General features: G+C 66.2%; 101 protein-coding genes and 1 pseudogene (2 of these 102 only partly in view). 46 read left to right on the plus strand and 56 right to left on the minus strand.

Annotated elements, in window-relative coordinates:
- Positions 1 to 929: the 5' portion of an RluA family pseudouridine synthase gene (locus J2P76_RS02940; RefSeq protein ID WP_207404358.1), read on the minus strand. It extends 46 nt beyond the left edge of the window; only the first 929 of its 975 coding nucleotides appear in the window; it begins with the start codon at positions 927 to 929; the stop codon falls past the left edge of the window.
- Between the two features lie 54 nt (positions 930 to 983).
- On the opposite strand from J2P76_RS02940, the gene J2P76_RS02945 reads away from it, so the two are divergent.
- Positions 984 to 1,829: an outer membrane protein assembly factor BamD gene (locus J2P76_RS02945; protein ID WP_431603375.1), complete on the plus strand. Its 846-nt coding sequence runs from the start codon at positions 984 to 986 to the stop codon at positions 1,827 to 1,829.
- 43 nt (positions 1,830 to 1,872) lie between these two features.
- Here the strand turns inward: J2P76_RS02945 and J2P76_RS02950 are convergent, their stop codons facing one another.
- Entirely contained in the window at positions 1,873 to 3,960 is a 2,088-nt protein-coding gene (locus J2P76_RS02950; RefSeq protein ID WP_207404359.1) for an ATP-dependent DNA helicase, read from the minus strand.
- Positions 3,961 to 4,101: 141 nt separating this feature from the next.
- Between J2P76_RS02950 and tex the strand changes: the two genes are divergently transcribed.
- Together tex and J2P76_RS02960 are read left to right on the plus strand one after the other, a co-directional pair.
- Positions 4,102 to 6,474, plus strand: coding sequence for an RNA-binding transcriptional accessory protein Tex (tex, locus tag J2P76_RS02955; protein ID WP_207404361.1), 2,373 nt, complete (start codon positions 4,102 to 4,104; stop codon positions 6,472 to 6,474).
- A 220-nt stretch (positions 6,475 to 6,694) separates the two neighbouring features.
- Positions 6,695 to 7,165 (plus strand): BON domain-containing protein, encoded by a 471-nt coding sequence (locus J2P76_RS02960; RefSeq protein ID WP_207404362.1) that lies wholly within the window; start codon positions 6,695 to 6,697, stop codon positions 7,163 to 7,165.
- A gap of 81 nt (positions 7,166 to 7,246) precedes the next feature.
- Here J2P76_RS02960 and J2P76_RS02965 read toward each other — a convergent pair whose 3' ends face one another.
- Positions 7,247 to 7,960, minus strand: coding sequence for a helix-turn-helix domain-containing protein (locus J2P76_RS02965; RefSeq protein ID WP_207404364.1), 714 nt, complete (start codon positions 7,958 to 7,960; stop codon positions 7,247 to 7,249).
- 123 nt (positions 7,961 to 8,083) lie between these two features.
- On the opposite strand from J2P76_RS02965, the gene J2P76_RS02970 reads away from it, so the two are divergent.
- Complete coding sequence (locus J2P76_RS02970; protein WP_207404366.1) at positions 8,084 to 9,454, plus strand: MFS transporter; 1,371 nt, start codon at positions 8,084 to 8,086, stop codon at positions 9,452 to 9,454.
- Between the two features lie 211 nt (positions 9,455 to 9,665).
- Entirely contained in the window at positions 9,666 to 10,172 is a 507-nt protein-coding gene (locus tag J2P76_RS02975; protein WP_207404367.1) for a hypothetical protein, read from the plus strand.
- A 12-nt stretch (positions 10,173 to 10,184) separates the two neighbouring features.
- Here the strand turns inward: J2P76_RS02975 and J2P76_RS02980 are convergent, their stop codons facing one another.
- The 14 genes from J2P76_RS02980 to lpdA form a co-directional block, all read right to left on the minus strand.
- On the minus strand, positions 10,185 to 11,525 hold the full coding sequence (locus J2P76_RS02980; RefSeq protein ID WP_207404369.1) for a tryptophan--tRNA ligase: 1,341 nt from the start codon (positions 11,523 to 11,525) through the stop codon (positions 10,185 to 10,187).
- Between the two features lie 77 nt (positions 11,526 to 11,602).
- Entirely contained in the window at positions 11,603 to 12,457 is an 855-nt protein-coding gene (locus tag J2P76_RS02985) for an amidohydrolase family protein (RefSeq protein WP_242697274.1), read from the minus strand.
- Positions 12,458 to 12,465: 8 nt separating this feature from the next.
- Positions 12,466 to 13,527 carry an isocitrate/isopropylmalate dehydrogenase family protein gene (locus J2P76_RS02990; RefSeq protein ID WP_207404371.1) on the minus strand — a complete coding sequence of 354 codons (1,062 nt, stop codon included), beginning with the start codon at positions 13,525 to 13,527 and terminating at the stop codon, positions 12,466 to 12,468.
- A gap of 25 nt (positions 13,528 to 13,552) precedes the next feature.
- Positions 13,553 to 14,560, minus strand: coding sequence for a Bug family tripartite tricarboxylate transporter substrate binding protein (locus tag J2P76_RS02995; RefSeq protein WP_207404372.1), 1,008 nt, complete (start codon positions 14,558 to 14,560; stop codon positions 13,553 to 13,555).
- A gap of 21 nt (positions 14,561 to 14,581) precedes the next feature.
- Complete coding sequence (locus J2P76_RS03000; protein WP_242697275.1) at positions 14,582 to 15,550, minus strand: tripartite tricarboxylate transporter substrate binding protein; 969 nt, start codon at positions 15,548 to 15,550, stop codon at positions 14,582 to 14,584.
- Positions 15,551 to 15,590: 40 nt separating this feature from the next.
- A complete protein-coding gene (locus J2P76_RS03005) occupies positions 15,591 to 16,220 on the minus strand; it encodes a GntR family transcriptional regulator (protein WP_207404374.1) in 630 nt (209 codons plus the stop codon).
- 241 nt (positions 16,221 to 16,461) lie between these two features.
- On the minus strand, positions 16,462 to 16,788 hold the full coding sequence (locus J2P76_RS03010; protein WP_207404375.1) for a DUF3325 domain-containing protein: 327 nt from the start codon (positions 16,786 to 16,788) through the stop codon (positions 16,462 to 16,464).
- Positions 16,785 to 18,404 carry a PepSY-associated TM helix domain-containing protein gene (locus J2P76_RS03015; RefSeq protein WP_207404377.1) on the minus strand — a complete coding sequence of 540 codons (1,620 nt, stop codon included), beginning with the start codon at positions 18,402 to 18,404 and terminating at the stop codon, positions 16,785 to 16,787. Before J2P76_RS03015 ends, J2P76_RS03010 begins: the two co-directional genes overlap by 4 nt.
- Positions 18,401 to 18,706, minus strand: coding sequence for a DUF3649 domain-containing protein (locus J2P76_RS03020; RefSeq protein WP_431603376.1), 306 nt, complete (start codon positions 18,704 to 18,706; stop codon positions 18,401 to 18,403). The genes J2P76_RS03015 and J2P76_RS03020 overlap by 4 nt, the downstream gene beginning before the upstream one ends.
- A 92-nt stretch (positions 18,707 to 18,798) precedes the next feature.
- Positions 18,799 to 21,273, minus strand: coding sequence for a TonB-dependent siderophore receptor (locus J2P76_RS03025; RefSeq protein WP_207409098.1), 2,475 nt, complete (start codon positions 21,271 to 21,273; stop codon positions 18,799 to 18,801).
- Positions 21,274 to 21,414: 141 nt separating this feature from the next.
- Complete coding sequence (locus J2P76_RS03030; RefSeq protein ID WP_207404378.1) at positions 21,415 to 22,377, minus strand: DUF4880 domain-containing protein; 963 nt, start codon at positions 22,375 to 22,377, stop codon at positions 21,415 to 21,417.
- A 4-nt stretch (positions 22,378 to 22,381) separates the two neighbouring features.
- Positions 22,382 to 22,906, minus strand: a complete 525-nt coding sequence (locus J2P76_RS03035; RefSeq protein ID WP_207404380.1) for a sigma-70 family RNA polymerase sigma factor — start codon at positions 22,904 to 22,906, stop codon at positions 22,382 to 22,384.
- A 96-nt stretch (positions 22,907 to 23,002) separates the two neighbouring features.
- Positions 23,003 to 24,094: a cell division protein ZapE gene (gene zapE, locus J2P76_RS03040; RefSeq protein ID WP_207404381.1), complete on the minus strand. Its 1,092-nt coding sequence runs from the start codon at positions 24,092 to 24,094 to the stop codon at positions 23,003 to 23,005.
- A gap of 205 nt (positions 24,095 to 24,299) precedes the next feature.
- Complete coding sequence (gene lpdA / locus J2P76_RS03045; RefSeq protein WP_207404383.1) at positions 24,300 to 25,727, minus strand: dihydrolipoyl dehydrogenase; 1,428 nt, start codon at positions 25,725 to 25,727, stop codon at positions 24,300 to 24,302.
- A gap of 67 nt (positions 25,728 to 25,794) precedes the next feature.
- Between lpdA and J2P76_RS03050 the strand changes: the two are divergent.
- The 7 genes and pseudogenes from J2P76_RS03050 to J2P76_RS03080 form a co-directional block, all read left to right on the plus strand.
- A pseudogene (locus J2P76_RS03050) lies at positions 25,795 to 26,037 on the plus strand (cytochrome c oxidase subunit I); the annotation flags it as partial.
- A gap of 3 nt (positions 26,038 to 26,040) precedes the next feature.
- Positions 26,041 to 26,601 (plus strand): DUF2244 domain-containing protein, encoded by a 561-nt coding sequence (locus tag J2P76_RS03055; protein WP_207404384.1) that lies wholly within the window; start codon positions 26,041 to 26,043, stop codon positions 26,599 to 26,601.
- Between the two features lie 42 nt (positions 26,602 to 26,643).
- On the plus strand, positions 26,644 to 27,666 hold the full coding sequence (locus J2P76_RS03060; protein WP_207404386.1) for an SDR family oxidoreductase: 1,023 nt from the start codon (positions 26,644 to 26,646) through the stop codon (positions 27,664 to 27,666).
- 144 nt (positions 27,667 to 27,810) lie between these two features.
- Positions 27,811 to 28,701, plus strand: coding sequence for an NAD(P)-dependent oxidoreductase (locus tag J2P76_RS03065; protein ID WP_207404387.1), 891 nt, complete (start codon positions 27,811 to 27,813; stop codon positions 28,699 to 28,701).
- A gap of 149 nt (positions 28,702 to 28,850) precedes the next feature.
- Positions 28,851 to 30,830, plus strand: a complete 1,980-nt coding sequence (locus J2P76_RS03070; protein WP_242697276.1) for a BCCT family transporter — start codon at positions 28,851 to 28,853, stop codon at positions 30,828 to 30,830.
- Positions 30,831 to 30,914: 84 nt separating this feature from the next.
- Positions 30,915 to 32,354 carry an NfeD family protein gene (locus tag J2P76_RS03075; protein WP_207404388.1) on the plus strand — a complete coding sequence of 480 codons (1,440 nt, stop codon included), beginning with the start codon at positions 30,915 to 30,917 and terminating at the stop codon, positions 32,352 to 32,354.
- Positions 32,351 to 33,097, plus strand: a complete 747-nt coding sequence (locus J2P76_RS03080; protein WP_207404389.1) for a slipin family protein — start codon at positions 32,351 to 32,353, stop codon at positions 33,095 to 33,097. The genes J2P76_RS03075 and J2P76_RS03080 overlap by 4 nt, the downstream gene beginning before the upstream one ends.
- Here the strand turns inward: J2P76_RS03080 and J2P76_RS03085 are convergent.
- On the minus strand, positions 33,094 to 33,663 hold the full coding sequence (locus tag J2P76_RS03085) for a DUF4142 domain-containing protein (RefSeq protein ID WP_207404391.1): 570 nt from the start codon (positions 33,661 to 33,663) through the stop codon (positions 33,094 to 33,096). The two genes, J2P76_RS03080 and J2P76_RS03085, sit on opposite strands and share 4 nt — an antisense overlap.
- A 94-nt stretch (positions 33,664 to 33,757) precedes the next feature.
- Positions 33,758 to 33,982, minus strand: coding sequence for a hypothetical protein (locus J2P76_RS03090; protein WP_207404392.1), 225 nt, complete (start codon positions 33,980 to 33,982; stop codon positions 33,758 to 33,760).
- Positions 33,983 to 34,111: 129 nt separating this feature from the next.
- On the opposite strand from J2P76_RS03090, the gene J2P76_RS03095 reads away from it, so the two are divergent.
- Positions 34,112 to 34,396, plus strand: coding sequence for a MatE family transporter (locus J2P76_RS03095; protein ID WP_207404393.1), 285 nt, complete (start codon positions 34,112 to 34,114; stop codon positions 34,394 to 34,396).
- Between the two features lie 55 nt (positions 34,397 to 34,451).
- A complete protein-coding gene (locus tag J2P76_RS03100; protein WP_207404394.1) occupies positions 34,452 to 34,931 on the plus strand; it encodes a DUF421 domain-containing protein in 480 nt (159 codons plus the stop codon).
- Position 34,932: 1 nt separating this feature from the next.
- On the opposite strand, the gene J2P76_RS03105 is transcribed toward J2P76_RS03100, so the two are convergent.
- Positions 34,933 to 36,195 (minus strand): glycosyltransferase family 4 protein, encoded by a 1,263-nt coding sequence (locus J2P76_RS03105; protein WP_207404395.1) that lies wholly within the window; start codon positions 36,193 to 36,195, stop codon positions 34,933 to 34,935.
- A gap of 252 nt (positions 36,196 to 36,447) precedes the next feature.
- Between J2P76_RS03105 and J2P76_RS03110 the strand changes: the two genes are divergently transcribed.
- A complete protein-coding gene (locus J2P76_RS03110) occupies positions 36,448 to 37,887 on the plus strand; it encodes an RNA polymerase factor sigma-54 (RefSeq protein WP_207404396.1) in 1,440 nt (479 codons plus the stop codon).
- Positions 37,888 to 37,967: 80 nt separating this feature from the next.
- Here J2P76_RS03110 and J2P76_RS03115 read toward each other — a convergent pair whose 3' ends face one another.
- Both J2P76_RS03115 and J2P76_RS03120 read right to left on the minus strand, forming a co-directional pair.
- A complete protein-coding gene (locus tag J2P76_RS03115) occupies positions 37,968 to 38,351 on the minus strand; it encodes a hypothetical protein (RefSeq protein WP_207404397.1) in 384 nt (127 codons plus the stop codon).
- A gap of 68 nt (positions 38,352 to 38,419) precedes the next feature.
- Entirely contained in the window at positions 38,420 to 39,292 is an 873-nt protein-coding gene (locus tag J2P76_RS03120) for an SDR family oxidoreductase (RefSeq protein WP_207404398.1), read from the minus strand.
- A gap of 154 nt (positions 39,293 to 39,446) precedes the next feature.
- Between J2P76_RS03120 and J2P76_RS03125 the strand changes: the two genes are divergently transcribed.
- From J2P76_RS03125 to asd, 10 genes are all read left to right on the plus strand, one after another.
- The gene (locus tag J2P76_RS03125; protein ID WP_207404399.1) at positions 39,447 to 40,175 is read left to right on the plus strand and encodes a FadR/GntR family transcriptional regulator; all 729 of its coding nucleotides are present in this window, start codon (positions 39,447 to 39,449) and stop codon (positions 40,173 to 40,175) included.
- A gap of 61 nt (positions 40,176 to 40,236) precedes the next feature.
- A complete protein-coding gene (locus tag J2P76_RS03130) occupies positions 40,237 to 41,220 on the plus strand; it encodes a DctP family TRAP transporter solute-binding subunit (protein ID WP_207404401.1) in 984 nt (327 codons plus the stop codon).
- Positions 41,220 to 41,699 carry a TRAP transporter small permease gene (locus J2P76_RS03135; protein WP_207409100.1) on the plus strand — a complete coding sequence of 160 codons (480 nt, stop codon included), beginning with the start codon at positions 41,220 to 41,222 and terminating at the stop codon, positions 41,697 to 41,699. Before J2P76_RS03130 ends, J2P76_RS03135 begins: the two co-directional genes overlap by 1 nt.
- A 4-nt stretch (positions 41,700 to 41,703) precedes the next feature.
- The gene (locus tag J2P76_RS03140) at positions 41,704 to 42,987 is read left to right on the plus strand and encodes a TRAP transporter large permease (protein ID WP_207404402.1); all 1,284 of its coding nucleotides are present in this window, start codon (positions 41,704 to 41,706) and stop codon (positions 42,985 to 42,987) included.
- Positions 42,984 to 43,910, plus strand: a complete 927-nt coding sequence (locus J2P76_RS03145) for an HpcH/HpaI aldolase/citrate lyase family protein (RefSeq protein WP_207404404.1) — start codon at positions 42,984 to 42,986, stop codon at positions 43,908 to 43,910. Before J2P76_RS03140 ends, J2P76_RS03145 begins: the two co-directional genes overlap by 4 nt.
- On the plus strand, positions 43,907 to 45,622 hold the full coding sequence (locus tag J2P76_RS03150; protein WP_207404405.1) for a thiamine pyrophosphate-binding protein: 1,716 nt from the start codon (positions 43,907 to 43,909) through the stop codon (positions 45,620 to 45,622). Before J2P76_RS03145 ends, J2P76_RS03150 begins: the two co-directional genes overlap by 4 nt.
- A gap of 13 nt (positions 45,623 to 45,635) precedes the next feature.
- Positions 45,636 to 46,883: a Zn-dependent hydrolase gene (locus J2P76_RS03155; RefSeq protein ID WP_207404406.1), complete on the plus strand. Its 1,248-nt coding sequence runs from the start codon at positions 45,636 to 45,638 to the stop codon at positions 46,881 to 46,883.
- A 91-nt stretch (positions 46,884 to 46,974) separates the two neighbouring features.
- On the plus strand, positions 46,975 to 48,474 hold the full coding sequence (locus tag J2P76_RS03160) for an aldehyde dehydrogenase (protein WP_207404407.1): 1,500 nt from the start codon (positions 46,975 to 46,977) through the stop codon (positions 48,472 to 48,474).
- A 59-nt stretch (positions 48,475 to 48,533) separates the two neighbouring features.
- Positions 48,534 to 49,004 (plus strand): hypothetical protein, encoded by a 471-nt coding sequence (locus J2P76_RS03165; protein ID WP_207404408.1) that lies wholly within the window; start codon positions 48,534 to 48,536, stop codon positions 49,002 to 49,004.
- Positions 49,005 to 49,083: 79 nt separating this feature from the next.
- Positions 49,084 to 49,947: an archaetidylserine decarboxylase gene (gene asd, locus J2P76_RS03170; RefSeq protein ID WP_207404409.1), complete on the plus strand. Its 864-nt coding sequence runs from the start codon at positions 49,084 to 49,086 to the stop codon at positions 49,945 to 49,947.
- A 117-nt stretch (positions 49,948 to 50,064) separates the two neighbouring features.
- On the opposite strand, the gene J2P76_RS03175 is transcribed toward asd, so the two are convergent.
- Positions 50,065 to 50,877 carry a MetQ/NlpA family ABC transporter substrate-binding protein gene (locus J2P76_RS03175; protein ID WP_207404410.1) on the minus strand — a complete coding sequence of 271 codons (813 nt, stop codon included), beginning with the start codon at positions 50,875 to 50,877 and terminating at the stop codon, positions 50,065 to 50,067.
- Positions 50,878 to 51,063: 186 nt separating this feature from the next.
- Between J2P76_RS03175 and rocF the strand changes: the two genes are divergently transcribed.
- Positions 51,064 to 52,050: an arginase gene (rocF, locus tag J2P76_RS03180; RefSeq protein ID WP_207404411.1), complete on the plus strand. Its 987-nt coding sequence runs from the start codon at positions 51,064 to 51,066 to the stop codon at positions 52,048 to 52,050.
- Here rocF and J2P76_RS03185 read toward each other — a convergent pair.
- Complete coding sequence (locus J2P76_RS03185) at positions 52,016 to 52,450, minus strand: PaaI family thioesterase (protein ID WP_207404412.1); 435 nt, start codon at positions 52,448 to 52,450, stop codon at positions 52,016 to 52,018. The genes rocF and J2P76_RS03185 overlap by 35 nt on opposite strands.
- Before the next feature lie 209 nt (positions 52,451 to 52,659).
- On the opposite strand from J2P76_RS03185, the gene J2P76_RS03190 reads away from it, so the two are divergent.
- Positions 52,660 to 53,034 carry a DUF423 domain-containing protein gene (locus J2P76_RS03190; protein ID WP_207404414.1) on the plus strand — a complete coding sequence of 125 codons (375 nt, stop codon included), beginning with the start codon at positions 52,660 to 52,662 and terminating at the stop codon, positions 53,032 to 53,034.
- Positions 53,035 to 53,111: 77 nt separating this feature from the next.
- Here J2P76_RS03190 and J2P76_RS03195 read toward each other — a convergent pair whose 3' ends face one another.
- Together J2P76_RS03195 and J2P76_RS03200 are read right to left on the minus strand one after the other, a co-directional pair.
- A complete protein-coding gene (locus J2P76_RS03195; RefSeq protein WP_207404415.1) occupies positions 53,112 to 53,750 on the minus strand; it encodes a glutathione S-transferase in 639 nt (212 codons plus the stop codon).
- Positions 53,747 to 54,940, minus strand: coding sequence for a PQQ-dependent sugar dehydrogenase (locus J2P76_RS03200; RefSeq protein ID WP_207404417.1), 1,194 nt, complete (start codon positions 54,938 to 54,940; stop codon positions 53,747 to 53,749). Before J2P76_RS03200 ends, J2P76_RS03195 begins: the two co-directional genes overlap by 4 nt.
- 128 nt (positions 54,941 to 55,068) lie before the next feature.
- Here J2P76_RS03200 and J2P76_RS03205 point away from each other — a divergent pair, with 128 nt between their 5' ends.
- On the plus strand, positions 55,069 to 55,683 hold the full coding sequence (locus J2P76_RS03205; protein ID WP_207404418.1) for a glutathione S-transferase family protein: 615 nt from the start codon (positions 55,069 to 55,071) through the stop codon (positions 55,681 to 55,683).
- A gap of 154 nt (positions 55,684 to 55,837) precedes the next feature.
- On the opposite strand, the gene J2P76_RS03210 is transcribed toward J2P76_RS03205, so the two are convergent.
- The 5 genes from J2P76_RS03210 to J2P76_RS03230 form a co-directional block, all read right to left on the minus strand.
- Positions 55,838 to 56,539 carry an ABC transporter ATP-binding protein gene (locus J2P76_RS03210; RefSeq protein WP_207409101.1) on the minus strand — a complete coding sequence of 234 codons (702 nt, stop codon included), beginning with the start codon at positions 56,537 to 56,539 and terminating at the stop codon, positions 55,838 to 55,840.
- On the minus strand, positions 56,539 to 57,306 hold the full coding sequence (gene livG, locus J2P76_RS03215; RefSeq protein ID WP_207404420.1) for a high-affinity branched-chain amino acid ABC transporter ATP-binding protein LivG: 768 nt from the start codon (positions 57,304 to 57,306) through the stop codon (positions 56,539 to 56,541). Before livG ends, J2P76_RS03210 begins: the two co-directional genes overlap by 1 nt.
- Positions 57,303 to 58,538 (minus strand): high-affinity branched-chain amino acid ABC transporter permease LivM, encoded by a 1,236-nt coding sequence (locus J2P76_RS03220; protein ID WP_207404421.1) that lies wholly within the window; start codon positions 58,536 to 58,538, stop codon positions 57,303 to 57,305. The genes livG and J2P76_RS03220 overlap by 4 nt, the downstream gene beginning before the upstream one ends.
- Positions 58,538 to 59,464 (minus strand): high-affinity branched-chain amino acid ABC transporter permease LivH, encoded by a 927-nt coding sequence (gene livH / locus J2P76_RS03225; protein WP_207404422.1) that lies wholly within the window; start codon positions 59,462 to 59,464, stop codon positions 58,538 to 58,540. The genes J2P76_RS03220 and livH overlap by 1 nt, the downstream gene beginning before the upstream one ends.
- A gap of 106 nt (positions 59,465 to 59,570) precedes the next feature.
- Positions 59,571 to 60,686 carry a branched-chain amino acid ABC transporter substrate-binding protein gene (locus tag J2P76_RS03230; protein ID WP_207404424.1) on the minus strand — a complete coding sequence of 372 codons (1,116 nt, stop codon included), beginning with the start codon at positions 60,684 to 60,686 and terminating at the stop codon, positions 59,571 to 59,573.
- A gap of 396 nt (positions 60,687 to 61,082) precedes the next feature.
- Here J2P76_RS03230 and proC point away from each other — a divergent pair, with 396 nt between their 5' ends.
- The 6 genes from proC (at position 61,083) to J2P76_RS03260 (ending at position 67,035) form a co-directional block, all read left to right on the plus strand.
- The gene (proC, locus tag J2P76_RS03235) at positions 61,083 to 61,916 is read left to right on the plus strand and encodes a pyrroline-5-carboxylate reductase (RefSeq protein ID WP_207404425.1); all 834 of its coding nucleotides are present in this window, start codon (positions 61,083 to 61,085) and stop codon (positions 61,914 to 61,916) included.
- Positions 61,913 to 62,479, plus strand: coding sequence for a queuosine precursor transporter (locus J2P76_RS03240; RefSeq protein WP_207404427.1), 567 nt, complete (start codon positions 61,913 to 61,915; stop codon positions 62,477 to 62,479). Before proC ends, J2P76_RS03240 begins: the two co-directional genes overlap by 4 nt.
- A 282-nt stretch (positions 62,480 to 62,761) precedes the next feature.
- Positions 62,762 to 64,075, plus strand: a complete 1,314-nt coding sequence (ugpB, locus tag J2P76_RS03245) for a sn-glycerol-3-phosphate ABC transporter substrate-binding protein UgpB (protein WP_207404428.1) — start codon at positions 62,762 to 62,764, stop codon at positions 64,073 to 64,075.
- Positions 64,076 to 64,180: 105 nt separating this feature from the next.
- Entirely contained in the window at positions 64,181 to 65,062 is an 882-nt protein-coding gene (gene ugpA, locus J2P76_RS03250; protein WP_207404429.1) for a sn-glycerol-3-phosphate ABC transporter permease UgpA, read from the plus strand.
- Positions 65,063 to 65,081: 19 nt separating this feature from the next.
- Positions 65,082 to 65,909, plus strand: a complete 828-nt coding sequence (gene ugpE, locus J2P76_RS03255) for a sn-glycerol-3-phosphate ABC transporter permease UgpE (protein ID WP_207404431.1) — start codon at positions 65,082 to 65,084, stop codon at positions 65,907 to 65,909.
- Between the two features lie 37 nt (positions 65,910 to 65,946).
- Positions 65,947 to 67,035: a sn-glycerol-3-phosphate import ATP-binding protein UgpC gene (locus tag J2P76_RS03260; protein WP_207404432.1), complete on the plus strand. Its 1,089-nt coding sequence runs from the start codon at positions 65,947 to 65,949 to the stop codon at positions 67,033 to 67,035.
- Positions 67,036 to 67,196: 161 nt separating this feature from the next.
- On the opposite strand, the gene J2P76_RS03265 is transcribed toward J2P76_RS03260, so the two are convergent.
- Positions 67,197 to 67,796, minus strand: a complete 600-nt coding sequence (locus tag J2P76_RS03265) for an RBBP9/YdeN family alpha/beta hydrolase (protein WP_207404433.1) — start codon at positions 67,794 to 67,796, stop codon at positions 67,197 to 67,199.
- A gap of 213 nt (positions 67,797 to 68,009) precedes the next feature.
- Between J2P76_RS03265 and J2P76_RS03270 the strand changes: the two genes are divergently transcribed.
- The 3 genes from J2P76_RS03270 to J2P76_RS03280 all read left to right on the plus strand — a co-directional run bounded on the left by J2P76_RS03270 (position 68,010) and on the right by J2P76_RS03280 (position 78,772).
- Entirely contained in the window at positions 68,010 to 69,137 is a 1,128-nt protein-coding gene (locus tag J2P76_RS03270; RefSeq protein ID WP_207404434.1) for a branched-chain amino acid ABC transporter substrate-binding protein, read from the plus strand.
- Positions 69,138 to 69,774: 637 nt separating this feature from the next.
- The gene (locus J2P76_RS03275; RefSeq protein WP_207404436.1) at positions 69,775 to 77,418 is read left to right on the plus strand and encodes a type I polyketide synthase; all 7,644 of its coding nucleotides are present in this window, start codon (positions 69,775 to 69,777) and stop codon (positions 77,416 to 77,418) included.
- A gap of 7 nt (positions 77,419 to 77,425) precedes the next feature.
- Entirely contained in the window at positions 77,426 to 78,772 is a 1,347-nt protein-coding gene (locus J2P76_RS03280; protein ID WP_207404437.1) for an aminotransferase class I/II-fold pyridoxal phosphate-dependent enzyme, read from the plus strand.
- Positions 78,773 to 78,786: 14 nt separating this feature from the next.
- On the opposite strand, the gene J2P76_RS03285 is transcribed toward J2P76_RS03280, so the two are convergent.
- From J2P76_RS03285 to J2P76_RS03385, 21 genes are all read right to left on the minus strand, one after another.
- Entirely contained in the window at positions 78,787 to 80,019 is a 1,233-nt protein-coding gene (locus J2P76_RS03285) for a capsule biosynthesis protein (RefSeq protein WP_207404439.1), read from the minus strand.
- 2 nt (positions 80,020 to 80,021) lie between these two features.
- A complete protein-coding gene (locus J2P76_RS03290; protein ID WP_242697277.1) occupies positions 80,022 to 82,067 on the minus strand; it encodes a capsular polysaccharide biosynthesis protein in 2,046 nt (681 codons plus the stop codon).
- Positions 82,068 to 82,136: 69 nt separating this feature from the next.
- Complete coding sequence (gene pseI / locus J2P76_RS03295) at positions 82,137 to 83,192, minus strand: pseudaminic acid synthase (RefSeq protein WP_207404441.1); 1,056 nt, start codon at positions 83,190 to 83,192, stop codon at positions 82,137 to 82,139.
- Between the two features lie 8 nt (positions 83,193 to 83,200).
- Positions 83,201 to 83,719, minus strand: a complete 519-nt coding sequence (pseH, locus tag J2P76_RS03300; protein ID WP_347565285.1) for a UDP-4-amino-4,6-dideoxy-N-acetyl-beta-L-altrosamine N-acetyltransferase — start codon at positions 83,717 to 83,719, stop codon at positions 83,201 to 83,203.
- Positions 83,716 to 84,810: a UDP-2,4-diacetamido-2,4,6-trideoxy-beta-L-altropyranose hydrolase gene (gene pseG / locus J2P76_RS03305; protein WP_242697278.1), complete on the minus strand. Its 1,095-nt coding sequence runs from the start codon at positions 84,808 to 84,810 to the stop codon at positions 83,716 to 83,718. The genes pseH and pseG overlap by 4 nt, the downstream gene beginning before the upstream one ends.
- A gap of 5 nt (positions 84,811 to 84,815) precedes the next feature.
- On the minus strand, positions 84,816 to 85,508 hold the full coding sequence (pseF, locus tag J2P76_RS03310; RefSeq protein WP_207404444.1) for a pseudaminic acid cytidylyltransferase: 693 nt from the start codon (positions 85,506 to 85,508) through the stop codon (positions 84,816 to 84,818).
- Entirely contained in the window at positions 85,505 to 86,665 is a 1,161-nt protein-coding gene (pseC, locus tag J2P76_RS03315) for a UDP-4-amino-4,6-dideoxy-N-acetyl-beta-L-altrosamine transaminase (RefSeq protein WP_207404445.1), read from the minus strand. Before pseC ends, pseF begins: the two co-directional genes overlap by 4 nt.
- Positions 86,666 to 86,667: 2 nt before the next feature.
- Positions 86,668 to 87,666, minus strand: coding sequence for a UDP-N-acetylglucosamine 4,6-dehydratase (inverting) (gene pseB / locus J2P76_RS03320; RefSeq protein ID WP_207404446.1), 999 nt, complete (start codon positions 87,664 to 87,666; stop codon positions 86,668 to 86,670).
- A 45-nt stretch (positions 87,667 to 87,711) separates the two neighbouring features.
- Positions 87,712 to 91,623: a hypothetical protein gene (locus tag J2P76_RS03325; protein WP_207404447.1), complete on the minus strand. Its 3,912-nt coding sequence runs from the start codon at positions 91,621 to 91,623 to the stop codon at positions 87,712 to 87,714.
- A gap of 43 nt (positions 91,624 to 91,666) precedes the next feature.
- Positions 91,667 to 92,323, minus strand: coding sequence for an ABC transporter ATP-binding protein (locus J2P76_RS03330; protein ID WP_207404449.1), 657 nt, complete (start codon positions 92,321 to 92,323; stop codon positions 91,667 to 91,669).
- Positions 92,320 to 93,105, minus strand: a complete 786-nt coding sequence (locus J2P76_RS03335) for an ABC transporter permease (RefSeq protein ID WP_207404451.1) — start codon at positions 93,103 to 93,105, stop codon at positions 92,320 to 92,322. Before J2P76_RS03335 ends, J2P76_RS03330 begins: the two co-directional genes overlap by 4 nt.
- A gap of 9 nt (positions 93,106 to 93,114) precedes the next feature.
- Positions 93,115 to 94,221: a polysaccharide biosynthesis/export family protein gene (locus tag J2P76_RS03340; protein ID WP_207404452.1), complete on the minus strand. Its 1,107-nt coding sequence runs from the start codon at positions 94,219 to 94,221 to the stop codon at positions 93,115 to 93,117.
- Positions 94,222 to 94,237: 16 nt separating this feature from the next.
- Complete coding sequence (locus J2P76_RS03345; protein WP_207404454.1) at positions 94,238 to 95,344, minus strand: ABC transporter permease; 1,107 nt, start codon at positions 95,342 to 95,344, stop codon at positions 94,238 to 94,240.
- Between the two features lie 217 nt (positions 95,345 to 95,561).
- Positions 95,562 to 97,124 (minus strand): sulfatase-like hydrolase/transferase, encoded by a 1,563-nt coding sequence (locus J2P76_RS03350; RefSeq protein ID WP_207404455.1) that lies wholly within the window; start codon positions 97,122 to 97,124, stop codon positions 95,562 to 95,564.
- A complete protein-coding gene (locus J2P76_RS03355; protein ID WP_207404457.1) occupies positions 97,117 to 97,869 on the minus strand; it encodes an SDR family NAD(P)-dependent oxidoreductase in 753 nt (250 codons plus the stop codon). The genes J2P76_RS03350 and J2P76_RS03355 overlap by 8 nt, the downstream gene beginning before the upstream one ends.
- A 28-nt stretch (positions 97,870 to 97,897) precedes the next feature.
- Positions 97,898 to 98,980 (minus strand): phytanoyl-CoA dioxygenase family protein, encoded by a 1,083-nt coding sequence (locus tag J2P76_RS03360; protein ID WP_347565286.1) that lies wholly within the window; start codon positions 98,978 to 98,980, stop codon positions 97,898 to 97,900.
- Positions 98,981 to 99,050: 70 nt separating this feature from the next.
- Positions 99,051 to 99,554 (minus strand): Dps family protein, encoded by a 504-nt coding sequence (locus tag J2P76_RS03365; protein ID WP_207404458.1) that lies wholly within the window; start codon positions 99,552 to 99,554, stop codon positions 99,051 to 99,053.
- 187 nt (positions 99,555 to 99,741) lie between these two features.
- Complete coding sequence (locus tag J2P76_RS03370) at positions 99,742 to 100,686, minus strand: LysR substrate-binding domain-containing protein (protein ID WP_207404460.1); 945 nt, start codon at positions 100,684 to 100,686, stop codon at positions 99,742 to 99,744.
- Positions 100,687 to 100,741: 55 nt separating this feature from the next.
- Entirely contained in the window at positions 100,742 to 102,733 is a 1,992-nt protein-coding gene (recG, locus tag J2P76_RS03375; RefSeq protein ID WP_242697452.1) for an ATP-dependent DNA helicase RecG, read from the minus strand.
- 129 nt (positions 102,734 to 102,862) lie between these two features.
- A complete protein-coding gene (locus J2P76_RS03380) occupies positions 102,863 to 103,249 on the minus strand; it encodes a Rid family detoxifying hydrolase (protein ID WP_207404462.1) in 387 nt (128 codons plus the stop codon).
- Between the two features lie 224 nt (positions 103,250 to 103,473).
- Positions 103,474 to 104,370 (minus strand): LysR family transcriptional regulator, encoded by an 897-nt coding sequence (locus tag J2P76_RS03385; protein ID WP_207404463.1) that lies wholly within the window; start codon positions 104,368 to 104,370, stop codon positions 103,474 to 103,476.
- 110 nt (positions 104,371 to 104,480) lie between these two features.
- Between J2P76_RS03385 and J2P76_RS03390 the strand changes: the two genes are divergently transcribed.
- The 5 genes from J2P76_RS03390 to J2P76_RS03410 all read left to right on the plus strand — a co-directional run bounded on the left by J2P76_RS03390 (position 104,481) and on the right by J2P76_RS03410 (position 108,020).
- Complete coding sequence (locus tag J2P76_RS03390) at positions 104,481 to 105,836, plus strand: acyclic terpene utilization AtuA family protein (RefSeq protein WP_207404464.1); 1,356 nt, start codon at positions 104,481 to 104,483, stop codon at positions 105,834 to 105,836.
- A complete protein-coding gene (locus J2P76_RS03395; protein ID WP_207404465.1) occupies positions 105,833 to 106,249 on the plus strand; it encodes an AtuA-related protein in 417 nt (138 codons plus the stop codon). The genes J2P76_RS03390 and J2P76_RS03395 overlap by 4 nt, the downstream gene beginning before the upstream one ends.
- A gap of 46 nt (positions 106,250 to 106,295) precedes the next feature.
- A complete protein-coding gene (locus tag J2P76_RS03400) occupies positions 106,296 to 107,258 on the plus strand; it encodes a tripartite tricarboxylate transporter substrate binding protein (RefSeq protein WP_207404466.1) in 963 nt (320 codons plus the stop codon).
- An 85-nt stretch (positions 107,259 to 107,343) separates the two neighbouring features.
- Positions 107,344 to 107,646 carry a type II toxin-antitoxin system HigB family toxin gene (locus J2P76_RS03405; RefSeq protein ID WP_207404467.1) on the plus strand — a complete coding sequence of 101 codons (303 nt, stop codon included), beginning with the start codon at positions 107,344 to 107,346 and terminating at the stop codon, positions 107,644 to 107,646.
- Positions 107,643 to 108,020, plus strand: coding sequence for a transcriptional regulator (locus tag J2P76_RS03410; RefSeq protein ID WP_207404469.1), 378 nt, complete (start codon positions 107,643 to 107,645; stop codon positions 108,018 to 108,020). Before J2P76_RS03405 ends, J2P76_RS03410 begins: the two co-directional genes overlap by 4 nt.
- A 56-nt stretch (positions 108,021 to 108,076) precedes the next feature.
- On the opposite strand, the gene J2P76_RS03415 is transcribed toward J2P76_RS03410, so the two are convergent.
- Positions 108,077 to 108,853, minus strand: coding sequence for a ferredoxin--NADP reductase (locus J2P76_RS03415; RefSeq protein ID WP_207404470.1), 777 nt, complete (start codon positions 108,851 to 108,853; stop codon positions 108,077 to 108,079).
- 310 nt (positions 108,854 to 109,163) lie between these two features.
- Here J2P76_RS03415 and J2P76_RS03420 point away from each other — a divergent pair, with 310 nt between their 5' ends.
- From J2P76_RS03420 to J2P76_RS03430, 3 genes are all read left to right on the plus strand, one after another.
- Positions 109,164 to 110,204 carry a Fe(3+) ABC transporter substrate-binding protein gene (locus J2P76_RS03420; RefSeq protein WP_207404471.1) on the plus strand — a complete coding sequence of 347 codons (1,041 nt, stop codon included), beginning with the start codon at positions 109,164 to 109,166 and terminating at the stop codon, positions 110,202 to 110,204.
- Between the two features lie 199 nt (positions 110,205 to 110,403).
- Positions 110,404 to 112,074 carry an ABC transporter permease gene (locus J2P76_RS03425; RefSeq protein ID WP_207404473.1) on the plus strand — a complete coding sequence of 557 codons (1,671 nt, stop codon included), beginning with the start codon at positions 110,404 to 110,406 and terminating at the stop codon, positions 112,072 to 112,074.
- A 4-nt stretch (positions 112,075 to 112,078) separates the two neighbouring features.
- A complete protein-coding gene (locus tag J2P76_RS03430; RefSeq protein ID WP_207404474.1) occupies positions 112,079 to 112,855 on the plus strand; it encodes an ATP-binding cassette domain-containing protein in 777 nt (258 codons plus the stop codon).
- Positions 112,856 to 112,976: 121 nt separating this feature from the next.
- Here J2P76_RS03430 and J2P76_RS03435 read toward each other — a convergent pair whose 3' ends face one another.
- A complete protein-coding gene (locus J2P76_RS03435; protein WP_207404475.1) occupies positions 112,977 to 113,861 on the minus strand; it encodes a pirin family protein in 885 nt (294 codons plus the stop codon).
- Positions 113,862 to 113,997: 136 nt separating this feature from the next.
- Complete coding sequence (locus tag J2P76_RS03440) at positions 113,998 to 114,696, minus strand: pirin family protein (protein WP_207404477.1); 699 nt, start codon at positions 114,694 to 114,696, stop codon at positions 113,998 to 114,000.
- A gap of 146 nt (positions 114,697 to 114,842) precedes the next feature.
- Between J2P76_RS03440 and J2P76_RS03445 the strand changes: the two genes are divergently transcribed.
- On the plus strand, positions 114,843 to 115,343 hold the 5' portion of the coding sequence (locus tag J2P76_RS03445; RefSeq protein WP_207404478.1) for a LysR family transcriptional regulator. It continues 411 nt past the right edge of the window; 501 of the gene's 912 nt are visible here — the first part of the coding sequence; it begins with the start codon at positions 114,843 to 114,845; its stop codon lies off the right edge, out of view.

The following is a 115,343-nucleotide window of genomic DNA, read 5'->3' on the forward strand; positions in this document are numbered from 1 at the left end:
GGCGGATCGGCGCGGAAAGCGGCCGCTCCGCCACCGCCCGGGTCGTCGAAATGCAGGGCGCGCGCGTGCAGCATCTGGCGCGTGGCGCCGGCCGTGGGCCGCCCGCCGTACAGCGTGTCGGCCAGCAGGGGATGGCCCAGGCTGGCCAGGTGCACGCGGATCTGGTGGGTGCGGCCGGTTTCCAGGCGGCAGGCCACTTCGGTCACCGGCCCGCCTGGCGCGCGGCCCTGGCGCAGCGGCGCATAATGGGTAATGGCGGGCTTGGGCGCGATGGGGCGCTCGACGCTCATGCGCACCGGCACGCGCGCATCGCGGCCGATGGGGCGGTCGACCTTGCCGGCGGCGGGCATCCAGCCATGCGCCAGCGCAATGTATTCGCGGCCCATGCTGCGCGCCTGCAGCTGGCGCACCAGGTGGGTCTGGGCCAGTTCGTTGCGGGCCACCACCATCAGGCCCGAGGTGTCTTTGTCGAGCCGGTGCACGATGCCCGCGCGGGCCACGCGGGCCAGTTCGGGATAGCGGTGCAGCAGGCCATTGAGCAGGGTGCCATGCCAGTTGCCGGCGCCGGGGTGGGTAACCAGCCCGGCGGGCTTGTCGACCACGATCCAGTCGGGGCTTTCGGCCACCACCGAGAAATCCACCGGCTCGGGGGTGAAGGCCAGGCTTTCGGGGGCCGGCTGTTCCCAGACGGCCAGCACATCGCCGGGGCCCACCACCTGGCGCACCTTGGCCGGCGCGCCATTGACCTGCACCCAGCCGGCCTCGATCCAGCCCTGCAGGCGGCTGCGGGAATGCCCGTCGAGCAGGGCGGCCAGGACTTTATCGAGGCGGTCGGCGCGCGTGCCCGCGGGCACGGTGATGAACTGGGGTTCGTCATCCGCCGCGAAGCCGGTGCCGGCATCGGCAACGGGGGCGTCTGTATGGGACATGAAGACAGATCATATAATTCAGCGTGCCATCCTAACACCAAGGACACCCATCTCGTGATTTTCCGCCCTGCCGCCCCCTTGAAACGCCCTCGCCGCGGATGGCCCCTGCGCGCGGCCGTCGTGCTGTCTGTTGCCCTGGCCGCCGCGGGCTGCAGCGGAACTGACACAAAATATGACAAGACCGCCGGCTGGAGCGCCGAGCAGCTGTACGCCGACGCCAAGGCGGAAACCGCGGCGGGCGCCTGGAGCGAAGCGCGCGAACGCCTTACCGCCATCGAAAGCCGCTATCCGTTCGGCGTGTATGCCCAGCAGGCCCTGATCGACCTGGCCTACGTCAACTGGAAAGACGGCGAAAACGAACAGGCGCTGGCCGCCATCGACCGCTTCCAGCAGATGTACCCGAACCACCCGGGCACCGATTACGTGCTGTACCTGAAGGGCCTGATCAACTTCACGCCGGCCAGCGCCTTCATGAGCAACCTCACCGGCCAGGATCCGGCCGAGCGCGACCCCAAGGGCCTGCGCGCGTCGTACGACGCGTTCAACGAACTGATCAAGCGCTATCCGGCCAGCAAGTACACGCCCGACGCCGAAAAACGCGTCACGTGGCTGGTCAATGCCATCGCCATGAACGAAGTGTACGTAGCGCGCTACTACTACGAACGCGGCGCCTATGTGGCCGCGGCCAACCGCGCCCAGACGGTGATCACCGACTTCGAAGGCGTGCCCGCGGCCGAAGAGGCTCTGGTGATCATGGTGGCCTCGTACAACAAGCTGGGCATGACCGACCTGAAGAACGATGCCGAGCGCGTGCTGAAAACCAACTACCCCGACAGCACCATGACCGAGCAGACGCTGCTTACGGACAAAAGCTGGTGGAACCCGTTCTCGTGGAAATAATCCATCGCATGCATCGTGCCGCCTCCGGGCGGCACGATGCATTTCAGCCGGCCTCTTGCTGGCGCCGGGCGTAGAACGCCAGCACCTCGTTCAGGTCGCGGGTGCGCGAAAACGGCGGCAGCCCGCGCCACAGGCGCTTGCCGTAGGGTTTTTCGACCAGCCTGGCATCGCCCACCATCAGCACGCCCCAGTCGCTTTCGGTGCGGATCAGCCGGCCCGCGCCCTGCTTCAGCGAAATCGCGGCCTCGGGCAGCTGGTATTCGGCGAACGGGTTGCCGCCGCGCACCCTGCAGGCCCGCAGGCGCGCCTCGATGACGGGGTCGTCGGGCGGCGCGAACGGCAGCTTGTCGATCGCCACCAGCGTCAGCACATCGCCCGGCAGGTCGATGCCTTCCCAGAAACTCGCGCTGCCCACCAGCACCGGATGGTCGAGCTTGCAGAAACGTTCGAGCAGATCGCGCCGCGTGGCGTCGCCCTGCTTGAGCAGCGGCCATTCGTGGCCCTGGTCGTCGAAGGCGTCGGCCAGCAGGCCGGCCACGCGGTCGACGGCGCGCAAGGTGGTGCACAGCACCAGCGCCCCGCCGGGGCTGGCCTCGAGCAGCGGCATCAGCGTCTGCACGAAGCGCTCGGCAAAACGCGGCGACTGCGGCTCGGGCATATCGCGCGGCACGAACAGCAGGCCCTGGCCGGTGTAGTCGAAGGGCGATTCCCAGCGCCCGGTGCGCGCATCGTCCAGCCCCAGCTGGCTGGTGTAATGCTTGAAATCGCCATGCACCGACAAGGTGGCGGAAGTCAGAATCCACGCCTGGCCCGGCTTGCGGAACCGCGAGAACGCCTGCGCCACCGACAGGGGCGCCGAATGCAGCCGCACGTGATGCTGGCCGTGCTCGACCCAGCGCACCGCGGGGCCGGTGTAATCGGTAGCCGCCGCCAGGCCCTGCAGCACCGCCTGGGGCACGGCGAGGCCGTCGTCGGCGGGCTGCGTCAGGGCGTGGGTATCGCGGCCCCAGCCCTCGTCGTCTTGTGTGGCGGCCCCGTCGCGGGCGGGCAGGGCCCAGCGCGCCAGGCGCAATGAAATCTCGGCCCCGCCGCGCGCGGCCGCCGCCAGGTCGGGGTGCTTTTCGGCCACCGCGCCCAGCGTCCGCGTGGCCGCGTCGACGGCCTGGCGCAGCGCCGCCAGCGCGGCATCGAACTGCGCCGCGTCGGGCATGGCCTCGAACGTGGCCTTGCGCCCGGGCAGCTGGTCCAGCGGCGCGCAGGCCAGGCGCAGTTCGCGCGCGGCGGTCTCGACCTGCCGGCTGACCTCGCTCCATTTGGCGGCTTCGCGCGCGTAGGCCAGGCCGGCGGCTTCGAGCGCGCGGCCGAAATCCAGCAGCTGGTGGGTGGATACGCTGCTGCCCAGAAAGCGCGTGGCGGTATCGGGCAGCTGGTGGGCTTCGTCGAAGATCACCGTGTCGGCCTCGGGCAGCAGGTCGGTGACGCCCTCTTCGCGCAGCACCAGGTCGGCCATGAACAGTGCATGGTTCACCACCACCACGTCGGCCTCCTGGGCCTGCCGGCGCGCCTTCAGCACGAAACAGTCGCGGATGCGCGGACAGTCCTGCCCCAGGCAGTTCTCGCGGGTGGACGTGACCCGCTGCCAGATGTCGGCGTCTTCGGGAATCTTGCCCAGGTCGGCGCGGTCGCCCGTCTTGGAAATACCGGCGAACACCTGGATCTGCCGCAGCTGCGATATTTCAGTGCGCGACTTGAGCGCGCGCTCGTCGCCCTGCAGGCGGTCGAGGTGATAGTGGCACACGTAGTTGGCGCGCCCCTTGAGCAGGGCGGCGGTCACCGGCGCGGCCAGCGCCGCACGCACGCGCGGCAGGTCGCGCGCGTAGAGCTGGTCTTGCAGCGTGCGCGTGCCGGTCGAGATGACCACCTTGCCGCCCGCCACGAAAGCCGGCACCAGGTATGCCCAGGTCTTGCCGATGCCGGTGCCGGCCTCGGCCACCAGCGTGGCGCGGTCGGTGATGGCGCGGCCGATGGCCTGTGCCAGTTCGACCTGGGCCGGCCGCGGCGTGTAGCCCGGCAGCGCCGCGGCCAGCGGGCCTTCGGCGGCGAAAAATTCGGAAATATCCAGGTCCAGCATCAAGGGGGCAGGCGGTGAAGTGGCCCAAATGATACTCCGGACGCCCGGCCCCGCCATGCCTAAAATAGCGCAGCGCCGGATGGACCGGCGCCGCCTTGTGGCAAAATCCGCCCCTTGTTTTCCCTTTGTCGCCGTATCCAGATGCCTGACACTTCCGCCTCCACGAGCACTGCGCCCAGCGTCGACCACGCCCGCATCCTTGCCCAGCTTGCCACCGAGCTCGGCAGCCGCCCGTCGCAAGTGGCCGCCGCCGTCGAACTGCTCGACGACGGCGCCACGGTGCCGTTCATTGCGCGCTACCGCAAAGAAGCCACCGGCGGGCTCGACGACACCGTGCTGCGCAACCTGGAAGTCCGCCTGGGCTACCTGCGCGAACTCGAAGAACGGCGCGGCGCGATCCTCGAATCGATCACGCAGCAAGGCAAGCTGACGCCCGAGCTGCAACAGGAAATTGCCACGGCCGACACCAAGCAGCGCCTGGAAGACTTGTACGCGCCGTACAAGCCCAAGCGCCGCACTCGCGCGCAGATTGCCCGCGAAGCCGGGCTGGAGCCCCTGGCCGACGCCATCCTGGCCGACCCGGCCTGCGATCCGGCCGCCGTGGCCGCGCAGTACCTGAACCCCGAAGCCTCGATCAACGATGCCAAGGCCGCGCTGGATGGCGCGCGCGACATCCTGGCCGAACGCTACGCGGAAAACGCCGACCTGCTGGCCGACATGCGCGAGCACCTGTGGTCCACCGGCCTGCTGTATTCCAAGGTGGCCGAAGGCAAGGAAGCCGAAGGCGCCAATTTCCGCGACTGGTTCGATTTCAACGAGCCGCTGCGCACCCTGCCCTCGCACCGCATTCTGGCGCTGCTGCGCGGACGCCAGCAGGGCGTGCTGGAACTGCGCCTGGGCCTGGAAGCCGAACTCGAAGCCCAGACGCCGCATCCGTGCGTGGCGCGCATCGCCGGCTTCCTGAAACTGGGCAGCGGCCTGTTCGCCCTGGACGCCGCGCCGCGCGCGCGCTGGCTGGGCGAAGTGTGCCGCTGGACCTGGCGCGTGAAACTGCTGACGGCGTTCGAAAGCGAACTGATCGGCCGCCTGCGCGAAAGCGGCGAAGCCGAGGCCATCCGCGTATTCGCCGCCAACCTGAAAGACCTGCTGCTGGCCGCGCCGGCCGGCCCCAAGGCCGTGCTGGGCCTGGATCCGGGCATCCGCACCGGCTGCAAGGTGGCGGTCATCGACCGCACCGGCAAGGTGGTCGACACCGCCACCGTGTACCCGTTCGAGCCGCGCCGCGACCGCGAAGGCACCATCGCCACGCTGGCCGCGCTGGCGGCGCGCCACCAGGTCGAGCTGATCGCCATCGGCAACGGCACGGCCTCGCGCGAAAGCGAAAAGCTGGTGGGCGACATGATGAGCCAGTTCCCCGACCTGAAACTCACCCGTGTCGTGGTGTCCGAAGCCGGCGCATCGGTGTATTCGGCCTCCGAGACCGCCGCGCTGGAATTCCCCGACCTCGACGTCACGCTGCGCGGCGCCGTGTCGATTGCCCGCCGCCTGCAGGACCCGCTGGCCGAACTGGTCAAGATCGATCCCAAGGCCATCGGCGTGGGGCAGTACCAGCACGACGTCAACCAGCGCGAACTGGCGCGCTCGCTCGACGCCGTGGTGGAAGACTGCGTGAACGCCGTGGGCGTGGATGTGAACACCGCTTCGGCGGCGCTGCTGGCGCGCGTGTCGGGCCTGAATTCGCTGCTGGCCAAGAACATTGTTTCGTGGCGCGACGAAAACGGCGCCTTTGCTACGCGCGATCTGCTGCGCAAGGTGCCGCGCTTTGGCGAAAAGGCCTTCGAGCAGGCGGCCGGCTTCCTGCGCATTCCCAATGGCGCAAACCCGCTGGATGCCTCGGCGGTGCACCCTGAAGCCTACCCGGTGGTGGAGCGCATCGTCGCCAAGATCAAGGCCGACGTGCAGCAGATCATCGGCCAGCGCGAGGCGCTGAAAGGCGTGTCTCCGGCCGACTTCACCGATGAGCGTTTCGGCCTGCCCACGGTGCGCGACATTTTTGCCGAACTCGAAAAACCCGGCCGCGACCCGCGCCCCGAGTTCAAGACGGCGCAGTTCAAAGACGGCGTGGAAACGCTCAACGACCTGTACCCCGGCATGGTGCTCGAAGGCGTGGTCACCAACGTGGCCAATTTCGGGGCCTTTGTCGATATCGGCGTGCACCAGGACGGCCTGGTGCACATTTCGGCGCTGGCGGAAAAGTTCGTCAAAGACCCGCGCGACGTGGTGCGCGTGGGGCAGACGGTAACGGTCAAGGTGCTGGAAGTGGATGCGGCGCGCAAGCGCGTGGCGCTGACCATGCGGCTGAACGACACGGCGCAGCCCGCGCGCCGCGGCGGCGGCGATGCCCCGCGCGGCGCGGCCCGCCCGGCCGGCCGCCGCCCGCAGGCCGATGCCGGCCGCGGCGCCGAGCCGCGCAACAGCGCCATGGCCGACGCCTTCGCCCGCCTCAAGCGCTGAACCGCATGTCCTGCAGGTGTCTGACTCCCGCAGGGTGTCGGACACCGTACGACTGAGACGGCTGCGGCTTACTGCGGTGTCAGGCACCTGGCGGAGCCTGACACCTGGGCTATGTCACCCGCCTGGCCCAGGCCGGGCACGCCGCTTGCGCAGCGCGACACTGCCGGCCGCCCCTGCATGGGCGCGGCCGCTTTGACAGCCTGACTCGCGGAGGACACCAGTGACTATCCTGAATCGCCTTGCCACGCTGGCGCTGGGCGCCACGGCCATGTACTACTTCGATCCGCAGATGGGACGCCGCCGCCGCGCCCTGCTGTGCGACAAACTCGGCGCGCTGCGCAATGACGCGGCCGACTGCCTGCTGTCCGAGGGCAAGCAGGCCGCCGACCAGGTGCGCGGCTGGACAGCCGGCGCCCGCCACGGATTGGGCCTGGACGAGCCGCCCTCCAGCGACCGCCAGCTGACCGAACGGGTGCGCGCGCAATTGGGCCGCCTGGTCAGCCATCCCGGGGCGGTCACCGTGGCCGCCACCGCGGGCGACATCACCCTGGACGGCCATATCCTGGCGGCCGAGCACGGCGCCCTGCTGGCGGCCGTGGCCGCCATGGCGGGCGTGCAGCGTGTGGACGACCGCCTGCAGGTGCACGAAAGCGCCGGCAACACGCCGGAACTGCAGGGCGGGAAACCGTAATTCCCCACGCATCGCCGCCCGCCTCGCGGCGCCCCTGCCGCAAAACTTGCGCCGGCCGGTAGAAGTTGCGGCCGGGCCGCGCTATGCCGCCAGCGGCAGGGCCGGCGGTCTGATGCCCAACTGCCTGTCCAGCCATTCCCAGCCGCGCGGCGTGACGCGGATCGCGCGCGAGCGGGGATCCCGGCGCAGCCATTCCTGTTCGCACATCACGGCCAGCAAAGCCACGCCCAGCGGGCCCGCCAGATGGTGGCGCCGTTCGGTGCAGTCCAGGCACTGGCGCGCCAGCCCGCGCCGCGTGGGAACCAGCGCGTCCACGTCGAGGCCGATGCCGGCAAACCAGGCGGCGCCGGCTTCTGTCACATCGAACTGTTTGTCGGGCGCGGCCGCCAGGTAGCCTTGTTCCTGCAGCGCCTGGGTCACCGCCACCCCCAACTGCCCCGCCAGATGGTCGTAGCAGCGCCGGCAGAAACGGAATTCGCGCGCCTGCGGGCTCAGCGCCGGACGGCGCGCGGCCTGCGCCTCGGGCTGGATCACCGCCAGGCCTTCGAGCATCTGGGCGATGTGCGCGCCCGCCAGGCGGTAATAGCGATGGCGCCCTTCGGTTTCCACGTCGAGCAGGCCGCCTTCCAGCATCTTGGCCAAGTGTGCGCTGGCCGTCTGCGCCGTCACGCCCGCGGCGCGCGCCAGTTCGCCGGCCGGCAGCGCGCGGCCGTCGAGCAGCGCCGCCAGCATCGCGGCACGCGCGTGATCGGCCAACAAAAAAGCGGTGGCGGCAAAGCCGGGCTGGTAAGTCATGCGGCGCTCCCTGTCATGGCCTGGACTCTACCGGCATGTTAGCGCCGCACGCTTCGATAGCGGACGAAACATCGCGCACCGGGCGGCCCCCACAATGTCTCCGACGCAACAGGAAATGTATCCATGACAGAAGAACTGCTGGCCGCGCGCCCGGCGCCGACAGTACCGCGCCGCCAGGGGCTGGCGCTGGCCGCCCTGTGCCTGGCGGTGCTGGTGGCGCAGGTCGACACGGCGGTGGTCAACCTGGCCACGCGCGCCATCGGCCTGCACTTCCATGCCGGCGTGCGGGCGTTGCAGTGGGTCATCGACAGCTACAACCTTACCTATGCCGCCCTGCTGCTCACCGGCGGCCTGCTGGCCGACCTGTGGGGGCGGCGCCGCGTCTTCCTGCTGGGCGCGGGCGTCTTCAGCGCGGCATCGCTGGGCTGCGCGCTGGCGCCGTCGGTAGCGGCGCTGGTGGCCGCGCGGGCCTGCGCCGGCCTGGGCGCCGCGCTGCTGATCCCCGCGTCGCTGGCCCTGATCCGGGTAGGCTGGCCGGACCCCGCCGCGCGCGGCCGCGTGCTGGGCATCTGGGCCGCCTGCAACGGCCTGGCGCTGGCCGTCGGCCCCACGCTGGGCGGCCTGCTGATGCAAGGCTACGGGTGGCGCGGCATCTTCCTGGCCGTGATCCCGCTCGGCCTGGCCGCCATGGCGCTGGCCTGGCGCGCCCTGCCGGAATCGGCCGACCCGCGCGGGCGCCGCTGGGACCCGGGCGCGCAGGCGCTGGGGGCTGCGGCGCTGGCCGCGCTGGCCCTGGCGGGCATTGAAATCCATGCGGCCCCCGGGCTGGCCATGGTCGCGGGCGCGGCGGCGGCAACGGCCATCGCCGGATTCATCCGCATCGAAAGACGCGCCGGTCCGGCGGCGCTGGTGCCGCTGCAACTGTTCCGCCCGGCGGCCTTCCGCGGCGCGCTGGGCGCCACCGCCGCCATGACATTCGGCATGTACGGCGCCCTGTTCCTGCTGCCCCTTGCCTGGCAGGACAGCGGGCGCTTCACCGCCGTGCAGGCCGGCGTGGCGCTGATGCCGATGGCGCTGGTGTTTGTCCTGGTGTCGCCCTGGTCGGGCGCACTGGGCCGCCGCGCCATGATGGCCGGCGGCGTGGCGGTCATCGGCACGGGCCTGTGGCTGATCGGCCTGGGCGCGGCCCCGGCCCGGCTGGCGCCGGCCATGGCCGGCCTGGCATTGACCGGCCTGGGCATGGGGCTGGCCACCGGCCCGCTGATGGACTGCGCCGTAAGCGCCGTGCCGGCCATTCGCGCCGGCACGGCCAGCGCCCTGGTCAATGTGGCGCGCATGGTGGGCGCCACACTGGGAGTGGCGCTGTCCGGATCGCTGTATGCACTGGCGGGCGGCGGGGTGGACGGGCTGCGGCTGGCCATGCTGGCCGGCGGCACGGTGCAACTGGCCGCGGCCGCGGCCGCCTGGCGCATGACACGCCAGGATACGGGTTAATCCCTAAGCGCGCTGCCACAAAAAACACGAGCGCAGTGCGATAAATTAAGGGAAAATATCAAGTTGTATCAAAACAATAAAAACGGATTTCCCTGCCCCCCAGGGCATCCGCTTGTGGATGAAAACCGTGGTTCTGGCGATGGGCGCACGCGTCGGTCACGTCATGCCGTTTTCCCCCGACTGCGCCGTCCCTGCCGGAGATTCTTTCGCCATGCGAAGCACTACCCTTGCGCTCGCCGCCAACGCGACGCAGACCCTCAACGACCAGAACGTCAGCCCCACAGCGGCGTATGGCGACGTCACGCTGGGCCAGTATGCGCACTTGATCCTGGATGGCGTGCACGTGTCGTTCAAGCAGATCACCCTCGAACGCCTGGGCTCGCGCGTGATCGAACTGGCCAATGGCGCCAGCCTGCACGTGGGCGCGCTGGGCTTTGCCAGCATGGGCGCCAGCATCGTCTATCGCATCGGTGCGCAGTGCTCGATAGTGTTCGACGCCAGCCAGTGGGATCCGGAAGTGGTGGCCAATACGACCTTTGAATTCGCCAGCCAGGGCAGCGGAACGCTGAAGTACTTTCCGTTCATCAACCCGGAATGGCTGGATTGCCCGAACGTCACCGGCTACGCCGAAGGCGACACGCTGGAAATTGCCGGCCAGGGCAATATTCCCCGCTTTCAGGTGCAGGACGGCCGCATCGTGGCGGCCGGCGTGCGCTAGCCGCGCGGCGGCTCAGCCCGCCAGCGAGGCCAGCGCCTGGCGCGCCTGCGTCAGTAGCGCGTCGCGCTGCGCCGCGTCGGCGGCCTGGGGGCCTTGCGCCACGGCTTCGCCGTCCAGCACGGCCGCATAGGCCAGGCCATCGGCCTGCAGGAAGTCTTGCCCGCCCTGCGCCTGCAGGCGCTGCAGCAAGGCGCCGGCTTCCTTCGGATTGGCGAAGCCGCGCGAGCGCAGCAGTTCCTGGCCGTCGGCGCCCAGCAGGCGGAAACGGAATGTGCCGTCGTCGTCGCGGAAGCTGACGAAGCGCGCGGCCTTGCCGCCCTTCTTGGCCGCTGCCTTGGCCGGCGCCGCGGCGGCGCGCAGACCCACCGCCTGGCGCAGTTCTTCCATGAACGGAACGGCCAGCTTGCGCGCCTTTTTCGCGCCCGCCTGCAGGATGTCTTCGATGCGCCCCGGGTTGGCCATCAGTTCCTGGTAGCGTTCGCGCATTGGCGCGAGATCGCGCTCGAGGCGGTCGCACAGGGCCTGCTTGGCGTCGCCCCAGCCCATGCCGCCCTCGAGCTGCGCGCGGAACGCCGCCGACTCGGCGGGCGTGGCGAACGCGCGGTAGATGGTATACAGGTGCGAAGCCTCGGCATCCTTGGGCTCGCCCGGCTGGCGCGAATCGGTCACGATGCGCATCACCGCGGCGCGCAGCGCGGCGGCGCCGCCCTCGAACAGCGGGATGGTGTTGTTGTAGCTCTTGGACATCTTGCGCCCGTCCAGGCCCGGCAGGGTGGCCACTTCTTCTTCGATGACCACTTCGGGCAGCACGAAATAGTCGCGCCCGTACAGATGATTGAAGCGCTGCGCGATGTCGCGGGCCATTTCCAGGTGCTGGATCTGGTCGCGGCCCACCGGCACCTTGTGCGCGTTGAACATCAGGATGTCGGCGGCCATCAGGATCGGGTACGAGAACAGGCCCATGTTGATGCCGTCATCGGGATCGACGCCCTTGGCAGTGTTCTGGTCCACCGAAGCCTTGTAGGCATGCGCCCGGTTCATCAGGCCCTTGGCGGTCACGCAGGTCAGCAGCCAGCACAGCTCGGGAATCTCGGGAATGTCCGATTGCCGGTAGAAGGTGACGCGTTCGGGGTCCAGCCCGCCCGCCAGCCAGGTGGCGGCGATCTCGAGCCGCGAGCGCGCCACGCGGGCCGGATCGTCGCACTTGATCAGCGCATGGTAATCGGCCATGAAATAGAACGCGTCGGTGCCGGACTGCGTGCTGGCGGTAATGGCCGGGCGGATGGCGCCGGCGTAGTTGCCAAGATGGGGGGTGCCGGACGTGGTGATGCCGGTAAGGACGCGGGTACTCATGGACGGGGGCGACAGCGGTTTGCGGAGAAGTCCGCAGTGTAGCGCGTCGCCGCGCGGCGGGCGCCCGGCCGCCGTGCCTAGAACCCGTACAGGCGGGCCGGATTATCGACCAGCACGCGCGCGCGCACGGCCTCGGGCAGCCAGGCGCCGATGCCCTGGGCCAGCCGCCCGCTGCCCACCGTCCGGTAGGCGCTGGTCTCGTGGGCGGCCCTGCCCGGCTCGCGGTTGGTGTGCGGCCAGTCGCTGGCCCACAGAATGCGCTCGGGATTGCTGCCGATGAAGGCCGCCGCCAGCGCGGCCACCGCCTCGGGCGCCGCGCCCGGCGCATCGATGCGATACGGCGCCGACAACTTCACGTAGGCCGCGCCCCGCGCCACCAGGCTCAGCACGGTTTGCACGCGCGGATCCCGCGGCGCCGCGCCGGCCGGAATCATGGCGAAATGGTCCAGCACCACCGGTACCGGCAGGCCCGCCAGCGCCGGCGCGGCCGCGGCAATGGCGTCCAGCGAAGCATAGACCTGCAAGTGCCAGCCCAGCGGCGCCAGCCGCCGGCCCCAGGCGTCCAGTTCATCGCGGATCGACTGCGCATCGCTCAGGCCCGCGCTCTCCAGATTGATGCGCAGCCCCCGCACGCCCTGCGCATGCAGCGCCTGCAGCATGGCCGCCGGCGCCGCGGCATCCAGCACGGCCACGCCGCGGCCCGCGCCATCCAGCGCGCGCAGCCCGTCGAGCAGGCAGCGGTTGTCGGTGCCGTACACACTGGGCTGCACGATCACCGCGCGCTGCAACCCCAGGCCCGCCATGTGGCGCCGCAAGTCCTGCGGCGTGGCCGGGCCCGGCGTGTAGTGGCGGCCGGCCGCCATCGGGTAGCGGGCCGGGTCGCCGATGACGTGCACGTGGCAGTCGCAGGCCCCGGCGGGCAAGGCGGGCATGGACATGCTCAGGCCGCCTGCAAATGCGCCAGAACGGCCTGGCCGGCCGCGCGCGTGCCCAGGCTGCCGCCCACGTCGCGCGTGCACTGGCCGGCCTCGATGGTGGCGGCAATGGCCCGCTCGATGGCCGCGCCGGCATCCAGGAACTTGCGCCCGCCCTTGCGCTGGCCGTACCAGTTCAGCAGCATGGCGGCCGACAGCAATTGCGAAGCCGGGTTGGCGATGTCCTGGCCCGCGATGTCGGGCGCCGAGCCGTGCGCGGCCTGCCCCATGGCATGATCGCGCCCGGCATTCAGCGAGCCGCCCAGGCCCAGGCTGCCCGACAGTTCCGCGGTCAGGTCCGACAGGATGTCGCCGAACATGTTGGTGGTGACGATCACGTCGTAGCGATCGGGCGCGCGCACCACGTGCGCCATCATCGCGTCCACGATGACTTCGTCGATGCGCACCTCGGGAAATTCCTTGCCCACCTGGTGGCACATGTCGATGAACATGCCGTCGCCCAGTTTCAGCACGTTGGCCTTGTGCACCACGGTGACGTGCTTCTTGCGCGTCATCGCCAGTTCAAAGGCCGAACGCGCGATGCGCTCGCAGCATTGGCGGGTGATGCGGCGCAGCGACACCACCACGTCCGGGGTGATCAGCATCTCGCTGCCGCCCGATTCGATGTTGCGGTCGGCGTAGAAGCCCTCGGTGTTCTCGCGCACCACCACCAGGTCGAACTCGCCCAGGCGCGCCGGCATGCCGCGGTACGTGCGGGCCGGGCGGATATTGGCGTACAGGTCGAGGTTCTTGCGGAAATACTTGGACGGGTTGATCTCGCCCTTGGCCTCGTCCTTGAAATCGTAGGTGGCCATCGGCCCCAGCATCAGGCCGTCGGCCGCGCGGACTTTTTCCAGCAGCGCCGGCGTGACGGTGGCGCCGTGCCGCTTCAGGCTGTCGTGGCCGGCCAGGTCGTGGTCGAGCTGCAGGCCCAGCCCGAAACGCTGCGATACCGCCTGCAGCGCGTCGACCGCCACGGCCATGGTTTCGGGGCCGATGCCGTCACCCGGCAAAACTACTATCTTCATGGACATACCTCGAGAGTCAAAGACATTAACCTTCTGCGCGCACGCCGGTCGCCTCGACCAGGCGGCGGTATTTGTCGGCCTCGCTGCGCACGAAAGCCGCGAACTCGTCAGGCGAATTCTGCCGCACCGCAGTGCCGTCGGCCTCGAAGCGCGCATGGATCGCCGGGTCGGCCAGTATCGCGTTGATTTCCCGGTTGAGCCGCTGCACGATGGGCGCCGGCGTGCCGGCCGGCACGAAATAGCCGCCCCACAGGCTGAACTGGAATCCGGGCGCGACCCGTTCGGCCACGGTGGGCACTTCGGCCAGCGCGGCTACGCGCTGCGGCGTGGACACGGCCAGCGCCTTGAGCTTGCCCGCCGAAATATGCGGCATGGCCGCCGAGGCGCTGGAAAAAAAGAAATCCACATGCCCGCCCAGCAGGTCGGTCATGGCCTGGCCGGCCCCCTTGTACGGCACATGCACCATGCGCGCCCGGGTGGCCAGCGCCAGCGCGGCGGCCGCCAGGTGGCCGGGCGTGGCGGTGCCAGACGAGGCATAAGTGATGTTGTCGGGCCGGGCCCGCGCGGCCTCGACCAGCGCCGCCACATCCGCGTACGGCGATGCGGCGGGCACCACCAGCACCAGCGGGGAATCGCCCACCAGCGCCACGGCCGTGAAATCATGCTGCGGGTCGTAGCCCAGGTTGCGCATCACGAACGGATTGACCGCCATCTCGCCCGTCTGGCCCAGCAGCAAGTGGTAGCCGTCGGGCTCGGCGCGCGCCACCTGGCGGGTGCCCACCGTGCCCGACGCGCCGGGCCGGTTCTCGACCACCACGGTCTGTTTCAATGCCGCGCCCAACCGGTCGCCCAGCAGGCGCGCGAACACATCGCCCTGCCCGCCCGGCGCATACGGCACGGTGACGATCAGCGGATGCGCGGGATAGGCGTCCTGCGCCAGGGCGGCGCGGCCGCAGGCCGCCAGCAGCGTCGCGGCGCCGGCGCCGGCCAGCAGGCGGCGGCGCGCCGGCTGAGGATAAAAAGAATCGGACATGATCAGTCTCCAGAACGCGCTTCAATCGAGCCGGATGCCCGACTGCCGCACCACGCCGCGCCACAGCGCCAGCTCGACCGACAGGGCGCGGCCGAAATCTTCGGGCTTGCCGGGATACAGGGTGGCGCCTTCGTTGGTCAGGCGCCGGCGCACCAGGTCGTCCGCCGCGGCGGCGTTGACGGCCTGGTTCAATTGCCGCACCACCTGCGGCGGCGTGCCGGCCGGCGCCAGAACGCCCCACCAGGTCGAGATGTCGAAATCGGGCACGCCGGCTTCGGCCATGGTGGGCGTGTCGGGAAACAGCGGCGAGCGCTGCTGGCTGGTGACCGCCAGCAGCTGCACGCGGCCTTCTTTCACCTGGCCCAGCATGGTGGGCACGGTGGCGAAGAACACCTGCACGCGGCCGGCCAGCAAATCCACGGTGGCCGGGCCGCTGCCCTTGTAGGGCACGTGCGTCATCTGCACCTGCGTCTTCTGCTTGAACAGCTCGCCCGACAGGTGGTTGATGCTGCCCGCGCCGGCCGAGCAGAAGTTGATCTCGTCGGGCTGGCTGGCCGCCCGCTTGCGCAGCTCGGCCACCGATTTCACGCCCAGGTCCTTGTTGGTCACCACCAGCAGCGGGCCGCGGCCGATCAGGGCCACGGGCGCGAACGATTTCTCGACATCGTAAGTGGCCGAGGCCTGCGCGGCCGCGTTGGTCACGAAGGTGGAGGTGGCGAACAGCAGCGTATAGCCGTCGGGCGCGGCATGCGCCACCAGGTTGGCGCCGATCGAACCGCCACCCCCGCCGTGGTTTTCGACCACCACGGGCTGGCCCAGCCGCTCGCTGAGCGTGCGCGCCATGTCGCGCGCGATGCTGTCGGTGCCGCCGCCCGCGGCGAACGGCACCACCAGCTTGACGGGTTTGTCGGGAAAGGCCTGCGCGCAGGCCAGCGCCGGCAGCATGCATGCCGCCAGTACACAGCGGCGGATGCTCTTCAGGTAATGCATGGCGGGTTGTCTCCTGGGTAATAACTGGATGGATCGCGGTTCAGCGCTGGCGCAGCATCTTCAGCCGTTCCAGCAAAGCCTGGTGGATGTGCCGGCGCGCCGCTTCGGCGGCCCGCCCGGGATCGCGGCTGCGGATGGCCGCCGCGATATCGGCATGCTCTTGCATGGCCGCCTTGGCGCGCGCCTTCGAACTGAGGGTGCTGCGCCCCAGCAGATAGGTGGTGTCGGTCAGGGAACGCAGCAGGCGGATCAGGTGGCGGTTGTGGGCCGCGCTGTAGATGGCGTCGTGAAAGCGCAGGTTCAGCGCCACGGGATCGCTGCCGCCCTCTTGCAGGATGGCCTGCATATTGGCGATCTCGGCATCGGTGGCATGCCGCGCGGCCAGGGCCGCGGCGGCCGACTCCAGCACTTCGCGCATGGCGTACAGCTCGCCGACCTCTTGCTGGTCCATGGTGGTGACCACCAGGCCGCGGCCGGGCTCCTGGCGCAGCAGGCCTTCGTCCTGGATGCGCTTGAGGGCTTCGCGCACAGGGGTGCGGCCCAGTTCGAGCAGAGCCGCCACCTCGATTTCGCGCAGGCGGGCGCCCGGCGCGAATTCGCCGGAAAAGATGCGGCGCTTGATCTCGTTATAGGCGGCGTAGGCTTGCGAACTTTGCTGGGGAATGGGCATGGGAAGCGCTTTGTATGTGTTGATATATTTTTGCATACAAAAAATAGCACGACAAGAAAGCCCGCCAATAAGGCGAAGATCAGCTGCTGTCGGCTAGTACCGCCGGGTGCCTGGCTCCGCAGGCGCCAGACACCGTGCTGTCGAGACAGCCGACGCATACCTCGGTATCTGACACCCTGCGGGAGTCAGACACCTGCCCGCGGGGTCTGCACCTCGGCCTGCGCCGGTCCAGGCAGCGGCCTTACATCCAGGCCAGCACGGGCGCAGCCGCGGCGCAGAGGCCGCCGATGGCCAGGGCCGGGCCCGGGCGGTAGCTGACGAACCAGATCAGCAGCAGGCCCGCCAGGGTCAGGATGCCGATCCATTCGACGGTGCCGTAGCGCCACCCCCACACTGCCGCGCAGGCCCACAGCGACAGGGCCAGCGCGGCCCAGCCGAATGCGCGCAGGGGCGCGCGGTGGCGGCGCGGCAGGGCCCGCTCGAAAACGGCTTCGTAGTGGCGGTCCATGCCCAGGCACAAAGCGGCGAAGCCGGCGTAGGCCAGGCAGAAGGCGGCGGTGCTCATCATGGGTTCACCTCGGTTTCCAGGGCCGCCGCGGGCCGCGCCGGCCGTGCCGGCTGCCGCACGGATTGCGCGCGCGGCTTGCGGGACTTGTGCGCCATCCAGGCCAGCAAGGCGCCCGAAGCCAGCGCGGTCAGGTCGAAGCCGGCCATGACCCAATCGCCCGCGGGCAGCGACACGCCCAGGTGGCGCTGGGTAGTCAGCGCGTTCAGTACCGGCAGGGCCAGCGCCATGCCGGAGGCCACCGCCAGCAGGTCGGGCCACATGCGCGCGCGGAACAGGAACGCATACGCGAACGCCAGGCCCCATGCGATGAAGAAGGCGCGGGTTTCCCAGGCGGCGCGGCCGGCCAGTTCGGCGGGCAACAGCCGGTTGGCCCAGAAATAGACGGCCAGGGCCACGCACAGGCCGGCGATGGCGCCCGCGTTCAGCGCGTCGACCAGCCGCAGCGAGAACGCCTGCTGCGCGGCCGCGCCGGCCTTCTGGCGGCGCTTGGCCACCCACAGCGCCAGCCCGGTGCCCACCATCGCGGTGCCGGCCAGGCTGACCAGGAAATACAGCCAGCGCAGCATCGGCTCGGCGAACAGGCCCAGGTGCAGGCCGATGATGGTGCCGGCCGTCACCATGGCCGCGCTGTCGGCGTCATGGCGCGCCAGCAGCCTGCCATCGGTCCCGTCAAAGCGCAGGCTGGGCGCGGCGCGCCCATAGGTGATGCGCTCATCGGGGGCGCGGCTCACCGACACCACCGCGCCCGACTTGCCGGGATTGGCCACCACCAGGCGGCCGGCGCGGCCGCCCTGCCACTCGGCCTGGGCCTGCTCGACCACCTGCCCCAGCGGCACCAGCGGCGCGGCATCCTTGCCCGCCGGGGCCGGGGCAAAGGCCGGGAACATGTCGTTGGTGAACTGGCGCGGGTTGTCGTAGGCCGCCGAGATGCCGGCCGGCAGCAGCATGGCCATGAAGATCACCAGCCCGCTGAAAGTGATCATCAGATGAAACGGCAGACCCAGCACCGACAGCGCGTTATGGCCGTCCATCCAGGCCCGCTGGCCGCCCTTGCCGGGCCTGAAAGTAAAGAAATCGGCGAAGATCTTCTTGTGCGTGATCACCCCGCTGATGATGGCAACCAGCATGAACATGCCGGCGATGCAGGCCAGCCAGCGCCCCCACGGAAAGCCCATTTCCAGCTCGAAGTGAAAGCGGTACAGGAAGTCTCCGCCGCGTGTCTCGCGCGCCTTCAGTTCCTGCCCCGTGGCGGGGTCCAGCTTCACGCGCTTGAAGCCCCGCTCGCCCGGCGCGGGCTTGGGCACCTGGTACAGCACGCTCAGCAGCGGCTCGCGCGCGCTGGGCAGGCCGATGAACCAGCGCGTCGCGTCGGGCGCGTGCTGCGCCAGGTAGCGCTGGGCCACGCCGGCCGCCTGCGCGGCCGGCATGCCGGCCTGGCGCGACGGCATCTCGGGCTGCATCCAGTGGGTGATCTCGGGGCGGAAAAACGCCAGCGTGCCGGTCAGGAACATGGCGAACAGCAGCCAGCCGAACACCAGCCCGGCCCACGTGTGCAGCCACGACATCGCCTGCCGCAGGCCTTCGCCGTGCGCCGGCTTCGGTTGCGGCGGCCTCATGCCATCCCCGCCGAGCGGCCCAGCCAGCACAGCGCCGCCAGCAGGACCGCGGGCATCAGCATGCCGGCCCAGGCGCGCCAGGCGTTGCGGGTGGCGAACACCCAGGTAACGCCGATGGCATAAACCACAAAGGCCGACAGCATGCCGGTGACCACGGCATCGGGCCGCGCCAGCGGCAGCCACACGGCCAGGCAGGCCGCAGTGGCCGACGCCAGGGCATAGCCGCCCAGCGCGGCCGCGCCCACGCGCGAGGCCACGGCCCATCGATAACGCGCCAGACTGGCGCCGGGAACAGGTTTCACGGGGTGCTCGATGCTGCGAATAATTTGAGAATTATAATCATTCTTAATGTCATCACCAGGCCCGCCCATGCGGGCGAGGCCGGCAGCCGGTATTACCAGCGGTAGCGCACCGCCGCCTTCACGGTGCGGTCGTAGCCGTACCAGCACCAGTTCTCGTCGATGCACGACGCCACGTAGCGTTTGTCGAACAGGTTGGCCACGTTCAGGCTGACCTGCCAGCCTTTCAGGGCCGGCTGCCTGCGCCCCAGGTCGTAATCCAGCCCCAGGTCGAACAGCGTGGCGCCGGGCACCCGGAATGTATTGCCGGAATCGCCCCAGGTCTCGCCCAGGTAGCGCACGCCCGCCCCCACGCCCAGGCCGGCCAACGGCCCTTGCTGCAGTTCATAGCGCACCCACGCCGATGCCTGGTGCTTGGGCACGGCCACCGGCTGGGTGCCCTTCAGGCTGACGCCGGCGCTGTTGGGGTTGTCCTTGGTATAGGCGTTCTGCATCCAGCTGTACGATGCGATCACGCTCAGGCCGTCGATGGGCTCGCTGCGGGCTTCGAGCTCGAGCCCGCGCGTGCGCACTTCACCCGCCTGGATGTTGCAGCGGCCGCCATTGCAGATGTGCGAAGGGTCGGGGTCGGTGGTGGTGAGGTTCTTGCGGCGCAGGTCGAACAGCGCCGCGGTCAGCAGCGTGCGCGAGCCCGGCGGCTCGTACTTCACGCCCAGCTCGTACTGCTCGCCCTCTATCGGATCGAACGGCTGGTTGTTCCAGCCCGTGCCGCTTTGCGGCTCGAACGATTCCGAATAGCTGAAGTACGGCGCCACGCCATTGTCGAACAAATACAGCAGGCCGGCCCGCCCCGTGAACGCCTGGGCGCGCTGCGGCGAGTGCGTGCGCACGCCGGTCTCGAGGTTGGTGGTGTCGGACATGGTGCGCGCCCAATCGTAGCGGCCGCCCAGCAACACCGACAGGCGGCCCACCTTGATCTGGTCCTGCAGGTACAGGCCGGTCTGGTACTGCTTCTGCGTCTGGTCGCTGGTGAACGGCGGCAGTTCATAACCCATGTCGTAGTCCGGGTTCCAGGTGTCCAGGTTGAAGTCGCTGACGCCCCAGCGCGACGCCGATTGCGTGTCGGTCTTGATGTGCTGGTAGTCGAAGCCCAGCAGCACCTTGTGGCTGAACGCCCCGGTCTTGAAGTCGGCCTGCACGTTGTTGTCCAGCGTCAGCGCGTCGAATTGCACGTCGGTGCCGATCATGCCGCGCATCAGGTAGCGGTACACGCCCGGGTCGGCCCAGCCGCTGTTGTAGATGCTGCGGTATTCCGCGTCGGCGTGTACGTAGCGGAAATTCTGGCTGGCCTTGAAGGTATCGTTGAAGCGGTGGGTGAACTCGTAGCCCAGCGAATAATGCTTGCGGTCGCTGCGTTCGAAACCCTTGTCGCCATCGTAGAAGCTGCGCGAGAAACGGCTGCCGTCGGGCAGTTCGTACACCGTGCCCATGGCCGGCAGCGAGCCATAAGAACCCATGTCCGGGTCATGCTGGAAGTGCGTCAGCACGGTCAGCTGCGTGTCGGCCGAAGGCTGGTAGCTGAACGACGGCGATATGTAATAGCGGCGCTCTTTGGTGTCGTGCTGCTGGCCGTCCGCCTTGTAGCCCGACCCCACTACCCGGTACAGGAACTTGCCCTCTTCATCCAGGCGCCCGCCCACATCGGCCATGCCGCGCAGCAGCGAATCGGTGCCGAACTCGACGCCGACCTCATTGACCTGCCCGTCGACCGGCCGCTTGCTGACCTGGTTGACCACGCCGCCCGGCCCGCCCTGGCCGTACAGCACCGACGACGGCCCCTTCAGCACATCGACGCGTTCCAGGCGGTAGGCGTCGACCTGCGGCAGGGCATCGCGGCCGCCGAATACGCGCAGGCCGTCCAGGTAGGTGGTGGCCGCGAAGCCGCGTATGGTGAACTGGTCCAGCCGCGTGGCCGTCGCGCCGCGCGTTTCCACCGCCACGCCCGGGGTATAGCGCAGCACCTGGTTCAGCGTATTGGCGCCCTGCTGCGCGATCTGGTCCTGCGTGATCACCGAGATCGACTGCGGGGTTTCCAGCAGCGGCGTGTCGGTCTTGGTGGCCGAGGCCGCCACCAGCGACACCACGCCATAGGTCTGGCCCTTGCCGGTTTCGCCGCTGCCCTGCACCAGCACCGGCGCCAGGCTGACCGTGTCGCCCGAGGCAGGCAGGCGCCGCAGCACCCAGCCGCCCGCGCCCGGCCGGGCTTCCAGTCCCGTACCCTGCAGAATGGTATTGAACCCCTCGCCCACCGAATAGCTGCCCTGCAGCCCCGCGGCCGTCAGGCCGGCCACCAGGCGTGTGTCGAAAGAAATCAGCACGCCCGCCTGCCGCGCGTAGGCGGTCAGCACTTCGCCCAGCGGCCCGGCCGGCACCGAATAGCCACGGGCGGCCGCGGCGGCGGTCTGCGCATGCGCCGCGGGTGGCAGGGTCGCCAGGCCGGCTGCGGCCAGCGCCAGAACCAGGACGGGCAGCGCGCCGGCCGGCGCGGCGCCGCGGCTGCGGCGCGGCATGCCGCCAATATGGGCCGCGAGGAAAGGGGCAAGAAAGGACAAGACGGAAGCTCCTGCAAGAATTGAAGGTTTGCAGCAGCTATTCCGCACGAGCGCGGCCAACCTGCAGCCGCGCGGGCCGCCAAATTGCAACAAATGAATTCAAACCGAGCCGACGCCCCCCGTGCCGGCGCTTTCGACCCGCACCCACCAGGGGCCCCAGTGGGTGATCGAGATGGGCAAGGTGTGCCGCAGCATGGCCAGGGCCAGGTCGGTGTCGTCCAGCGGAAACACGCCCGACACCGGCAGCCCGGCCACCTCGGCGCTGGCCGACAGCGCCCCCGGGCGATAGCGGGCCAGCTGCGCCAGCACCGCATCCAGTCGGTCGCCATTGGCCACCAGCAGGCCGTCGGCCCAGGCGCCCCCGCCAGGCTCGGCCGGCCCCTCGTGCCAGGCGCCATGCCGCCGCGACAGCGCGCTGCCCGCACTCAGCAGGCGCGCCCCGCCATCGCGCCCCAGCACCTTCAGGCTGCCTTCATAGACATCGATGCGGGCGCCGCCGGCCTCGCGCAACAGCGCGAAGCGCGCGTGCAGCGCCTCGACCCGGCTGTCGGCGGCCGACACCACCAGCGGCGCCATGCCGTCGGCGTCCTGGATCAGGATGCCCATCTGGCCGCGCCACAGCGTCAATTGCCGCTGTCCGCCGCCGATCTCGGCCGACACCGCGGTATCGCTGGCCAGGTCCATGCGAATGTCGCCGGGCAGCAGCACGCGCCTGCGCTCGCCCACGCGCGTGCTGTAGTCGGACAGCAGCCGCTGCCAGGGGGTCCATTCGCGCACCGCCGCGCCTGTGCCGCCCAGCACCAGCGCGGCGGCCAGGCCCTTGAGCACGGCGCGGCGCGGGCGCGAGCGCGGCTGGCCGGCCAGGTGCGCATGGGCGAAGTCGGCGGGAATGCCGCGCACCGCGCGGGCCAGGCTTTCCAGGCGCGCCCAGGCGCTTTCGTGGCGCGGGTCGGCGGCCCGCCAGCGCGTACAGGCCTGCGCCGCGGCAGCCCCGCCCTCGCCCGACTGCAGCTTGACCCACCACGCAATCGCCTCGCGCACAACCGGATCGTCTTGCGGCATGGCCTCATTCCTCCAGGCAGGCATAACAAGCGGCCAGCGCACGCGTCATGTATTGCTGCACCGAACTCAGCGAAACGCCCAGCCGTTCGGCGATCTCGGCATAGCCCAGCCCGTCTACCTGGGCCAGCACAAATGCCTGCCGCACCCTGTCGGGCAGGCCCGCCAGCATCCGGTCCAGCGCGGTAATCTGCTGCACGACCACGGCGCGCAGCTCGGCCGACGGCTGCTGCGGCTCGGGCAGCGCCGCCAGATAATCCAGGTAAGCCTGCTCCAGGCTGGCGCGTCGGTAGTGGTCCAGCAGCAGGCCATGGGCGATGGTGCGCAGGAACGGCCGCGCCTGCGCGGCATGCACCTGCTTGCGCCCCGCCATGACGCGCACGAAGACATCCTGGGCCAGGTCTTCCGCCCGGAAAGGGCTGCCCAGCTTGCCTCGCAGCCAGCGGAACAGCCAGGGCTGATGGTCGCGGTAGAGCACATCCACGGGCACCGGCGCGGGCGCGGCCGGCCCGCACGGCGTAGAGGTCTTCACGGCAAGCGGGGGAAGCGGAAAAGCGAAATAGTAATTGATAACCAATATTATTATCAATCACTGCGCCGACCGGGCCGCCCGCCCGCGGCGCGCGCGCTACAGTCCGACCGTCAGGCGGCGCTCGGACTCCAGGTATTCGCGCGACTGCATTTCCAGGATGCGCGACACGGTGCGGTGGAATTCATTGGCCAGCGCGCCCTCGGTGTACAGCTCTTCGGGCTCGCATTCGGCCGACATGATCAGCTTGATCTTGTGGTCGTAGAACACATCGATCAGCCAGGTGAAGCGGCGCGCCTCGGACGCCTGGCGCGGCCCCATGCGCGGCACGTCCGACAGGATCACGGCGTGGAAGCGGCTGGCCAGCTCCAGGTAGTCGTTCTGCGAGCGCGGGCCGCCGCACAGCGTGGCGAAATCGAACCACACCACCGAGCCCGCCAGCGCCAGGGCGCGGATCTCGCGGTGTTCGATGTGCAGCACCGGTTCCTGGGGTGGCGTATCGGCCAGCCGGTCGAAAGCGTCCTGCAGGGCGGCGCGCGCCTGTTCGTCCAGGGGCGTGTGATAGCACTGCACCTGTTCCAGCGAACGGCGGCGGTAATCGACGCCGGCGTCCACATTCAGGATGTCCATGCGCTTCTGGATCAGCTCGATGGCCGGCAGAATGCGGTCGCGATGCAGGCCGTCGGGGTACAGGGTGGAGGGTTCGTAATTCGAAGTCATCACGAACGACGTGCCGTATTCGAACAGCTTGAGCAGCAAGCGGTACAGAATCATGGCGTCGGCCACGTCGGACACGTGGAACTCGTCGAAGCAGATCAGCCGGTAGCGCTTGGCCACCCGGCGCGCCACTTCATCCAGCGGGTCTTGCATGCCCTTGACGCTTTCCAGCTCGCGGTGCACGCCGCGGATGAACTCATGAAAGTGCAGCCGCGTCTTGCGCACCACCGGCACGGTGGCATAGAAGGCGTCCATCAGGAAGCTCTTGCCGCGCCCCACCCCGCCCCACAGGTACACGCCGCGCGGCACGTCGGGCCGGTTCAGCAGCTTCTTCAGCGCATTCGAGCGCATGGCCTTGAAGCTGACCCAGTCGTCGTAATAGGCCTGCAGCCGGTCGACCGCCTGCTTCTGCGCCGCGTCGGATTGGTAGCCCCGCTCCGCCAGGGCCTGTTCGTAGTATTCGCGGACGTTCATGTCGCAGCAGCAAACCCAAAAAAAGGCGGCCCCGCCGCCTTGACTGTCTACAGAGGCATTGCCGGATCATTGCCAGGTGTCAGGCTCCCGGAAGGGTGCCTGACACCGAAGCGGATAGATATTCTTGCTGAAGCAAGATTGTCTGCTCACTTCGGTGTCTGACACCTTCGGAGTCAGACACCTGGCAGATCTGGCCGCAGCCGCGTCAGAAATTCAGCGCGCGCTTGTCCACCGCCAGCGCCGCTTCCTTCACGGCCTCGGACAGCGTCGGGTGCGCATGGCAGATGCGCGCGATGTCTTCGGCCGCGCCGCGGAATTCCATGATGGTGACCGCTTCGGAAATCAGCTCGGAAGCCATCGGGCCCACGATGTGCACGCCTAGCACTTCGTCGGTCTTGGCGTCGGCGATGACCTTGGCAAAACCCGTGGTGTCGCCCAGCGCGCGAGCGCGGCCGTTGGCCAGGAACGGGAAGCTGCCGGCCTTGTATTCGCGGCCTTCCTTCTTCAGCTGCTGCTCGGTCTTGCCCACCCAGGCAATCTCGGGCGAGGTGTAGATGACCCACGGCACGGTATCGAAATTGACATGGCCATGCTGTCCGGCAATGCGCTCGGCCACCGCCACGCCTTCTTCCTCGGCCTTGTGCGCCAGCATCGGGCCGCGCACCACATCGCCCACGGCCCACACGTTGGGCAGGTTGGTCTTGCAGTCGCCGTCCACCTCGACAAAGCCGCGCGCGTCCAGCTTCAGGCCCACGCCCTCGGCATTCAGGCCGCCGGTGTAGGGCACGCGGCCGATCGAGACGATCAGCTTGTCGACCACCAGTTTCTGCTCGCCGCCCTTGGCATCGGTGTAAGGCACCGTCACCTGCTTGGCCGTGGCCTTGATCTCGCCGATTTTCACGCCCATCTGGATGTCCAGGCCCTGCTTGCCGAACGCCTTCAGCGCTTCTTTGGCCACCTGCTGATCGGCCGCGGCCAGGAACTCCGGCATGGCTTCCAGAATGGTGACCTCGGCGCCCAGGCGGCGCCACACGCTGCCCATTTCCAGGCCGATCACGCCGGCGCCGATCACGCCCAGCTTCTTCGGCACGGCATCGATGTTCAGCGCGCCGTCGTTGGACAGCACGACCTTTTCATCGAACGGCAGGCCCGGCAGTTCGCGCGCCGACGACCCGGTCGCCACGACCACGTGCTTGGCCACCAGCTCTTCTTCGGCCGTGCCGCTGACCTTGATGGCATAGCCGCCGTCGGCCTTGCCCACGAAAGCGCCCTTGCCATGGAAGAACGTGACCTTGTTCTTCTTGAACAGGTACAAAATGCCGTCGTTGTTCTGCTTGACCACCGTATTCTTGCGGCCGATCAGCGTGTCCAGCTTCAGGCTGACGCCCTTGACCTCGATGCCGTGCTCGGCAAAGTGGTGATTGGCCTGCTCGAAGTGTTCGGACGACTGCAGCAGCGCCTTGGACGGAATGCAGCCCACGTTGGTGCAGGTGCCGCCGGGCGCCGGACCGCCCTGGCCGTTCTGCCAGGCGTCGATGCAGGCCACCGACATACCCAGTTGCGCGGCGCGAATGGCGGCGATGTACCCGCCGGGACCGGCACCGATGACGACGACGTCAAATTGTTTGGACATAGTGTTCTCGAGAATGGGGAATTTGAGAAGGTCTTAGCGCCGGGCCGGGGCCTGTGGGCCTTGGCGTGGCGGGCCCGTTGAGGCCGCCGAGCGCTACCGAAGGAAGGCNACCTTCCACCAGGTGGCCACCATCGGCGCGTTCTGGTTCGGCCTGTCGCAGCTGCTGTTCCTGTACATCATCGTGCAGTGCTACCGCGGCAAGGGTGAAACAGCGGCCGCCAAGCCCTGGGAAGGCGCCGAAGGGCTGGAATGGACCCTGCCCTCGCCCGCTCCGCACCATACCTTCGCGGTGCCGCCCGATATCCGGTGAACCATGCGTATGCGCCCCGCCCATGCCTTCATGGGTGCGCAGCCGCCACTGCCACCCCCGCCAGCGCGGGTCCAGCCCCGCGATGCGGCCCCCGCTGCCTGCGCCGGCGCTGAAATAGAACAGCGCTGGGTCCTGAAGCGCAATTGCTGCGTCACGCCGCGCCAGTTCCTGCTGGGCATGGGCGGCACCGCGGCCATCGCCTTCGTCGTCAGCGTGGTGTTCGCCCTGCGCGGCCTGTGGCCGGTGGCGGTTTACGGCGCCATTGAAATCCTGCTGCTCGCCGGAGCCGCGCTGTCGTTCATGCGGCACGTGCGCGACGGCGAAACCGTAACATTGCTGAGCGACGGCCGCATGATCGTGGAGGTGTACGCGGGCGGCGCCACCACGCGCCATGTATTCAATCGCAACTGGGCACGGCTCGTGCGACAGCCCGATGCGGTGGAAACACTCTGGCTGCATTACGGCACGGCCCGCCTGCGGCTGGCTCGCCATGTGCCGGTCGAGCGCCGCCGCCATCTCGAAACCGAACTGCGGCATTCGCTGCCCTGGCACGGCCCCATGTAGGTCGCCCCGGGGGGACGGATGCGCCCCACACGGGAGATCATCATGACTGTCCGATTGAAAAAACTGCACGACCAGGTCCTGGTCATTACCGGCGCCAGCAGCGGCATCGGCCTGGCGACGGCCCGGCTGGCCGCCCGCCAGGGCGCCAGGGTCGTGCTGGCCTGCCGCAACCAGCAGGCGCTGGACGAAGCTGTGGCGGGCATCCGCGCCGAAGGCGGCGACGCCCTGGCGGTGCGGGCCGACGTGGGTGTGGCCGCCGACCACGACCGCATCCTGGGCGCCGCGATCGAACACTATGGCCGGGTCGATACCTGGGTCAACAATGCGGGCGTGTCGATTTTCGGGCGCCTGGAAGACGTGCCCATCGAAGACCAGCGCAAGCTGTTCGATACCAATTACTGGGGGGTGGTGTACGGGTCGTCCACCGCCGTCGCGCACCTGAAGAAACAGGGCGGCGCGCTGATCAATGTGGGCAGCGAAGTCTCCGACCGGGCCATTCCGCTGCAAGGCGCCTATTCCGCCTCGAAACACGCGGTCAAGGGCTATACCGATGCGCTGCGCATGGAGCTCGAAGCCGAAGGCGCGCCGGTGTCGGTCACCCTGATCAAGCCGGCCTCGATCGCCACCGGCTATTCCGAGCACGCCCGCAATTACATGGATGTAGAGCCGCGCCTGCCGCCGCCGGTGTATGCGGCCGATACGGTGGCGCGGGCGATCCTGTACGCCGCCCAGCACCCGCGCCGCGACATTTTCGTGGGCAGCGCTTCCAAGGCCATTTCGTCGGTGGGCCTGCGCATGCCCGCCCTGGCCGACCGCATGGCCGGCTGGCTGATCCGGCATCAGCGCAGCGACACGGCCGCCGGCGAACGCGCCGATGCTCTGTACGACCCCGGCGCGCCGGTGCGCGGCGACACGGCCCGCGACGGCGCCCATGCGCCGCATGTGCGCCAGACCAGCATGTATACCCGTCTTTCCACGGGCGGGCGCGGCCTGCTGTGGGCCGGCGCCGCCGCGCTGGTCTGCGGCACGGTCATCGGCGCGGCCCGCGGCCGGCGCTGGCACTGACGCCGCCGGGCCCGCGCGGCCCGGTGCGAAGCCCCGGCCCGCCCCGGGGGCCGGGCGCCCCTGGACGACGCGTCAATACTTGTATGATGGTCATCGTCCCGCCGCGGCGGCGTCCATCTTCCAATTTCAGCGCGAATCCATCTCATGACTACCGGGAAAGACACTATCGGCATGATCGGCGTGGGCCTGATGGGCCACGGCATTGCCAGCAATATCGTCAAGCACGGCTACCCCCTGGTGCTGCTCGACCACCCCGGCAACCAGCCGGTCGATGGCCTGCTGGCGGCCGGCGCCGCCAAGGTGGCCAGCCCCGCGCAAGTGGCGCGGCAAGCCAATGTGGTGATCCTGTGCGTGACCGGCACGCCCCAGGTCGAAGACGTGCTGTTCAGCCCCGACGGCCTGCTGCAGGGGCTGCGCCCGGGCACGGTGGTTATCGACTGCTCCACCGCCATCCCCTCTTCCACGGTGCGCATCGCGCAAGCCGTGGCCGAGGCCGGCGGGCAGTTCCTGGATGCCCCCATGACCCGTACGCCCAAAGAGGCCGCCGAGGGCCGCCTGAACCTGCTGGTGGGCGGCGACCGCGCCTTGTACGAACGCTGCCAGCCCCTGCTGCGCTGCTACGCCGAGAACATCACGTATGCCGGGCCGGTGGGCTCGGGCCACCGCATGAAACTCATCCACAATTACGTGTCGCTGGGCTGCGCCGCCGTCATTGCCGAAGCGGCGGCCTGCGCGCAGCGCGCCGGCATCGAGGCGCCAGTGCTGGTCGACATTCTCGCCAAGGGCGGCGGCGGCGGCGTGGCGCTGGAGCGCATGCGGCCGTTCCTGGAAGCGGGCGACGATTCCGGGCTGCGCTTCTCGCTGTCCAATGCGCGCAAAGACCTCAATTACTACACCACCATGGCGCACGAGGCCGGCGCGGCGCACGGCGCGGCCGATGCCATCGAGCAGCTGTTCGAGCGCGGCGCGCAGGCCAGCCCGCCGCAGACCACGGTGCCGCACCTGGTCTCGCTGCTGGCGGCCGGCGGCGCCTGATTCCGGCGCCGCCTTCCCCGGGCGCATTGCGGCGACGGGGCGGCCAGGTATAAGCTGAAAAAGGCCATGCGGGGCAGCACGCGATCTCGCGGCGCGCGCCAGGCCTGTATTCCGAACCTGCCGTCCACCAAGACCCAAAGGGGAAGATCTTGCAAAACAACACCGCAGGCGTCGCGCCGGTAACCTTCATCGGCTCGGCCATCATTGCGCTCGGGCTCATCGTCTACGCGGTTGCGGCGCCCGATTCGGCGGCCGCCCATTTCGACGCCGTCAATACCTGGATCATCAACGAAGCCGGCTGGTTCTACATGCTGTCGGTCGGCATCTTCGTCATTTTCCTGCTGGGCCTGGCCATGAGCCGGCTGGGCACCGTGAAGCTGGGCCCCGACGATTCGGTGCCCGACTACAAATACGGTACCTGGGTCGCCATGCTGTTCAGCGCCGGCATGGGCATCGGCATTGTGTTCTACGGGGTCGCCGAGCCCATCATGCACTTCTCGCAGCCGCCCGACGCGCCGCCGCGCTCGGTCGAGGCCGCCCGCGAGGCCATGGAAATCACCTTCTTCCATTGGGGCGTGCACGCCTGGGCCATTTATGCGGTGCTGGGCCTGGCCATGGCCTATTTCGGCTACCGGCGCGGCATGCCGCTGGCCATCCGCTCGGCCTTCCATCCCATCCTGGGCGACCGCGTGCACGGACCTATCGGCGACTTCATCGACATCTTCGCGGTGGTGGGCACGCTGGCCGGCCTGGCCACGTCGCTGGGCCTGGGCGTGTCGCAGCTGAACGCCAGCATGAGCTACCTGATGGGCATCCCGCAAACCCTGGGCACCCAGCTCATCCTGATCGGCGTCGTCACCATCCTGGCCACCATCACCGTGGCCACCGGGCTGGACAACGGCATACGCAGGCTCAGCGAGTTCATCATCCTGGTGTCGGTGGGGCTGATGCTGCTGATCCTGGTCCTGGGGCCCACCCGCTTCCTGCTGCAGGCGCTGGTCGAAAACATCGGCCTCTACCTGCACGCCTTTGTCGCCCGCACGTTCCATATCAGCGCCTACGAGCCCACCGACTGGATGGGCAAATGGACCCTGTTCTACTGGGGCTGGTGGATATCCTGGTCGCCCTTCGTGGGCATGTTCATCGCCCGCATCTCGCGCGGGCGCACCATACGCGAGTTCCTGGTGGGCGTGCTGTTCGCGCCGGCCGGCTTCAGCTTCATATGGTTCACCGTGTTCGGCGACCTGGCGATCTGGCTGGACGGCAATGTGGCCAACGGCGACATCTCGCGCACGGTCGCGGGCAATCTGCCCATCGCGCTGTTCACCGTGTTCGACTACCTGCCGTGGTCTGGCCTGCTGGCGTGGATTACCGGGCTGCTGGTGGCCGTGTACTTCGTCACGGCGTCCGATGCCGGCGCCCTGGTGGTCTCCATGATCACCTCCAAGGGCGATGAAGAACCGCCTCTGTGGCTGCGCATCTTCTGGGCCCTGGCCTGCGGCGGCGTGGCCGCCGGCCTGCTGCTGGCCGGCGGGCTCGAGGCGGTGCAGTCGGCCGCCATCATTGCCGCCCTGCCCCTGTCGGTGGTGATGCTGCTGATGTGCTACGGCATACTCAAGGGCCTGAACGACGAGATCGTCATCAATCTCAGCCGCAGCCTGCCCACCGCGCCGCTGATCGGCTCGCAGGGCGGCCTGTCGCTGCGGCAGCGGCTGCACAGCATCGTCAGCCACCCCACCAAGGCGCAGGCCAATGCCTTCATCGACAACACCGTGATGGCGGCGTTCGAGCTGGTAGCCGCCGAACTGCAAAAGCGCGATATCGCCACCGAGGCCCTGCGGCTCGAAGACGGCGCCCAACTCACGGTGCAGCATGGCGGCAGCGCCGAAGACTTCATCTACGCCGTGCGCCTGGTGGGCCAGCCCATCCCCGCCTTCGCGCTCAGCGACGGCGCCCGGCGCGAAGGCGAGAAACGCCGCTACTACCGCACCGAGGTGTTCCTGAACAAGGGCGGGCGCGGCTACGACATCTACGGCTATCACACCGACCAGGTGGTGGCCGACCTGGTCAACCACTACGACCGCTTCCGGCATTACCTGCACACGCTGGAGCCCAGCGCGCCGGGTTGAACGGCCCCGCCTTGTGAGCAGCGGGCGCAGGCACTACCATGGATGCAAGGGCCCGCATGCGGGCCCGCCTCCAGGAGCGCCGCCATGCCGCATTCCAGGTTACGTTGCCTGCCGCGTGCCGGCCGCGGATCCGGGCTGCTGTGCGCGATGGCCTGGCTGTGGCTGGCGGCGGCCGCGCTCATGCCGGCGCCGGCCTGGTCCCAGGGCGCCGCGACGCCGCCCGGCCAGCCCGCGCCGGTGGTGGTGCTGCAATTGCAGGGGGCGGTAGGGCCCGCCACTACCGAGTACCTGCGGCGCGGTCTGGCCGACGCCAATGCGCGCCGCGCGGCCGCCGTGGTGCTGCGCATCGATACCCCCGGCGGCCTGGCCTCATCCATGCGCGACATCGTGCGCGCCATTCTTGCCTCGCCGGTGCCGGTCATCGGCTATGTCGCGCCCGGCGGCGCGCGGGCGGCCAGCGCGGGCACCTACATTCTGTATGCCTGCCACCTGGCCGCCATGGCGCCCGGCACCAACCTGGGCGCGGCCACGCCCATACAGATGGGGCCCGCCAGCCAGCCCGCGCGCGGCGAGCGCGGCAAGTCCGGCGCAGACGGCGACGACGAGCCGGCCCCCGCCGGCCCCGATGCCCACGAGCGCAAGGCCGTCAACGATGCCGCGGCCTTCATCCGCAGCCTGGCCGACATGCGCGGCCGCAATGCCCAATGGGCCGAAGAGGCGGTGCGCGGCGCCGCCAGCCTGGCGGCCCGCGAGGCATTGCAGCAGAAGGTGATCGACCTGGTCGCCGCCGACATGCAAGACCTGCTGCGCCAGGCCGACGGCCGCGAACTGCGGGCCAACGCATCCATCATCACGCTGGCCACCCGCGACGCGCCCACGCTGGAACTGCAGCCCGACTGGCGCACGCGCGTGCTGGCCGTCGTCACGGATCCCAACATCGCCTACATCCTGCTGCTGCTGGGCATCTACGGCATCTTGTTCGAAATGATGAACCCGGGCGCCATCCTGCCGGGCGCGCTGGGCGCCGTGGCCCTGGTCACCGCCCTGTTCGCGCTGAACATGCTGCCGGTCAGCTACGCGGGCCTGGGCCTGGTGCTGCTGGGCATCGCGCTGATGGCGGCAGAGGCATTCACGCCCACGCTGGGCTTGCTGGGCGCCGCCGGCCTGGCGCTGTTCGCTTTCGGATCGCTGTTCCTGTACGACACGCACGGCGCCGAATTCGCCCTGTCGGTGCCGCTGGTGGCCACCGCGGCCACCGTCAGCGCCCTGCTGCTGTTTCTGATTTTCTTTGCCGCGCTGCGTGCGCAGCGCCGCCGCGTGGTCTCCGGCGACGGCACGCAGGCCGGCCAGGCGGTGGAAGTGGTGTCGTGGCACGGACACAGCGGCCTGGTGCGCGCCGGCGCGGAAACCTGGGAGGCCCGCGCGGATACGCCGCTGGCGCCTGGCCAACACGCGATCATCGAATCGCGCCAGGGCCTGGTGCTGCACGTGCGCGCCGCCTCCATCCAGAAGGAATCGACATGACCCTGATCGCTTACTTAATTGCCGCGGCCCTGCTGGTGCTGCTGGCTATCTCCATGATCCGCGTACTGCGCGAGTACCAGCGCGGCGTGGTGTTCACCCTGGGCCGCTACACCGGCGTAAAAGGCCCGGGGCTGATCATACTGATCCCGCTGGTGCAGCAGATGGTGCGGGTCGACCTGCGCACCGTGGTGCTGGACATTCCCACCCAGGACATCATCTCGCGCGACAACGTATCGGTGAAGGTGAACGCGGTGCTGTACTTCCGGGTCGTGGACGCCGACCGCGCCGTGATCCAGGTGGAACAGTACATGGATGCCACCAGCCAGCTGGCCCAGACCACCCTGCGCTCGGTGCTGGGCAAGCACGACCTGGACGAGATGCTGTCCGAGCGCGACAAGCTCAACGCCGACCTGCGCGAGATCCTGGACCGGCAGACCGAGGACTGGGGCATCAAAGTGGCCGCCGTCGAGATCAAGCACGTGGACATCGACGAAAGCATGGTTCGCGCCATTGCCCGCCAGGCCGAGGCCGAACGCAACCGCCGCGCGCGCATCATCAACGCCGAAGGCGAACAGCAGGCCGCCGAGAAACTGGTGGACGCCGCCCGCACGCTGGCCAGCACGCCGGAAGCGATGCAGCTGCGCTACCTGTCCACGCTGTACGACATAGCCGGCGACAAGAGTTCGACCATCGTGTTCCCCGTGCCCATCGACCTGCTGCGGCGTGTGTTCGACCGGGCCTAGGTCGGGCCGTCCACGCTGGCCAGCATGCCCGGGCGGCTTCCCGGCCATTGCAGCTGCGCCTGCAGCCGGCGCGCCTCGTCGAGGTGGCGCTGCAGCATGGGCAGCACGCTGGCGGCGTAGGCCTGGATCTCGGGGTCGCCGCTGCCGCGCACAGTGCGCTTGAACAGCCGCACCACGGCCGCCTGGCCTTCCACCGCCACTTTTTGCAGGTACAGGTCGTCGAACGCCTGCTGCGGGGCGTTCTGCAGCTGGCCCAGCACGGCATGCTGCTCGGCGCCCACCGCGCTGGGCACGGCGCGCGACTTGGCGGCCGCCAGGGCCAGCAGGCTGGCGCGCGCCGCGGCCTGGTCGCGCAGCACCGCCCGGGCATAGGCGCGCACCTCGCTGCGCGCGGCCCGCTGCAAAGCCAGGTCGCCCGATCGAAGTTCGAACAGCCCTGCCCGGGTGGCGGCTTCCATGAACAGGCGGTCTTGATGGTCCAGCGCCGCCGATGATGCATATGCCTGTATGCCCATGATGACCGCCGCCGCCAGCGCCGCGATCCCGGCCATTTTCCAAGCGTTCATGTCGTTCCCCCGGGTGCCCGCGATTTGCGGACCGGGCAAAGCAGCAACCGGCGTGCCCAACGGGGCGGCGGCGCCTGCGCTGCCCCGCCGGGCGTCACGAACGATTGTCGACGGGCGGCGCGCCCGGGGTCTGCCGCCCCGGATCCCGTACATCCTCGGCGTCCACGCCGGGCGGGATGCGTATTTTGGCGCCGGCGCGGTTCGGATCCGCCGGCCGGTCGTTCAGGGTGCGGTCGGTGTCGCGCCGCCGCATGGCCTCGTCTTCCCGTTCGCGGCGGCTGGCGGGCGCGCGGGGCGTGGATGGATCGGCATCATGCATGGTCAGGCTCCACAGTAAAAATCGCCACAAGGGTCCGTCCCGCCGCAATCGCCGTTCCCGCCCGGCACGGGATTTGCAGTGCATCCGCCGGGCGCGCCTCTCGCGCCGTACTTGCCAATGGAGTTCGCCATGGACCTGTCATTTTTTCGCGTTTCGACTTTTCCCATTCAAGCCCTGCCGCGCCAGCCCGGGCTGGGCCCCAGCGATTCATCCGATTCGGGCAGCGACCTGCCCGGCACGGCCGGCGAGCACGACACCGATTCGCAGGGCACGGGCGAGCGCGAAAGCGTGGAACCCTCGCTCGAAGACGACACCGGCAGCGACATCGAGACCGACCGCGTGGTCGACGAAGACGATGCCGGCCTCGCGCATTCCCGGCCGGACCCTGTGCGCAACGGAGGCAAGCCGCAGTAGCGGGGCCGCATCGGCCGCCGGGCGATGGATTTGTTCAACCACTAGGAGAGCGACCATGGACGTGAACTGGCCAGACCTGTTCCGGCTGACGGTGCCCCCGCTGGAATTGATCGTGCGTGGATCAGCCATGTACTGGTTCATTCTGATATTGCTGCGCATGGCCGGACGGCGCGATGTCGGATCCCTGGGCGTGGCCGACATGCTGGTGCTGGTGCTGATCGCCGATGCCGCGCAGAACGGCATGGCGGGCCAGTACCAGTCGATTACCGACGGCGCCATCCTGGTCGCCGTCATCGTGGGCTGGGTGGCGCTGATAGACCGGCTTACCTATTTCATGCCGTGGCTCGGCCACCTGCTCAAGGCCGACAAAGTGTGCCTGGTGCGCGACGGCCGGATGATACGGCGCAGCATGCGGCGCGAATACATTACGCCCGAAGAATTGATGAGCGAACTGCGGCAGCACGGCATCGAAGACCTGGCCGACATCCGCCGGGCCTATATCGAGCCCGACGGCAACATCAGCGTATTGAAATGAATCATGCCGCCAGCACCTGCGAGGGAGCCTTGATCGCCGCGCAGGCCTGTGCCGCCGACAGTTCTTCGTAGGCGTCCAGCAGGCCGCGCCCCACTTGTTGCCACGTGAACCAGCGGCGGGCGCGGCGGGCTCCGGCCTGGCCCATCTGGCGGCACAGGGCGGCATCGCCCGCCAGCCGCGCCAAACGGGTCGCCAGGGCGTCGGGGTCGCGCGCCGGCACCAGGAACCCTGTCTTGCCGTCCTTGATGGTGCTGCGTATGCCGCCGGTGTCCGATCCCACCACCGGCCTGCCGCAGGCCATCGCCTCGACCGGCGTAATGCCGAACGGCTCATACCAGGGCGTGGTCACGAACACATCGCTGGCGCAGTAATAGCAGCACAAATCCTGCCGGTCGCGCCGCCCGGCGAACTCCACGAAAGGCGCCACCCCGGCCTGCTCGGCCACACCGCGCAGGCGCGACAGCTCGGCGCCATCGCGCTGGTCTCCGCCCACCACGCACAGGCGGGCCGCCACGCCATGGCGGCGGCGCAACACGCCCAGCGCCTCGATGACATTGTCGACGCCTTTGCGCGGCACCATCCTGCCCAGCTGCAAGATCCGGAACTCATCGGGCGGCCAGCCCAGCCTGCGGCGCGCCGCGGCGGCGTCCATCATCGACATTTCCAGCGGATCGTAGCCGCACGGCACCACGCGTATGCGGCGCGGATCGGCATCGTACAGGTTCAGCAGATCGCGCCGGTCCTGCGGGCATTCGGCAATGACCAGATCGGCCTCGCGGACGATCTCGCTCTCGATCTGGAAGCGGCTGTCGGGAAAGCGGTCGGCCTCGCGCTGGTGCAGGCGCCGCACGCGCCCCAGCGCATGGAAGGTGACGGCCATCGGAATTCCATAGCGCCGCGCCGCCGGCAGGCTGGCCAGGGCCGACATGAAGAAATTCGCGTGCACCACGTCATACAGGCGCTGCTGGCGGCCAACGTGCCGCAGCAGGAACGCGGCGAAATCATCCATGTACGGCAGCAGATCTTCCTTGGGAACATAACGCGCCGGGCCGGCCGGCACGTGAATCACCCGGATACCGGGGTGCCAGTCGATTTCCGCGGGCAGCAAGGCATTGTCGCGGCGCGTGTAGATGTCCACCTGGTGCCCCGCCGCCGCGAACTGGCGCGCCGTCTGGGCCACGTAGATATTCTGGCCGCCGCTGTCCACGCTGCCGGGCAGTGCCAGCGGCGACGCGTGTTCACTGACAATCGCGATTTTTTTCATGAGAATCTCCATACAGGAAGCTGTGCCCGGCACTGCCTGGCGTTGCCTGCCCATACGCAAGCGGTATGCCGTTTCTCGGTGTGTCCCCCGCCGCCCGCCAGGCGGCCTCCGGCTTCTTGCACTTCTTACACAACACCGTAAGAAAGGCGGTGCAACGGCGCGCGCGCCCTCCGGGTCTCTCTGCGCCAGAGCGATTGGCACGGTTCTTGCATGATCCTGGAGGTGCCCGTACTGCGTGCTGCCTGAAAGGAGATGACTTTGATCCACGCCGCCCATGAATTGCGCCTGCATCAGCAAACCGCGCTGACGCCCCGCCTGCAGCAATCCGTCAAGCTGCTGCAGATGTCGGCCCTGGAGTTCAACCAGGAAGTGCGGCAGGCGCTGGTCGAAAACCCGTTCCTGGAAGAAGACGAGGAAAGCGCCGCGACGGCGTCCCAGGCTCCGGACGGCGCCGATGCATCGGCCGCGCAGGCCGCGCAGGCCGCCGTTGCCGCGCCGGCCAGCGCGCCGGGCGACGACGGCAACCCGGCCGGGTACTCGGGCGACTATCCCAGCGCGCGCCGCGCCAACGATGGCGCGCCCATGGACATGGGGCTATGGGTAGGCGCCTCGGTATCGCTGCAGGAACGCCTGGACCAGGAACTGCGCACCTATCGCCTGTCGCCGCGCGACCGGCTGCTGGCCCAGTACATCGTGCAGGCGCTGGATGACGACGGCTATCTTCGCCAGCCGCTGCAAGAGCTGGCCGACCCGTCTGTGTTCGGCGCGCCGCCCGACGAAAGCGAATGGCGGGCGGCCCTGCGCCTGGTGCAGCAGCTGGACGCGCCCGGCCTGGCCGCGCGCGACCTGCGGGAATGCCTGGCCCTGCAATTGCAGGGGCTGGACGCGCAGCGCCCGGGCGTAGCCCTGGCAAGCCGCATTGTCGAGCAGCACCTGGACATTCTGGCCCGGCATGATTACGAAGCCTTGCAGCACGCCCTGGGCTGCAGTGAAAGCAGCCTGCGGCAGGCCTGCGAAATCGTGCGCTCGCTGGATCCGCGGCCCGGCCGGCGCTACGACGAGGCTCCGCCCGCCTACATCGTGCCTGACGTCATCGTGCGCGAGGAGAGCGGGCAATGGCGCGTGTACTGCAATCGCGGCGCGGTGCCGCAGCCGCGCCTGCACCGCGTCTACGCCGACCTGTTCCGCACCACCCGCTATCGCGACCGCGGCCCGATGGCGCAAGAGCTGCAGGAAGCGCGCTGGCTGGTGCGCAATGTCGAACAGCGCTACAGCACCATCCAGCGGGTGGCCGAGGCCATCGTGCGCCTGCAGCACATGTTCTTCGAATACGGCCCGGTCGCCCTGCGGCCGCTGATGCTGCGCGAAGTCTCGGCCGAGCTCGATATCCACGAATCGACCGTGTCGCGCGCCACTGCCAACAAGTACATGGCCACGCCCATGGGCATCCTGGAATTCAAGTATTTTTTCTCTCGCGAACTGGCCACCGACACGGGCGGATCGTGCTCGGCGGGCGCGGTGCGCGCCCTGATCGCCGAGTTGATCGACAACGAAGACCCGCGCATGCCGCTGTCGGATGTGGCCCTGGCCAGCCGGCTGGCCGCCGACGGCATCGTGGTGGCGCGCCGCACGGTGTCGAAGTATCGCGCCCAGATGAAGCGGCCGCCCGCCGAAATGCGGCGGCAATACTGACCCGTCCGCCATTGGGCGCTCCACCGGACGCCCATGCGCCAGCGGCGCCCCTCGGGGCGCCGCGTTGGCGTGGGCTCGACCTACTTGCCGCCGGTGTTTGGCATCGCCGGCTCGGTGGTGCCCGGCTCGTTGCGGTCCGGAACGTAGTTCCGGTCTTGCGGCATCCCGGTCTTGCTGCCCGGCGAACCCATCTGGCCGGTGCCTGTGCCGGTGCCGCTATCCATGGACCCCTGCGAACCCATCGAGCCCTGGCTGCGATGCGCGGGATCGGTTTCACCCGCCGGAGGAATCTGGCCCGGCGGCACCGGCGTGTTGGGCGGCACGGCCGATCCGTCATTGGGCGTGGTAGAGGGCGCGGTGCTGGGCGGCACGCCGGTATCCGGCGTCGACTGCGCGTGCGCGCCGCCGGCCACCGCGCCCATCACGGCCATGGCCGCGGCCCAGGAAAGTAGTTCACGCTTCATGTTCAATCTCCAAACGGTACAAGAGTTGTGTTGTGCCGCAATCGCCATGCCCGCCCTGGCGGCGGCGCCTATCCATTCACGATCTGGCCGCCGTTCGGGTGCAGCACCTGCCCCGACATGTAGCTGGCGTCGTCGCTGGCCAGGAAGACAAAACAGGGCGCGACTTCGTCCGGCTGCCCCGGCCGCTGCATCGGCGTGTTCTTGCCGAACGACGCCAGGCTGTCTTCCGGAAAGGTGGACGGGATCAACGGCGTCCAGATCGGACCCGGCGCGACCGCATTCACCCGGATGCCGCGCTCGGCCAACGCTGCCGACAGCGAACGCGTAAACGCCACGATCGCGCCCTTGGTGGCCGAATAGTCGATCAGCCTGGGATTGCCGTGATACGCGGTGACCGAGGCCGTGTTGATGATGGCGCCGCCCTCCGCCATCAGCGGCAGCACTTCTTGCGTCAGGCGGAACATGGCGAAGAAGTTGGTGCGGAACGTGCGCTCCAGCTGCTCGCGCGTAATGTGCTCGAACGACTGCATCACATGCTGCTCGGCCGCGTTGTTCACCAGCACGTCGACCTTGCCGAATTCGGCCCGCGCCAGCTCGGCCACCCGCCGCAGATGCGCCTCGTCGCCCAGGTCGCCGGCAATCGACAGGCAGCGGCCGCCGGCCTGGCCGACCAGCCGCTCGGTTTCGCGCGCGTCCTCGTGCTCTTCCAGGTAGGTGATCAGCACATCGGCGCCTTCCTTGGCGCAGGCCACGGCCACGGCGCGGCCAATGCCGCTGTCGCCGCCCGTGACCACCGCGTGGCGGCCGCGCAGCTTGCCGGCAGCCAGGTAGTCGCGTTCTTCGCCCCGCGGGGCGGGCGTCATGCGCGCCTGCCGGCCGGGCTGGGCCTGCTGGCGCGGCTTGCCGTCGTCGCTGGCCTGGGGTGTGCGGTGGGTGGGCATAGGGGCCTCCTGGAGTGGTCGGGGCGCGCAATGGCGCCGGATCCGGCCATTTCGCAAGCGCTGTGCCGACCTATGGTTTTCCCCAGTGGGATGCCGGACGGCTGTCCTGTACAGTCAGTGGCCTGACCACTAGGCCACCAGGCATCCAGGCACCATGAGCACTTTCCAGGCCGTCGCCGTCACCCGGCTGTACCGCATGATTGCCGACCAGATCGCCGGCCGCATCCGCGCGGGCGACTTCCCCGCCGGCACCCGGCTGCCGGCCGAGCGCGACTTGGCCGAGCAGCTGCAGGTCAGCCGGGCGTCCATCCGCGAGGCGCTCATCGCGCTGGAAATCGAAGGCTATGTCGAAGTGCGGGTGGGCACCGGCGTATTCGTGGCCATGCCGCGCGAAGACGGCAAGTACGGGCTGCCCGCCGCCAGCGACAGCCACGCCGCCGAGCCGACCGACATCGGCCCGTTCGACCTGCTCGAAACGCGCCTGCTGCTCGAGCCCGAATGCGTCTCGCTGGCCGCGCAGCGCGGTTCGCCCGCGCAAATCGCCGCCATCCAGGCCGCGCACGCCGGCATGTCGCTCACCGATTCGCCCGGCGCCCATGACCGGGCCTTCCACAGCGCCATCGCCGACGCCTGCGGCAACGCGGCCCTGGCGGCCGCCATCTCGCATATCTGGCAGTTGAGCATCGCCAGCCCGGTATTCAGCCGGCTGGAAAAGCACTTCGTCACCACGCAGGTCTGGCAGGCCGCCCAGCAGGAACACGACCGCATCCTGGCCGCCATCGTCGACCGCGACCCCATCCGCGCGCGCCACGCCATGCACGACCACCTGGTCGGCATCCTGGCCCGGCTGCGCGAAGACTTCGGCAGCGGCGGCATCCGCTAGCCGCCGCCAGGCACCCCCAAGGGCATTCATTCCAACATCAACAGCATTCCAAGGTGAAAACATGCAGCTGACCCGCACTCTTGCCGCCCTGCTGGCGACCGCCGGCCTGGCGCTGGCCGCCCCCGCCGCGCACGCGCTGGACATCAAACTGGGCCACGTGCTGGCCCCCAGCCACAGCTGGAACAAGGCGGCCGAAGGCTTCGCCGCCGAAGTCAAGCAAAAGACCGACGGGCGCGTGAATTTCGTGCTGTTCCCCAGCGGCCAGCTGGGCAATGAAAAAACCATGCTCGAAGGCCTGCAGATCGGCAGCCAGGGCGCCGCCATCATCGGCTCGGGTTCGCTGCAGCCCATCGAACCCAAGTTCGGCATTGTCGAGCTGCCTTATACCTGGACCAGCGCGCAGCAGGCCTACGCCGCCTACGACGGCGAACTGGGCGCCGCGCTGGCCAAGCTGGCCGCCGCCAAGAACCTGGTGATCCTGTCGTGGTGGGAAAACGGCTTCCGCCACCTGACCAACAACCGCGGCCCCATCAATACGCCGGCCGACCTGCAGGGCCTGAAGACGCGCGTCACGCCCGACAAGATGCGGCTCGACACCTTTGCCGCGCTGGGCGCCAACCCGGCCCCGCTGGCCTTCGGCGAACTGTATTCGGCCCTGCAGCAGAAGGTGTTCGACGCGCAGGAAAACCCCCTGTCCATCATCTACACGTCGTCGTTCTTCGAAGTGCAGAAATACCTGTCGCTGACCGGCCACGTGTGGGGGCCCGCCAGCCTGATCGTGGCCAAGCACACCTGGAACCGCATTTCGCCCGAAGACCAGAAGATCGTGCAGGCCGCCGCCGATAAATGGCGCGACGAACAGCGCAAGATGATCACCCAGGGCGACGACGACTTCGTGGCCAAACTGAAAGAAAAGGGCATGCAGGTCAACACCGTCGACAAGGCCCCCTTCATCGCCGCCGTGGCGCCCGTGTGGAAAACCTACGAACCCATCTATGGCGCCGAGCTGATGGGCATTCTGCAGAAGTACCGCAAGGGCCAATGATGCTGCAGCGCCTTGCCGACCTGCTGTCGTGGGCCAGCAAGGCCATCGCCGCCGTGGCGGTGGCCTTGCTGGCCGCGCTGATCACCTATGTGGTGTTCCAGCGCTTTGTCACGCATGACACGCCGCACTGGGCCGAAGAACTGCCGCGCCTGGTGCTGGTATGGGCCGCCTTCGTGGGCGGCATCACCTGCAGCCACGAACGCAGCCACCTGATGGCCGGACTGCTGCCGTTCTTCGTGCGCAGCCCGCGCGCGCTGGCCGGCATCGAACGCCTGAACCAGCTGCTGATCATCCTGGGGCTGGCGGTGCTCGGCTACGCCGGCTGGCAGCTGGCGCAGCTCACCATGGACCAGACCCTGCCCGCCATCGACGTATCGGCGGGCGTGGTCTACCTGGCGCTGCCCGTGGCCTGCGCGGCCGCCGTGCTGGTGCACCTTGCTCAATTGTTCGCGGCCGCGCCGGCCGCGCCGAAGGAATAACAAGATGTCTACGGGTGCCCTCTTTCTCATGGGCGTGTTCACCGTCACGGTGCTGATCGACATGCCCATCGCCTTCGGGCTGGTGCTGTCGTGCCTGGCCTACCTGGCCGTCTACGACACCGCGCCCATGATGCTGGCCGCACAGCAATACGTGTCGGGGCTCGACAGCTTCACGCTGCTGGCCATTCCGCTGTTCATCCTGGCCGCGCAGCTGATGAACGGCGCCGGGCTGACGCAGCGCATCGTGCGCCTGTGCGCCGCCATCGTCGGCGACATACGCGGCGGGCTGGCGGTGGTGGCGGTGCTGGCCTGCCTGATGTTCGGCGCGCTGTCGGGCTCGGGCGTGGCCGATGTCATCGCCATCGGCAGCCTGCTGCTGCCGGCCATGGCCCGCAGCGGCTACGACAAGGGCTTCAGCTGCGCCCTGGTGGGCAGCGCCGGGGCGGCATCCACCATCATTCCGCCCAGCATTGTGCTGATCGTCTACGGCACCATCACCGACACCTCGGTCGGCAAGCTGTTCCTGGCGGGCATCATCCCCGGCATTCTGCTGGGCGGCTCGCTGATCGCCGTGGCGATCTGGCAGGCCCGCAAGTACAACTGGGCCGGCGGCGCGCCCTTCAGCTGGGCCGAGCTGCGCGCCGCGCTGGTCGAGGCCGTACCGGCGCTGATGGTGCCGGTGCTGATCATCGGCGGCATCCGCCTGGGCATCTTCACCGCCACCGAGGCCGCCTCCAGCGCCATTGTGTACGCCCTGCTGATCGGTTTCTTCTGGTACCGCACGCTCAGCCTGCGCGCCGTATGGGACAGCCTGAAATCCACCGGCGAAGGCAGCGCGTCCATCCTGCTGCTGATCGGCGCCTCGGCGCTGTTTGCCTGGATCCTGGTGGCCGAGCAGGTGCCGCAGGCGCTGTCGCAGCTGCTGGTGCAGTGGACCGACAGCAAGACCGCCGTGCTGCTGGTGCTGACGGTGGTGCTGCTGCTGCTCGGCACCTTCATGGAAGCCATCCCGGTCATCATCATCGTGGCGCCGGTCGTCATGCCGGTGCTGGTGCACTACCACATCGACCCGGTGCATTTCGGCATCCTGCTGTCCATCAACATGGCCATCGGCGCCAACACGCCGCCGGTGGGCGTGGACCTGATGGCGGCCTGCAAGATCGGCGGCATCAACATGATGCAGACCCTGCGCCCGCTGACCTGGATGATGCTGGCCATGACCGCCGTCATGCTGCTGCTTACCTTTGTTCCCGAACTGGTCCTGTACCTGCCCAGGCACGTCCAATGAAGCCCGCCACTTTCCCTTTCCGCCCTCCGCGGCTGCGCCGCAGCTGGATGTTCGTGCCCGGCCTGGACGCCGGCGCGCAGCAGGCCGGCCTGGACAGCGGCGCCGATGTGCTGGTCGCCGACCTGGAAGAGTTCACCGCGCCGGCCGACCGGCCCGCCGCGCGCCGGCGCATCGTCGAGCTGACCGCGCTGTGCCGCGCGCGCGGCACGGTGGCCGCAGTGCGCATCAATACGCTGTCCGGCGACGGCCTGGAAGACCTGCGCGGCGTCATGCCCGGCGCGCCCGATGCGATTTTCCTGCCGCACGCCGAAAGCGCCGCGCAGATCGTGGCGCTGGACCAGGCCATCGCGGCCTGCGAGGCCGAGCTGGGCCTGCCCGCCGGCCGCACCGAAATCGTGCCCACCCTGGAATCGGCGCGCGGCGTGAGCCGGGCGCTGGATATCCTGGCCGCCAGCCCGCGCATCAGCGCCTGCCTGCTGGCGGCCGAAGACCTGACCGCCGACCTGGGCGCCGAACGCGGCCCCGACGGCATCGAGCTGCACGCCCTGCGCAGCCGCTTCCTGGTCGACTGCGCGGCCGCCGGCTGCGTCGCCATCGACTGCCCCTTCAATTACCGCGACCCGCAGGCGCAGGCCGCCGACCTGCGGTGGGCGCGCCGCATCGGCCTGAAATCCAAGTGCGCCGTGTTTGCCGAGCAAGTGCCGGCCATTCACGCCGCGTTCACGCCCAATGCCGCGGAAGTGCGTTCCGCGCAGGCCCTGACGCTGGCCTACGAAGCGCAGCGGCGCGGCGAGCCCGACGCCGGCGCCCGCATCGATCCGCCCGACTACAACACGGCGCGCCGCCTGCTGGCGCGCCATGCCGAATTCGAAAACTGGCACGCCGCCACCCAGGCGGCGCCCGAACCAGGAGAACCTGTATGACCCGCGCAACCCCGCCCGCGCGCAACGGCGGCCAGATCCTGGTGCAGCAATTGCGCATCCACGGTGTGCGCCGCATTTTCATGGTGGCCGGCGAAAGCTACCTGCCCTGCATCGACGCCCTGAACGACCACGCCGATGCCATCCAGCCCATCGTGTGCCGCCAGGAAAGCGGCGCCGCCTACATGGCCGAGGCCTACGGCAAGCTGACCGGCGAGCCCGGCATCTGCTTCGTCACCCGCGGCCCCGGCGCCACCAACGCCAGCATCGGCGTGCATACCGCGTTCCAGGACTCGACGCCGATGATCCTGTTCGTAGGCCAGGTCGGCAACGACTTCTACGAGCGCGAAGCCTTCCAGGAAATCGACTACCGCCGCATGTTCGGCCAGATGGCCAAGTGGGTCGCGCAGATCGACCGCACCGAGCGCATTCCCGAATACATCGCGCGGGCCTTCAGCGTGGCCACCAGCGGACGGCCCGGCCCGGTGGTGCTGGCCCTGCCCGAAGACACGCTGTGGGGGTCGGCCGGCGTGCCCGACCTGCCCCGCTACGCCCGCAGCCAGATCCACCCCGGGGCCGGCGACCTGGCCCGCATGGTGGCGCTGCTGGACCAGGCCCGGCGCCCCTTCCTGATGCTGGGCGGCAGCGGCTGGACCCGCCAGGCCATCGGCCAGGTGGCGGCCTTTGCCGAACGCTTCGAGCTGCCGGTGGGCACGGCCTGGCGCCGCCTGGAATGCTACGACCAGCGCCATGCCAATGCGGCCGGCCAGGTCGGCTGGGCCATGACGCCCGAACTGCGCCAGCGCGTGCTGGATGCCGACCTGGTGCTGGCCGTGGGCACGCGCCTGGGCGAAGCCACCACCGAAGGCTACACCCTGATCGAAAGCCCGCTGCCGCGCCAGCAACTGGTGCATGTGTACCCCGACGCCGCCGAACTGGGCCGGGTGTACGCCCCGACGCTGGGCATTGTCAGCAGCGTGGCCGCTTTTGCCGGCGCGCTGGACGCGCTGCGGCCCGGCCATGCCGCCGCGCGCGGCGACGCGGTGCGCAGCGCCCACGCCGAATACCTGGACAGCCTGCGGCCGCTGCCCGCCCCCGGGGCGCTGAGCCTGGACGAAGCCGCCGCGCACGTCAACGCGCAACTGCCGCCCGACGCCTGCGTGACCGTGGGCGCCGGCAACTATGCGCTGTACCCGCACCGCTATCGCCAGTTCACCGGCCCGGCCACCAGCCTGGCGCCCACAGTGGGCTCCATGGGCTACGGGCTGCCCGCCGCCATCTCGGCCAAGCTCGAGAACCCGCGGCAGACAGTGGTGTGCTATGCGGGCGACGGCTGCTTCCAGATGAACATGCAAGAGCTCGGCGTGGCCATGCAGTACCGGCTGGGCATCGTGATCCTGGTGTTCAACAATGGCATGTGGGGCACCATTCGCGCCCACCAGGAACGCGAATTTCCCGCCCGCCCCATTGCGCTGGGCTTCGACAACCCCGATTTCACGCAGATCATCAAGGGCTATGGCGGCTACGGCGAGGCGGTGGAGCGCACGGCCGACTTCGGGCCGGCCTTCGAACGGGCCCGCGCCTTCGCCGACCGCGAACAGCTGCCGGCCCTGCTGGAACTGCGCTACGACCCCGACGGCATCGCCCCCGGGCAATTGCTGTCGGCCATCCGCCAGAATGCGCTGGCGGCCCGCGGCCAGGCCGCCCATTCCTGAAAGGACACGCTCGATGACGACTTCCACGATCTCTATTGACGGCCGGCGGCTCTGGCAGTCGCTGATGGACCTGGCGCAGATCGGCGCCACCCCCAAGGGGGGCAATTGCCGGCTGGCCCTGACCGCGCTCGACGGCCAGGGACGCGACCTGGTCACCGGCTGGATGAAAGCCGCCGGCCTGTCGGTGCGCGTGGACCAGGTGGGCAACATCTTCGCCCGCCGCGCCGGCCGCAACGATGCCCTGCCCCCGGTCATGACGGGCAGCCATATCGACACCCAGCCCACCGGCGGCAAATTCGACGGCTGCTATGGCGTGCTGGCCGGGCTGGAAGTCATGCGCACCCTGAACGACGCGGGCGTGCAGACCGAAGCGCCGCTGGAACTGGCGATCTGGACCAACGAAGAAGGTTCGCGCTTCGTGCCCGTGATGATGGGTTCGGGCGTATTCGCCGGCAAGTTCCCCCTGGAAACCGCCCTGAACGCCCGCGACGCCGCCGGCAAGCTGGTGCGCGACGAACTGCAGGCCATCGGCTACGCGGGCGCCGAGCCGGTCGGCGGCCGCCCGGTGGATGCGTACTTTGAAGCGCACATCGAGCAGGGCCCCATCCTGGAACACGAAGACAAGGTCATCGGCGTGGTCACCGGCTCGCTGGGCCTGCGCTGGTACGACGTGGTGGTCACCGGCATGGAAATGCACGCCGGCCCCACCCCCATGGGCATCCGCAAAGACGCGCTGCTGGCCGCCAGCTATCTGGTGCAGGCGGTGATCGACATCGCCAATGCCAACCAGCCGCATGGCCGCGGCACCGTGGGCGAAATCCATGCCCATCCGGGGTCGCGCAACGTCATTCCCGGCCAGGTGCGCCTGACGGTGGACCTGCGCCACGAAGACGAAGCCACCCTGACGCGCATGCACGAAGCCTGGCGCCAGGCCGCGCAAGACGTGGCGCGGCGCCACGGCCTCACGGTCGACGTCCAGGATGTGCAGTACTTCCCGCCAACGCCGTTCGACGCCGACCTGGTAGGCAAGATCCGCGACGGCGCCGCCGCGCGTGAACTGCCGCGCATGGACATCGTGACCGGCGCCGGCCATGACGCGGTCTACATGGCCGCGGTCGCGCCCACCGCCATGATCTTCGTGCCCTGCAAAGACGGCATCAGCCACAACGAAATCGAAGACGCCCGCCCCGAACACCTGGAAGCCGGCTGCAACGTGCTGCTCGACGCCATGCTGGCGCGCGCCGGCATCGCCCGCGCGTAATTTTTGCCTGGATAGCCCGGGTGTCAGGCTCCGCCAGGTGCCTGACACCGCTGTAGGCCACCGCCATCTCAGTCTTAACAGGAGCCCTGCCATGTCCCTGCACGATACCGACTACTGGCGCCGCAAGGCTGCCACTCTGCAACTGCGCGGCCAGGCCTATATCGACGGCGCGTATGTCGACGCCGCCGACGGCGCCACCTTCGCGGCGCACAGCCCCATCGACGGACGCAAGCTGGCCGACGTGGCGGCCTGCGGCGCGGCCGACGTCGACCGCGCCGTGCAGGCGGCGCGGCGCGCCTTCGAGGCCGGCGCCTGGCGCGACCTGCCGCCGCGCGAACGCAAGGCCCGCCTGCTGCGACTGGCGGCCCTGATCACCGAGCACACCGAAACGCTGGCCCTGGTCGAAACACTGGACATGGGCAAACCCATCCGCGACGCCCTGGCCTTCGACCTGCCCGAGACCGCCCACTGCTATGCCTGGTACGGCGAGGCCATCGACAAGATCTACGACGAGATCGCCCCGACCGGCGGCCAGGCCCTGGCCACCATCACGCGCGAGCCGCTGGGCGTGGTGGCGGCGGTAGTGCCCTGGAACTATCCCCTGATGATGGCCGCCTGGAAGGTCGCGCCGGCCCTGGCCGCCGGCAACAGCGTCATCCTCAAGCCGGCCGAGCAGTCGTCGCTCAGCGCCATCATGCTGGCCGATCTGGCGACGCAGGCCGGCATCCCGGCCGGCGTCTTCAACGTGGTGCCGGGCCTGGGCGCGCAGGCCGGCCAGGCGCTGGGCCTGCATCCCGGCGTGGACTGCGTGGCATTCACCGGGTCCACCGCCACCGGCAAGCGCTTCATGCAGTACGCGGGCCAATCGAACCTGAAGCGCGTCTGGCTCGAATGCGGCGGCAAGTCGCCGCACATTGTGTTCGACGACTGCCCCGACCTGGAACGCGCCGCGGCGGCCGCGGCGGCGGCCATTTTCGTGAACCAGGGCGAGGTGTGCATCGCCGGCTCGCGCCTGTATGTGCAGGACGGCATCTACGATGCCTTCATGGAGCGCGTGGCCGCCCATGCGCGCGCCATGCAGCCGGGCGATCCGCTCGACCCCGCCACCGCCATGGGCGCGATGGTGGACGAACGGCAGATGCAGGCGGTGCTGGACCGCATCCAGGCCGGCCGGCGCGAAGGCGCCGCGCTGCGGCTGGGCGGCGGGCGCGTGCGCGGCGACAGCGGCGGCTACTACATCGAACCCACCATCTTCGACTGCGCCGGCCAGGACAATTCGCTGGTGCGCGAAGAAATCTTCGGGCCCGTGCTGGCGGCCCAGCGCTTTACCACCGAAGACCAGGCCATCGCCCTGGCCAACGACTCCGTGTACGGCCTGGGGGCCGGGCTGTGGACGGCCGACCTGGGCCGCGCCCATCGCCTGTCGCGCCGCCTGCGGGCCGGCCTGGTGTGGGTCAACTGCTACGCCGACGGCGACATCACGGTGCCGTTCGGCGGCGTCAAGCAATCGGGCTTCGGCCGCGACAAGTCGCTGCACGCGCTGGACAAGTACAGCGACCTGAAGACCACCTGGATCAGCCTGGCCGTTTGAGCCGGCCGGGCTGCCCGGTACGCTAGAATCGCCGCTTCGCGTCCATTCCCGTGCCGTCCATGCCCGATTCCGCCGCCGACATTCCGCTGACCGTGCTGCTCTATACCGAAGAGCAGCGCGGCAGCCTGCTGGTCGAATCGCAGGTCATCGGCATGATTTCCGACGTGTCCGGCGCCGACAAGCTGATCGCCATCCACGATCCGTACAACCGCATCACCTTCCTGTACCGCATCGACCACGTCACCAACAACCTGGACGCCGTCGCCATTACCGACCAGGACCCCGCCGCCTTCGACGGCAAGCACAGCGTCACCATCAACGACACCGGGTACCGGCTGGGCACGCCCGCAAGCGCGGTCCGGCTGCTGCGCGGCAAGACGCGCTGGATACAGGACAAGGGCTCGGTGCTGTCGGTACTGCTGCGCAACGCGGCCAGCCGCCATACCGGGTTCGCCACCCGCCAGATCCAGCGCGAACGTGTGCGCCACATTCCCGAAGGCGTGCCCGTCGAGCCGCTGCCGCGCGGCTAGCGCCCGCGCCCTGGCGCCGGGCGTCCATAACATGTAACATTCCTAGCCCTGCGGCAGCCCCACGCACTCGACGGATTCCATGCTTTTCAAAGACCAGCTCTTTCTTGCCAGCCAGTATGCCGCGCCCCATCACCTGGTGTCGCGCCTGATGGGCCTGGCGGCCGACTGCCGCACGCCCGCCATCAAGAACTGGATGATCTCGCGCTTCGTGCGCCGCTATGGCGTCGACATGGGCGAAGCGCTGGTGCAAGACCCGCTGGCCTACGACACCTTCAACCAGTTCTTCACCCGCAAGCTCAAGCCCGGCGCGCGCCCCCTCGATACCGAGCCGCACGCCGTGCTGTGCCCGGCCGATGGCGCCATCAGCCAGCTGGGGCCCATCGAGCATGGCCGCATCTTCCAGGCCAAGGGCCATTCGTACAGCCTCACCACCCTGCTGGGCGGCGACCCGGGCCGCGCCGAGCCGTTCATGGGCGGCGACTTCGCCACCATCTACCTGTCGCCGCGCGACTATCACCGCGTGCACATGCCCTGCGCCGGCACGCTGCGCGAAATGGTGCACGTGCCGGGCCGGCTGTTCTCGGTCAACCCGCTTACCGCCGGCCACGTGCCCGAACTGTTCGCCCGCAACGAGCGGGTGGTCTGCCTGTTCGACACCGAATACGGCCCCATGGCCATGGTGCTGGTGGGCGCGATGATCGTCGCGTCCATCGAAACCGCCTGGGCCGGGCTGGTCACGCCGCACAAGCGGCAGATCCGCGCGCAGCGCTACGATGAAGCCGCGCGCGCGCCCATCTACCTGGACAAAGGCGCCGAAATGGGCCTGTTCAAGCTGGGCTCCACCGTCATCGTGCTGTTCGGGCCCGGACGCGTGCGCTGGACCGACACCCCGTCAGTGCGCGGCCCCGTGCGCATGGGCGAACTGCTGGCCTTGCCAAGCTAACCCACTCCCGCAGCGAATCAGGTGTCTGGCTCCGCAGGTGCCAGACACCGAAGCGCGCAGAGACTGTCTCAACAGCACGGTGTCTGACACCCTGCGGGAGTCAGACACCTGCCCGAACTACCAAGGGAAATCGATCAGCTCGCCGTACAGCTGCCGCAGCTTGGCCTTGACCTGGGGCGACTGCTGGTAGATGCGGATGAACTTCAACAGGCGCGGATCCTGCGCGCGCTCGGGCGTGGTTACCCAGCGGATCGCATAACGCCGTACATTCTGCGGATCGGTGTTGTCGAAGGCCAGGCCGTCTTTTTCGTCGATGCCGGCATGCTTGGCGAACGTGGTGTAGGTTACCGACGCAGTCACGTCATCGAAGGTGCGCGCCGATTGCGAACCCTCGACCTGGATCAGCGCCAGCTGCTTCGGGTTGGACACGATGTCCTGCATGGCGGCGTGCGGGTCGTCGCCCCTGCGCAGCACCAGCAGGCCCATTTTCTGCAGCAGCAGCAAGGCCCGCCCGGTATTGACCGGGTCGTTCGGGATGGCGATGCGGGCCCCCTGCGGCACCGAGTCGCCGGGCTTCAGGCGCTTCGAGAACAGGCCGATGGTGGTGGAATACCCATAGGCGATAGGCACCAGGTTGGCGTTGCGGCTGCGGTTGAACAGCTGCAGGAAGGGTTCGTGCTGGAAAAAGTTTGCGTCGACCGAGCCCTCGGCCACGGCGATATTAGGCATGACCCAGTCGCTGAACTCCACCAGTTCCACCTTCAGGCCCTGCTTGCGCGCCTGCGCGATGGCGATCTCGGTGGCTTCGTTGGCCACGCTGGGAATGACGGCGATGCGCAGCGGCCTGTCTTGCGCCGCGCCCGCGGCGCCGGCGGCCAGCATCAGCAGGCACAGCAGGCCCGCCCGGCGCAATCTGGAAAAACGGAACATGGATGAATGGCCGCCCGGAAAGCGGCAAGCAGAAAAACCCTATTGTGCCGCAGCCGGCCAGGCCGGCCCGGCCATGCCCCTGCGGCCGACCTGGGCACCGGCGGGCGCCGCTTGCGTCGCGGCTGCACATCGATAAAGATACCCCTACCCCCAGCAGGCGGCCCCGGCCGCCAAGGAGCCGCCGCCGTGCCTACCTTCGCCGCCACCGCCGCGCCGCACGCCCTGACCCTGATCGGCGCCCCCACCGATATCGGCGCGGGCTCGCGCGGCGCCTCGATGGGCCCCGAAGCCCTGCGCGTGGCCGGCCTGGGCCCCGCCCTGCAGGGGCTGGGCCATGACGTCGAAGACGCCGGCAACCTGGCCGGCCCGCCCAACCCCGGCCTGCCGCCACAACACGGCTACCGCCACCTGACCGAAGTCGTGGCCTGGAACATCGCGGTGCACGACGCCGTGCATGCCGAACTGCGGCGCGGCCGCCTGCCCATCCTGCTGGGCGGCGACCACTGCCTGGGCGTGGGCTCGATCAGCGCCGTGGCCCGCCATTGCCGGCAGGCCGGCAAGCCGCTGCGCGTGCTGTGGCTGGACGCGCACGCCGATTTCAACACCCAGGCGCTGACCCCCTCGGGCAATCTGCACGGCATGCCCGTGGCCTGCCTGTGCGGCAATGGCCCCGAGCCCCTCGTCGGGCTGGCCGGCCACGTACCGGCGCTGCAGCCCGGCTGGATCCGCCAGATCGGCATCCGTAGCGTCGACGAAGGCGAAAAATCCCTGATCGACGCGGCCGGCGTCGAGGTCTACGACATGCGCGCCATCGATGAAATCGGCATGCGCGCCGCCATGGAAGCCGCGCTGGCCGACCTGGCCCCCGACACCCATCTGCACGTCAGCTTCGATGTCGATTTCCTCGACCCCGAGATCGCGCCCGCCGTCGCCACCAGCATTCCCGGCGGCCCCACGTACCGCGAAGCACAGCTGTGCATGGAAATGATCGCCGACACCGGCCGGCTCGGCTCGCTCGACATCGTCGAACTCAACCCGGCCCTGGACGTGCGCAACAAGACCGCCGTGCTGGCCACCGAACTGGTGCAAAGCCTGTTCGGCAAATCGACGCTGATCCGGCGCCCGGCGCGCGGCGGCGCTACGTCCGCGCCGGGGCGGAACCCGCGATCTTGAAAATGGCCTGCGCGCAAAGCACCGGCGTGTCTTCGACGCTGAGCTGCCCGCGCATGAAAACCAGGTTGCGGGTGCGGTGCGTTTCGACGCCCTGCCCGACGATGAATTCGCCGGCATGCACCGCGCTGAGGAATTGCGAATCCGTCTGCACCGTGACGCACGGTCTGCGGGCCACGGCCTCCCAGGCCAGCGCGCTCAGGACATGATCGATCAGCGCCTGCAGCAGGCCTCCATGCACCACCCCCGCCGGATTCAAATGCTGCCCGGTCGCCACGAAGCCGTAGCGCCAGCCATGCTCCGCGCGCTGCGCCCACAACGGGCCCAGCGACGCTATGAAAGCCCCGGCGCCCCGGGTCTGCTTCCAGCCATCGGCGCTCAGGCGGGCTTCGTGCGGTATCATCGCGTCCCTCTTGTTCTTGCTGGCGCGCGGCATGCGCCCACATGGCGGGAATAGTGGCAACACACTTGGCTGTTGTCAAAGAAGTGCACAATTTGTCCATATACAAAATATTCCCTCGCATGCCGGCCCTATGCGCCGCTCTGGCCGGCATGGGCGGCATAATGCCGTCGACGCGGGCACCGTTCCGCATTCAGCAAAGGACACCAGCCATGACCGACCGGCAGCTCACCATCCTGGCCGCTCTCAACATGATCGCCGCGGTGGGGGCCGGCGCGTTCGGCGCGCACGGGCTCAAGCGCATGCTGGCGCCCGACCTGCTGGCGGTGTGGCAGACCGGAGTGCTGTACCACCTGGTCCATGCGCTGGGCCTGTTCGTGGTGGCCCTGCTGGGCGCACGCTTCGGCTCGGCCCTGCTGTCCACCGCCGGGCTGGTGATGTTCGCCGGCATCGTGCTGTTCAGCGGCAGCCTGTACCTGCTGGCCCTTACCGGCACCCGCTGGCTGGGCGCCATCACCCCGCTGGGCGGCGCGGCCTTCCTGCTGGCCTGGGCGCTGGTGGCCTGGGCCGCCTGGCGCTCGGCCTGACCTGGACGCAAGGCTCACCAGATGTCTGGCATCTGCGGAGCCAGATACCTGGTATCTCGACACCTGCTTCGCGGCACCTACTCCAGCGGCGGATCGAAATGGTGGGCCAGCACCTTGGCCACGTCCGGCTGGCCCGCCGCCTGCGCGGCCGCGGCATACAGGGCCGGGCAATACGACTTGAACCACTGCGGCCCGGGCCGCCAGCGGATCATCACCGTCACATAAAGGTCCAGCGCGCTGAAGCGCCGTCCCAGCACATGCGGCGCGCCGACATGGCGATCGAGCTCCTGCCACAATTCCGCGCGGCGGCCGTGCACCCGGGTGCGCAGCAGTTCGGCCGGCTCGCCCGGCGTGGTCCACTTGGGCGGATCGTCCGCATAAGTAAAGGTCGGATACACCGCGCCGATCAGGCGCATCAGCACGTGCCAGTACCTGGCCCGCTCATGGCTGTCGGCGGGCGGCGCCAGCCCCGCGGCCGGGGCCACGTCATTCAGGTGCATGATCATGGCCGCGCTTTCGGTCATGACCTCGCCCCCCGGCAGCACCAGGGTCGGCACCTGGCCCGTGACGTTCAGCCGCAGCAGCCGGTCCCGGCCGGGACCGGGCTTCAGATAGGGCAAGTCCGTCACGCTGTACGGCACATTGGCCAGTTCCAGCGCCATTTCCACGATCGCCGACCCGCAGCCGCGCGAGCCTATCAGTTCATACGTACTCATGTCCCGTCTCCCTGGCCGCGGGCCGGCGCCAGCCGCAGCAGCGCCCCGTCGCCCGCATCCGTCAGCACATACACGCCGCCATCGGGCCCCTGCCGCACATCGCGGATGCGCGCTCCCAGGTCGTGCAGCAGGCGCTCCTCGGCCACGATATCCTTGCCGTCCTTGAGCTGCAGCCGGATCAGGGCCTGCTCGGCCAGCGCGCCGATGAACAGCGACCCCTGCCATTCCGGGTAGCGGCCCGAATCGTAGAAAGCCATGCCGCTGATGGCGGGCGACTTCTTCCACCAGTACAGCGGCCCCTGCCCCCCGGGCAGCGTGTCGCCCCGGGCCTCTGGAATGGCGAAGCCGGAATAATTGATGCCGTAGGTGGCCAGGGGCCAGCCATAGTTCCGGCCGGCGCGAATGATGTTGACCTCGTCGCCGCCGCGCGGACCGTGCTCGTGTTCCCACAGCTCGCCGGTCCAGGGGTTCAGCGCCATGCCCTGCGGATTGCGCATGCCGTAGGTCCAGATCTCGGCGCGCGCGCCGGCGCGGCCGGCGAACGGATTGCCCGCGGGCACAGTGCCGTCGGGCTTGATCCTGACGATCTTGCCCTGCAGCTTGTCCAGGTCTTGCGCGGTGGGGCGGCGGTTGTTTTCGCCCAACGACACGAACAACAGGCCATCGCGCCCGAACACCATGCGCCCGCCATAATGCTGGCCGCTCGACAGCTTGGGCTGCTGCCGGAAGATCACCGTAAAATCCTCCAGCCGGCTGGCGTCGTCCGACAGCCGGCCCCGCCCCACCGCCGTGCCGCTGCGATCGCCCTCGGCGTCGGCTTCGGCGTACGACAAATACACCAGGCGGTCGCGCCGGAAGCCGGGTGAAAGCACCACGTCCAGCAAGCCTCCCTGCCCCTGGGCATGCACCTTGGGCACGCCCGCCAGGGGCGCCGACAGGGTTCCCGCCGCATCCAGCCGGCGCAGGCGGCCGGGCCGCTCGGTGACCAGCATGCCGCCGTCGGGCAGGAAGGCCAGCGACCAGGGGTGTTCCAGCCCGCGGGCCAGTTCGGTAACCTGGACCCGGCCTTGCGCGGCCGGCTGCGCCTGGGTCTGCGCCTGGGCAGCGGGCAGCCCGCCCGCCAGCAGCGCGGCCAGCGCGGCGGCCACGGCCCCCGGGCGCCAGGCTGGGCACGATTGCAATCTCGGCATGAAGCACCTCCGGCAGCGTCGATGATCGGGTTGTCGGCAAGGGAAGCGGCCTGCCGCCCGCCACGCAACCGGCGTACCATGGTTGCACAAGGCGTCAGACCGTCTTGTTCTTCTGGAGAATACGTGCAATGAAACTGTACTACATGCCCGGGGCCTGCTCGCTGGCTTCGCACATCGTCCTGGAATGGATCGGCAAGCCCTACCAGCTGCACAAGCTGACGCGCGAAGAGCTCAAGCAGCCCGAGTTCCTGAAGGTCAACCCGCTGGGTGCGGTGCCGGCCCTGGCCGATGGCGACCTGACGCTGACGCAGAACGCCGCCATCCTGGAATACCTGGCTGAACAGGCTCCGCAAAGCCAGCTGCTGGGCGACGGCAGCGCCGCGTCGCGGGCGCAGGTGCGCCGCTGGCTGGGCCTGATCAATTCAGACCTGCACCGCACGTTCTCGCTGATCTTCGGCGCGCAACGCTTTCTGCCGGGCAACGAGGCCGCGCAGGCGCAGCTGTCCGCCTCGGCGGCCGCGTACCTGCGCAACCTGTTCGGCCTGCTCGACCAGCAATTGGCGGGCCAGCCGTACCTGGCCGGCGCGGCGCCCTCGATCGCCGACCCGTACCTGTACGTAGTGCTGCGCTGGGCGCACGGCAAGAACATCGACCTGTCCGGCATGGACAACCTGGCCGCCTTCTTCAAGCGCATGGAAGCCGACCCGGGCGTGCAGGCCGCCCTGAAGGCCGAAGGCCTGTAGCGTACAGGCACTTGGCCAGGCAGCCAGGTCAGCCAGGTGTCTGACTCCCGCCAGGGTGTCAGACACCGAAGTGTGCGCCGAGAGCGTCTCAACGTATACGGTGTCTGACACCCTGGCGGGTGTCAGACACCTGGCAAGACCCGCGATTCCCCGGTCAGCCGCCCAGGTAGGCCTTGCGCACGTCGTCGTTGACGAGCAGGTTGGCGCCCGTATCCTGCAGCACCACCTTGCCGTTCTCCAGCACGTACCCCCGGTCGGCCACCTGCAGCGCCTTGTTGGCGTTCTGCTCGACCAGGAACACCGTGACGCCCTGCTCGCGGATCGTGCGGATGATGTCGAAGATCTGCGCAATGATCAGCGGCGCCAGGCCCAGGGTCGGCTCGTCCAGCAGCAGCAGCTTGGGCTGCGTCATCAGCGCGCGGCCGATCGCCAGCATCTGCTGCTCGCCGCCCGACATGGTGCCCGCGCGCTGCGCGGCGCGCTCTTTCAAGCGCGGAAACAGCGTGTAGACGTGTTCCAGCCCCGCCTGGATGGCCTCGCGGCCGGCGAAAAAGCCCCCCATCATCAGGTTCTCGGCCACGGTCAGGTCCTTGAACACGCGCCGCCCTTCGGGCGAAATGGCGATGCCGGACCGCATGATGTGGTGAGTGTCTTTGCGGGTGATGTCCTCGCCCTCGAAGGTGATGGTGCCTTCGCGCGCCCGCGGGTTGCCGCAGACGGTCATCAGCAGCGTGGTCTTGCCGGCGCCGTTGGCGCCGATCAGGGTAACGATCTCGCCCTGGTTGACCTCGACCGACACCCCGTTCAGGGCCTGGATGGCGCCGTAATAGGTATGGATATTGTCCAGCTTCAGCATCATTCTTCCCCCAGGTACGCTTTGATGACGCGCTCGTCGCTGCGCACCTGTTCGGGTGTGCCGGTGGTAATGGGCTTGCCGTGCTCCATGACCAGGATCCGGTCGGATATCCCCATGATCAGGCTCATGTCGTGTTCGATCAGCAGCACCGCCACGCCGAACTCGCGGCGCAGCTGGTCGATCAGCTGCTGCAGGTCGCGCTTTTCCTGCGGGTTCAGGCCGGCCGCCGGCTCGTCCAGCATCAGCAGGCGCGGCTTGGTGATCATGCAGCGCGCAATCTCCAGCCGCCGCTGGTGCCCGTAGGCCAGGTTGCCCGCCTCGCGGTTGGCATACTGGCGCAGGCCCATGAAATCCAGCCATTGCGCCGCGCGCGTCAGGGCCTCGGCCTCGGACTGCCGGTACCCTTTCAGCTTCAGCAGGCCTGGCAACAGGCGCGATTCCACCTGGGTGTGCTGGGCCACCAGCAGGTTTTCCAGCACGGTCAGCTGCTTGAACAGGCGCACGTTCTGGAAGGTGCGCACCAGGCCGTGGCGCGCCACTTTATGGCTGGGCAGGCCGGTGATCGGCTTGCCGTCCATGACGATCTCGCCGGCGGTGGGCTTGTAGAAGCCGCCCACGCAATTGAACACCGTGGTCTTGCCCGCGCCGTTGGGGCCGATAATGGCGAACACTTCGTCGCGCTGCACTTCGAAGCCCACGCTGTCGACGGCCAGCAGGCCGCCGAAGCGCATGGTCAGCCCGGATACTTTCAATAGTGCTTCGCTCATTTGGCCAGCTCCACGTGGGGACGCTTCATGGGCAGCAGCCCCTGTGGACGCCACATCATCATCAACACCATCACCAGGCCGAATATCAGCATGCGGTATTCGGCGAACTCGCGCGCCACCTCGGGCAGCACGGTCAGCAGAATGGCGGCCAGGATCACGCCCACCTGCGAGCCCATGCCGCCCAGCACCACGATGGCCAGGATCAGGGCCGATTCGATGAAGGTGAACGATTCGGGGTTGACCATGCCCTGGCGCGCGGCGAAGAACGCGCCGCCGAAGCCCGCGAACATGGCGCCCAGCGTGAAGGCCGACAGCTTGATGCGGGTGGGGTTCAGGCCCAGCGAGCGGCAGGCGATTTCGTCTTCGCGCAGCGCTTCCCAGGCGCGGCCCACCGGCATGCGGATCAGGCGCGTGGACACGAACAGGGTCACCAGGGCCAGGGCCAGGGCCATCAGGTACAGGTAGTTGACCATATGCTGGTTGTCGAACGTCCAGCCCATGATCTCGTGAAACGTGCGGGTGCCTTCCACACTGGAACGCCGCGCCATTTCCATGCCGAACACGCTGGGCTTGGGAATGCCCGAGATGCCGTCGGGGCCGCCGGTCATGAAGTTCAGGTTGATGAGCAGCAGGCGGATGATTTCGCCGAAACCCAGCGTGACAATGGCCAGGTAGTCGCCGCGCAGGCGCAGCACCGGAAAGCCCAGAATGAACCCGAACAGCGCCGACATGGCGCCGGCGAACGGCAGCGCTTCCCAGAAGCCCCAGCCGCCCCAGTGGTACAGCAGCGCATAGGTGTAGGCGCCCACCGCGTAGAAGCCCACGAAGCCCAGGTCGAGCAGGCCTGCGAAGCCCACCACGATGTTCAGGCCCAGGCCCAGCATCACATAGATGAGCACCAGCGTGGCAATGTCGACCGAGCTGCGGCCGCTGAAAAACGGCCAGATCACCGCGGCCAGGATCAGCAGCGCGATGATCCACTTGTTGCCCTTGGCGGGGGCCGAGGGCAGCATCGGAATGCTGGTCTTCAATTGCCGGAAAGGCCGCGCCAGCCAGGGGCGCAGCAGCTGGAACACGAACACCACTGCGGCGGCCAGGGCCACCAGGTCCCAGTGGGTTTCCATATTGGTGCGGGCGCCCTGGCGAACCAGCTGCAGCCCGAACACCGGCGTAACAATGACGGCCGTCAGCACGGCCGCCATCGTGGCGTTTTTAAGGGTGTTGTTGGCCATCAGACTTTTTCCACCTCAGGTTTGCCGAGCAGCCCGGTGGGGCGGAACAGCAGGATCAGCACCAGCAGCGCGAAGGCCACGATGTCTTTGTACTGGGACGAGATATAGGCCGCGGCCAGCGTCTCGGCCAGGCCCAGCAGCACGCCGCCCAGCATGGCGCCGGGGATGCTGCCGATGCCGCCCAGCACGGCGGCGGTAAAGGCCTTGATGCCCGCCAGAAAGCCGATGAACGGATTGAGCTTGCCGATGGTGATGGCAATGAGCACACCGCCCACGGCCGCCAGCATGGCGCCCAGCACGAAGGTGAAAGAGATGACCCGGTTGGTGTCGATGCCAAGCAGGTTGGCCATGTGCATGTCTTGCGAGCAGGCGCGCGAGGCGCGGCCCATGCGCGAATACTTGATGAACAGCGACAGCGCGATCATCAGCAGCACCGTGACCACGATGATCATGATGCGGGAATACGGCAGCGTGACATCGAACTGCGAGCCCATGTTGAACTGCACCGAGCCCGAGATCAGCGAGGGCACGGCCATGTCGCGCGCGCCCTGCCCCAGCGCAACCCAGTTCTGCAGGAAGATGGACATGCCGATGGCCGAGATCAGCGCCACCAGCCGCTGGCTGCCGCGCACCGGCCGGTAGGCCACGCGTTCGACGCTGAAACCGTACACGCCGGTCACGACAATGGCCACCAGCAGCATGGCCGCGATCACGAAAGGCAGCGGCAGGCCGCTGTTGGTGCCGATGGCGGTCAGGGTGACCAGGCCCACGTAGGCGCCGATCATGTAGATCTCGCCGTGGGCGAAGTTGATCATACCGATGATGCCGTAGACCATTGTGTAGCCGATGGCAATCAGCGCGTAGATCGCGCCCAGCGAAAGGCCGTTGAAGACCTGCTGGGTAAGTTGGGGGATAAGGTCTGACATGGATGAGTACCTATGCTCCAAATGGTTCCGGCCCCGGTAGAACGACCCGGAGCCGGAAACCTGGGCGTGCGTTCAAGCCCCGGCGGATGGCCGGGGCGGCGCGTGGTTACAGCTGGGTCTTCTTGCCGTTCTTGTCCCACTTGAAGACGGCGAATTCGAAGTCCTTCAGGTCGCCCTTGGCATCGTATTCGACCTTGCCGATGGCCGTGTCGAAAGTGGTCTTGTGCATGTAGTCGGCCACCTTGACGGGGTCTTCGCCCACGGCTTCGATGCTCTTGGCCAGGATCTGCACCGCCGCGTAGGCGGGCATCTGGAAGGCGCCGTCGGGATCGCGCTTGGCGTCGTGGAACGCCTTCACGATGCCTTCATTGCCAGGCAGCTTGGTGAAGTCGGAAGGCAGCGTCACCAGCAGGCCTTCGATGGCGGGGCCGGCAATGGCGACCAGGTCCTGGTTGGCGGTGCCTTCGGGGCCCATGAACTGCACGTCCAGGCCCTGTTCGCGCGACTGGCGCAGCAGCAGGCCCAGTTCGGGGTGGTAGCCGCCGAAATAGACTAGGTCCACGCCCTCGGACTTCAGCTTGGTGATCACGGCCGAATAATCGCTGTCGCCGACGTTGATGCCTTCGAACATCACCACGTTGACTTTGTTCTTTTCCAGCGTTTCTTTTACTTGCGTGGCCACGCCCGAGCCGTAGGTCTGCTTGTCGTGCAGCACGGCCACTTTCTTGGGCTTGAGGGTGTTGGCGATATAGCGCGCGGCGAACGGGCCCTGCTGGTCGTCGCGGCCGATGGTGCGGAAGAAGAAGTGCGGCTTGGTGGTGTCGGTAACCAGCGGCGAAGTCGCGCCCGGGGTAATGGCGACGATGCCTTCCTGTTCGTACACGTTGACGGCCGGCACGGTAACGCCCGAGCAGGCATGGGCCACGGCGAACTTGGCGCCCGAATTGACCACGCGGTTGGCGGCGGGCACGGCCTGCTTGGGTTCGCAGCCGTCATCGATGAGGATGGGCTCGAGCTTCTTGCCCTTGACGCCGCCCTGGGCGTTGATGGTTTCGATGGCGGTCAGCGCACCTGCCTGGATCTGCGTGCCATATTGGGTGTTGGGCCCGGTCATGGGCTGGGGGATGCCAATCTTGATGGTGTCGGCTGCCTGGGCGGCGCCAGCCAGGAGCAGCGCCCCAAATGCCATGGCGACAGGGGTAACGCGGTGCAGAAGCTTCATTCGGAATTCTCCGGCGAAAGGGATAGGCAGCTTTGGAAGAATCGGCATCGACGGGGGATACCCGGCGGCCCGACGCGACCATTGCCGGCTTCTTGGGCAAAAGTACAGCGTGGGCGGTATTCTGAAAGCAGCCTTTCGCGGTGTCACTGCGTGTAATCCCCAATATTTTGCAGGGCCAGACAAAAGGGGACATATATTCGGCCCCGCGGCGGATGGCCGCGGGCCGAGTTGCAGGTGCCACCCGGGTTGTGCCCGGATGGCGAGTACGGAGTGTTGTGAGGGTGCAACCAAGGTATAACCCTGATGCCCCGAAGTCCGATTGCCCGCAGTATCTGACAGCATTCTTACACCGCGCTTGCGTTCGTGACGCACCGGCGGCGGCTACAATCGCGCACCATGGATACACAGATTTCTATCGCCTTCATCGGCGGCGGCAACATGGCCTCGGCCCTGGCCAGCGGCCTGGCGGGCAAAATTTGCCCGGCCGGCAACCTGCACGCCATCGATCCCACCCCCGCCGTGCAAGACGCCTGGCGCAGCCGCGGCGCCACCGCGGCCGGCGCGCCCGATGCCGCGCTGCAGGCGTGCCGCGTCTGGATCTACGCCGTCAAGCCGCAACAGCTGCGCGAGGCCGTGGCCGCCACCCGTGCCTGGCTGCAGCCCGGCACGCTGGTGATCAGCGTGGCCGCCGGCATCCGCGCCGACACCCTGGCCGGCTGGCTGGGCGAACCCGGCGCGCCCTGGCAGAACCTGGTGCGCTGCATGCCCAACACGCCCGCCCTGGTGGGCGCCGGCACCTCCGGCCTGGCCGCCCTGCCCGGCGTCGACCGCGCCGGCCGCGCACTGGCCGAGCGCCTGCTGAGCTCGGTGGGCCAGGTGGTCTGGGTAGACGACGACGCCGCGCTCGACGCCGTCACCGCCCTGTCGGGCAGCGGCCCCGCCTATGTCTTCCTGTTCCTGGAAGCCCTGATCGCCGGCGGCGTCGCCGTCGGCCTCAGCCCCGAACAGGCGCGCCAGCTGGCGCTGGGCACGCTGGACGGCGCCACCCGGCTGGCCGCGCAATCCGACGACGCGCCATCCGTGCTGCGCGAGCGCGTCACGTCCAAGGGCGGTACTACTGCCGCCGCGCTGCAGGTTTTCCAGCAGGCAGACCTGGCCGCCATCGTGGGCCAGGCCATCGAAGCGGCAGCCCGGCGCTCGCGCGAACTGGCCAGCGAGTTCGGCAAATGACCCCCGCACGGCGCTTCCAGCCCATGTCGGCGCGGCAGTTTGCCGTGGCGGTGTTCTGCATGGGCCTGATCGTGGTGGGCTCGAACATCCTGGTCCAGGTGCCGCTGAACGACTGGCTGACCTGGGGCGGCCTGTCGTACCCGGTGGCGTTCCTGGTCACCGACGTCCTGAACCGCCGCTTCGGCCCGGCCGCCGCGCGCCGCGTGGCCTGGGTGGGCTTCGCCGCCGCCCTGGCGGTGTCGGTATGGGTGGCCTCGCCGCGCATCGCCCTGGCCTCGGGCCTGGCATACATCTGCGCCCAGCTGGCCGACATCCGGGTCTTCGACCGCCTGCGCGACCAGCGCTGGTGGCGCGCGCCGCTGCTGTCGGGAACCGTCGGCGCCGTGCTCGACACCGCGGTGTTCTTCAGCGTGGCCTTCGCCGCCACCGGTATGCCTTGGGTCACCTGGATGTTCGGCGACCTGGCCATCAAGCTGGCGGTCAACCTCAGCATGCTCGCGCCGTTCCGCGCCCTGATGTGGAATCTGGCCCGCCCCGCCGCCGTCGAGCAGCCGGCCCGCTGAAGCGCCGGTAAACACAGGTGTCAGGCTCCGCCAGGTGCCTGACACCGCTGTACGCCACAGGCGTCTCAGGCGTACGGCGTCCGACACCCTGCGGGAGTCGGACACCTGCCGCCCTCCGCCCTATTCCCCCAAACAGCCGTTACTGGCGTACGCTATTTCACATTTGACAGCGCCTGCGGGTGGTGTAAAAGTCACGTCTCTGTCACAAACCATACATAAGGTGTCGTGTTCTCTACGGCCGGACACCCCGCGCCGCAGCAACGCAACCAAGGAGGACCTTCCATGCGATCCCACCGCTTAGCCTTCACCTTTGCCGCCCTGCTGGCGGCCTTTGCCGGATCCTCGGCCCACGCCGCCACCGAAATCCAGTTCTGGCACTCGATGGAAGGCGCGCTGGGAGAACGCGTCAACGAACTGGTCCAGGAATTCAACAAGAAAAACCCCGACTACAAGGTCAACGCCGTGTACAAGGGCAACTACGGCGAATCCATGAACGCCGGCATCGCGGCGTTCCGCGCGGGCAATGCGCCCGACATCCTGCAGGTCTTCGAAGTCGGCACGGCCACCATGATGTACGCCAAGGGCGCCATCAAGCCGGTGCAGCAAATGTCCGAAGAAGCCGGCGATCCGCTCGACCCCAAAGAATTCATCGGCGCCGTGGCGGGCTACTACTCGTCGCAAGACGGCAAGCTGATCTCGATGCCGTTCAACAGCTCGACGGTGGTCTTCTACTACAACAAAGACGCCTTCAAGAAAGCCGGCCTCGACCCTGAAAAGCCGCCCAAGACCTGGGAAGAGCTGGCCGCCGCCGGCCAGAAGCTGAAGGCCGCCGGGCAGGAATGCGGCTACACCACGTCCTGGCCGTCGTGGGTGCAGCTTGAAACCTTCTCGGCCTGGCACAACGTACCCTACGCCACCAAAGACAACGGCTTCGGCGGCCTGGACGCCCGCCTGGCCATCGATACCCCGCTGCACGTGCGCCACCTCGACAACCTGGCCAAGCTGGCCAAAGAAGGCATCTTCATGTACGGCGGGCGCGGCGACCAGCCCAACTCGCTGTTCATCGGCGGCAAGTGCGCCATGATCACCGGCTCCAGCGGCCTGCGCGCCAACATTTCCAAGAACGCCAAGTTCGAGTTCGGCACGTCCACTCTGCCCTATTACGCCGACGTGAAGGGCGCGCCGCAGAACACCATCATCGGCGGCGCATCGCTGTGGGTGTTCGCCAACAAGGCGCCCGAAACCTACAAGGGCGTGACCAAGTTCTTCCACTTCCTGGCCAGCCCCGAAATCGCCGCCCGCTGGCACCAGCAGACCGGCTACGTGCCCGTCACCAAGGCCGCGTACGAGCTCACCAAGAAGCAGGGCTTCTACGAGAAAAACCCCGGCACCGAAGTCGGCGTCAAGCAGCTCAACGTCGAGACCACCGCGCAGTCGCGCGGCCTGCGCCTGGGCTTCCTGCCGCAGATCCGCGAAATCGAAGACCAGGAAATGGAACGCATCATGTCCGGCAAGACCTCGGCCCAGGATGGCATCAAGGTCATGGTCACGCGCGGCAACGAACTGCTCGAGAAATTCGAGAAAAGCGTCAAGTAAACCGCCCGGCCGCGCCGCTCGCCCCGCGGGGGCCGGCGCGGCCCGCGCGGCATGCTCCGGCGGCTTGCCTGCCGCCGGCTTATAAGTCCCCACGGGCGTGCATCCATGGAAAAACGCGTCGTCTTCCGGCACAAGACCCTGCCGTACCTGCTGCTGGCCCCGCAGATCGCCGTTACGCTGATCTTCTTCTTCCTGCCCGCCGGCCAGGCCATGTGGCAGTCCATGCAGTTGCAGGACGCCTTCGGCCTGTCTTCCGAATTCGTCGGGCTGGCCAACTTCGTCGACCTGTTCCGCCAGCCCGACTACCTGGACTCTTTCCGCGTCACCGCCGTGTTCTCGGCGCTGGTGGCCTTCGTGGGCCTGGCCGTGTCGCTGCTGCTGGCCGTCATGGCCGACCGCGTCATGCGCGGCGCCGGCCTGTATAAAACGCTGCTGATCTGGCCCTATGCCGTGGCCCCCGCCGTGGTGGGCGTGCTGTGGCTGTTCCTGTTCTCGCCTTCGGTCGGCATCCTGGCCGTCGCCCTGCACGACCTGGGCGTAAGCTGGAACCCGCGCCTGAACGGCAACCAGGCCCTGATGCTGGTGCTGATCGCCGCCGTCTGGAAACAGATTTCCTACAACTTCCTGTTCTTCCTGGCCGGCCTGCAATCCATTCCGCGCTCACTGATCGAGGCCGCCGCCATCGACGGCGCCTCGCCGGCGCGGCGCTTCTGGACCATCGTGTTTCCGCTGCTGTCGCCCACCACGTTCTTCCTGCTGGTGGTCAACATCATCTACGCATTCTTCGACACTTTCGCGGTCATCGACACCACCACGCAGGGCGGGCCGGGCACGGCCACGTCCATCCTGGTCTACAAGGTGTACAGCGACGCCTTCCACGGCCTGGACCTGGGCTCGTCGGCCGCCCAGTCGGTGGTGCTGATGGCCATCGTAGTGGCCCTGACCGTAGTGCAGTTCCGCTACATCGACCGCAAAGTGCAGTACTGATTCATAAGGCTACGACACCATGGTTGAACGCCGCCCCTGGCTCGACATACTGGCCCACCTGATCCTGCTGTGCGGCGTGGCGCTGGTGGCCTTTCCGCTGTACGTCACGTTTGTCGCGTCGACCCAGACCGCGCAAGAAGTCGCCGCCGCGCCCATGTCGCTGCTGCCCGGCCCGCACTTCGTCGACAACTACGCGCGCGCCCTGGCCGGTGCCGGCGTAAGCCGCATGCTGTATGTCAGCCTGATCATGGCGCTGGTCATCTCGCTGGGCAAGATCGCCATTTCGCTGCTGTCGGCCTTCGCAGTGGTGTACTTCCGCTTTCCGGGCCGCATGTTCTTCTTCTGGATGATCTTCGTCACGCTGATGCTGCCGGTCGAGGTGCGCATCGCGCCCACCTACAAGGTCGTGGCCGACCTGGGCCTGCTCAACAGCTACGCCGGCCTGACCCTGCCGCTGATCGCATCGGCCACCGCCACCTTCCTGTTCCGCCAGTTCTTCCTGACCGTGCCCGACGAACTGGTCGAGGCGGCCCGCATCGACGGCGCCGGCCCCCTGCGCTTTTTCCGCGACGTGCTGCTGCCGCTGTCGCGCACCAGCATCGCCGCGCTGTTCGTCATCCAGTTCATCTACGGATGGAACCAGTACCTGTGGCCGCTGCTGATCACCACGCAAGAAAACATGTACCCGGTGGTCATCGGCATCAAGCGCATGATCAGCGGCGGCGACAGCGTCACCGAATGGAACATCACCATGGCCACCGCCATGCTGGCCATGGTGCCGCCAGCCCTGGTGGTGATCCTGATGCAGAAATGGTTCGTCAAGGGCCTGGTCGACACCGAGAAATAAACGCCCTGCCCGCCCTCGTCCACGCAAAGAACATTCCATGGCTACCCTGAGCTTTCGCAACGTCAAGAAAACCTATGCCGGCAACGTCGCCGTCATCCACGGCATCGACGTCGACGTGCAAGACGGCGAATTCATCGTCATCGTCGGCCCGTCGGGCTGCGGCAAATCCACCCTGATGCGCATGGTGGCGGGGCTGGAAACCGTGACCAGCGGCGAGATCCTGATCGGCGACAAGGTCGTCAACGAGCTCGAACCGGCCGAGCGCGACATCGCCATGGTGTTCCAGAACTACGCCCTGTACCCGCACATGAGCGTATTCGACAACATGGCGTACGGCCTGAAGATCCGCAAGTTTTCCAAGGACGACATCCGCAAGCGGGTGGAAGCCGCCGCGCAGATACTGGAGCTGGACAAGCTGCTGGACCGCCGGCCGCGCCAGCTGTCGGGCGGACAACGCCAGCGCGTGGCCATGGGCCGCGCCATCGTGCGCGAGCCCAAGGTGTTCCTGTTCGACGAGCCGCTGTCGAACCTGGACGCCAAGCTGCGCGTGGCCATGCGCCTGGAAATCATGAAGCTGCACCGCCGGCTGCGCACCACCAGCCTGTATGTCACCCACGACCAGGTCGAGGCCATGACCCTGGCGCACCGCATGATCGTGATGTACCAGGGCGTGCCCGAACAGATCGGCACCCCCATGGAAGTGTTCGAAAAGCCGGCCTCCACCTTCGTGGCCGGCTTCATCGGTTCGCCGCCCATGAACCTGATGCCGGTCGACGTGTCCGGCGACGGCACCCTGCAAACTCCGGACGGCCTGGCGCTGGACATCTCGCCGCTGCAAGTGCCGGCCGCCGTGCGCGGCCGCGCGGTCACCATGGGCATGCGGCCGGAACACATGCTGCTGAACGCCCAGGGCCTGGCGGCCGAAGTCGAGATGGTGGAAACACTGGGGTCCGAACAGCTGGTGCACTGCCGTTGCGGCCAGAGCGCCGTGGTGGTGCGCTGCGCCACCCGCCAGCTGGCCGAAACCCCAGCCCGGCCAGGCGACCAGCTCACCGTCGGCCCCGACGGCCGCCACGCGCTGCATTGGTTCGAAACCGACACAGGGCGCCGGGTGGAAGGCACCTGAGGCCGCATCAGACACCGTACGAATGAGATAACCGCGGCACACGACGGTGTCTGGCACCATACGGAGCCAGACACCTGGGCAATGCCTGAAATAGCTGCAGCACACCGCGGTGTCTGGCGCCTGCGAAGCCAGTCACCTGATTTACGCCCGATTCACGCCGCCTACGGCGCGCCCAGGGGCGCGGGCACCGGCGACACCCGCGGCAAGGGCGCCGCCACGCGCCAGATGGCCCGGCGCCGCAGGGCCGACAGCAGCTTCAGCCCCTGCGGCCATTCGCCGAACCCGCTGTCGGCGTTGATATGCCCGCCTCGCGGGATCACCTCGAGCCGGCTGCCCCACGCGGCCGCGAACTGGCGCGCCCTTTCCAGGCGGCAATACGGGTCGTTGTCGCCCGCCACCACCACCGACTGGAACGGCAGCGACTGCGCCGGCACCGGCGCAAATGCGCGCAGGCAGTCCGGCATGCCGGGCTGCTCGACATCGGCCGGCGCCACCAGCAACGCGCCGGCCACCTTGGCGCGCAACGGCACCGGCAGGCTGACCGCCGCCAGGCAGCCCAGGCTGTGCGCGATCAGCAACACCGGGCATGCCGCCGCGTCGACACAAGCGGCCACCGTGGCGTTCCACACCGCCGGATCGGGGGTTTCCCAATCAGGCTGCCGCACGCGCTGCGCATGCGGCACGCACTGTTCCCAGCGGGTCTGCCAGTGGCCTGGACCGGAGTCTTTCCAGCCCGGGACGATGATCGGTTGGAATCTCATGGCGTCAATAATGCCGCGCCGGCTTATGAACGCAAACGAATAAATCGTCTTTTGCATATACGCCCAGAGGCATAAGGACTGCCATGCCGGATCTGCGTCGATTGTCTACCCCGCCGGCGCAAATTCACCAGGCTTTCAGGTATGCTTGCCTGCACAAGCCTCGCGCCCGCCTCAGCGGGCCCGGCTTATATAACGACGCAAAGGAGATTCCCCATGAAACAACCGTCCCGCCTCACTCCGGTCCTGGCCGCGCTCGGCCTGGCCGTGGGCCTGGCTGTCTCGGCCGGCGCACAGGCGCAAACCATCAAGATCGCCGTGGTCGGCCCCACCACTGGCCCGGTCACCCAATATGGCGCCATGGTGCGCGAAGGCGTCGACACCGCGGTCGAACGCATCAACGCCGCCGGCGGCATCGATGGCAAGAAGCTCGAAACGGTCGTCATCGACGACGGCTGCGAACCCAAGCAGGGTCCGGTGGCCGCCAACCGCGTCGTCAACGACGAAATCGGCTTCGTCGTGGGCCATGTGTGCTCGGGCGCCACCATCGCGGCGGCCGACATCTACGATGATGAAGGCGTGGTCATGGTCACCCCTTCGGCCACCTCGCCCGCCCTCACCGACGGCAAGAACTACCAGTTCATCTTCCGCACCATCGGCCGCGACGACCAGCAAGGCCCCGCCGCCGCCAAGTTCATTCTCGACAAGATCAAGCCCAAGACGGTTGCCGTGCTGCACGACAAGCAATCGTATGGCCAGGGCATCGCCACCGCCGTCAAAGACAACCTTGAAAAAGGCGGCGTCAAGGTCGTGATGTTCGAAGGCATCAACGCCGGCGACAGCGATTATTCCGCCATCATCACCAAGCTGAAATCCAACAACGTCGATTTCGTCTATTACGGCGGCTATCACCCCGAAATGGGCCTGCTGCTGCGCCAGGCGCACGAACAGGGCGTGAACGCCAAGTTCATGGGCCCCGAAGGCGTGGGCAACCCCGACATCAACGCCATCGCGGGCGACGCCGCCGAAGGCATGCTGCTGACCTTGCCGGCCGATTTCACCCAGAACCCGGCCAACGCCGACATCGTCAAGGCCTTCCAAAGCAAAAAACGCAATGCCAGCGGCGCGTTCCAGCTCACCGCCTATGCCGCCACCCAGGTAATTGCCGAGGCTATCAAGGGCTCGGGCAGCACCGACCCCACCAAAGTGGCCGAATACCTGCACGCCAATTCGTTCAATACCCCCATCGGCAAAACCTCGTGGAACAAACAGGGCGACCTGAACGACTTTGAATTCCAGGTTTTCACCTGGCACAAAGACGGCAGCAAAACCGCATTCAAGTAGCCTTTCGTTCGAGCCGGCCTCCGGGCCGGTTCAGCAAAGCCTGATAAGCCCCCATTGCGGGGCTTTTTTCATTGGCCATGATTTATTCGAAAATGCGCCTGCCTGGAATTGGCAACCAAGGCAACCAAAGTTTGCATAGCCGAAGATAATCGCCGTAATACATGCATTTTGTTACTAAACAGTGAATTCCCGCTTGGGGAAAAGCTTTCGGCACACCTTGCAAAGATTTCAAAATCCCCGAACCTTGGCCTTAATAGTCTTTTATTTAAGCGTAAATCCCGCAATCCGAAGCGTTTTGTATCTGCATTTTGCGACGCACCACGCATTGCGCGTATTACCACAATAAACTGTAAAATCTGCGCTCTCGAAATACATCGCCAACCCGACCATAATGGTCAAGCCGCTTTTGACCGGGCCGGGGTTGCAGTTCTTTTCCCTCGAAACCGTGGCAGCCCAGACTGAACAAGGAACATCCCGATTCCCACCTCGCCGATACGGCCGCCCGCGGCCACTCTGTTGATCATTGCCTGTTAGACACAGCCTGCCGCCACTTCGGCAGCCGGTTCCTGCGTCGTCTATCCGCAGCAAAAAAACCAAGAAAAGCTCTCGAAAGCTGTTTGTTCGAAGGAAGATATACATGGCAAAGCGTGTTGCCGTTGTGGGGCTTTCGTTCCGGTTTCCGCATACCGATACCGAGCGATACTGGACCGACCTGATGGCCGGCCGCGACTTGGTCACCCAGGTGGAGGCCGAGCGCTGGCATCAAGATGCCTACCTGCATCCCGCCAAAGATCACCCTGGTACCGCGTATACCTTCGCCGCCGGCTCGATCGGCGATGTCTCGGGCTTCGATGCCCATTTTTTCGGCATTTCGCCGCGCGAAGCGGCTCTGATGGACCCGCAGCAGCGCCTGCTGCTGGAAATGTGCTGGGAAGCCATCGAACACGCCGGCATGCGCCCATCGGCCCTGCGCGGCAGCGACTGCGGCGTGTATATCGGCATTGCCAGCGCCGATTATTCCTACCGGCTGTCCGATGACATGGGCGCCGTCGATGCGTCGATGGCCACCGGCAACACCTCCAGCATCGCCGCCAACCGCCTGTCATACCTGTTCGACCTGCACGGGCCCAGCATGGCGGTCGACACCGCCTGCTCGTCGTCGCTGGTCGCCGTGCACCAGGCCTGCCGCGCCATCGTCACCGGCGAAACCAGCCTGGCCATCGCCGGCGGCGTCAGCCTGCACCTGCATCCCTACGGCTTCATCACCTTTTCCAAGGCGTCGATGCTGTCGCCCGGCGGCCGCTGCAAGGTCTTCGATGCCTCGGGCGACGGCTACGTGCGCTCGGAAGGCGGCGGCCTGTTCCTGCTCAAAGACTACGACCAGGCCATGGCCGACGGCGACCACATCCTGGCCGTGATCGCCGGCAGCGCCGTCAACACCGACGGCCGCAAGTCCGGCCTGACCGTGCCCAACGCCGACGCCCAGATCGCCCTGATGCGGCAGGTATACGAACGCGCCGGCGTCCCGATAACCGACATCGACTACCTGGAAGCCCACGGCACCGGCACCGCCGTCGGCGACCCCATCGAGACGCGCGCCATCGGCGCGGCGCTGGGCCAGCCGCGCGGCGCCGGCAACCCACTGGTGATCGGCTCGATCAAAAGCAATCTGGGCCACCTGGAAGCCGCTTCGGGCGTGGCCGGCCTGGTCAAGGCCATCTACAGCCTGCAGCACCGCATGGTGCCGGCCACCATCGGCATCCAGACGCTTAACCCGGCCATCGAGTTCGACAACTGGAACATCTCGGTGGCCACGCAGAACCATCCGCTGCCCCGCACCGGCTCGCTGACCATCGGCGTGAACTCGTTCGGGTTCGGCGGCGCCAACGCGCATGTCATCCTGCAAAGCCCGCCGGCCGACGGCGACGACCAGGCCGACAAACTGGCCAACACCGCGGCGGTGCCCATCGTCGTCTCGGGCAAGACCCCCGACGCCCTGAAAGCCGCCGCCCGCAATCTGGCCCGGGTACTGCAAGGGCAGCCCGCGCGCGCGCTTTACGACGTGGCTTATCACGCCGCCATGCGCCGCGAATGGCATGCCGAGCGCGCCGTGGTGTACGGCACCGACAGCGAAACCGTGGCGCAGGCCCTGACCCAGTTCGCCGAAGGCGAGGCGCCGCGCTACAGCGTATCTTCGGGCAGCGCGGTGGCCCGTGCGCAAGGGCCGGTGTTTGTGTATTCGGGCAATGGCTCGCAATGGGCCGGCATGGGGCGCCAGCTGCTGGCCGAGCCGGTGTTCGCCGAAGCCGTGCACGAAATCGACAACCAGTTCGCGCCGCTGGCCGGCTACCGGCTGGCCGACGAGCTGGCGCGCACCGACAGCGCCAACCAGTACGAACGCACCGAAATCGCCCAGCCCGCGCTGTTCGCCATCCAGGTCGGCATCACGCGCATGCTGGCCCAGCGCGGCATCCTGCCCACCGCGGTGGTGGGCCACAGCGTAGGCGAAGTCGCCGCGGCCTGGGCCAGCGGCGCGCTGGCGCTGGCCGACGCCGTGCAAGTCATTTTCCATCGCAGCCGGCTGCAGGGCACCACCAAGGGCCAGGGCTGCATGACGGCGGTCGGCATCGACGGCGGCGCCGCCGCCGCCCTGCTGGCCGAACTGCAGCTGACCGACGCGCTGTGCGTGGCCGGCTACAACAGCGGCCGCGGCGCGACCCTGGCGGGCGACCCGGCCGCCATGGCCACGGCCGAGGCCGTGCTGGCCGAGCGCCAGGTGTTCTACAAGCGCCTGGACCTGGACTACGCGTTTCACAGCGCCGCCATGGATCCCATCCAGGCCGGCCTGCAGCAAACGCTGGCCGGCCTGGCCCCGCAGGCCGGCCACGTGCCGTTCTATTCCACCATCACCGGCGGCCTGCTCGACGGCGGGCAGCTCGACGCCAATTACTGGTGGCGCAACGTGCGCGAGCCCGTGCGCTTTCAGCATGCCCTCGATGCACTGGTGTCGCGCGGCGAAAACATTTTCATCGAGATCGGCCCCCATCCGGTGCTGCGCTCATACGTCAACGACAGCCTGGCGGCCGCCGAGCGCAAGGGCCGCGTGCTGCTGACGGCCAGCCGCGGCAACGACGAGCCGGCCAAGATCCGCGACGCGGCCGGCCAGGCCGTGTGCAGCGGCGCCCAGGTCGACTGGCAGGACCTGTTCCCCTGGGAAGGCCGCCACGTCGCCCTGCCCGCCTACCCATGGCAGCGCGAACGCCACTGGCACCCCGTCACGCCCGAATCGCTGGGGCAATTGCAGCGCGGCAAGGTCCATCCGCTGCTGGGCTATCCACTGCGCCAGCACGAAGGCATCTGGGAAAACCAGCTCGATACGGCCCTGTACCCCTGGCTGGCCGACCACGTGGTGGGCGAGGCAGTGGTGTTCCCCGGCACGGGCTTCGCCGAAATTGCGCTGGCCGCGGCCACGCAATGGCAACCGGGCGCCTGGGCGGAAATCGAAGAGCTCGAGATCCGCGCGCCGCTGCTGCTGGCCGCGGCCCCGTCGAAGCGCCTGCGGGTCAGCCTGGACGCCGCCGATGGCGGCCTGCGCATCCAGGCCAAAGACGTGGGCAGCGCCGAGCCGTGGACCCTGCACGCGGCTGCCCGCATTCTGCGCGAGGCAGGCTCCGCCCTGCTGACCGGCGCGCCGGCGCAGTGCCCCGACCGCCCGGTTGATTTCACCGGCGACACCCATGCGCTGCTGACGCATGCCGTTGGCCTGGCCTACGGCGATGCCTTCCAGGCCGTCAAGCACGGCTGGGCTGAATCCGACGACACCGTGCTGGCGGTGCTGGAGCCGCACCCGGCCCTGCACAGCAGCCTGCCCCAAAGCCTGCTGCACCCCGCGCTGCTCGATTGCACGTTCCAGCTGATCATCCAGCTGCTGCGCGACGACCCCGCCATGGGGCGCGGCGTGGCCTTCGTGCCGGCCAAGATCGGCCGCCTGGCGCTGCGCACCGACGCCGGCCTGCCGCGCTACGCACGCGCGCGCCTGCTGCGCCGCGGCCCGCATTCCCTGACCGCTGAATTCTTTTTGTACAACGAAGCCGGCGAGCAGATCGCCGCCGTGCACGAAGCCCGGTTCCGCAGCATCCGCCTGTCCCAGGCCAATGCCGGCGCTCTGGATTTCCTGGCCGACAGCGGCGTGCCCAGCCCGCACGCGCACGATCCGCGCAGCCGGCAAAGCACGCTGGATGGCGCGGCTGCGGCCGACGCCCTGGCCGGCGCCGCCGCCAGCGCCGCCCACGATGGCACTCACGTACGCTACGCGCACGAAATCGAACCGCTGCTCGACAGCCTGTGCGACCGTTTCGTATTGCGCGCGCTGCACCTGCTGGCCCCCAATACCCAGCATCTGTACGACGACGTGCTCGAGCGCTGCCGCCAGGCCTCGCCCGGCACCGCCATGCTGCTCGACCAGTTGCTGGCGCGCGCGGCCGATGCCGGCCTGCTCGAACGCGCCCCGTCGGGCTGGACGTTTCAGGCCCAGGACGACGGCGCGCCGGACGTCATCGACATCTGGAACAGCCTGGTCCGCGAATACCCCGACTACGCCCACATCGTCCATGCCGTGGGCCGCGTCGGCCTGCACCTGGCAGAGCTGCTGCAAGGGCGCATCGCGCTGGACGCCGTATGCCCGCCCGAGGCGTCGCCCGGCGCACTGATGCGGCAGATCCTGGGCGCCGAGGCGCGTGAACGGATCGGCGCCGCGCTGCGGCAGATCCTGGCCCGCGCCCAGGCCGCCCTGCCGGCCGGCGCCCGCCTGGGGGCGCTGGAAATCAGCGCCCATGCGCCGGCTTTCGCGGTGGACTGCTGCACGGCGCTGGATTTCAGCGTGTCCGACTACCACTACGCCTCGACCGACGCCGAGGCCTACGAACGCGCGCAGCGCCTGCTGGATCCTTATCCCGATGCAAGCTGCGCCCTGATCGATCCGGAATCCGGCCAGCCGGATGCCCCGGGCCATGACCTGGTCATTCTGCATGCCGACGCCGCATGCGCCGAAGAGGCCCAGCGGATGCTGGACTATGCGCGCGCCAGCCTGAAAACCGGCGGCACCCTGCTGCTGCTGGGCACCCACCCCGTGGCCTGGCTGGATTTCGTCGCGGGCGCGCGGCCCGGCTGGTGGGGCGCGGTGGCCGATGACGGCACGCAGGCCTCGTGCCAATATCCGGCCAGCTTCTGGCAGGATGCCCTGGGCCAGCAAGGCTGCGCCTGCGGGCCGCTGGCCGGATTCACGCCCGACACGCCCACCGGGCCTTACCTGCTGGCCGCCACGCTCCAGGCGCCGGCCGAGGCCGCCCAGCCCGCCGCGCGCGAACAGGCCACGCCGCCTGTACAGCCCGGCTGGCTGCTGCTGGCCGGCACGCAAGACGCCGATGCGGCCCTAGCCGAAACCCTGGCGGCCCGATTGGGCGCCGCCGGCTATCGCACCTTCATCCAGCGCGATGCCGATCCCGCCAGGTTCGACACCGTGCTGGCGCAGGCCAAGAGCCGCCTGGCCCAGATCGACGGCATCATCCACCTGGACGGCCTGGCGCAGGCGCAAGACGACACCGACCCGGCTGCCCTGCTGCAGGCCCAGGTGCGCCGCTGCGCCCTGGCCGCGGCCGCCGCGCAGGCTCTGGAACGCAGCAGCAGCAACGCCACCCTGTGGCTGCTGACGGTGGACGCCGCCCAGCACCTGGCGCGCGATGCCGGCGCCGGCGCCATCGGCGACGCTTCGCTATGGGGCTACGGCCGCACCATGATGAACGAAGCCGCGCAATTCGGCGTGCGCCTGCTCGACCTGCCCAGCGCCGTGCCGGACACAGCCGTGCTCGACGCCCTGGAACGCGAACTGCGCTGGCCCGACGCCGAGCAGGAAGCCATCATCACCGCGCAAGGCCAGCGCTACGCGCCGCGCCTGCGCGCCGTGCCGAACCCGGCCCACCCAGAGGCCGCGGGCCCCGGGGCCGGACACCTGCGCCTGGGCTTCGACTTCCCCGGGCAGCTGCGCAACCTGCGCTGGGAAGCCTGCCCGGCCGGCGAGCTGGCCGGCGATGAGCTGGAAATCGAAGTCCATGCCACCGGGCTGAACTTCCGCGACGTGATGTACGCGCTAGGGCTGCTGTCCGACGAGGCCATCGAAAACGGCTTCGCCGGCCCCACCCTGGGGCTGGAATTCGCCGGCACCGTGCTGCGCGCCGGCCCCGACGCCGGCGGCGACTACCAGCCCGGCGACGCCGTCGTGGGCTTTGGGCCCGCCAGCTTCGCCAACCGCGTTTTCACCAAGTCCAGCGCCATCGCCCATATTCCCCAGGGAATCTCGTTCGAAGCCGCGGCCACCATCCCCAGCACGTTCTTCACGGTGTACTACGCGCTGCACCACCTGGCGCAATTGGAAGAAGGCGAAAAAGTGCTGATCCACGGCGCCGCCGGGGGCGTGGGCATAGCCGCCATCCAGTTCGCCCAATGGCGCGGCGCCGACATCTACGCCACCGCCGGTTCCGACGAAAAGCGCGACTTCCTGCGCCTGCTGGGCGTGCAGCATATCTACGACTCGCGTTCGCTGGCCTATGCCGATGAAATCCTGGCCGACACCGGCGGACAGGGCGTCGACGTGGTGCTGAATTCGCTGGCGGGCGAAGCCATCAACCGCAACCTGCGCGTGCTGAAACCGTTCGGCCGCTTCCTGGAACTGGGCAAGCGCGACTTCTACGAGAACACCCGCATCGGCCTGCGGCCCTTCCGCAACAACATCAGCTACTTCGGCATCGATGCCGACCAGCTGATGCACGAACGCCCCGCCCTGACCCGCCGGCTGTTCGGCGAGATGATGGCGCTGTTCGCCCAGGGCGTGCTGCATCCGCTGCCCTACCAGGAGTTCGACGCCAACGAGATCGTCGGCGCCTTCCGCTACATGCAGCAGGCCCGCCAGATCGGCAAGATCGTCATCACCTACCGCAACGGCATCCGCGCCGCCCAGGCCGAAGCGGACGCCCGTGCACAGCAGGCCGCGCTGGCCCTGCCCGAAGACGCCACCTACCTGATCACCGGCGGTCTCAGCGGCTTCGGCCTGCGTACGGCCCAATGGCTGGCCGACAAGGGCGCGCGCCACCTGGCGCTGGTCAGCCGCAGCGGCCCGGCATCCGACACCGCCCAGCAGGCCATCGCGGCGCTGCAGGCGCGCGGCGTCACCGTACATGCCGCGGCCTGCGACGTCACCGACGCCCAGGCCGTCGCCGCCCTGCTGCACAACATCGGCGGCAGCATGCCGGCGCTGAAAGGCATCGTGCATGCCGCCATGGTCATCGACGACGGCCTGGTGCGCAGCGCCACGGCCGAGCAGATCCAGCGCGTGCTGGCGCCCAAAGTGCTGGGCGCCCTGCACCTGGACGCCGCCACGCGCCAGCTGCCGCTGGATTTCTTCATCACCTTCTCGTCAGCCACCACCCTGTTCGGCAACCCCGGGCAGGCCAACTACGTGGCCGCCAACGCCTGGCTGGAAGGCCTGTCGCGGCGCCGCCGCGCCCAGGGCCTGCCCGCCACCTGCGTACGCTGGGGCGCCATCGACGACGTCGGCTACCTGGCCCGCAACAAGAAAATCAAGGACGCCCTGCAAAGCCGCATGGGCGGCGCCGCGCTGGCTTCGGAAGCCGCGCTGCGAGCTCTGGAATCGATGTTGCTGGCCGGCGCCAGCGGGCTGGGCGTGCTGGAACTGGACTGGCGCGCCCTGCGCCGCTTCCTGCCCAGCGCCGCCACGCCCAAATTCAGCCTGCTGGCCCGCCGGGCCAGCGACAGCGGCGAAGACGACGGCGATACCCGCGACATCAGCCATCTGCTGGCCACCCTGGACGATGCCGCCCTGCATCCCGTGTTCATCGAAATGCTGCAAGCGGAAGTCGGCGAGATCCTGCGCGTGCCCGCCGACAAGATCAACCCCGATGTGTCGGTCTACGACATGGGGCTGGACTCGCTGATGGGCGTGGAATTGGTGGTGGCGCTGGAAAACCGCTTCGGCATCCGCCTGCCCGTGATGGCGCTGAACGAAAGCCCCACCCTGGCCAAGCTGGCCGGCCGGCTGATCCAGCTGCTGCGCAACGACGGCGAGCCCACGGGGCAAGACACCCTGCTGGCCGAGGTGGAGCAAGTCGTCTCCCAGCACACTGACGAAGTGCCCGCCGAAGCCATGGCCAAATTCGCCGACGACCTCAAATCGGGCAGCGTCGACGCCAAACAACGCATGATCCACTGAACACACCGTGAGCAACACCAAGAAAGGACTGCCGGGCCTGTCCGCCAGCATCAAGGACAAGCTTATCCAGCAAGCCCTGGAACGCAAGCTGCGCCAGGCCGGGCAAGAACAGGGGCAGCGCGCCCTGTCCCCGGCGCTGGGGCGCAAAAGCGCCATCCCGGAAGAGTTCTATCGTTTCGACCTGCATCCCGGCTACCGCCAGTTGCGCATCATGAACGAAGGCGCCGCCCGCATGGGCGTGCGCAGTCCCTTCTTCAAGCTGCACGAAGGCACCGCCGGCGCCGACACCAGGATCGGCGGCAAGAGCTACGTCAACTACGCCAGCTACAACTACCTGGGCATGTCGGGCGACCCGGCCGTAGTGCAAGCTGCCAAGGATGCCATCGACCGCTATGGCACTTCGGTGTCGGCCAGCCGCCTGGTTTCGGGCGAACGGCCCATTCACCGTGAGCTGGAACGCGCTCTGGCCGAGATGTACGAGGTTGAAGAAGCCGTCACGTTTGTCAGCGGCCATGCCACCAATGTATCTACCATCGGGTACCTGTTCGGCCCGCGCGACCTGATCCTGCACGACGAACTGATCCACAACAGCGTGTTGCAGGGCACACAGCTGTCCGGCGCGCGGCGCCTGCCCTTTCCGCACAACGACTGGGCCGCCCTGGATGCCATTCTGGAAGACCAGCGGCGCCAGTTCGAACGGGTGCTGATCGTGCTGGAAGGCATCTACAGCATGGACGGCGACTTTCCCGACCTGCCGCGCTTTGTCGACATCAAACGGCGCCACAAGGCGTTCCTGATGGTGGACGAAGCCCATTCGCTGGGCGTAATGGGCAAGCGCGGCTACGGCATCCGCGAGCACTTCGGGCTGGCGGGGAAAGACGTGGACATCTGGATGGGCACCCTGAGCAAGACCCTGGCGGGGTGTGGCGGCTATATTGCCGGCGAAGCCGCTCTGGTCGAGCACCTGAAATTTCTGGCGCCGGGGTTCCTGTACAGCGTGGGAATGCCGCCCAGCGTGGCCGCGGCGTCGCTGGCGGCCTTGCGGCACATGCAGGGCCATCCCGAACGCGTTTCGACGTTGCAGACTCGCGGCAAGTACTTCCTGGAACTGGCAAAGTCGGCCGGCATCGATACCGGCAGCAGCTCGGGACTGGCCGTGGTGCCGGCCATCACTCAAAGTTCGCTGAAGGCGGCACGATTGTCGGCCGCGCTATTCGAACGGGGCATCAACGTGCAGCCCATTCTGTACCCCGCGGTGCCCGAAAAATCGGCGCGGCTGCGCTTTTTCATGTCCTGCCGCCATACGGAAGAACAGCTGCGCAGCACGGTCGACATGCTCAGCCGGGAACTGTAACGCCGGCCCCGCTGTCAGGCGACGGGGCGCGCCTGCTGCGCAGGCTCGGTCAACCGCGCCACCGCGTGGTGTGTCGCCAGGGCGATTCCGCCAGTCGAATAAAACCCGCCGTTCAATTGGGTGTGGTGGATCACCACGTTGCGAAACGCCGAGAACAGCTTCTTGTCCGGCACATGGCGTTCCCGCCAGAACACCTGCAGCGGATCCTGGAACGTCAGCCCGGGCATATCGTAGATGGCCTTGCCCAGCGCAATGGTGCTGCAGCCGTGCAGTATGGCCGAGGCTCCGGTAGTGCTATTAATGGTGACAACGCCACGCGCGCTGTCCAGCAGCGGCGGCAAGGCGCCGTTTTCAATATAGAACACCCGGTCGGCCAGGCCCAGCTGCTTGCTCATGGCGGCGATCATCTTGCCGTAATTGACCAGGCCGGGGTCGAGCGGATGCGCCTTGACCAGCAGCCGGCAAGGCTGCGGGGCATGCGCGGCGAATGACTCGACAATGTGCCGCAACGCGTCGGCCACGCAACCGAACGGGGAATGGAAGCGCACCTGCGCGTCGGTGTTGATCTGCAGGGGGAACAGGAAGAACGGCCGCTTGTCGGCCTCGGCCATCACGCGCCGCAAGACCGCCGCGTCGCCCCTGGCCCGTGCCTGCAGGCGCACGCCGCGACGCACATACGACAGGTACTCGGTTGCCGGGTTGTACGGCACGTGGCTGGATACGCCACGATGCAGCATCGGGTTCAGCCCGGCCCAGAAGTTGTAGCCTACGTCATAAGCGGCCCGGCGCCAGAATGGCGCGGCAAACGGTTCGCCGTTGCCGTAAGCGGGCAAAGCGCGCGCTTGCTCCCGGTACCACGCGGGGTCGCGCGACAGCCGGGAATTGCCATTCACGCCGTCGCGCTCCAGCGTCACCCAATAGGGGCGGAAGTAGCCCTCTTCGAACACATGGACGTGCAGGCCCAGCTGCCTGGCCAGGGCGATGGCCGGTTGATGTACCGGGCGGCAATCGCCGAACAGCACGATGTCCGTGGTTCCGTGGCGCGCATACTCGTCGGCGTAGAACTGCGGCAGCGCATGCATGGGCCCGCGGTACGACACCGCATTGCCCTGCCCCCAATAGATGCGGTCGCCCACCGTGAAGTTGACCTTGCGCACGGCATGGCCCTGCTGGCGCAGCGCCTGCCCCAGCCTGGCAAAGAATGGCGAGCACACGCCCTGGAGGAAAAGGTAATTGCGCGCCGTCATCGTCAGAACTTGACAGTGAAACCGCACTGCAGCCACAGCCATATCTTGCGCCACAGCCGGTACGACGCGCTCATGGACAGCGCCTGCTCGCCGCGCCCGGCGATGATCGCATTGCGCCGGCGGGCCAACTGGTTGATGGTTGCCTCGCAGGTGGTGTAGCCCTTCAGCACCGGGTCCCAGTACACCGGATAGTGCAGCAGCGTACCGGCCACCAGTTCATCCAGGCTCAGCGTGCGATCGCGGCGGGCCATGGGCAGCTTGTCGGCGGTCAGGCCCCAGCCCGCATAAAAGGGGCGTCCATGCACCACCACCCGCTTGCCTCGCAGCAGCGCGTCGAACCCCGTCAGCGAGGTCATGGTATGGACCTCATCGCAGGCCTCGATGCAGCTGACCACCGAGCAGGACGTTTCGACCGTATCCGCATACTGCATGGCCCTGCGCAGGTGCATGCGGCCGGCCCGGTTGCGGGCCCGCACGTCGGGATGCGGTTTATAGACGATGTACGCGTCCGGATATTCCGCGCGAGCCGCCTGCAGCAGGCCCAGGTTGCTGCGCACCTCGCCGCAGCCGTAACGGATCGAGGCGTCGTCTTCCACCTGCCCCGGCACCAGGATGATGCGCTTGCCGCCGGCCTGCCAGGCCGGCGTACGGCGCTGTTCGATGTTGTACTTCGTCAGCCCCAGTTCGACGATCGACTGCCGGATGGCGCGAGCCCGGCTCAGGTCGGCGGGGCTGAATACACGCTGATTCAACAGGTTTTCAAGATCGCTGGGCTGGCGCGGATCGAAATACATGCCGCTGCCGTCCAGCACCAGTGACAAGGGCGGCACGAAATCGGACCCCAGGCCCACCGAACGCAGAAAGCCGTCTTCCATGCGCAGCAACCGGGCGCCCGCTTGCCGGGCCAGGCGCAGCACCTGCTCGGCGGGGTCGCTGCCCCAGACCACCAGGCGGTCCTGCGGGCCTGGGGCCAGCCGGGCGGCCGCCCGGGCATTGCGCACGAAATGCACCCGCCGCGCATCCAGGCCCAGGAACCCGCGTACATTGCGCGCCTTCCAGCGGCGGAAGCCGACCGCGATCGAGCGGCCCTGCATATGCTCGGCCATGAGCTTCTGGCGCGCCAGCCAGTCGATGGCATCGAAAATATTGCCTTCGCCGTGCGTGGCCGGATCCAGATAGCGGCTGTAGTGGAAATACGCCGCCGCGAACAGCTCCTGCACGGAGCGCCGGCGCGTGCGGTGCGCACAAGGCTGGCGATCGTCGGTAACGCCCCAGCCGGCGTACCAGGGCGTGCCGAAGCAGGTCACCGGCTTGCCGGCCAGCAAGGCCTCGAAACCCAGGTGCGACGTGGCGACATAGACGCGGTCCATGTGCGGCACCAGGCTCATGGGGCTGACCGGTTCCGTTATCGGCACGACCCGGGCCATGCGCGGCAATGACGAGTAGTAGCCCCGCTTGGCGCCGCCGCTGACCTCCGGGTGCGTCTTGACGTAGACCGTGGCGCCGGGGTTCTCGTCCAGCGCGGACGCCAGCATGCGTTCGAACGTGGCCGCGTCGGCCCCGCCATGCACGATCGCGGCGTCATCGAGCGTCTGGTCCACCACCAGCACCCTGCCCCGGTCCGCGGCACCCAGTGCGCCGGCCTGCAGCGACGGCGCGGCATTGTATTTGCCCAGCTGCGCCCGGCAGATCAGATCGCGTGCCTGTGTGCAGGCCTCTTCGATGCCGCGCAGCAAATCCGCATCGGAATTCAGCAGCGTCTCGAGGGAACTGCCGCTATCGGCCGCGTAGTAGATGCCAGCGCGGTCGACCACCAGCGACAACGACGGCGCGCGCCGGCCTGGCGCATAAGAACGCAGGAAGCCGTCCTCGAGCGCCAGGTACGGCAGCGACCTGCGCGCGGCGTAAGCGCGCGGCCAGCGCGTGGTGGGCCGCCAGCCCCAGCCGGCGATCGCATCCAGGTGGCGCGCAGGCGCCAGCCAGTGCCACAGATGCAGGCGGCGCACATCCGCCCGCAGCAGCGCCCGCACAGATAACTGGGCGGCCATGCGTCTGGAGAAAATCCCGATCATAGGCCCGAGAACGCCGGAAGCGCGGATTTCGGCATACTGCCGCGGCTAGCCTTGCAGGTCTTCCGCGCGCACGGGGGTATTGGCCGCGATATCCCGGCCCGCCTTGCGCCCGATGACGGCGTCCAGTTGCTTGGGCGGCAGCCCGAACCCCGGGCGCACGCTGCGCACGGCATCTTCTGTGATGGTCTCTCCGGCTCGCAGAGGCTTGATGAAGTACAACGAACGGCGAAACTGCGCGTTGCCCTGTTCGCTGGACTTGCGGCCGTAATCGACCTTGCCCAGCGCCTGCCATGCCGTCCGGCTGTCGCGGCACAGCGCCGCCAGATCCGCCGGTTCCAGCGAAAAGCTGTCATCCGGCCCGCCGCCGCTGCGATCCAGCGTGAAGTGCTTTTCGATCAGCGACGCGCCCAGCGCGACGCTGGTTACGGCAGTGGTATTGTCCAGCGTATGGTCCGACAGCCCTGTCACCAGGCCGAAGCGCTGGATCATGTCAGGCACCGTGCGCAGGTTGTAGTCCTGGGCCGGCGCGGGATAGCCGCTGACGCAATGCAGGATGGCAAGCTGTGTGCAACCGCCGGAACGGGCGGCGTCGATGGCTTCCTGGATCTCTTCGTCGTCGGCCATGCCGGTGGAAATGATCATGGGCTTGCCCTTGCCGGCCACATAGCGGATCAGGGGCAAATCCACCGCCTCGAACGACGCGATCTTGAATGCCGGAGCATCCAGCCTGTCCAGCAAATCGGCGGCGGTGCGATCGAACGGCGAACTGAAAATCGGTATGCCGACTTTACGCGCATGCTCGAACAGGGGCTCGTGCCATTCCCAAGGCATGTGCGCTTCCTGGTATAGCTGATACAGCGTCTTGCCGTCCCACAGCCCGCCGCGGATCTGAAAATCCTCTGTATCGGCGTTCAGGGTAATGGTGTCGGCAGTGTAAGTCTGCAGCTTCACCGCATCGGCGCCCGCCTTCTTTGCCTCGTCGATCAGGCGCAAGGCCACATCGAGGCGCCCATTATGGTTGGCGGATACCTCCGCAATCACATAAGGCGGGTCTTCCTGGGAAATTCTTCTACCGGCAATGGAAATATGGGGAATGCTCATAGTTTCACTCACAAAGGCTTCCATTCATGGCTCAACAGGCCGAACACCACAATTGAGCAATACGTTTCACCATCGAAGTGCTGATCACGCAGCACCCCTTCCTGGCGAAACCCCAGGCGGCCATGGAAATTGACAGACCGTTCATTGAATTCCAGCGCTTCCCCGCAGACCTTGTGCAGGCCCAGCGGGCCGAATGCATGACCGAGCACGGCGCGCCCCAGGCGCATGCCAGTGCCGCGCGGCGCGTCGGGCGCAACGTAAAAACCCCATTCGGCAATTGCCCCTGCGCTGGCGACACTCAAGTTGGCGAACCCCACAGGCTGGCCATCGGCTTCGAATATCAGCAAATGTTTGCGGGCATCCGCCGAGGCGCGCTGGAACCAGGCGGCGTGCTCCTCCAGGCTGATTTCGTGCGTTGTGTACATGAAGCGCCGGATCTCGGGATGATTGCGCCAGGCCAGCACCCGCGCCAAGTCGTCCGCCCGCATCCGGCGCACGCTATCGCCGCGGCTGATTTCGCTGTTCACGACCGCTCCTTCATCAAACCGGCCACACGGGCGGCGCCCAGGCCATCGCACACACGGCTGGCCATATCGCTGGCCGCATGCAAGACCCGCGCGTCGGAAAACTCGGCCAGGATGCCGGGCAGGCGCTGGGCGATGTCCGGCGGGCCGCCAATCAATCGCACCGCCCCGGCTTCGCCCAGGGCCTGCGCGCTGGGCAGTTGATTCTCGGCCAGCACAAGCAGGGCCGTGGGCAGCCCCAGGCAGCAACGTTCCCAAGAGGTGCTGCCGGCCGCCCCGATCGCCAGGTCGCTATCTGCCATGCGGCGTGCCATGTCCCGCACATTCAAGACAACCTCGGTCGGCCTGCGCATCGACGACGCCCGGGCCTTGACCGCATCGAGCCATGGCGCGGCAGCCCCCATGACCACGGTTATCTGGCATGCATCGGGCAGCGTGCCTTCCTCATCCAGCACTTTCAGTACGGCTTCCGTGGCATTGTGCTGGTCGACGCCGCCCAAGGTGACCAGCACGCGGCCGATGGAGCCAGCCGCCCGGCGCCGCTGCAGACTGTCCTGGCGAGCCTGCGCAAATTCCGGACGCAGCAGCGCGTATTCAGGGCCGGCCAGCACCACGCAATCTGCCGGGACCAGCGGCCGGTAGTCGTCCGGATCCCGTCCCAGCGTCTGGTCCAGCAACAGATTGCACACATGCCGTCTGTCGGCCAGGTCGTCGATGGCCAGCAGGCGCGCGGCAGAAGACTGCAATCGGCTTTCCCATTCCTGGTCCAGGCCATAGTGGTCGACCACCAGCCAATCCGCGGAAAAATCACGCAGTTGCTCGTACGTTTGCGCGGCATCGTCGGCCTGGCTGGCGCCCACCCACTGCGCATGCGCCAACGCCGAAGGCGAAGGCGGCATGGCGGCGCCGGCCGGCAGGCCGCGGGCGTCGAACCCTTCGGCGCGGATGTAGTCGACAAGATGGCCTTCATGCTGGCGGCAGACAAAACGGCACTGGGCGCCGCCCGCGGCCAGCAGGCGAGCCAGCGTCAGGCACCGCATGACATGGCCGGTGCCGATACCCAGCGACGCGTCCGTACGGAATGCGACTTTCATGCCCATCACTCTTGCTCGCGCATGGCCCTGAACAGCCATTCGGCGCGCGTCCAGTCTTCAGGCGTGTCGATATCCTGGACGCGATGCCGGGGCAGCAGCACGGCCGCGGCGGCAGGGCTGAAAATCACCTTGCCCTGCAGCCACGCATCGGCCTGCCCCCAATAGAACTGGCCCGCATCATGGAAGGCCTCTTCCAGATCCTGGGAGCGGGTCGTGAAATGCTCCGGACTGAACATCCCGACGCGGCCGTCGCCGGACAGGCGCAGCGCCCGCTGTATGGGAAACGCATAACTGGTAACCGAAAAGGCGTAGTCCGCGCCCGTTTCCCGCAGCACCTGCAAGCCCCGCTGCAAATCCTGCGCCCGCACGAACGGCGCCGTGGCATACAGGCAGCACACCTGCTCCACCGATTCGCCCTGGTCGCGAAACCATTGAACGGCATGGCGCACCACGGGAATGGTGCCGGTGTGGTCGTCCGATAACTCGGCCGGCCGCAAGAACGGCGCCGTGGCGCCATTGGCCTGCGCCACCGAGGCGATTTCCGGATCGTCGGTCGAGACGACCACCGCATCGAAACATCCGCTGTCCAGCGCCGCTTCGATCGACCAGGCCAGCATGGGCTTCCCGCAGAACTCCCTGACGTTCTTGCGGGGAATGCGCTTGCTGCCCCCTCTTGCGGGAATGACGGCCAGCTTCACGCTTGCACCGCCCGGCGCACGGCATTGACGACCTCATCCTGCTGCGCGAAGGTCATGGTCTGGAACATCGGCAGGCTGATCGCCTCGGCGTAATAGCGTTCGGCCTCAACGAAATCGCCCGGCTTGAACCCCATTTTCTGGTAGTACGGCTGCAGATGGACCGGGATGTAATGCAGGTTCACGCCGATGCCCTGCTCGCGCAAGGAATCGAATACTTGCCGGTGCGTGGCCCCGATCTTATCGAGCGACAAGCGGATCACATACAAGTGCAAGCCCGAATATCCGTCGCCGTGCTGCCACGGCGTAGCCAGCGGCAGGCCGGCCAGCAGCTCGTCGTAGCGGCGCGCCAGTTCGTGGCGCCGCGCCACATAGGCATCCAGGCGTTGCACCTGGCTGACGCCCAGCGCCGCCTGCAGCTCGGTCATGCGGTAATTGAAGCCCAGCGCCACCTGCTGGTAGTACCACCCGCCGTCGGGCGCGTGGGTCATTAGCGCCGGATCGCGCGTGATGCCGTGACTGCGCAGCAAAGCCATCGCATCGGCCAGATCCTTATTGTTGGTCAGCGCCATGCCGCCTTCGGCCGTGGTGATGATCTTCACCGGATGGAAGCTGAAGACGGTAATGTCGCTATACCGGCAATTGCCGATGAACTCGCCTTTGTACTTCCCCCCGATGGCATGGGAAGCGTCTTCGATAATCTTGAAACCGTACTGCCGGCCCAGCGCATGGATGGCCTCCATGTCGCAGGGTTGGCCGCAGAGGTGCACCGGCACCACCACCTTGGGCAGCTGGCCCGCCTGCCTGGCGGCTTCCAGCTTGGCCATGAGCGCCTCGACGCTGATATTGTAGGTACGCGGATCGATGTCGACGAAATCGACCTCGGCGCCGCAATACAGCGCGCAATTCGCCGACGCCACGAAGGTAACGGGCGTGGTCCACAGGCGGTCGCCCGGCCCCAGCCCCAACGCCAGGCACGCGATATGCAGCGCCGAGGTGGCGCTGTTGACCGCATAGGCGTATTCGGCGCCCACGTGCTCCGCCACCCGCTTTTCAAACAGGGGCACCTGAGGCCCCTGCGTCAGAAAATCCGATTTCAGCACGCCAACAACAGCATCGATATCAGCCTGGGTAATGTCCTGCCGGCCGTACGGAATCATGGTCAGATACTCCCGATCTTCGCGCGATTGACCTCGATCCAATTCTGCAGCTGCTGATCGCTCATCCAATCGGAATTATTGTCGCTCGCGTAGACAAAGCCTTCCGGTACGCGCTTGCCGTCCTTGATGCGCTCGGGCGACGTCGACCAGCCATTGATGGCGGGCAGGATCTTGTAGTGCTCGGGGTACTCGTACGTATGGAAGGAATCCTCGGAGCCGATCATCTGCTCGTGCAGTTTTTCGCCAGGACGAATGCCCACGACTTCCTGCCTGGCCTCCGGCGCCACCACGCGCGCCAGGTCGGTGACCTTCATCGACGGGATCTTCTTCACGTAGATTTCGCCGCCCACCATATCGTCGAAAGCGTGCCAGACCAGTTCAACGCCCTGCTCAAGCGAAATCATGAAACGCGTCATGCGCTCGTCGGTGATGGGCAGCACGCCCTTGTCTTTGATCGACATGAAGAACGGGATCACCGAGCCACGCGAGCCCATCACGTTGCCGTACCGCACCACGGCAAAGCGCGTGCCATGTTCGCCCGAATATGCATTGCCCGCGACGAACAGTTTGTCCGATGCCAGCTTGGTGGCGCCATACAGATTGATGGGGCTGCTGGCCTTGTCCGTGGACAAGGCCACCACGCGCTTGACGCCCTTGTCGATGCACGCGTCGATGAGATTCATCGCGCCATCGACGTTGGTCTTCACGCACTCGAAGGGGTTGTACTCGGCGGTCGGAACGATCTTGGTCGCCGCTGCGTGCACGACATAATCCACGCCATCCAATGCCCGATAGAGACGCTCCCGATCCCGCACGTCGCCGATGAAGAAGCGCACCCGGGAATCGTCATGGAACTTCTTGGCCATGTCCCACTGCTTCATTTCATCGCGGGAAAAGATGATGATTTTTTTTGGACCATATTTTTTAAGGGTCATTGGCACAAAGGTATTACCAAAAGATCCCGTGCCGCCCGTGACCAAAATGGTCTTATCACTCAACATACCGCTCTCCAAGTAAGCCATGTTACGTATAACGATTAATAAATATCAGTGCGCCAACTCGAGCTTCTCAACCAGCTGGCGGGCGATCTTCCTCATCGCTGGATCTCCCTCTCGCAAGAACTCCGCAATCTTTTCAGTTCTCCATTGCGGCACGCCAACATTATCATTCGTCAATTGGCGTTTAGAATACTGGTTAATCGTAGAGATTTCATCCGTGCCTAAATAGCACATCAAAAATGCTGCCTTCTTTCTAGTTAGAGCATCAGGCTCAGGGTAATCTAAGCCCAATAGAAATCGCTCATAATCTTCTCGATTTTTTGGATACATCAACTCAACTGGGTAGTCGTGCCGGCCGAAATGCGAAGTCATAATCACCGGAATGCCCTGAGCAGTCAATTCCAAGCTACTCGATCCGTTATAAAGAATTGCAAGGTCCAAATATGGGGCCAGCGCATGCCCATTGATATCCTTATGTCCCAAAACGCGGACATTATTTGGAATATCTACGGCAATCAAGTCACTCAGCTTTTCAACTAGATCCAAGGCAATTTCCGGACGCAGCTCATGAGGGTGGGGTTTAACGAGCAGGTAAATATCTTCGCTGCGTCCACTGATTTCAATCGTGTGGTTCAGCCAATCAGCCATATCTTCATGCGCGGGGCCACCATCATATGGCACATTCAAATCCACGGGGACCTTCCCAAATGCGCAGACGATCTTCTTACCCTGCTGCTTCAGAACCTTCAATTGCTCGACAATTGCCAACTCACTACTATTATCTGTTGAGCCCACGCGATTCACATTAATGAGCGCAGCCGCTTTCTCAAGGTACGTCGGAATATCGTTGCTTACTGCAAACCAAGCTTCAAAGTCGCTCTTTTTCGCCATGAACGGCGCGCGAACATTGGGATGCAATGTCATGTCGGTAACGCACATGGTGTTGGCAAACTTGCTTCCCAGATTCGAGAAATATGCCTCATACGCTACATTGCAGTTGACAAACCCCATCAACGGATGGCTTTTGTGTCGTGCAAAATCGCGAAAAATCGAGAATGGTGTCACATGTGTATTTCCGGACACAAACGTAAAAGGAATTCCTCTTTCACCCAGTGCTGAAAAAATTCGCTTGGCGACAGTCAGACATGTATCAGCTCTTTGAAGTGATTGCCTGAACTCTCGTTCGACAAAGGGCATATTTATGTCTACATGGAAGCGCCGGCAAAAGGTCGACAACCGCTCATAGAACCCTTGATAGAAGTTTATTCCGTCGGCCTTGATAATTTTTCTATTCCAATCTATTTCCCATTCATTCGCAAGATGAGGATATGAAAGATCCAACGGAATGACGCCCGCAAACTGATCAATAAACTCTAGTCCAGTTGGCTCTGCTGCGGTCATTCCCTCCGTAAGATTGATAACGGCATAGCCCAACCGCTTAGCTTCCACCAAGCTGGGGACCATCATTGCGAGTGTATTAAAGCAAGTTTGGGACGCTAGAAAAATCACTCCGCGCGGTAGCTTTGGCTGAGGCACGGCGCCCAATATTCGACTCGACTCTTCGCAGAAGCTCAATTTCTTAATTTCAGTCTCGAGGCTTGCGCGTTTTGCCACTGTTTTCGCCATGCGGGCCAATTCTTCATAGGCCATGCGAGATCTATTGAACAATCCCATTTCACGCAAAACCCGGGCATAAACACCCAAAGCCTTCTCTCCACGTTGAAAATCCACGGGAGATCGTTGGTACAACGCCATGAACTCTTTGGTCTTTTTTTCGGACCGCAGCAAAAAGAGCTGCAGCAAGGTATTCGTATCGCTGTCAATCCAGTTAGAGAGTACGTCCAATATTTCTCGCGCGGACGAAAGCTCTCGACACCGAATAAAGTACCTCAGCAGTGCAATAATTTCGACTGTACGATAGCCTTTCGGAGATTTATCCGTCCCCAATTGGCTTTGGAGTTCAGTAAAGTCCGCATATGATTTCAGTACTGCATGTTTGTCGTCTATGACGATTCCATACTGAATGCGATTGAAAATTGCATCAATTGGCGAAGGATATTTTATATCCAGCCCTTTCAAATACTCCTCGGCGGCACTGAGCCGCAGACGATATCGGAAATCGCTGTCCCTCTCCGATCGACTTGGCTTCAGGTGCATGACCTGCGCCAAAACACGAAATTGAAGCCGGTCGAACCCGCAATGCTGCGATTCGCGAATATGGTCATGAAAGGTTTTATGCCTATCGTGCACATACAGCTGAGGCCGCTCATTTAGCAACTTCAAGCGATTCAATAGAGTAGATATTTCGCGATACTGCAGGTTGAACGAGAGAACCTTTGTATAGTTCTTCACTATACCGATGAAGTTTTCGTCACGCTCGGGGATATCAGCTATATATTCAGAAATTTCCGGAGCATGGGAGATGACCCTACCACTTGATTTCAGAAGTGCCTGTGTCACGCTGTATAAAAACACTTCCAACAGGCGAGTGTCCTTGCTAATTCTCTCAGCACCCGCCGCAAGCAATTTCAAGCACCGGTCGGTATAGGTTATCAAAGCATCATAGTTGGCGCTGGAAATCAACAGAAAACTGATTTGCGCGTAGTCCTCAAGCCGAAAATCCTCGCCGATGCAGTCGAGTATTTTTCCTGTCTCCCCTGCGGCAGCCTGGCCGGTGCTCTCAAGGTATCCCAGCAATCGCATCGGAGCCGACAACCGACTCATGTGCGGCTTGCATTTGGCAAAAAGCTGATTATCATTCAGCTCGAAAATATCTTTATGCTTCAGAACCTCTACAATAAAATAGCTAGCAATATCTTCGAACGACGAATGCACATTACCAAGCGGGTGAATATATTTTGGATACACCAAATATGCACCGGCAAAAAGTTGTGGCAGCGTCAATTTGCGATTGCGCCGGCGTGATGGCACCTTGGCCCGATCGTCGGTCAATCCCCAGTTGGAATAAAACGAAACTCCAAAAGTAGAAACCTTCTTGCCAAAAACCAGCGCTTCGAAGCCTACTAAAGAGGAAATGGTATATATCTCGTCCACGATATTGAACATTTCGTAAACGCTAACTTCGGGCGGCACAACCGCGCATATATCCTCAAATGCAACTTGACGCTTCTTTTTACGGATACCTACCCAATAATCAGGGTGGGGCCTGAAATATATATCAGCCTCTGGATGGTCTTTTCGTGCCTGACGAACCAAATCTAAGTTTGTCTTGACTACTGCTCGACTCTTCTTGATGGAGGCGTCGTCCTCCACCTGGCCCACCACTAAAATAGCGTAGCGACCACTCGTGGTGAATGGAAGAGTAGATTTGTAGGGATCGAGGTCATAGTACTTGGTGAGGCGAGCATCTCGCATAAGTTGCAAGCCCGCCTCTGCACGTACCAACAATTCTTGATCCGCCTCGAAGTCAAAAGTACTTAACAGGCGCTCCAGTTCAGAGGGGCGTTCTCCGTTGAAATAAATGCCGACCGAATCGACACATACGGAAGCTGGCCGTGTATGCAACAACCCTCCTCCCATAGAGCGGAGAAACCCGTCTTCAATCGTGAAGAGAGGGATCGTGCGTAGCATTGGAATAGGGAAAATACCGAGAAAACGGGCTGTGGCGTAACCCCGCGCTCGACGGGGCAATTTAATGCCCCAACCGACAAACCCACCGATTTCCGCTCGAGGGACCTGTTTCAACAAGTCTCGCTTCACTCGATAAAAAGACGCTTTGCCCCTAACAAAAGCAGTTCTATAGTCAGAGAAAAAATCACTATAGAATTGGCGTTTCCACGGATTAAATCCAAAAAAAACAAGAATCGGAAGAGATTCGTTGTCTCGCCAATTCCGGCCAATGTACTCGACAGACGAGCGGGCCCATAGCCTGTACCAGTGCAGGTAAATACGCCCTCTTAACGTCAAGTATTTTTTCTTGAGGAACTCAACTATAGCCATTTAATCCCTAACCCATACTCGGAGATGTCAAATATCCAGGCCATTAAAGAGCCAGATATGCTTGTATGCCTGCTTCTACATCCTCATAGGGAATCAATTTCCCCCCTTCAACGAGGATAAGATAGTCACATAGCCTGCGGATTTGGTTCATCCCATGAGTGACGAGAATGATTTTTGCACCGTCTATACGCGTCTTGAACGCATCCGTAGCTTTATTACGAAAATGAGCGTCGCCTACCGACAGTGCCTCATCAACTAAATAATAATCAAAGTCAAAAGCAAGGCTCAATCCGAACCCCACTCTGGCCTTCATTCCTGATGAGTAGGTCTTTACAGGCCGGTCAAAGTGGGGGCCAATTTCGGCAAAGTCCTCTACTAGTCGAACTTTGTCCTTGATCTCTTCTGTCGACTTTCCGTATACCCGGCAAATAAATTTGACATTATCTCGACCGCTAAGTGACCCCTGGAACCCCCCGCTCAAACCTACTGGCCACGATATGCTAGCTTGGCTATGGACACGACCGGAGTCCGGCATATCCAGCCCACCAAGGAGACGCATAAGAGTAGATTTGCCTGCCCCATTTCTACCGATTATCCCGATGTTTTTTCCACTAGGAATAACGAAATCAAGGTCTCTAAAAACATAATAACGCCCATTGTTCGTTCTATATGATTTCGTCACGTTCTCGATAGCGATCATATGGCCACCAAACGATCTCTCTTCAATCGCAAAAGCATTAATCCAGAAAACAGCAACACCAGTGCTATCTTCAACGGGTAGGTCACATCGATCCCTGGAACAAAAGGGTAATTTTCAAAAACGTGACGCCTCATTATGTCGATGATGTGCAGATACGGATTCCACAACAGCCAACCCAGTATTTCTGGAGGAAGAATCCAGATTGGGAATATAACACCGGATAGCAGATACATAGGGAAGAACATTAACCGGATAAAATACTTTATGTCCGGAAATAACTCACCCAAGACGCAGAGATTAAGACCGATCCCGAACGACAGCAATATACCTACCGCGAGCGTGCCTCCCCATCCCAGCGGAGCTACGATCCCTACGTCATAACCCCAGAAGAAGCCGAGGAAAAACATCATAAGAACGTAGACACATGCCGCAATTATTATTTCGACGACGGCCCGAGAGACAATAGTATCAAGCGGTTTAATTTGCTTATACGAGAACAGCGCACGATTGGAGGATATGGCTTCCATCCCTTTAAAATATATATTTCTAAACAGAAGAAATGGAATAATGCCCGATGCCAAAAAGACGGCCGCATCGATGCCTGGGATATGCTTTCCCCGCACATACACGCTGATCAGCAACAATATAGAGACATGCGCAAACGGCTCAAAGAGAACCCAGAAAGCGCCAAATCTCTTGATGCTCAAGCGCGTTCGCATCTCGCGCAGCACCAACGCTAGCAACACGGACCGAACGATCTGAAGGGAGGTCCTCTTGTGCATAACCGTCACTTAGAGGTTGTCAAGGGTACGGCCAAGTACCAGAACCTGCACAATGGGTGAAATAATCTTCTGCCATTCATACACAGCAGCATTTGTCACGTAAATTGCATCCTCGGGCTGCACCAAGAACTGCCGCGCCAAGAACATGGCTTCCGGCTCTTTCAAATTAAGGCGGAACACTTCGGCCTGCGGCTTAGTCGCCCCGCTTCCAGCGTCCTTCCCTTCGATCAGGCGAAACACGAATACGCCAGCGGCATCTGCCTTGGCTTCGTTCAATCCTTTTACGCTGCCTAATACTTCTAGCAGGCTTGGATTGTTTGACGGTAAGTCGTGCAGACCAGGGTCGCCCACCGCGCCCATAGCCACAAATCTTTTGCGGGCGCGCTCCAGGACAATCTCGGCACCAGGCGGCACAATTTGATTTTTCCCGGACAACAAATCTTGGTAATTGTATGCATACGACTTCTCTCCTGTACGAACTACCACCCGGATGAGATGGGGTTCTAGCACAGGTCCGCCTGCGCGATTGATAGCATCCAGAAGAGTCAGGGGTCCCTCTAAGGCGGAAAATCTGCCGGGTGCTTTTACGGCTCCTGCAACTAATACAGACCCGGATAAGTCGCCAGTAAGCCCAACCTGTACCTGTACATCAGTAGTGATGCCTTTTAACTTATCGCGTATAAGCTTTTCCACTTCCGGCAGCGTCTTCCCTTTGACCCGTTCGTGACCTACATAGGGAAGTGATATCGTCCCAGTACTGTCAACCCGCACGTTTTCAAAAATTGTTCCACCAGTAGCCAGAGGCGCAAACAACGCTCCTTCCATAGCGCTATCTGCAATCATGATGCGCATTACATCACCCGGAACCAACCGAATTTCCGGCACGGTTGGCAGCGCAACAGAAGTATCTGGCTCTTGCTCCTGTGGGCGCATGTAGGGAGCAATCGTTTCTGCACTCAGATCGATCAGCCTGTAACTCTGACCATCTTCATTGCTCATCACAGCATGACGCGAAGGGCCGGCGGACGATAGCAAGCTGCCACATCCGGCAAGCAACAGTGGCGCACATAGCGCAGATGTACGAAAAATGCTGCGGAAATTTGTAGTGGCATTCATAGTTTTTGCGCAAAAATTAATCGCGATGATCTTCGATAGCAGCAATCACGAAGCGAGCAATGCCGTACACCAATAGCAGCGCGATCAGCAAGGTGATCAAGTTATAGATACGCTGCGGATAAATGGAGTCGTCAGGAAGATTGGGCGACACCACGGTTACAAGGCTGCGCAATTTTTTGCTGGCTTCTATGCGAGCTGACTCCACTGAGCTGACCGCAAATTTATAAGCCTCCTCCGCAATAGCCGCATCAATGGTGAGATTGCGGTATTGGGACGCCACCACGTTTAACTTGTCGCCCCCCTTTTCAGATACCAGACGCCGTGTTTCCGCAGCAAGTTGTTGTTCTAAAGCTTGGATGCGATTACGTTGCTGCCGAACTTGCGGAGTATTCGAGTTCAGCATGGCCAGCAAGCCTTTCAGGGTCGTCCGCTCCTTCGTCAGATTTGCTTCCAGCTCTGAGATAACTTCAGCTCGCGCACGGGCAGACGCTTCGGCATCCAACATATGACTAGTACTTTGAAAAGTCAGCAGTGCTTCACGCCGCTCTTCATACACTTTGCGAGCATTAGCGAGTTCACTTTGCGCAAAAGCCATCTGCTCCCGCGCCATCTTGTGTGAAAGCTCGTTTACGAAACGCTCGCTTTCTCTTAGCATGATGCTGAGTGTTTGTTTGGCAAAATCAGGATCAAATGCCTCGACGCTGATACTCAACAAACCTGTTTGCTCATCGAAATGAGCTGTCACTATGCGCTGATAATATGTCAGCACGTCTTCTCGCGGTGCATCCCCCCTCAGCCAGTACAACGGGTCGCGCCAACGGGCGGCATAGTGCTCCGACCAATTCAGTTTTTCCTGGAGCACATTAAGCATATCCTGCGAAGTCAGAAACTCGCGCAAGTAGAGTGTCTCTTCACGTGAAGTAGGATTCAGGCCACTGAGCATGACCGCCAAGCCAGGGATCTGCGGCGTTTCGTTGTTTCCGACCTGGCGTACCGCCACCTGGGCCACGCTGACATACCGGTCGAGCGCAAAGAAACTGTAATAAACCAGCGCCACCAGCATCGGAATACCAACGACCCAAACCATCAGGCGTTTGGACTTCAATTTCTCAAAATTTATCATCTTATATACGAAAACCCTACAAATTCCAGCGTTTCTGGTGGCTTTGTCGGATGCGGCCCTGTGGTTTGCCGGCCTATTATGGGCAAGCGCGAAATTGTACCGACATTAATTCCCTAAGCCATTACGTTGCCGTGCAAAAAGCACACAATTCCTTTATACATATTTCAATATGTATTTTTTACTTCCACAACTGAGCCCTAAGTAACTGCACTGGGGCTTATAAAACCGGCATTTTTGACGGCATCAGGCCAGCCGCCTTCAGGTACATGAATGCAAGGCGGCTGACATCGCACTCATGCTGCCCGCCCGATCGGCGACCGTCTGAGCGCCACAAGACATAGTCCGTCTCGCCTTGTGGGGCTCCCAGCCGGCAGTACACAGCAGGCATGATGGGGACATGATCGCCGAACAGGCAAAGTGCGGCCATGCGCGCCCTGCCCGCCAGAGCCCCTGCCAGTTCGCCCAGCATAAGATCGGCATTGCGCAGGTGGCGGGCATATGCCACCAGGTCGTCGCAGCCGGCCGGAACGGGCGCGCGGAGCGTGGCGGCCGTGTCTGCTTCCGTTACAGTTTCCCAATGCAGCGGCCCGTGATTTTCCATGGTGATGACATGGATGTATACGGGTTTACCCTTATCATCATTCAGCAACGACAGCACGTATTCGCCCAGCGCCCGGTCCCCCACGTAGGGCCCGTCGCGGGCAGCATCTGAAAATGCCTCGATGCCGATGAACTGGTCGAATCCCAGTAGCGGCAGGACGGTATTGCGACGGTAGAAACTGCGATGATAAGGGTGTACGCAAATAGTGCGATAGCCCAGCTGTTTCAGATGCAATGCCAGCGTCGGAAAGCCCTGCTGGGCCAACCGGCGATAAGGGTTGTATTGGTGTACGCCAAGATCGCCCGCCGCCATCCCCGATAAAAAGCTGAATTCAGTTCGCACCGTGTTGGCACCGCGGGCTGCAACGTTCAAAGTGCCGTGCTGAACCGATTCCGACTTCAGGCGATCGAAATTCGCCAGAATGTCTTCCCTCAGTTGAGGGTATATGCGGCGCGCATCGAAGAATGATTCGCTCTGGATCACCACCATGTCAGGCAACAAATCCGGCAAGGCCGTGGGCGGCGCCAGGCGTGCAAAAGGCGCGGCCTGGCGTATCGCACCGGTGGGCTGCCGTTCGGCCCGCCCATATGCCCACAGTGCCGCGGCCAGTCCCAGCCGGCGCAAGTCTTCGATAGCGTTGAAGTTCACTCTAGCGTGGCGCCCCGCCGCCAGCGCGCACGCCAGCCCCGCCGCAACGAGCAACGCCGTCTGAATGAAAAACCCCGCATGGCGCCAGGCGTCGCCGGCTGTCGTAGCTGTCATCGACGGCTCCCAGGACACGCCGGCCCACAGGGCAAAGGCATAGCCGCCAGCAGCTGCCAGCGCGCGCGCCAGGCCGAAAAACGGCAAATACAGCCTGGGGTGCTTGACCGCGTCGAGAAAATACTCGAAGTCCTGGAAAACAAACGGCTCTTCGAGGGCTTGATGCTTGGCATTGCTGACCAGAATGATCAACACCTGAATGGCCAGCACGTTGGCCGCGCCAAAGTATGGCCGCCGGAACAGAGCCAGCTCCAACCCGAACATCAGCGTCCATAACCCCAGGTGCACGCCCCACGCCCAGGCCGGACGGCGCCAGGGTGCCACGGGCCTCGGCGTCAGCAGAGCCTCGGCCAGCAAGGAAAACGCCAGGCCAAGCAGATATGCGGGCAGCACCGTCAGCCAGTAATTTTCAAGCACCGTAGCCCAACCTGCGCAATATCCATCCTGACACGGATGGATGAATGACAGACAGCAGAAAACATCCCAGATTCAGCGGAAATGGGAAGCTGATCCGGGCCCGATTGGCTCGCAGGCCGCGCCGGATCACGCGGGCAGCCCGCACCGCAGTCCATAGAAAGGGTTTGGGCCCAGGCATGTCGAAGCACATCTGCGATTCAACATAGCCTGGCATGATGACATTGAAGCGTATGCCTTCCGAAGCCAGGCCATCGCGCATGGCCTCGCCATAGACTTTGACGGCGGCTTTGCTGGCGCTATAACTGGGCGTCTCGGGCAATCCCCGCCACGCAGCCAGAGAACTTACCAGCGCGATCTGCCCGTGGCCACGCTCGCGCATGAATGGCAACACACCATGCACAGTGGCAAAGACGGCCTTGATGTTGACGTCCAGCAGTCCATGCACTTCGTGCCAGGTTTCTCCTTGGCCGCCGGGCCCCACATTGATATTGACTCCCGCATTCGCAATGACCAGATCAGGCGCATGCGCCTCGCAGATTCGCACCAGCCAGGCCATCAGGGCATCATGATCGCGCACATCCAGCGCGTGTGTCTCTACCTGCACCCCCTTGCGCCGGCAAAGCTCGGCCAGCTCGGCCAGGCGCTCTGTTCTGCGCCCCTGCAGGATCAGCGTGCCGGCGCCGGCCTCGGCGTACTCCAGTGCCAGCGCGCCACCAATGCCGCCAGTGGCGCCAGTAATCAGCACGCAGCGCGGCGGCTCCTGATTGCAGAGTTCAGTGGCTATGATCGCTCTCCGATGAAGGTGCTGCGCGGCGCCATGGATTGCGTGCCCAACCCAATTTTTCCATCATGTCCAAGGCCCGCCAGTAAATGGGTACCACGCGATCACGAAGGCCCGGCAATCCCTGTATATCCCAGCCCGTCCATGGCAGAAATGGATTACGGCGGCCGTAGGCCCAGATTTCGGCACGGGTGGAAGGATAGCGGCTTTGGCCGCGTGCATGGAAACCACTGGTATCCGCAACGATCAAGGTATTTTTCTTGACAAACAGGGCGCGTGGCGCTGCATACCCCAGCCGGGCTAATTCACGGGGCGTGATGCGCAACGACCCGCGGGAACTCATCCGATCTTGCCGGGTCGGCATTTGTAACGACTTGCGCCGCATCCAGGCCAGGCGGCGGCGATTCAGCCTGTGCGATCCAGGCACGTATATCAGCGGGCAATCATCCGGCCCTACGTCAGTCAGAAACAGCCAGGCCTTGACCGTTGGATGGAAAGTGTCGGAATGCAGCGCGGTTTGAGGATCGGACCGCCCCGGGCCCGCATGGGTGCATATCGACTGTATATAGTTCATTGGATAGCATCGCGATGCTGCCGCGTAGCTGAGCAGATTGCGCCATGGACGGCCTTGCAGGACTCGACGGGTGGCAGGCATCTGCCTGAGCACGCGGGCATCCAGCGCAACCCGCCGCGTGACCGCGCGGCCCTGCCGCATTTCGCGAGCTTCGCCGCCCATCCCGGCGATCTCGCGCTGTACGGCGGCGAATACATCCGCCGGAAGAAAATCCGGCTTCATGACATATCCTTGCCGGTCGAAATCCTGCCTGTCTTGCGCATCGAGCAGGTGCGCCAGTTTTTTACGCCGAAGGGCTGCCATGAAATGAGCAAGCCGGGCCCTCGCGACAAGCAGCCCCAGCTTGTTCAAAGCGAGGCTGCCGATCAGGGGATTGTCTTTGAACGATTTGGCGCTGGTGGCCAGCGCAGCTATCCACAAGGGCGCCATGAGCCAGCGCACAACCTTGCGGCCGAGCAGAGATATCTGGACAGGATATTGCCGAAAGTCTGGCTTTTTCACGGCACAAAATGCACGGCCGCCTTACGGCGGCCGGCAAACGTTTTTGTTGTCTGGCGCCCGAAGCCCCATTTTATTCAAGCAAGCTGCGCAGCATCCAGGCGTTTTTCTCGTGGATGTCCATGCGCTGGGTAAGCAGGTCGGCAGTGGGCTGGTCGTTGGCGCCGTCGGCCTTGTCGAAGGCGGCGCGGGCCGTCTTGGATACGGCTTCGTTGCCTTTGACCAGCAGGCGCACCATTTCCATGGCGTCGGGCACGCTGCCCGGCTCGGAAATGGACGAAAGCTTGGAAAACTCGCGGTAGGTGCCCGGGGCATGCACGCCCAGCGCGCGGATGCGTTCGGCGATGTCGTCCAGCGCGGCCCATTCTTCCGAATATTGCGTCATGAACATCTGGTGCAGCGTGTTGAACAGCGGACCAGTGACGTTCCAGTGGAAGTTGTGGGTCATCAAGTACAGCGTGTAGGAATCCGCCAGCACTTTGGAAAGTTCGCCCGCGATGGCGGCGCGATCTTTGTCGGAAATGCCGATGTTGATGCGAACGGCGGGGCTACCGGTGGCTTTGGACGACTTGGCCATGTAGTGCTCCTTTATTTAAGGATAAGGACGAAACAAGAATACCACTGGAACAAGACAAAAAAAGGTGGCGACTGGCGGGAATACAGGGCTGGTATTGCTTGGATACAAAACATGGGCCGGAGATATCTCGGTCAGGCGGTGTCTGGCACCCTGCGGGAGCCAGACACCCGGCTTGAGCCATCACCCTTCAAGTGGCCACTGCTTCTTTATCCAACATTTTCACCCCCGGCAATCCGCATTCATAAACTGCCTGCGCCAATGCCTCGATGGCGGCCAGGCGCGGGAAGCTGCGGCGCCAGGCAAGGACGACGCGGCGTTCGGGCGGGGCGCCCTCGAACGGCAGGTAGCGCAGCAGCGCCTTGGGCTGGGGCGCTTCGGGAACGGCGGTGACCGGCAGCACGGTCACGCCGATGCCGGCCGCCACCATATGCCGGATGGTTTCCAGCGACGACCCTTCGAAGGTGCGCTGGATGCCGTCGCTGGCCGCTGAAAAACGCGACAGTTCGGGGCACACTTCCAGCACCTGGTCGCGAAAGCAGTGGCCGGTGCCCAGCAGCAGCATGGTCTGCTGCTTCAGGTCTTCGGAACTGATGGCCGGGCGGTCGGCCCATTCGTGGTCGCGCGGCACGGCCACCACGAAGGGCTCGTCGTACAGGGGCTGGGTGACCAGGCCGGCCTCGGGCAGCGGCAAGGCCATGATGGCGCAGTCGATCTCGCCCTGGCGCAGCAATTCCACCAGGCGCAGGGTGAAGTTTTCCTGCAGCAGCAGCGGCATTTGCGGGGTGCGGGCGATCTGCATGGGCACCAGCCGCGGCAGCAGGTAGGGCCCGATGGTGTGGATCACGCCCACGCGCAGCGGGCCGGCCAGCGGGTCGTGCCCCTGGCGGGCGATTTCCTTGATGCTGGCGCTTTCTTCCAGCACCTTCTGGGCCTGCGTGACAATGCGCTGGCCGATGGCGGTAACGCCCACTTCGGCGCCGCCGCGCTCGAACAGGGTCACGCCCAGTTCGTCTTCCAGCTTGCGTATGGCCACCGACAAGGTGGGCTGGCTGACGAAACAGGCTTCGGCGGCACGGCCGAAATGCCGCTCGCGCGCGACCGCGACGATGTATTTGAGTTCGGTCAGAGTCATGGCGATACGTACCTTGCGTGGGACGGCCGCGGGAAGCGGAATGATGGAAAGGGTTTCATGTGCGCAGGAAGTCTTCGCGGCCGCGCATCCAGCGCGCCAGATGGGCCTGGACCGCCGCCGGATGCTCGGCGCGCAGCCAGGCGGCGGCCTCGCGCGCCTGCTCGGCAATGCCCACGTCGGACTCCAGGTCGGCAAAGCGCAGCAGCGTCACGCCGGACTGGCGCGTGCCCAGGAATTCTCCGGGGCCGCGCTGTTCCAGGTCGCGGCGCGCGATTTCGAATCCGTCGGATGTCTCGAACATGGCGCGCAGCCGCTGGCGCGCCACCTGCGACAGCGGCGTCTGGTACAGCAGCACGCATACTGATTCGGCGCTGCCCCGCCCTACCCGCCCGCGCAACTGGTGCAGCTGGGCCAGGCCGAAGCGCTCGGCGTGTTCGATGACCATCAGCGAGGCGTTGGGCACATCCACGCCCACTTCGATGACGGTGGTGGCGACCAGCAGGTCGATGTCGCCATCGCGAAACGCCTGCATCACGGCGGCCTTGTCGGCCTGCGGCAGGCGGCCGTGCACCAGGCCCAGCCGCAGGTCGGGCAGCTCGGCCTGCATGGCCTGGTAGGTGTCGACGGCCGTCTGCAGCTGCAGCGCCTCGCTTTCTTCGACCAGCGGGCAAACCCAATAGGCCTGCCGGCCTTCCCGCACCGCGTGCGCGATGTGGGCGATGACTTCGTCGCGCCGTCCGTCGGACACCAGTTTGGTGACCACCGGCGTGCGCCCGGGCGGCAGCTCGTCGATGACCGAGACATCCAGGTCGGCGAAGAAGGTCATGGCCAGGGTGCGCGGTATGGGCGTGGCGCTCATGTTCAGCTGGTGCGGCACAAGCTGGCCCTGCGGCGCCTCGCCCTTGCGGGTCAGCGCCAGGCGCTGGCCCACGCCGAAGCGGTGCTGTTCGTCGACGATGGACAGGCCCAGGCGGTGGAATTCGACATGGTCCTGGATCAGGGCCTGGGTGCCCACCACCAGCTGCACGCTGCCGTCGGCGGCGCTGGCCGCGGCCTGGCGGCGCACCTTGGCGGCCAGGCTGCCGCTTAGCCAGGCCACGTTCACTCCCAGCGGCTGCAGCCACGACACCAGTTTGCGGAAATGCTGTTCGGCCAGGATTTCGGTGGGCGCCATCAGCGCCACCTGCGCGCCGCAGGCGATAGCCTGGGCGGCGGCGATGGCGGCGACCACTGTCTTGCCGCTGCCCACGTCGCCCTGCAGCAGGCGGTGCATGGGATATGGCTTGGCCAGATCGGCGGCGATTTCCTGCACAACGCGCTGCTGCGCGCCGGTCAATTGGAACGGCAGTGCCGCGTACAGGCGCGCCACCAGGCCGCCCGGGCCGCCCCGCGCGGGCAGCGGCTCGGCCCGGATGCTGCGGCGGGCGGCGCGGGCGGCCGCCAGCGACAATTGCTGGGCCAGCAGTTCGTCGAACTTGATGCGGTGCCAGGCGGGGTGGCCGCGTTCGATCAGGTCTTGCTCGGAAACGCCGGGCGGCGGGGCATGCAGCAGGCGGATGGCGGGCGCGAACGGCATCAGGCCGTAGCGCTGCAACGCCGCCGGCGGCAGCGTGTCGTCCAGGTCGGCCTGCTGCAGCGCCTGGGCGATGGCCTTGCGCAGCGAAGGCTGCGACAGCCCGTCGGTGCTGGGGTATACGGGGGTCAGCGCATCGGGCAGCGGGCTTTCGGCGCTGCTCATGCGCGGATGCACGATTTCGCGGCCGAACAGGCCGCCGCGCACTTCGCCGCGCGCGCGCAGGCGGCGGCCAGTGGCCAGCTGTTTTTGCTGGCTGGGGTAGAAATTCAGCCAGCGCAACTGCAGTTCGCCGCTGTCGTCGGCCATCACGGCCGTCAGTTGGCGACGCGGCCGGTACAGGACTTCGCTGCGCAGGATCTCGCCTTCGACCTGGGCCGTGGCGCCCGGCCGCAGCGACGCGATGGGCACGATGCGGGTTTCGTCTTCGTAGCGCAGCGGCAAATGCAGAATGCAGTCTTCGGCCGTGACCAGGCCCAGGCTGTGCAGTTTGCGCTGCACATCTGTCAGTGCCCCCCCGGCGCCGGCGGCGGCGCCAGGAGTCTTGCGTGCCGCGGCGGTGGCTGGCATGGCGCGAGGCCCGGTGCAGGCGCGGCCTGCCGCTTACAGCACCAGGATGGCTTCGACCTCGAACTGCGCGCCCTTGGGCAGGCTGGCCACGCCCACGGTGGAGCGCGCCGGGAACGGCTGCGGAATGAGCTCGGCCATGATGGCGTTGGCGGCCGTGAATTTGTTCAGGTCGGTCAGGAACAGGGTCAGCTTGACGATGTCGTTCAGGGTGCCGCCGGCTTCCTGGATCACGGCGGTCATGTTGGCGAAGGCCTGGCGCACCTGGGCGTCGAAGTTCTCGGACACCAGGTCGCCGGTGCCGGGCTCCAGGCCGATCTGGCCGGACAGGTACACCGTTTTGCCGCCGGTGGCGGCAACGGCTTGCGAATAAGGGCCGACCGCGGCGGGGGCCTCGTCGGTATGGATGATTTGCTTGCTCATGGCCGTATCCTGGAAAGATCAGTCGCAACAGACTGGACTATTGAAGTGTAAACAGCAATAGGCATTTGCGAAAGCAAGGAGTTCCCGCAAGCGGGCGAAAACACTGTTCCGTTTTTAAGGCACCTGCCAAGGTGTCTGACTCCGCAGGTGTCAGACACCGAAGCATGCAGCGACTGTCTCAACAGCACGGTGTCTGACACCTGCGGAGTCAGACACCTGTCCCGCTACGCCTGTCCAATCTGCTCCCGGTGCTGCAGCAGCAAGTCATACAGTGTCTGCGCGGCCACCGACAGGCTGCGGCCGCGCCGCCGCACCAGGTACAGCGGCCGGGTCAGGGGCTTGCCGGCCAGGGGCTTGATGGCGAGCTCGTCGCGCCGGAAGTGGAACAGGGTCATGGCCGGCACTACGCTGATGCCCAGGCCGGCCGACACCAGCCCGGTGACCGTGGCCAGGTGCTCGACTTCCAGCAGGGGCTGGGCCCCCGCGGCGCCCATGGCCTCGTCCAGGTGGCGCCGCACGCTGCTGCCGCGGGCCAGCTGGATCAATGGCCAGCGGCCCAGGTCGCGCAGGCGCACCTGGGCGCGCGCGGCCAGGGGATGGTCTTTGCGGCACACCAGGAAGAAGCGGTCGGCGTGCAGGAATTCGCTGTCCAGGTCTGACATATCGGCGCGCCGGGCCGCCACGGCGAAATCGGCGGCGCCGGTCTGCACCAGGTCCAGGCACGGGTCCAGCAAGGCGTCGCGCAGTTGCAACGTGATGCCGGGATAGTCCTGATGGAAGCGCGCCAGCAAGCCTGGCAGCCAGCCGGCGGCCAGCGAAGGCAGGGCCGCCACCGTGACGCGGCCGCGGCGCCGCGCGGCATGGTCGCGCAGGTCTTCGGCCACCAGCTCGAAGTCGCCCAGCAGCCGGCGCGCCGAGGCGTCGAGCACCCTGCCCTCGGCAGTGAGTTCCACGTTGCGCGTGTTGCGATCGAACAGCCGCACGCCGGCGGTGTCTTCCAGCGCGCGGATCAGCGCGCTGAAAGCCGGCTGGGTCAGGTGGCAGCGCTGGGCGGCGCGCGTGAAGTGCTTTTCGTCGGCCAGGGCCACGAACGCACGCAGTTGGCGGGCAGATAGATTCATACAAACTTTGGATGAATTGATCTTATATTTCTATTTCACTTATGAAGCAAGCCTGCCTATAGTGGCCGCAACACAGGGGCGCCGCGAGGCGCTGCGCTTACGGACTCATCATGGCTGCTTCCCCTTTTCTGATCGGCTGCGCAACGGGTTTTTCGGGCGACCGTACCGACGGCGCCCACGCGGTCGTGCAATCGCTGGCGGCCCGCGGCGGCGGCACGCTGATCTTCGAAACCCTGGCCGAGCGCACCCTGGCCCTGGCGCAGCTGGCGCGCAATGCCGACCCGGAAAGCGGCTACGAGCCCCTGTTGCAAGAGCTGCTGGCCCCGGTGCTGGCCGACTGCCTGCGCCAGGGCATCAACATCGTGGGCAATTTCGGCGCCGCCAATCCGCCGGCGGCGGCGCGCTGCATCGCCGGGCTGGCCAGCGCCCAGGGCCTGCCGGCGCCACGCATCGCCGTGGTGCATGGCGACGCGCTGGTCACATCCGAGCAGCGCGCCCTGCTGCGCGAACGGCTGGGCCCGCGCCTGGACGGCATGGACGTGGTCAGCGCCAACGTCTACCTGGGCGCGGGCGAAATTGCCGACGCGCTGCGGGCCGGCGCCCAGATCGTGGTGGCCGGCCGGGTGGCCGACCCTTCGCTGACGGTGGGGCCGGCGCTGGCCCATTACGGCTGGGCCCCGGATGACTGGACGCGCCTGGGGCGCGCCACCATGGCGGGCCACATGCTCGAATGCGGCACCCAGGTCACCGGCGGCTATTTCTGCGTGCCCGGCCTGAAAGAAGTGCCCGATGTGCACGTGGCGGGCTATCCCATTGCCGAAATCGACGCCGACGGCGGCTTCGTAATCGGCAAGGCCGATGGCACGGGCGGCGCCGTGGATGCCCGCACGGTCAAGGAACAGCTGCTGTATGAAGTGCACGACCCGGCCCGCTACCTGACGCCGGATGTGGTGGCCGACCTGAGCCAGGCGTCGGTGCGGGTGCAGGGCCCCGACCGGGTCGCCGTGCACGGCATCGACGGCCATGCGCGCCCCGATGAACTGAAAGTCAACGTCTGCTATCGCGGCGGCTGGCTGGCCGAAGCCGAGATCTCGTATGCCGGCGTGCAGGCCGAGGCGCGCGCGCGCCTGGCGGCGGACATCGTGCGGCGGCGGCTCGGCGCCACGCTGACCGTGCGCATGGATTTGATCGGGGTGCTCAGCATCCTGGGCGACGATGGCGGCGCCATGCTGGATGCCCGCCCGGCTGGCGCGGGCCGCGATGTCAGGCTGCGCCTGGCTGCCGAACACCCTGACGCGCGCGTGGCCGAACGGCTGCTGCGCGAAGTGACGGCCCTGTACACCTGCGGCCCGGCGGGCGGCGGCGGCGTGCGCACCGCCCTGCGGCCGCGCCTGAACATGGTCTCGTGCACGATACCGCGCGACGCTGTGCACAGCGGCTGGACCATGATGGAGGCCGCACCATGAAGCCGGATCACCCCCCCGTACGCGCGCCCCTGTACCGCCTGGCGCACAGCCGCTCGGGCGACAAGGGCGATATCTCGAACCTGAGCCTGATCGCCTGGGACCCGGAGTGCTATGCGGTACTGGCGGACCAGGTCACCGAAGCGCGCGTGGCCGAATGGTTTGCCTACCGCCGCCCTACCCGCGTCACGCGCTACCTGATTCCCAGCCTGCACGCCATGAACTTCGTGCTTGAAGGCGTGCTGGACGGCGGCGTGAACGACGCCCTGAACCTGGACACGCATGGCAAGAGCCTGTCGTTCCATTTGCTTGACTTGCGGGTGGATGTTGCGCCCGAACTGGCCCGGCGCCTGCCGGACATTCCGGGCGATCAGCCCGCCACCGGCCTGCCGCCGGCGCCGCTCGCGCCGCAGTAAGCCGGTATTTCCCTGTTTTCTACAACAACACACCAGGAGACTCCCCATGCGCATGACCCCGCTACGACTGCTTGCCGCCCTGTGCACCGCCCTGCCGCTGGCGGCAGCCGCGCAAGACTTTCCCAGCAAGCCCATCACGTTCATCGTGCCGTTCGCCGCCGGCAGCGCCACCGACCAGTTGGGCCGGGCCATCGGCCAGGGTGTGGCCGAGCTGACCGGCCAGTCGGTGGTCATCGAGAACAAGCCGGGCGCCAGCGCCATGATCGGCGCGCAAACCGCGGCCCGCGCAGCGGCCGACGGCTACACAGTGCTGATCACCACCAACACCACGCAGGCCGCCAACGAGCACCTGTACAAGACCCTGCCCTACGACCCGGTGAAGGATTTCGCGCCGCTGACGCTGCTGGGCAAGGGCGGGCAGTTCATGGTGGTGAACCCGGCCTCGCCGGCCAAGAGCGTGACCGAGTTCCTGGCCCTGGCCAAGAAATCGCCGGGCAAGCTCAGCTTCGGCAGCGGCAGCTCAAGCAGCCGCATCGCCGGCGAACTGCTGCAGCAGATGACCGGCATCAAGCTGCTGCATGTGCCGTACAAGAGCAATCCGCTGGCGATCACCGACCTGCTGGGCGGGCAGATCGACATGATGGTCACCGACAGCGCCACGGGCCTGCCGCAAGTGGAAGCCGGCAAGCTGCGCGCACTGGGCTTTACCGGCAACGAACGCTCGCCGCTGGCGCCGGATCTGCCCACCATTGCCGAGGCCGGCGTGCCCGGGTATGAAATGGGTTACTGGTTCGGCGCCTACGTGCCCGCCGGCACGCCCGAGGCGGTTGTGAACAAGCTGAATGACTTGCTGGTCAAGGCCACCCAGGGCAAGGCGGCCCAGCATTTCTACAAGTCCACCGGCACGACCCCGGCGACGTCCACCCCCAAGGAACTGGCGGCGTTCCAGCGCAGCGAGTCGCAGAAATGGGGCGACATCATCAAGAAGGCCGGCATCAAGGCGGAATAAGGGGGCTCGGAGTTCGCTGCAGCTGTGTCTGACATTCTTCGAAGTCACACTTGTGTTAGTCCCAAATTGGGACTAACATCCCTTCATGCGAGTCATAGCCGTCAGCACCCTGCGCCTGTTCTGGGACGAACACCCGGACGCCGAGCAATCGATAAAGGCCTGGGTGGATGAGGCCAATAAGGCGCAATGGACACAGCCGGCGGATATCAAAGCACACTATCGTAGTGCCAGCATCCTCAAAAACCGGCGTGTGGTGTTCAATATCAAGGGCAACAATTACCGCTTGGTCACAGCGGTTTCCTTCAAACTCGGTATCGTCTACGTGAAGTTCATCGGCACTCACGCGGATTACGACAGAATCAATGCCGAGACAGTGGAACTGGAGTGAACATGGAAATCCGCCCCGTACATACCGAGGCCGATTACAAGTCGGCACTCAAAGAAATTTCCCGGCTGATGGAATCCGACCCTGACCTGGGCACCCCCGAAGGCGATCGCCTGGATGTCCTGACGACACTGGTCCAGGCATATGAAGCAAGGCGCTATCCTATCGACCTGCCCGATCCGGTTGAAGCCATCAAGTTCCGTATGGAGCAAAGCGGCCTGACGGCCAAAGATCTGGAACCAATGATCGGCAAGCGCAATCGCGTCTATGAAGTCTTGAATCGTAAACGCACTTTGACTTTGCCCATGATCTGGCGGTTGCATAAAGAGCTGGGAATACCGGCTGAAAGCCTGATCCGGCCCCCGGCGCACCCATAAGAAAAAAGCCCTGTCCGATACCGATCGGCCAGGGCTTTTGCAGGGAATGAACCGGCTTATTTTTCGACGAACGCGCGTTCGACCACGTAGTCGCCCGGTTCGCCCACGCCCGGCGACACCTGGAAACCGCGCGAGTCGAGCATGGCGCTGATGTCGGCCAGCATGTGCGGGCTGCCGCAGAGCATGGCGCGGTCGGTTTCGGGGTTGATTTGCGGCAGGCCGATGTCCTGGCACAGCTTGCCGCTTTCGATCAGTTGCGTGATGCGGCCCTGGTTGCGGAACGGCTCGCGCGTGACGGTGGGGTAATAGATGAGCTTGTCGCGCACCACGTCGCCGAAGAACTCGTTGTTGGGCAGTTCTTTTTCGATGAAGTCGGCATAGGCCAGTTCGCTGACCCAGCGCACGCCGTGCACCAGCACGATTTTTTCGAAGCGCTCGTAGACGTCGGGGTCTTTGATGATGCTCATGAAGGGCGCCAAGCCGGTGCCGGTGCCGAACAGGAACAGGTGCTTGCCGGGCTTGAGGTCGTCGGCCACCAGGGTGCCCACGGGCTTGCGGCTGACCAGGATGGTGTCGCCTTCTTTCAGGTGCTGCAGGCGCGAGGTCAGCGGCCCGTTTTGCACCTTGATGCTGAGGAATTCGAGGTTTTCTTCGTAATTGGCGCTGGCGATGCTGTAGGCCCGCATCAGCGGCTTGCCTTCGACTTCGAGGCCGATCATGACGAAGTGGCCGTTATGGAACCGCAGGGCCGCGTCGCGCGTGGTGGTGAAGGAAAAAAGCGTATCGTTCCAGTGGCGCACGCTGAGTACGCGCTCGGTATTGAAAGCTGCCATGTCGTTGAAAAAAGTACAACGCACCAGGTGCGCCGGATGGAATGCCACGCCGTGCAAAAGACGGGCGCGGGGCTCAGGGTTATCCCTATTTTACCGTGACTTCTTGATAACTCGTCTCATTAATCCGTAATGCCCTTATAACTCTTTGATAGAAATCACAGGGCTTATCCGCAATCTGACATCAAGTTGAACGCCCGGCGGCTTCCTGGTATTGTCGCACCTACTTGATAATCATTTTCGTTAACGGACGCGTCCGCAGGCCTTCCGGCGCGGGGTTGTGTCCGTTATGCAACGCACCGGAGCCCTCCAAATGTCGATCCGACGCCTTTCCCTGACCCCGCTGCTGGGCGCGCTGGCGCTGGCTGGCAGCGCCCTGGCCAGCCCGGCCCTGGCCGCTGACGAAGTCAGCCTGTACACCACCCGTGAACCCAAGCTGATCCAGCCCATGCTGGATGCCTTTACCAAGGAAAGCGGCATCAAGGTCAACACGGTGTTCATCAAGGATGGCCTGCTCGAGCGGGTCAAGGCCGAAGGCGCCCAATCGCCGGCCGACGTGCTGATGACCGTGGACATCGGCAACCTGATCGACCTGGTGGACGGCGGCATTACCCAGCCGATCAAGTCGGACACCCTGAACTCGGTGATTCCCGCCAACCTGCGCGGCGCCGATGGCAAGTGGTATACCCTGTCGCTGCGCGACCGCGTGCTGTACGTGGCCAACGACCTGAAGCTGGACAGCTTCCATTACGAAGACCTGGCCGACCCTCAGTGGAAGAACAAGGTCTGCATCCGTTCGGGCCAGCACCCCTACAACACCGGGCTGGTGGCGGCCATGATCGCGCATGACGGCGCGCAGGCCACCGAGCAATGGCTGCGCGGCGTCAAGGCCAACCTGGCCCGCAAGGCGGCCGGCGGCGACCGCGACGTGGCGCGCGACATCCTGGGCGGCATCTGCGATATCGGCATTGCCAACGCCTACTACGTGGGCCACATGAAGAACGCCGAACCCGGCACCGACGCCCGCAAATGGGGCGACGCCATCAAGGTGGTGCGCCCCACGTTCAAGAACGGAGGCACCGGCACGCACGTGAACATCAGCGGCGCCGCCGTGGCCGCGCACGCGCCCAACAAAGACAACGCCATCAAGCTGCTCGAATTCCTGGTGTCCGAGCCGGCCCAGACGCTGTACGCCCGCGCCAACTACGAATACCCCATCCGCCCGGGCGTGAAGCTGGATCCGGTGGTGGCCAGCTTCGGCGAATTGAAGGTCGATTCGCTGCCGGTGGCCGAAATCGCCAAGTACCGCAAGCAGGCCAGCGAACTGGTCGACAAGGTGGGCTTCGACAATTGAACCCGGCGCCGCAAGGCGTCAATAAAGACCAGGTGTCTGACTCCCCGCGGGTGTCAGACACCTGCATTTTTCAAGACGGCATCGCAGAGTGCCAGACATTGTTTTCTTCGTAACGGTATCGCCACACTCCGGTGTCTGGCACCCTGCGAGAGCCAGACACCTGGCCGACGAGGACCAGGCACCTGGCCGCATTTGAAGCATGCACACTGAAACTTTGTCCCGCCCTTGGCGGCTGCGCGGCCCTGAACGCGGCGCGGGCTGGCTGGCGGGCGCGGCGCTGATCGCGCTGGCCGTGCTGCTGCCGCTGGCCGCGCTGGCCTGGCAGGCCATGCACGCCGACCTGTCGCACTGGTCGCACCTGGCCCGGTATGTGTTGCCGCAGGCCTTCGCCAACACGGCCATGCTGCTGGCCGGGGTGGGCGTGCTGGTGACCCTGCTGGGCACCGGCGCGGCCTGGCTGGTTACCGCCTACGAGTTTCCCAGCCGCCGCATCCTGACCTGGGCCCTGCTGCTGCCGCTGGCGGTGCCCACCTACATCATCGCCTTCGCCTACCTGGACCTGCTGCACCCTATCGGCCCGATCCAGACCGCCATCCGCGCCCTGCTGGGCTATGACAGCCCGCGCCAGTTCCGCCTGCCCGACCTGCGCTCGATCTACGGCGCCATTTTCGTGCTGGGCTTCGTGCTGTACCCCTATGTGTACCTGAGCACCCGCGTCATGTTCATGACGCAGGCCGCCAGTCTGCTCGAAGCGGCGCGCACGCTGGGCGCCGGCCGCGTGGGTGTGTTCCTGCGCGTGGCCCTGCCGCTGGCGCGGCCGGCCATTGCCGTGGGCGCCAGCCTGGCCCTGCTGGAAACACTGAACGACATCGGGGCCTCGGAATTCCTGGGTGTCCAGACCCTGACCGTTTCCGTCTACACCACCTGGATCACGCGGTCCGACCTGGCCAGCGCGGCGCAGATCGCCCTGACCATGCTGGCCATCGTGGTCGGGCTGATTCTTCTGGAGCGGCACGGCCGCAAGCGGCAGCGCTATGCCAACACGCAGCGCATGCGGCCGATGCAGCCGCGGCGCCTGCGCGGCGGCGCGGCATGGCTGGCGGTGGTGCTGGGCTGGATTCCGGTGGTGCTGGGGTTCGTGGCGCCGGCCTGGTACCTGATCGTCGAGACCTACAAGCGCCTGCACCTGGTGGGCGGCGTGTCAGACCAGCTGATCAATGGCCTGTCCAATACTCTGATCGTGGCCTTCACGGCCACCCTGGTCACGCTGGGCTGCGGCCTGGTGGTGGCCTGGGCCGGGCGCACGCTGCGCGAAAGCGCGCGATTCAACCCGGGCCGCGCCTGCGCGCGCATCGCCAGCCTGGGCTATGCGGTGCCCGGCACCGTGCTGGCGATCGGCCTGCTGATGCCCTTTACCTGGATCGACCGCCAGCTGGGCGCGGTGTTCGGCAGCCAGGGCCTGCTGCTGATGGGGTCGATGGGCGCGCTGGTCTGCGCCTACACCATGCGCTTCCTGGCGGTGTCGGTGGGCGGCATCGAGGCCGGCCTGGCCCGTATCCCGCCATCGCTGGAACAGGCGTCGCGCCTGCTGGGCGAAAGCGCCGGCGGCACGCTGCGCCGCGTGCACCTGCCGCTGCTGCGGCCGGCGCTGGCCGCCGGCGCGCTGCTGGTGTTCGTCGACACCATGAAAGAACTGCCCGCCACGCTGCTGCTGCGGCCGCTGAACTTCGAAACGCTGGCCACCTGGCTGTATGCCGAGGCCGCCCGCGGCACGTATGAAGAAGGCGCCGTGGCGGCGCTGGCCATCGTGCTGGCCGGCCTGCTGCCGGTGATCCTGCTGGCGCGCACCAACCTGAAAATGGGACATTGACATCGTGCCCGACCTGCTTGAACTAGAACGCATCCACCTGGCCTACGACACGCCGCAAGGCCTGCGCCCGGTGGTGCAAGACCTGTCGCTGGCGCTGCCGGCCGGCCACATCGGCTGCCTGCTGGGCGAATCCGGCTGCGGCAAGACCACCATCCTGCGCGCCATCGCCGGTTTCGAGCCGGTGCGTGCCGGACAGATTTCCCTGGACGGCGCCGTGATTTCGTCGCCGGCCGTGCAAGTGGCGCCCGAGCTGCGCCGGGTGGGCATGATGTTCCAGGACTACGCGCTGTTTCCGCACCTGACCGCCGCGCAGAACGTGGCCTTCGGGCTGCGCAGGCTGGGCAAGGCCGAGCGCGCGGCGCGCGTGCGCGAGATGCTGGACATGGTGGGGCTGGCCGCTTCGGCTGACAACTATCCGCACGAAATTTCCGGCGGCCAGCAGCAGCGCGTGGCGCTGGCGCGCGCGCTGGCGCCCTCGCCCGACCTGCTGCTGCTGGACGAGCCGTTTTCCAATCTAGATGTGGACACCCGCGAGCGCCTGGCTTTCGAAGTGCGCGACATCCTCAAATCGACCGGGCACACGGCCATCCTGGTAACCCACAACCAGGCCGAGGCCTTCGCCATCGCCGACCGCATCGGCGTGATGAGCGACGGCAAGGTCGTGCAGTGGGACACCCCGTACAACCTGCACCACCACCCCGCCGACGGCTTCGTGCGCGACTTCGTGCGGCGCGAGACGCTGGTCGCGCAGCGCCAGCAGGCCTACGCGCGCGGCATGTAGCCGCAGGCTCCGCACCAAAGGCCGGGTGTCAGGCTCCGCAGGTGCCTGACACCGTACTGCCTGAGGCGGTCATGGCTCACTTCGGTGTCAGGCACCTGCGGAGCCTGACACCTGGGCGCCACTACGCGCGTGGCGCCGGCAGCGGGATGTATTCGGTTTCGTCGCCCGGCACGACCTGGCTGAAACGGTCGCGCTGCCAGTCCTGCTTGGCCTGTTCGATGCGGTCTTTGCTGCTGGACACGAAGTTCCACCAGACAAAGCGCGGCCCGTCCAGCGGTTCGCCGCCCAGTATCGCCAGGCGGGCTGCCTCGGCCGCGCGCACGGTCACCGGCTGGCCCGCGGCGAACACCAGCAGCTGCCCCGGCTGGTAGACCTGGCCGTCGATTTCCACGGCGCCGCTGCTCAGGTAGGCCGCCCGTTCTTCGTGTTCGGCCGGCACGACCAGCGTGGCGCCGGGCTGCAGCGTGATATCGCCGAAGAACAGCGGCGACAGGGTCCGCACGGCCGACGTCTGGCCGAACAGCGAGCCGGCCACCACTTGCGCGCGCACTCCCTCGCCTTCGATCACCGGCTGCGCATCCAGCCCGTAGTGCACGAAGCCCGGATCGGTTTCTTCATGGCGGCTGGGCAGGCCCACCCACAACTGCAGTCCGGACAAGCGATGGCCCGCGCTGCGCTGCGCGTCGGGCGTGCGTTCGGAATGCACGATGCCGCGCCCGGCCGTCATCCAGTTGAGTTCGCCCGGGCGGATCTCCTGGGTATGGCCGGCGCTGTCGCGATGCATCATGGCGCCTTCGTACAGGTACGTGACGGTCGACAGGCCGATGTGCGGATGGGGGCGCACGTCAACGCCGGCGCCCGGCTCGAACATGGCCGGCCCCATGTTGTCCAGGAAGACGAACGGGCCGACGGTGCGCCGCTGGGCGGACGGCAGGGCCCGGCGAACCTGCAGGCCGCCGCCCAGGTCGCTGGAGCGCGGGACGATCAGAGTTTCAACAGCGGACATGGGGTGTTCTCCTCGGTTGTATGGTGCATGGTCGGGGTGCCTGGCACCATAGTGTTGCGACAGCGTGGCATACCTCGGTGTCTGACACCCTGTGGGTGCCAGACACCTGTTCGCAGGCATGCCGGCAAGATACTGCTTAAGGCAGGTCGAAGACCAGCACGTCGGCCTGTTCGCCATCGCTGATGCGCACGGCGGCCTCGTCGGTCAGCGCCACGGCGTCGCCGGCCGACAGCGCCTGGCCGTTCACCGTGGCCTTGCCGCGCGCCACATGCACCCAGGCGCGGCGGCCGGCGGCCAGCGGCAGTTCGGCCTGCTCGGCGCCGTCGAACAGCCCCACGTACAGCCGCGCGTCCTGGTGAATGCGCATCGAGCCGTCGGCCCCGTCGGGCGACACGACCTGGCGCAGGCGGCCGCGCTTGTCGGCTTCGGGCACGCGCTGCTCTTCGTATTCGGGCACGATGCCGGTCACGTCGGGCTCGATCCAGATCTGCAGCATATGGGTTTGCTGGTCGTCCAGCGGGTTGAACTCGGAATGCAGCACGCCGCGTCCGGCGCTCATGCGCTGCACGTCGCCCGGGCGGATGGTCGAGCCGCTGCCCATGCTGTCTTTGTGGGCCACGGCGCCGTCCAGCACATAGGTGATGATTTCCATGTCGCGATGGCCGTGCGTGCCGAAGCCGCGGCTGGGCGCGATGCGGTCGTCGTTGATCACGCGCAGCGGGCCGAAGCCCATGTGGTCGGGATCGTGATAATTGGCGAAGGAAAAGGTGTGGTAGCTGTCCAGCCAGCCATGGTTGGCGTGGCCACGTTCGTTGCTACGGCGCAGGGTCAGCATGATGAGCTCCTTTCAATTTGGTGATTGGCAGTGGCGGCGCGCTGGGCGTTTGCACTGCCGATGAAAGGCATTGTGCGCCCGGCCCCTGGGGTTGAGGCTGAGCAGGTTTGATGACATCATTCAATTTATTTGAACGATATTTCGCCATGCAAGCCATCACCCCCGAACTGCTGTACATGGTCGATGCCATTGCGCGCCACGGCAGTTTTGCCAAGGCCGCGCGGGAACTGGACAAGGTGCCGTCGGCCGTCACCTATGCCGTGCGCAAGCTGGAAGATGCGCTGGACGTGCTGCTGTTCGACCGTAGCGGGCACCGCGCCCGCTTGACCCCGGCCGGCGAAACCCTGCTGCAGGATGGCCGCCAGGTGCTGCAATCGCTGGATGCCCTGGCCGGCCGCGTCAAGCGCGTGGCCACCGGCTGGGAACTGGAGCTGCGCGTGGCCGTCAACGCCGTATTGCCCCTGCCTCCCCTGTACGACGTGGTGCGGGAATTCCGCCAGCTTGCGCCGGTGACGACGCTGCGGTTTTCCACCGAAGTGCTCAGCGGCAACTGGGATGCCCTGGCGACCGGCCGCGCCGATCTGGTGATCGGCGCCGACGCCAACGGCGCCGCGCCGGGCGCCTATCGGTCGCAGCCCATGGGCGAA

This window comes from Bordetella petrii, assembly GCF_017356245.1.
Taxonomy (GTDB): Bacteria; Pseudomonadota; Gammaproteobacteria; order Burkholderiales; family Burkholderiaceae_B; genus Bordetella_A; species Bordetella_A petrii_D.

Bases quoted from the DNA above. Each gene is read 5' to 3' on its own strand.
- proC (WP_207404425.1), top strand. From the start codon at position 61,083: ATGGATACACAGATTTCTATCGCCTTCATCGGCGGCGGCAACATGGCC.
- pseI (WP_207404441.1), bottom strand. From the start codon at position 83,192: ATGAGCATTCCCCATATTTCCATTGCCGGTAGAAGAATTTCCCAGGAA.
- J2P76_RS03030 (WP_207404378.1), bottom strand. From the start codon at position 22,377: ATGCCGCAAGACGATCCGGTTGTGCGCGAGGCGATTGCGTGGTGGGTC.
- J2P76_RS03400 (WP_207404466.1), top strand. From the start codon at position 106,296: ATGCGCATGACCCCGCTACGACTGCTTGCCGCCCTGTGCACCGCCCTG.
- J2P76_RS03145 (WP_207404404.1), top strand. From the start codon at position 42,984: ATGAAGCCCGCCACTTTCCCTTTCCGCCCTCCGCGGCTGCGCCGCAGC.
- J2P76_RS03345 (WP_207404454.1), bottom strand. From the start codon at position 95,344: ATGATAAATTTTGAGAAATTGAAGTCCAAACGCCTGATGGTTTGGGTC.
- J2P76_RS03135 (WP_207409100.1), top strand. From the start codon at position 41,220: ATGCTGCAGCGCCTTGCCGACCTGCTGTCGTGGGCCAGCAAGGCCATC.
- tex (WP_207404361.1), top strand. From the start codon at position 4,102: ATGCCTGACACTTCCGCCTCCACGAGCACTGCGCCCAGCGTCGACCAC.
- J2P76_RS03130 (WP_207404401.1), top strand. From the start codon at position 40,237: ATGCAGCTGACCCGCACTCTTGCCGCCCTGCTGGCGACCGCCGGCCTG.
- J2P76_RS03370 (WP_207404460.1), bottom strand. From the start codon at position 100,686: ATGACTCTGACCGAACTCAAATACATCGTCGCGGTCGCGCGCGAGCGG.
- J2P76_RS03060 (WP_207404386.1), top strand. From the start codon at position 26,644: ATGACTGTCCGATTGAAAAAACTGCACGACCAGGTCCTGGTCATTACC.
- J2P76_RS03065 (WP_207404387.1), top strand. From the start codon at position 27,811: ATGACTACCGGGAAAGACACTATCGGCATGATCGGCGTGGGCCTGATG.
- J2P76_RS03325 (WP_207404447.1), bottom strand. From the start codon at position 91,623: ATGGCTATAGTTGAGTTCCTCAAGAAAAAATACTTGACGTTAAGAGGG.
- J2P76_RS03205 (WP_207404418.1), top strand. From the start codon at position 55,069: ATGAAACTGTACTACATGCCCGGGGCCTGCTCGCTGGCTTCGCACATC.
- J2P76_RS02990 (WP_207404371.1), bottom strand. From the start codon at position 13,527: ATGAAGATAGTAGTTTTGCCGGGTGACGGCATCGGCCCCGAAACCATG.
- J2P76_RS03075 (WP_207404388.1), top strand. From the start codon at position 30,915: ATGCCGCATTCCAGGTTACGTTGCCTGCCGCGTGCCGGCCGCGGATCC.
- J2P76_RS03165 (WP_207404408.1), top strand. From the start codon at position 48,534: ATGCCCGATTCCGCCGCCGACATTCCGCTGACCGTGCTGCTCTATACC.
- J2P76_RS03155 (WP_207404406.1), top strand. From the start codon at position 45,636: ATGACGACTTCCACGATCTCTATTGACGGCCGGCGGCTCTGGCAGTCG.
- J2P76_RS02965 (WP_207404364.1), bottom strand. From the start codon at position 7,960: ATGACTTACCAGCCCGGCTTTGCCGCCACCGCTTTTTTGTTGGCCGAT.
- pseG (WP_242697278.1), bottom strand. From the start codon at position 84,810: ATGAAAGTCGCATTCCGTACGGACGCGTCGCTGGGTATCGGCACCGGC.
- J2P76_RS03100 (WP_207404394.1), top strand. From the start codon at position 34,452: ATGGACGTGAACTGGCCAGACCTGTTCCGGCTGACGGTGCCCCCGCTG.
- J2P76_RS02995 (WP_207404372.1), bottom strand. From the start codon at position 14,560: ATGTCCGATTCTTTTTATCCTCAGCCGGCGCGCCGCCGCCTGCTGGCC.
- J2P76_RS02985 (WP_242697274.1), bottom strand. From the start codon at position 12,457: ATGCCCGCCTTGCCCGCCGGGGCCTGCGACTGCCACGTGCACGTCATC.
- J2P76_RS03275 (WP_207404436.1), top strand. From the start codon at position 69,775: ATGGCAAAGCGTGTTGCCGTTGTGGGGCTTTCGTTCCGGTTTCCGCAT.
- J2P76_RS02980 (WP_207404369.1), bottom strand. From the start codon at position 11,525: ATGAGTACCCGCGTCCTTACCGGCATCACCACGTCCGGCACCCCCCAT.
- ugpA (WP_207404429.1), top strand. From the start codon at position 64,181: ATGGAAAAACGCGTCGTCTTCCGGCACAAGACCCTGCCGTACCTGCTG.
- J2P76_RS03365 (WP_207404458.1), bottom strand. From the start codon at position 99,554: ATGGCCAAGTCGTCCAAAGCCACCGGTAGCCCCGCCGTTCGCATCAAC.
- J2P76_RS03190 (WP_207404414.1), top strand. From the start codon at position 52,660: ATGACCGACCGGCAGCTCACCATCCTGGCCGCTCTCAACATGATCGCC.
- J2P76_RS03125 (WP_207404399.1), top strand. From the start codon at position 39,447: ATGAGCACTTTCCAGGCCGTCGCCGTCACCCGGCTGTACCGCATGATT.
- J2P76_RS03010 (WP_207404375.1), bottom strand. From the start codon at position 16,788: ATGATGAGCACCGCCGCCTTCTGCCTGGCCTACGCCGGCTTCGCCGCT.
- J2P76_RS03115 (WP_207404397.1), bottom strand. From the start codon at position 38,351: ATGAAGCGTGAACTACTTTCCTGGGCCGCGGCCATGGCCGTGATGGGC.
- J2P76_RS03440 (WP_207404477.1), bottom strand. From the start codon at position 114,696: ATGCTGACCCTGCGCCGTAGCAACGAACGTGGCCACGCCAACCATGGC.
- J2P76_RS03230 (WP_207404424.1), bottom strand. From the start codon at position 60,686: ATGAAGCTTCTGCACCGCGTTACCCCTGTCGCCATGGCATTTGGGGCG.
- J2P76_RS03005 (WP_207404374.1), bottom strand. From the start codon at position 16,220: ATGCCCATTCCCCAGCAAAGTTCGCAAGCCTACGCCGCCTATAACGAG.
- J2P76_RS03120 (WP_207404398.1), bottom strand. From the start codon at position 39,292: ATGCCCACCCACCGCACACCCCAGGCCAGCGACGACGGCAAGCCGCGC.
- J2P76_RS03405 (WP_207404467.1), top strand. From the start codon at position 107,344: ATGCGAGTCATAGCCGTCAGCACCCTGCGCCTGTTCTGGGACGAACAC.
- J2P76_RS03340 (WP_207404452.1), bottom strand. From the start codon at position 94,221: ATGAATGCCACTACAAATTTCCGCAGCATTTTTCGTACATCTGCGCTA.
- livG (WP_207404420.1), bottom strand. From the start codon at position 57,306: ATGAGCGAAGCACTATTGAAAGTATCCGGGCTGACCATGCGCTTCGGC.
- J2P76_RS02950 (WP_207404359.1), bottom strand. From the start codon at position 3,960: ATGCTGGACCTGGATATTTCCGAATTTTTCGCCGCCGAAGGCCCGCTG.
- J2P76_RS03220 (WP_207404421.1), bottom strand. From the start codon at position 58,538: ATGGCCAACAACACCCTTAAAAACGCCACGATGGCGGCCGTGCTGACG.
- J2P76_RS03260 (WP_207404432.1), top strand. From the start codon at position 65,947: ATGGCTACCCTGAGCTTTCGCAACGTCAAGAAAACCTATGCCGGCAAC.
- J2P76_RS02970 (WP_207404366.1), top strand. From the start codon at position 8,084: ATGACAGAAGAACTGCTGGCCGCGCGCCCGGCGCCGACAGTACCGCGC.
- J2P76_RS03195 (WP_207404415.1), bottom strand. From the start codon at position 53,750: ATGAGTACGTATGAACTGATAGGCTCGCGCGGCTGCGGGTCGGCGATC.
- J2P76_RS03240 (WP_207404427.1), top strand. From the start codon at position 61,913: ATGACCCCCGCACGGCGCTTCCAGCCCATGTCGGCGCGGCAGTTTGCC.
- J2P76_RS03015 (WP_207404377.1), bottom strand. From the start codon at position 18,404: ATGAGGCCGCCGCAACCGAAGCCGGCGCACGGCGAAGGCCTGCGGCAG.
- J2P76_RS03390 (WP_207404464.1), top strand. From the start codon at position 104,481: ATGGCTGCTTCCCCTTTTCTGATCGGCTGCGCAACGGGTTTTTCGGGC.
- pseC (WP_207404445.1), bottom strand. From the start codon at position 86,665: ATGATTCCGTACGGCCGGCAGGACATTACCCAGGCTGATATCGATGCT.
- J2P76_RS03090 (WP_207404392.1), bottom strand. From the start codon at position 33,982: ATGCATGATGCCGATCCATCCACGCCCCGCGCGCCCGCCAGCCGCCGC.
- J2P76_RS03105 (WP_207404395.1), bottom strand. From the start codon at position 36,195: ATGAAAAAAATCGCGATTGTCAGTGAACACGCGTCGCCGCTGGCACTG.
- ugpB (WP_207404428.1), top strand. From the start codon at position 62,762: ATGCGATCCCACCGCTTAGCCTTCACCTTTGCCGCCCTGCTGGCGGCC.
- J2P76_RS03270 (WP_207404434.1), top strand. From the start codon at position 68,010: ATGAAACAACCGTCCCGCCTCACTCCGGTCCTGGCCGCGCTCGGCCTG.
- J2P76_RS03395 (WP_207404465.1), top strand. From the start codon at position 105,833: ATGAAGCCGGATCACCCCCCCGTACGCGCGCCCCTGTACCGCCTGGCG.
- J2P76_RS03000 (WP_242697275.1), bottom strand. From the start codon at position 15,550: ATGCATTACCTGAAGAGCATCCGCCGCTGTGTACTGGCGGCATGCATG.
- J2P76_RS03080 (WP_207404389.1), top strand. From the start codon at position 32,351: ATGACCCTGATCGCTTACTTAATTGCCGCGGCCCTGCTGGTGCTGCTG.
- asd (WP_207404409.1), top strand. From the start codon at position 49,084: ATGCTTTTCAAAGACCAGCTCTTTCTTGCCAGCCAGTATGCCGCGCCC.
- J2P76_RS03265 (WP_207404433.1), bottom strand. From the start codon at position 67,796: ATGAGATTCCAACCGATCATCGTCCCGGGCTGGAAAGACTCCGGTCCA.
- J2P76_RS03185 (WP_207404412.1), bottom strand. From the start codon at position 52,450: ATGATACCGCACGAAGCCCGCCTGAGCGCCGATGGCTGGAAGCAGACC.
- J2P76_RS03290 (WP_242697277.1), bottom strand. From the start codon at position 82,067: ATGGCCGCCCAGTTATCTGTGCGGGCGCTGCTGCGGGCGGATGTGCGC.
- J2P76_RS03425 (WP_207404473.1), top strand. From the start codon at position 110,404: ATGCACACTGAAACTTTGTCCCGCCCTTGGCGGCTGCGCGGCCCTGAA.
- pseB (WP_207404446.1), bottom strand. From the start codon at position 87,666: ATGTTGAGTGATAAGACCATTTTGGTCACGGGCGGCACGGGATCTTTT.
- J2P76_RS03160 (WP_207404407.1), top strand. From the start codon at position 46,975: ATGTCCCTGCACGATACCGACTACTGGCGCCGCAAGGCTGCCACTCTG.
- J2P76_RS03175 (WP_207404410.1), bottom strand. From the start codon at position 50,877: ATGTTCCGTTTTTCCAGATTGCGCCGGGCGGGCCTGCTGTGCCTGCTG.
- J2P76_RS03055 (WP_207404384.1), top strand. From the start codon at position 26,041: ATGCGTATGCGCCCCGCCCATGCCTTCATGGGTGCGCAGCCGCCACTG.
- J2P76_RS03330 (WP_207404449.1), bottom strand. From the start codon at position 92,323: ATGATCGCTATCGAGAACGTGACGAAATCATATAGAACGAACAATGGG.
- J2P76_RS03150 (WP_207404405.1), top strand. From the start codon at position 43,907: ATGACCCGCGCAACCCCGCCCGCGCGCAACGGCGGCCAGATCCTGGTG.
- J2P76_RS02975 (WP_207404367.1), top strand. From the start codon at position 9,666: ATGCGAAGCACTACCCTTGCGCTCGCCGCCAACGCGACGCAGACCCTC.
- J2P76_RS03025 (WP_207409098.1), bottom strand. From the start codon at position 21,273: ATGCCGCGCCGCAGCCGCGGCGCCGCGCCGGCCGGCGCGCTGCCCGTC.
- J2P76_RS03285 (WP_207404439.1), bottom strand. From the start codon at position 80,019: ATGACGGCGCGCAATTACCTTTTCCTCCAGGGCGTGTGCTCGCCATTC.
- J2P76_RS03140 (WP_207404402.1), top strand. From the start codon at position 41,704: ATGTCTACGGGTGCCCTCTTTCTCATGGGCGTGTTCACCGTCACGGTG.
- J2P76_RS03385 (WP_207404463.1), bottom strand. From the start codon at position 104,370: ATGAATCTATCTGCCCGCCAACTGCGTGCGTTCGTGGCCCTGGCCGAC.
- ugpE (WP_207404431.1), top strand. From the start codon at position 65,082: ATGGTTGAACGCCGCCCCTGGCTCGACATACTGGCCCACCTGATCCTG.
- livH (WP_207404422.1), bottom strand. From the start codon at position 59,464: ATGTCAGACCTTATCCCCCAACTTACCCAGCAGGTCTTCAACGGCCTT.
- zapE (WP_207404381.1), bottom strand. From the start codon at position 24,094: ATGAACGTCCGCGAATACTACGAACAGGCCCTGGCGGAGCGGGGCTAC.
- J2P76_RS03095 (WP_207404393.1), top strand. From the start codon at position 34,112: ATGGACCTGTCATTTTTTCGCGTTTCGACTTTTCCCATTCAAGCCCTG.
- lpdA (WP_207404383.1), bottom strand. From the start codon at position 25,727: ATGTCCAAACAATTTGACGTCGTCGTCATCGGTGCCGGTCCCGGCGGG.
- J2P76_RS03420 (WP_207404471.1), top strand. From the start codon at position 109,164: ATGTCGATCCGACGCCTTTCCCTGACCCCGCTGCTGGGCGCGCTGGCG.
- J2P76_RS03435 (WP_207404475.1), bottom strand. From the start codon at position 113,861: ATGTCCGCTGTTGAAACTCTGATCGTCCCGCGCTCCAGCGACCTGGGC.
- J2P76_RS03415 (WP_207404470.1), bottom strand. From the start codon at position 108,853: ATGGCAGCTTTCAATACCGAGCGCGTACTCAGCGTGCGCCACTGGAAC.
- J2P76_RS03110 (WP_207404396.1), top strand. From the start codon at position 36,448: ATGACTTTGATCCACGCCGCCCATGAATTGCGCCTGCATCAGCAAACC.
- J2P76_RS03335 (WP_207404451.1), bottom strand. From the start codon at position 93,105: ATGCACAAGAGGACCTCCCTTCAGATCGTTCGGTCCGTGTTGCTAGCG.
- J2P76_RS03085 (WP_207404391.1), bottom strand. From the start codon at position 33,663: ATGAACGCTTGGAAAATGGCCGGGATCGCGGCGCTGGCGGCGGCGGTC.
- J2P76_RS03200 (WP_207404417.1), bottom strand. From the start codon at position 54,940: ATGCCGAGATTGCAATCGTGCCCAGCCTGGCGCCCGGGGGCCGTGGCC.
- J2P76_RS03210 (WP_207409101.1), bottom strand. From the start codon at position 56,539: ATGCTGAAGCTGGACAATATCCATACCTATTACGGCGCCATCCAGGCC.
- J2P76_RS03380 (WP_207404462.1), bottom strand. From the start codon at position 103,249: ATGAGCAAGCAAATCATCCATACCGACGAGGCCCCCGCCGCGGTCGGC.